This window comes from Aquipuribacter sp. SD81 (assembly GCF_037153975.1).
Classification (GTDB): Bacteria; Actinomycetota; Actinomycetes; order Actinomycetales; family JBBAYJ01; genus Aquipuribacter.
In genome coordinates this window covers 1-90246 of record NZ_JBBAYJ010000018.1, presented here as the reverse complement: position 1 = coordinate 90246, position 90246 = coordinate 1, and the positions used below count along the sequence as shown (strand labels likewise).

Here is a 90246-nt window from a genome sequence, read left to right as displayed (position 1 = left end):
GCCCGCGGGGGCGGGACGCGCGCCCGGCGGGGCGGGACGCCGTCCCGCTGCGGCGCCCGCGGCGACGCCCGGCGCCCGACGTGTGGCGCAGGGGTGACCGCGGTGACCGGCCCGAGAGGCACAGCAGGCACGGGGCGCACGAGAGGTGTGCGGTGGGCGCGGCGGACCGCGGTGGGGACGTCCCGGCGCCACGTGACGACGTCCGGCCGACCGTGGCCGCGCTCCGCCCGGGCGGTCGCCGTCGTCGCCGCGACCGTCGCCGCGCTCGGGCTCGGGGCGTGCGCGGGCCTGCCGACGCCCGCGCCGCTCGACCCGGCCGCCGCCCCGGCGACCGGCGGGGTCGTCACGGCCGTCCAGGCCGACCTCGTCCGCGCCGACGTCGCCGCCCGCCTCGCGGCCGCGACGGCCGGCGCTGGGTCCGTTGACCTCACCGCGGCCCTGACCGGGCCCGCGCTCGCCGCCGCGCGGTTCCGGCAGCCGCCGACCGCGGACGCGCCGGACGGGGGAGGGTCGGACGGGGGAGGGTCGGACGAGCCGTCCGCCGGGGGGCCGTCCGCAGCGTCGTCCCCGGCCGCCTCGGGAGCGGCCGCGGCGCCGTCGCCGACGCCGGCCGCGTCCGGTGCGCCCGTCGGCGAGCCGTCGCCCCCGGCCACGGCGCCGTCCCCGGCGGCGGCCCCGGCAGCGGCCCCGGCGGACCTCGAGCCCGCCGCGGTCGCCGCGTCGGAGCTCGTCGTGTCGCCCCGCCTCGACGGCTGGCCCCGGTGGTTCGCCTCCGTCGTGCCCGGCGAGCAGCCCGCCGCCGCGCCGGTGCTCGAGGTCCTCGTGTCGTACGGACCGCGCGAGCCGTACCTGCTGTGGGGCCGCGCCCACATGCTCCCCGGCGCCCCGGCCGTCGAGGTCGCCCCCGCGGCCGCCTACCCGCCACCCGGGGCCCCCGGTGGCGACGACGCGGCCGGGGACACGGTCGACGCCGGGCCCGCCGACCCGGCCTCGACGCCGGCCCCCGAGGAGCCGGAACCGGGGCTGCGCGCGGCGCTGGAGGGGCTGGTGCCCGGTTACGCCTCGGTCGTGGGCGCCGGTGACGCGAGCCCGGCCGCCGCGGCCTTCGAGCCGGACGTCTTCGTGGCCGGGCTCCGCGAGCGCGCGGCGGCCGAGCGCCGCGCCGTCGCGGGGGTCGCCGGGGTGATCGTCGCCGCGGAGCCCTTCGTCGCCGACGACCCCGCCGCCGCGACGGGGGAGGGGACGGGCCCTGCCGGGGGTGCCGGCACCCTCCTCGCGGTGCGCACCGTCGAGGGCGACGTGCTCGCCGTCACCGCGCTGGAGACCGCGACCACGACGAGCGTGCGGCCGGGGGCGGGTCACGTCCGACCCGGCCCGGAGGTGCGCGCAGCGACGGGAATCGACGCCGTCGACAGCGCGTTGACCGTGCGGTCCGTCGCCGTGCTGGCCTTCGTCGTCCCCGAGGAGCGGGGCGCGATCCGGCTCGTCGCGGTGGGCGAGGAGCTCGTGGGCGCGGACGCGCGCTGACCGGTTCGGCGCCCTCGCGGCACCGTGGCAGGCTGACGGCAGCGTCCGGCCGGGGACCCCGGCAGGAGCGGACCGAACCCGGCGGGGAGCCCGCCGGACCCGTGCACGAGAGGACCGCACCATGACCCAGCCGCCCGGTCTCAACCTCCGGGGCGCCGTGGACCTGACCGCGCTCGCCCGTCCCCAGTCCGTCCCGGCGGCCGCACCCGGGGACGGCGGCGCGGGCCCGGCCGGCGGCCCGCTCGGGTCCGGGGTCGTCGTCGACGTCGACGAGGCCGGCTTCGAGGCCGTCGTCCAGCAGTCCCTCACCGTCCCGGTCGTCATCGACCTGTGGGCGGAGTGGTGCGGGCCGTGCAAGCAGCTGTCGCCGGTGCTGGAGCGGCTGGCCGAGGAGTACGGCGGGCGCTGGCTGCTCGCCAAGGTGGACGTCGACGCCAACCCGCGCATCGCCCAGGCCTTCCAGGCGCAGTCCATCCCGATGGTCGTCGCGCTGCTCAAGGGCCAGCCCGTGCCCCTCTTCACCGGTGCGGTGCCGGAGCAGCAGGCGCGCCAGGTCATCGACGAGCTGCTGAAGGTCGCCGCCCAGAACGGGGTGACCGGCACGGTGGCCGTCGGCGACGCCGACGCCGAGCAGGAGCCCCAGCCGGCCGAGGAGCCGCCGCTGCCGCCGCTGCACGCCGCGGCCGCCGAGGCGTTCGAGCGCGGCGACTACGAGGCGGCCGCCGCGTCGTTCGAGCAGGCGCTCGCCGAGAGCCCGGCCGACGCCGAGGCGAAGGCGGGCCTGGCCCAGGCCCGGCTGTTCGCCCGCGTGGCCTCGGTCCCGCAGGCCGTCGCCGCGGGTCTGGCCGAGACGGCGGCCTCGGACCCGGGCAACGTGGACGCGGGGCTCGCCGTCGCCGACCGGGACCTGTTCGGCGGCCACGTGGAGGACGCCTTCGCCCGGCTCGTCGAGCTCGTGCGCCGCACGGCCGGCGACGAGCGCGCCGCCGTCCGGACCCGGCTGCTGGAGCTCTTCGAGGTCGTCGGCGTCGACGACCCGCGCGTCGCGCGCGCCCGCGCGGCGCTGGCGAGCGCCCTGTTCTGAGCGACGCGCGCCCGCCGTCGTCCGGTGACGACGGCGGGCGACCCGGGGCCGTGCGGCCCCGGCAGGGGCCTCAGTCCTCCGGCGTCAGCCAGACCGTCCCGAGCGGCGGGACCCGCAGGACCGCGGAGGCGGGCCGGCCGTGCGACGGCTCGTCGGTCGCCTCGACGACGCCGAGGTTGCCGACACCGGAGCCGCCGTACTCCGTCGCGTCGGTGTTGAGCACCTCGCGCCAGCGCCCGGCGTGCGGCAGCCCGAGGCGGTAGTCCTCGTGCGGCGAGCCCGCGAAGTTCGTCACCACCGCGACCGGCTTCTCGCCCTCGGTGAGGCGCAGCCAGGCGAACACGTTGCGGCCGTAGTCGTCCGCCTCGAGCCACTGGAAGCCCGCGCCGTCGAAGTCGGTGCCCCACAGCGCCTCGTGGTCGCGGTAGGTGCGGTTGAGCTCCTTGACCATGGAGTGCAGGCCGCGGTGCCACGGCGTGTCGAGCAGCCACCAGTCCAGCGAGCGGGACTCGCTCCACTCCGGCTCCTGTCCGAGCTCGCAGCCCATGAACAGCAGCTGCTTGCCGGGGTGGCCCCACATGAAGGCGAGGTAGGCGCGCACGGTCGCGAGCTGCTGCCAGCGGTCGCCCGGCATCTTGCGCAGCAACGAGCCCTTGCCGTGGACGACCTCGTCGTGGCTGATGGGCAGCACGTAGTTCTCGCTGAACGCGTACACCATCGAGAACGTCATCTGGTGGTGGTGGTACTGCCGGTGCACCGGCTCCTTGCTCACGTACGCGAGCGAGTCGTGCATCCAGCCCATGTTCCACTTCAGGCCGAAGCCGAGGCCGCCCAGGTGGGTCGGCTGGGTGACGCCGGGGTACGCCGTGGACTCCTCGGCGATCGTCACGATGCCCGGCACCCGCTTGTACGCCGTCGCGTTGAACTCCTTGAGGAAGTCGACGGCCTCGAGGTTCTCGCGCCCGCCGTGGACGTTCGGCAGCCACTCGCCGTCCTTGCGCGAGTAGTCGAGGTACAGCATCGACGCGACCGCGTCGACGCGGATGCCGTCGACGTGGAACTCCTCCAGCCAGTACAGGGCGTTGGCTACGAGGAAGTTGCGGACCTCGGTGCGGCCGTAGTCGAAGACGTACGTGCCCCAGTCCGGGTGCTCGCCGCGACGGGGGTCCGGGTGCTCGTACAGCGGCTCGCCGTCGAAGCGGGCGAGCGCCCAGGAGTCCTTGGGGAAGTGCGCGGGCACCCAGTCGACGATGACGCCGACGCCGGCCTGGTGGAGCCGGTCGACCAGGTAGCGGAAGTCGTCGGGGTGGCCGAACCGGCTGGTCGGGGCGTAGTAGCCCGTCACCTGGTAGCCCCACGAGCCGCCGAAGGGGTGCTCGGCGACCGGCAGGAGCTCGACGTGGGTGAAGCCGAGGTCGGCGACGTAGTCGACGAGCTCCTCGGCGAGCTGGCGGTAGCTCAGCCCCTGGCGCCAGCTGCCGAGGTGGACCTCGTAGACGCTCATCGGGCCGTTGTGCACGTCGCGGGCGGCACGGTCGGTGAGCCACTGCTCGTCCTGCCACGTGTAGGCGGACTCCGTCACCACCGAGGCGGTCGACGGGGGCACCTCGGTGTGTCGGGCCATCGGGTCCGCCTTCTGGTGCCAGCGCCCGTCGCGGCCGAGCAGCTCGAACTTGTAGCGCGCGCCGGCGAGCATGCCGGGCACGAACACCTCCCACACCCCGGACGAGCCGAGCGAGCGCATCGCGTGGGTGCGCCCGTTCCAGGAGTTGAAGTCGCTGATGACGCGGACGGCGCGGGCGTTCGGCGCCCACACCGCGAAGCTCGTGCCCTCGCTCGTGCCGAGCGGGCCGTCGAAGCGGCGCACGTGAGCCCCGAGGACGGTCCACAGCTGCTCGTGGCGGCCCTCACCGATGAGGTGGAGGTCGACGTCGCCGAGCGTCGGCAGGAACCGGTAGGGGTCGTCCACGGTGTGGACGGCACGGCCCTCGTTCGTGTCGTACGCCACCTCGAGGCGGTAGTCGGTCGGCCCGCCGGGCAGGACCGCGACCCAGACGCCGTCGTGCTCGTGCACGGCCTCGGTGCGGGTCGGTTCGCCCCCGTCGGTCGGGGTGAGGACCGTGACGCTGCGGGCGAAGGGCTTGAGGGTGCGGATCGAGAGGCCGTCGGGGCCGGGATGGGCGCCGAGGACGCCGTGGGGGTCGTGGTGCGCGCCGGCTGCGACCGCGGCCAGGACGTCGAGCGGGACCTCGGTCGGGCGCAGAGTGCGGTCGGTCGTCATGTCCCCATCCTGCCGAGGCATCCGGTGGGGTCAAACCAGAACGGCGCGGCGGGGGGTCGCGGGGGCGGGTCGCTACGGTCGTGGGGTGGGTGCATCGCGCGTCGTGTCGCTCCTGCCGTCGGCGACGGAGATCGTGTACGCCCTCGGGGCGGAGGACCGCCTCGTCGGGGTGACGTACGAGTGCGACCACCCCGCCGACGCCCGCCGGCGGCACGCGGTGGTCGTCGGCGGTGCCGACACCTCGGGGCTGACCCCGGCCGAGATCGACGCGCGGGTGCGGGCGATGGCGGCGGCCGGGGAGGACCTCTACACGCTGCACGAGGGTGCGCTGCGCGGGCTCGACCCCGACCTCGTCCTCACCCAGGACCTCTGCCGGGTGTGCGCGCTGCCGTCCGGGGTCGTCGACGACGCGCTCGCGCACCTCGGCTGCTCCGCCGACGTCCTCGCCCTCGACCCCGCCTCGCTGGACGACGTGCTGCGCAGCGTCGTCGACGTGGCCGGCGCGCTGGGCGACGTGACGGCGGGGGAGCGGGTCGTCGCGGGGCTACGGGCGCGCCTGGACGACGTCGCCCGCGCCGTGGCCGGGCTGGCCCGGCCGCGGGTCGTCGTCGTGGAGTGGGTCGACCCGCCGTTCGCCGCCGGGCACTGGGTGCCGGACCTCGTGACGGCGGCGGGCGGGCAGGAGGTGCTCGGCTCGCCCGGTGGCCGGTCGGTGACGACGACGTGGGACGACGTCGTCGCCGCGCGCCCGGACGTCGTGCTGGTCGCCCCGTGCGGGTACCACCTGGACGGCGCCGTGCCGCAGGCCGAGGCGGTGGTGCGGGCCCTCGCCGAGCGCGGCTGCGGGGCCGCGGTGTGGGCCGTCGACGCCGACGGGCTCGTCGTGCGGCCGGGCCCACGCCTCGTCGACGGCGTCGAGGCCTTCGCGCGCGTGCTGCACCCCGACGCCCTCGGCGCCCCCGACCCTGCGGCCGCCCGCCGCCTCGCGTAGGTCGACATTCCTGTCGACGGACGGCGCGTATGTCTGCGTTTGTGTCGACGGACGGCGCGTATGTCTGCGTTTGTGTCGACGGACGGCGCGTATGTCTGCGTTTGTGTCGACGGACGGCGCGTATGTCTGCGTTTGTGTCGACGGACGGCGCGTATGTCTGCGTTTGTGTCGACGGACGGCGCGTATGTCTGCGTTTGTGTCGACGGACGGCGCGTAGGTCTGCGTTCCTGTCGAGGGGGTGACGTGGGCCGAGTCAGGTGGCTGGCCCGTCCACCAACCGGCGGAGGGCCTCCAGGAGCACCGTCCGAGGGCCGGCCATCTGGCGGGCATCGACCTGCAGCACCCGCCACCCCAAGGCTCTGAGCATGTTGTGACGTACGCGGTCGCGAGCGCGCTGCTCGGGATCGTCGTGTACGGCGCCGTCGTACTCGACACCCGCTCGCAATGCTGGCCAGCCCAGATCCAGCCGGGCGACCACCCTGCCCTGAGCGTCGCGAACCGTGCACTGCACGAGCGGCTCTGGCAGTCGCGCCTCGAGGACGGCCAGACGGAGATGGGTCTCGGGAGGGGAGTCGACGTCGTCACGTACCAGCTCTGCAACCGAGCGCGCCCGCGCGACGGCGTCCACCGCGGGCATGCCATCGAGCAGCGCGAGCAGCTGGGCGCGCGTGCAGGGCGACCACCGGAGCATCGAGTCGACCTCTGCCACCGACTGCCACTCCGAGACGCCGTCCCGGTTGAGGCCTCGCGCCAGGTCGAAGGCCGTCCACGCCTCAGACGTCACGGCGCCGAAGTCGCCAAGGGTGTCCACCACCGAGCCCGGGTAGAGCCGGTGCGGGACCACTTCGTCCCTCCTGCGGGGTAACCCGCCCGCGAATCCGGCTGACACCCGGTCGGAGGCTCGAGCGAAGCGGGCGCCCCAGACCCACGCGGCGCTGTGCGCTGTGAAGACCGCGCGCGGGGACACCCGCCGGTACGCGAGGCAGAGGTTGCCGTGGGTCCTCGGGAGGTCGGCTGGCAGGCGGACACCTTGCATGGCCCGAGTGAAGTCCGGTCCGTAGACGACTGATGGCGGTACGGCCCGGAGCAGGTCGCCGGTGAGCTGGGGGCCGCGGACGCGAGGGGAAGGCATGCAGTCACGACATCGCGGCTTCGGGCCCTGCCGCCGAGAGCAGGAGCGACCTTGTGGACGATGAGGCACGTCCTCAGGCTGTGGACGCGTCGCGCCCGGACCGAGGGCACCAAGGCGTCATGCAGTGCGGCGCGCGCCGGCGGAGCCGACCCAGAGGCAGAGGCGCGCCGCGCGCGTCGACAGGAACGCAGACGTACGCCGCGTCCGTCGACAGGAACGCAGACGTACGCCGCGTAGGTCGACAGGAATGCGGACGTACGCCGCGCAGGTCGACAGGAACGTCGACGTACGCGGCGTGCGTCGACAGGAACGCAGACGAACGCGGATCAGGGCAGGAGGCGCTCGACCGCCTGCAGCGGGATGCGCAGCCACGACGGCCGGTTGCGCGCCTCGTACACGACCTCGTACAGCGCCTTGTCGAGCTCCAGCGTGCGCAGCAGCGCCGCGTCGTCGCGCGGGTCGCGGCCCGTCACGGAGCCGTAGCCCTCGCAGAAGGCGTCCCTCGCGTCCTGCGCCCAGGCCTCCGGGTCGGTGCCGGGGGTGCCGGCCCCCGTCACGCCGTCGTGACCGGCGGCGTAGTCCAGCGAGCGGAGGACCCCGGCGACGTCGCGGAGCGCGAGGTCGGGCAGGACGCGCTCGGCGAGCGGGCGGAGCGGCTCGCCCTCGAAGTCCAGCAGCGCCCACCCGCGCGCAGGGGAGTGCAGCACCTGGCCGAGGTGCAGGTCGCCGTGGACGCGCTGCAGGTCGGGCAGGTCCGCGAGGGCGGTGTCCAGCGAGGCGGCGTGCGCGTCGAGGCGCTCCCGGAGCGGCGCGAGCTCCTCGACGGCGTCCGCGGCCCAGCGCACGCGGCCCCGCAGCGTCTCGACCGAGCGTGCGCGGGCGGCCGTGTCGACGGGCTCGGTGCCGAAGGCGCGGGCGAGGTCGAGGTGGACGTGCGCGACCGCCGCGCCGAGCCCGCGGGCCTGCTCGTCGAACGGCTGCCCGTCGCGCAGCGCGGCGAGCGCGACGCGCCACGCGTCCTCGGACCCGGCGAGGAACTCGACGGCCACCGCGAGGTGGCCCTCGGCCCGGTCGCCCGACGGCAGCGACCACGAGCCGCTCGACCAGCCGAGCAGCGCCGGGACGGCCTCGCAGCCGACGCGCGTGAGGCCGTCGAGCACCTCGACGTCCGGGTTGGCGCCTGGGTGCAGGGTGCGGAACACCTTGACGATGGCGGGCGGCCCGGCCTCGGCGCGCACGATGATGCTCGTGTTCGACTGCTCGCCGCTCAGCACGCTCGTGGGTCCCGGCGCGACGCCCGGCCCGCCGGGCGGGGTGTCGAGTGACCCGAGCAGCGCGGACACGAAGGCCGGGTCGTGCGGGCCGTCGTAGACCCAGCGCGGGCCGTCCCCGTCGGTCAGCTCGCCGACGAGGGCGTGCTCGGCCCCGTCGCGCGGCGCCTCGCGCCGTACGAGCGGGACCTGCACGACGTCGACGCGGTCACCGGAGTCCAGACCGACGACGAGCACCTCGACGACCGTGCCGTCGCCCGCGGCAGGCAGCTCCCAGCGCGACAGCAGCCGCAGGCCGACGCCGCGTCCCTTGGCGGGGTACCAGCGCTGCGCCGGCATCCACCGGTGCAGCAGCGCCTCGAGCGGCCGGTCGAGGTCGGGTGCGCTCACGCGGGCGCCTCCGTGGAGCGTGCGGGGACCGTGCCGGCCGGTGCCGGGGTGAGCCGGAGCCAGAAGAAGTCGCGGCTGCCGAGGGTGAGGCGGACGTGGCCGTCCGCGTCGACGGGCGCGAAGCCGGTCCCGCCGAAGAGGTCCTCGATGGTCGCGCCGGCCAGGTGCGGCACGGTCAGCGTGACGGCCTGCGGCGTGGAGGCGAGGTTGTGCACGCACAGCACCGTCTCGGGGGTCTCGTGCTCCCCGCCGGGCGTCGTCTCGTCGAGCACCCGGAGGAACGCGAGCACCGCCTCGTTGTCGCAGGCGTTGCCCTCGGCCCCCGTGCCGGGCTCCACCAGCGGCAGCGCGACGAAGGACCCGAGACCGAAGACGGGGTGCCGCTTGCGCAGGCCGAGCATGCCGCGCACCCAGTGCAGCAGCGAGGACCCGGTCGCGAGCTGCGCCTCGACGTTGACCCCGCCGAAGTGGTTGGTGAGGGACTGCACGACCGGCAGGTAGAGCTTGCCGGGGTCCGGGACGGTGGAGAACCCGGCGTTGCGGTCCGGGTTCCACTGCATGGGCGTGCGGACCCCGTCGCGGTCCTCGAGCCAGATGTTGTCGCCCATGCCGATCTCGTCGCCGTAGTACAGGCACGGCGAGCCCGGCATCGACAGCAGGAGGGCGTGGATGAGCTCGATCTCGGCGCGGGAGTTGTCGAGCAGCGTCGCGAGCCGGCGCCGGATGCCGATGTTGGCGCGCATGCGCGGGTCCGGCGCGTACCAGCCGTACATGGCCGCGCGCTCCGACGTCGTCACCATCTCCAGGGTGAGCTCGTCGTGGTTGCGCAGGAACGTGCCCCACTGCCCGGTCGCGGGGATCTCCGGGGTGTCGGCGAGGATGTCGAGCACCGAGCCCGCGCGCTCGTCGCGCAGCGCGTAGTACAGGCGCGGCATGACGGGGAAGTGGAAGCACATGTGGCACTCGGGCGCCGCGTCGTCGCCGTAGTACGGGACGACCTCCTTGGGCCACTGGTTGGCCTCGGCGAGCAGGATGCGCCCGGGGTACTCCTCGTCGACGACCTTCCGGACCTTCGCGAGGAACTCGTGCGTGCGCGGCAGGTTCTCGCAGTTCGTGCCCTCCTCCTCGAAGAGGTAGGGCACGGCGTCGAGGCGGAAGCCGTCGATGCCGAGGTCCATCCAGAAGCGGACGATGTCGAGCATCGCGTCCTGCACGGCCGGGTTCTCGAAGTTGAGGTCCGGCTGGTGGGAGAAGAAGCGGTGCCAGAAGTACTGCCGCCGCACGGGGTCGAACGTCCAGTTCGACGTCTCCGTGTCGACGAAGATGATGCGCGCGTCGGAGTACTTCTCGTCGGTGTCGCTCCAAACGTAGAAGTCGCCGTACGGGCCCTCGGGGTCGCTGCGGGAGGCCTGGAACCACGGGTGGGCGTCCGAGGTGTGGTTCATGACGAGGTCGGTGACGACCCGGATGCCGCGGGCGTGCGCCGCCGAGACCAGCTCGGTGAACTGCGGCAGCGTGCCGAACTCGGGCAGCACCGCGTAGTAGTCGCTGATGTCGTAGCCGCCGTCGCGCAGCGGCGAGGCGTAGAACGGCGGCAGCCACAGGCAGTCGACGCCGAGCCACTGGATGTAGTCCAGCCTGTCCATGAGGCCCTGGAAGTCGCCGGACCCGGAGCCCGTCGAGTCGCTGAACGCGCGGACGAGGACCTCGTAGAAGACGGCCTTCTTGTACCAGTGGGGGTCGTTGTCGAGCCCCGGGCTCGACAGCTGCAGTCCCTGCACGGGGCTCCTCTCAGTGGGTCCGCACGGCGAACACGTGCGCCGTCGCGTGGTAGGGGTCCAGCCGGACGTAGTTGTGCTCGCCCCACGCCCACGAGTGCCCGCTCAGCAGGTCGTGGACGACGTAGCCGCTGCCGGCGTCCAGCCCGAGCGTCGTCGGGTCGACGTGGACCATCGTCTCCCGGGCGGCGTGGGGGTCGAGGTTGACGACGGTGAGCACCGTGTCCGCCGACCCGGTCGGGGAGTGCTCGGCCGGCACGTGCCGGGAGTAGGCGATGACGGCGTCGTCGTCGGTCGGGTGGAAGACGATGCCGCGCAGCCGCTGCAGGGCCGGGTGCTCCTTGCGGACCTCGTTGAGCCGGGTCAGCAGCGGCGCGAGCGAGCGGCCCTCGCGCTCCGCCGCGGCCCAGTCCCGCGGGCGGTACTCGTACTTCTCGTTGTCGATGTACTCCTCCGCGCCGGGGCGCGCCACGTGCTCGCCGAGCTCGTAGGCGGAGTAGACGCCCCAGCTGGGCACGAGCGTCGCGGCGAGCACGGCGCGCAGCCGGTGCGCGGTCGGCCCGCCGTACTGCAGGAACGCGTGGAGGATGTCCGGCGTGCTCGGCCAGAAGCTCGGGCGCATGTAGTGCGCGGACACGGTCGCGAGCTCGGTGACGTAGTCGGTGAGCTCCTGCTTCGACGTCCGCCACGTGAAGTACGTGTACGACTGCTGAAACCCGACCTTGCCGAGCGTCCGCATCATCTGCGGGCGGGTGAACGCCTCCGCGAGGAAGATCACCTCCGGGTGCTCGGCGTTGACGCGGCCGATCAGCCACTCCCAGAACTCGACGGTCTTCGTGTGGGGGTTGTCGACCCGGAACACCGTGACGCCGCGGGAGATCCACAGCTCGAGCAGCCGCAGCGACTCCGCGTAGATGCCCTCGGGGTCGTTGTCGAAGTTGACCGGGTAGATGTCCTGGTACTTCTTCGGCGGGTTCTCCGCGTAGGCGATCGAGCCGTCCACACGCGTGGTGAACCACTCGGGGTGGTCGGTGGCCCACGGGTGGTCCGGCGCGCACTGCAGCGCGAAGTCGAGCGCCACCTCGAGGCCGAGCTCCTTGGCCCGCGCCACGAAGAACGCGAAGTCGTCCTCGTCGCCGAGGTCGGGGTGGATGGCGTCGTGCCCGCCCTCCGCGGCCCCGATCGCCCACGGCGAGCCCGGGTCGCCCGGCTGCGGGTCGAGGGTGTTGTTGCGGCCCTTGCGGTTGATTCGCCCGATGGGGTGGATGGGCGGCATGTAGATGAAGTCGAAGCCCATCGCCGCGACGGCGGGCAGCCGCTCGGCGGCGGTCCGCAGCGTGCCGGAGACCCACTGCCGGGTGTCCTCGTCGAAGTACGCGCCCTCGGAGCGGGGGAAGAACTCGTACCAGGCGCTGAACAGCGCGCGCTCGCGCTCCACGCGCAGCCGCAGCGGGGCCGAGGCCGTGACGAGGTCGAGGACGGGGTAGCGGTCGACGACCGCGTGCACCTCCGGGCCGACGCCGGGGGCGAGCCGGGCCTCGACGGGGCGGACCTCGTCCCGCAGCGCGGCGACGGCGTCGTGGCACACCTCGACGGCGGTGCGGTCGCCCGCGGCCTCGGCGAGCGCCGCGGCGCGCTGCAGCACGGGCACGCCCTCGGCGAGCATCACCTCGACGTCGACACCCGCGGCGACCTTGACCGTCGCGTTGTGCTCCCACGTCGCCCAGACGTCGGAGGCGCCCTCGACGTGGAACGTCCAGTCACCGGTCCCGTCGGGCACCACCCACGCGCCGAAGCGGTCGGAGCCCGGCGACAGCTCGTGCATGCGCACGCGGGCCGCCTCCCGCCCGTCCGGCGCGGTGAGGACCGCGTAGGCGGCGACGGCGTCGTGGCCCTCCCGGAACACCGTCGCCTCGATGGGGACGGCCTCGCCGACCACCGCGCGCGCGGGCCAGCGGCCGTCGTCCACACGCGGCATGACGTCGAGGACGGGGATGCGCCCCACCTGGCGACCGGAGAGGTCGACGGGTGGCGAGGTCGGCTGGGGCGGCTCGGCGGGTCCGGCCGCGGCCGGCTCGGGGGAGCCGGTGACGGGTGTGCGGGCAGGACGTGCGGACGTCGGGTCGGCAGCCACGGCACGACCGTACCGAGAGTCCTCGGCCGGGGGCATGTCAGCGACGGCCCGGCGGCCGCGAAGGGTGTGCGCACCTACCTCCTTTACGCAACACCGGAGCAGCCTAATGTGGCTCTGACCTGCAGGTTCGTGCGCGTGGCGGGGTTTCGTAATCCGTGGGGCGCGGGTACCGTCGTCCTCGACCGCACCCCCGCCGCCGGCTCGTGCCGGCGCTCGAAGAGCAGGAGGCACCATGCCCGTCGGAGCGGCTCTCCCCATCGTCCAGTCTTGCGAGGCGACGGCCTGCGCGTACAACGGCGAGCACCACTGCCACGCCGCCGCCATCACGATCGGCGACTCCGGCACCGCGCCGTGCGAGACCTTCATGTCCGCGGACCTGCGCGGGGGCGTCGACTCCGGCGACGCGCAGGTCGGTGCGTGCAAGCAGGCGGCCTGCGTGCACAACGAGAACCTCGAGTGCACGGCTGAGGAGATCTCGGTCGACACCTCCGGCGCCAGCGCCGTCTGCCTCACCTACGCCCCCCGCTGATCCGGCGCGCCGTCCGGCGGTCGGACGCACCGCGGACAGCGGTTCCGCCGGGCGGCAGCAAGCGCTTACAGTCCCTCCACGTGAGAGCTATCCGGCGGTTCACCGTCCGCACCGTGCTGCCCGCGCCCCTCGCGCCGCTCGGCGACCTCGCGCTGAACCTCCGCTGGTCCTGGCACGCGCCGACCCGGGAGCTGTTCGCCTCGCTCGACCCGCGCAAGTGGGAGGCCGCGCGCCACGAGCCCGCCCGCATGCTCGGGCTGCTGACGCCCGAGGAGCTGCAGGCCCTCGCCGAGGACGAGGCCGTCGTGACCCGCGTGCGCGCCGCCGCCGGGGAGCTCGAGCAGTACCTCACGAGCGACCGCTGGTACCAGCGGCAGCAGGACGTGCCCGCCGCCGTCGCGTACTTCTCGCCCGAGTTCGGCATCGCCGCCGCGCTGCCGCAGTACTCCGGCGGCCTCGGCATCCTCGCCGGCGACCACCTGAAGTCGGCGTCCGACCTCGGCGTGCCGATCGTCGGCGTCGGCCTGTTCTACAAGACGGGCTACTTCAAGCAGTCGCTCAGCCGCGACGGCTGGCAGCAGGAGACCTACCCGGTGCTCGACCCGGACGGGCTGCCGCTGTCGCTGCTGCGCGAGGACGACGGCACCGCCGCGACCGTGACGGTCGGGCTGCCCGGCGGTCGCGAGCTGCACGCCCACGTGTGGCGCGCGCAGGTCGGCCGGGTGCCGCTGCTGCTGCTCGACTCCGACATCCCCGCGAACGACGAGCGGGCGCGCACCGTCACCGACCGCCTGTACGGCGGCAGCAAGGAGCACCGGCTGCAGCAGGAGATGCTGCTCGGCATCGGCGGCGTGCGGGCCATCCGGCTGTTCTCGCGCCTCACCGGCGCCGCGGCGCCGGAGGTCTTCCACTCCAACGAGGGCCACGCGGGCTTCCTCGGCCTGGAGCGCATCCGCGAGCTCGTCGAGCAGGGGCTGTCCTTCGCCGAGGCGCTGGAGTCCGTGCGGGCCGGGACGGTCTTCACGACCCACACGCCCGTGCCCGCCGGCATCGACCGCTTCGGCCGGGACCAGATCGAGGTGTACTTCGGCGGCGACAACGCCGTCGACGGGGTCCCCGTCCAGCAGGTCCTCGCGCTCGGCGCGGAGGACTTCGAGGGCGGCGACCCGAGCGTGTTCAACATGGCCGTCATGGGCCTGCGCCTCGCGCAGCGCGCCAACGGCGTCTCGCGCCTGCACGGCGTCGTGAGCCGCGACATGTTCGACGGGCTGTTCCCCGGTTTCGACAGCACCGAGACGCCCATCACGTCGATCACCAACGGCGTGCACGCCCCCACGTGGGTGGACGACCGGGTCATCGCGCTGCTCGGTGAGCACGGCGGGGTTTCCGGCGACGGCTCCGACGAGGGCGACGTCGACTGGGGCAGCGTCGAGCGCGTGCCCGACGAGGACATCTGGGCGCTGCGCCGCACGCTGCGCGAGCAGCTGGTGGTGGAGGCGCGGCGTCGCATCCGCCGCTCGTGGCTGCGCCGGGGCGCCTCGCCCGCGGAGCTGCGGTGGGTGGACGACGCCCTCGACCCCGACGTGCTCACCATCGGCTTCGCGCGCCGCGTGCCGACGTACAAGCGGCTCACGCTCATGCTGCGCGACCCCGAGCGGCTCAAGGCGCTGCTGCTGCACCCCACGCGCCCGGTCCAGCTGCTCATCGCGGGCAAGTCGCACCCGGCCGACGAGCAGGGCAAGCGGCTCATCCAGCAGGTCATCCGCTTCGCCGACGAGCACGACGTGCGGCACCGCATCGCGTTCCTGCCGAACTACGACATCGCCATGGCGCAGTCGCTGTACCCGGGCTGCGACGTGTGGCTCAACAACCCGCTGCGCCCGCTCGAGGCGTGCGGCACCTCCGGCATGAAGGCCGCGCTCAACGGCGGGCTCAACCTGTCGATCCTCGACGGCTGGTGGGACGAGTGGTTCGACGGCGAGAACGGCTGGGCGATCCCCACCGCCGACGGCGTCGACGACCCCGACCACCGCGACGACCTCGAGGCCGCGGCGCTGTACGACCTTATCGAGACCTCGGTCGCCGCGCGCTTCTACGACCGCGACGAGGCCGGCCTGCCGCGCCGCTGGCTGCAGATGGTCCGGCACACGCTCGCGACCCTCGGTCCGAAGGTGCTCGCCGACCGCATGGTCGCCGACTACGTCGCCGAGCTGTACGCCCCGGCGGCGCAGGCCTCGCGCGCGCTGGACAGCGCACCGGGCCACACGGGCGCCAAGGAGCTGGCCGCGTGGAAGCAGCGCCTGCTCGAGGGCTGGCACGCGGTGCGCGTCGACCACGTCGAGAGCGGGGACGTCGCCGACAGCCCGCAGGTCGGTGACGCGCTGCGCGTCGACGCCTACGTGAGCCTCGGCGGGCTGGACCCCGACGACGTCGACGTGCAGCTCGTGCACGGCCGCGTCAACGACGCCGACGCGCTCACCGACGTGCGGCTGGAGCCGCTCGGTCACGCCGAGGCGTACGAGGGCGGCCGCCACCGGTTCTCCTCCACGCTGGAGCTGCGCCGCACCGGCCCCTTCGGCTACACGGTGCGCGTGCTGCCGAAGCACGACGCACTCGCCTCGGTCGCCGAGCTGGGCCTGGTCGCCAACGCCGGCTCCTGACGCACCGGCCCCAGCCCACCCACACCCCCGTTCCGCGCCGAGAGGGCCGGATCTGCCCGCCACGGCCTCGTGGACGTGCGGATCCGGCCCTCTCGGCGTAACCGGGGGGTGGGGGTCAGGGGCGGACGGCGCGGAGGACCGTGAGGCTCCGGGCGCCGACGGTCGTGCGCTGGCCGCCGCGCAGGTCCGCCGGCCCCGCACCCGCGACGCCGGCCGGGCCGCTCGGCCAGGTCGGGCGCTCGGAGTGCGAGGACCACACCGTGCGGTACGACGTGGCCCACGGCTGCTCGGGCAGCTGCACCTCGCGCGGGTGCGCGCCGCCGTGCACGACGAGCAGGAAGGACGCCGGCACGAGCCGCGCCCCCTCCGGCGCGGGGGCGGGGACCGTCACGGCGGGGTCGGTCTCGCGGTCGCGCTCCGGCACGCCGTCGCCGTTGAGGAACGCGAGCAGCGTGCGCCGCCACGGGTCCGCCCAGCCCGCGTCGGACAGCTCCTCGCCGTCGCCGTCGAACCAGCCGAGGTCGCGGGTGCCGTCGGCGCGGCGCGGGCGCCCGCCGAAGAACCGGTGCTGGCGCAGGACCGGGTTCTCCGCGCGCAGCCGCACGAGGAAGCGGGTGGTCTCCACCAGGTCGCGCTGCCACGGCTCGAGGTCCCAGTCGTGCCACGTCGTCGGGTCGTCGAGGCAGTAGCCGTTGTTGTTGCCGTGCTGCGTGCGGCCGAGCTCGTCCCCCGCGAGCAGCATCGGCACGCCCGCGGACAGCAGCAGCGTCCCCAGCAGCGCCCGCAGCGTCCGCCGCCGCTCCACCAGCACGGCGGGCTCGTCGGTCGTGCCCTCGTGGCCGTGGTTCCACGACAGGTTGTGCCCGTGGCCGTCGCGGTTGTCCTCGCCGTTGGCCTCGTTGTGCTTGCGGTCGTAGGACACGAGGTCGGCCAGGGTGAAGCCGTCGTGCGCGGTGACGAAGTTGACGCCCGCGGTCGCGTCACGGGAGCCGCCGCGCCGCGTGCCTCCGAAGACGTCCTCCGAGCCCGCGAGCCGGGTCGCGAGGTCCCGCACCCCCGGCCCGGGCCGGCCGTCGAGCTCGGCGCGGGAGCCCTCGAGCCAGAACGCCCGCACCCCGTCGCGGAACCGGTCGTTCCAGTCCGAGAACGGCAGCGGGAACTGCCCGGTCCGCCAGCCGTAGGGGCCGATGTCCCACGGCTCGGCGACGAGCCGTACGTCGCGCAGCACCGGGTCGGTGCGGGCGGCGACGAGGAACGGGTGGTCGCGGTCGAAGCCGCCGACGCCGTGCTCGTCGTCGTGACGACGCGCGAGCGCGGGGGCGAGGTCGAAGCGGAAGCCGTCGACACCCATGTCCCGCACCCAGTACCGCAGCGAGTCCAGCGCGAGGCGCGTGACCTCCGGGTGCGACAGGTCGAGGGTCGCGCCCGTGCCCGTCACGTCGGGGAAGCGCGCCCCCGCGGTCCGGTAGTACATGGAGTTGTCGAGGCCGCGCAGGCTGAGCGACGTGCCGCCCTCACCGCCCTCGCACGTGTGGTTGTAGACGACGTCGAGCCACACCTCGAGCCCGGCCGCGTGAAGGGTGCGCACCATGTCGCGGAACTCCGCGAGCGCCGCGGCGGGCGGACCGCCCGCCCGGACGGCCGCGCTGTAGCGCGGCTCCGGCGCGTGGAACGACAGCGTGCTGTAGCCCCAGTAGTTCACCGCGCCGCGCTCGGCGAGCGCCGGCTCGGCGGTGCTCGCGTGGACCGGCAGCAGCTCGACGGCGGTCACGCCGAGCGAGACGAGGTGCTCGACGACCGCGGGGTGGGCGAGCCCGGCGTAGGTGCCCCGCAACGGCCCCGGCACCTGCGGCATGCGCATGGTGAGGCCCCGCACGTGCGTCTCCAGGACGACGGCCCGTGACAGCGGGTGCCGGGGCCGTCCGGCCGCGAGCGCGTCGGCCTCCGCGTCGGGCAGTCGCGGGACGACGACCCCGGTCGCGACCGAGTCGATGCTGTCCAGCGGGCTCGGGGTGTCGGTCGGGCCCCCGCCGCGCACGTGGTCGTACAGCGCCGGACCGTGACGGACCTGACCGTCGAGCGCGAGCGCGTACGGGTCGAGCAGCGCCTTGGCCGGGTTGTAGCGCAGCCCCGCGCCGGGGTCCCACGGTCCGTGGGCGCGCAGCACGTAGCGGTCGCCCTCGAGCAGGCCCTCGACGCGACCGTGGTGCACGGTCCCGGTCCGGGCGGGCAGGCGGACGCGGTGCTCGCGGCGTCCGCCGGGGGCGCGCGGGTCGGCGCGCAGCACGCACACCTCGACCGCCTCGGCGTGGGCGGCGCTCACCGCCACGTCCGAGCCGCGGGCGTCCGGCGCCACCCCGAGCGGGAACGGTCGGCCGGCGCCGGTGGCGCGCGGCCGCGGAGTCGACGCGTCGTGGAGCACGGGGGCAGTCTGCCCACCCCGCGCCCGGCTGGCAGACTCCGTCGCCATGCCGGACAGCGCGACGACGCACGGGCCCGACGAGCAGCGGCCACCAGCGACCGACGCCGAGGGCGTCGCCTGCGGTCCGAGCGTCCGCTGGGAGACGAGCGCCCCGGACGGCGCCGACGGCTGGGTCCTCGGCACCGTGCGCCTCGTGCGCCCGCCGATGAACGCGATCGACGCGACCATCCGCGACGGCCTCGTCGAGGCGTGCCGGCTCGCGCGGGCCGACGAGCGCGTGCGCGGGGTCGTGGTGACCGGCGGCGACGTCTTCGCCGCCGGGGCGGACATCAAGGAGATGGCCGGCATGGGCATGCGCGACGTGCTGCGCCTGGCCGCGGACCTGCAGGGCGCGCTCGACGACGTCGCGGCGCTGCCGGTGCCCGTGGTCGCGGCCGTGGACGGCTACGCCCTCGGCGGCGGCTTCGAGCTCGCGCTCGCGTGCGACCACCGCGTGGTGGCCGAGGGGGCGAAGGTCGGGCTGCCGGAGATCACGCTCGGGCTCGTGCCCGGGGCGGGCGGCACGCAGCGGCTCGCGCGCCTCGTCGGTGCCGGACGCGCGAAGGACCTCGTGTGGACCGGCCGCATGGTGGGCGCGGCGGAGGCCCTCGAGCTCGGCCTCGCCGACGAGGTCGCCCCCGCGGGCGCCGCGGAGGTGGCCGCGCGGGCGCGCCTGGTCCGCTACGCCACCGGCGCGCGGGTCGCGGTCGCCGCGGCGAAGCAGGCGGTCGACGGCGGGCTCGAGGGTTCGCTCGCCGCGGGCCTGCAGCTGGAGCGCGGCCTGTTCGCCGGCCTGTTCGGCACGCGCGACGCCCAGCACGGGCTCGCGTCCTTCGTCGCCGAGGGGCCCGGCCGGGCCCGGTTCGAGGGCCGCTGACGTGGCCGCCGACGGTGCCGACGCGACCCGTGACGGTCGGCTGCCCGAGGAGCCGGCAGGTCAGCCGGGGTCCGTCCCCGGACCCGGTCGGGCGGCCAGCGAGGCCGAGGTCGAGGCCGCGTGGGCGGACACCGACCTCGCCCAGGTGCTCTACCACGACTGGGAGGCGGGCACCTACGACGACAAGTGGTCGATCTCCTTCGACGAGCGCTGCATCTCCTTCGCCGCCGACCGGTTCACCACGGCCCTCGGCCCCGCCGCGGTGGACGCGCCCCGGCCCTTCGGTCGCGCCCTGGAGATCGGGGCGGGCACCGGCTTCTTCTCCCTCAACCTGCGGCAGGCGGGCTGGCTGGAGGAGGTCGTCGTCACCGACGTGTCGGCCGGCATGGTGCAGACCGCGCTCGCCAACGCCGCGCACCTCGGCTACGACACCGGCGAGCACCCGGTGACCGGCCAGGTCGCCGGCATCACCGACCTCCCCTTCGCCGACGACAGCTTCGACCTAGTCCTGGGGCACGCGGTGCTGCACCACGTGCCCGACGTGGAGGCGGGGCTGCGCGAGTGCCTGCGGGTGCTGCGCCCGGGCGGGCGCCTGCTGTTCGCGGGCGAGCCGACCGTGGTCGGCGACCGCTACGCCCGCGCCCTCGGCCGGGCGACCTGGGCGGTCACGACGCGCGTCACCCACCTGCCGTGGTGGCGCGAGCGCTGGGCGCGCTCCAAGGCGGAGCTCGACGAGTCCTCCCGCGCGGCGGCGCTGGAGGCCGTCGTCGACCTCCACACCTTCCACCCGGGCGACCTCGCGCGGACGGCGCTGCGCGCGGGCGCGGTCGACGTCACGACCGCGACGGAGGAGCTGCTCGCGGCGTTCCTCGGCTGGCCGGTGCGGACCTTCGAGGCCGCGGTCAACCCCGAGCGGCTCGGCTGGCGCTGGGCGATGTTCGCCTACCGCGGCTGGCAGCGCCTGGGCGCCGTGGACCGGGTGCTGTCGCGCGTGCTGCCGCAGGGGGTGTTCTACGACGTGAGCGTCACCGGCACCAAGCCGTGACGTGACGGCCGTCTGCTAGGAACGGTGCCCGTGGAGGGTGCGGGAGCGGTCGTCGCCGCCTGGTGGGTGCGGTTGCGCGATGGGCGCCACCCCGAGCAGCACCGGCTGCTGTCGCGGGAGTCCCTGGCCTGGGTGTGGCGGCACCGGGCGCTGACCCCGGGCTACCTCGTGCGCTACCTGCGCCTGGCCCGGCTGCGGCTGCTGCACCCAGACGTGGTCGTGCACGGGCTCGTGCTGCTGGGGCGGGGGGTGCGGGTCCGGACGGTGCCCGGCTACGGCCGCATCCACCTCGGGGCCTTCGTCCACCTCGGGGAGCGGACGGTGCTGCGCGCGCACGAGGGCACGCTGCGGATCGGCGACAAGGTCGTGACGGGCGCCGACGTGCGCGTGACGGCCTGGCTCGACGTGGAGGTGGGCGAGGCGACGCTGCTCGCGGACTGGGTGTACGTCGCCGACTTCGACCACGTGCACAGCGACACGTCCCGGGCGGTCAAGGACCAGGGGATCCGCAAGGGGCCCGTGCGGATCGGGGCCGGGTCCTGGCTCGGCCTGCGCAGCGCCGTGCTGCGCGGCACCGACCTCGGTCGCGGCACCGTCGTCGCGGCGCACGCCGTCGTCCGGGGCACCTTCCCCGACGACGTCGTGCTCGCCGGCGCCCCGGCCCGCGTGGTCGCCGACCGGGCGGACCGCGCCGCGCGGCGCGCCGCGGGTCCCGCGCGCCCCGGCGCCGACCTGCTCGCCGACGACCCTGCCCGCGGCGCGCCGGTCCCCCGCGACGCGGGCGACCAGTCGCTCAGCGCGGACGACGGGCCACGAGGACGAGGTCGAGACAGGCGTCGAGGGGGGCTGCGGGGCCGTCCGGCGCCGCCCGGAAGCCGGCCGGCCCGGCGGGCGCACCGACGACGCTGAGGTCCGGCCCGTGCACGCCCAGCACCTGCGCGGCGGCGAGACCCGTGGACGCGGCGAGGTCGAGCAGCTCCCCGGCGTCGTACTCGCGGGAGTGGTAGAGGTTGCGCGGCGGCTCGCCGCGGTGCAGGCCGGGGGAGAAGGTGAGGCGGTTCGGGGTCGAGCACACGAGCAGCCCGCCGGGGCGCAGCACCCGTCGCGCCTCGCCGAGGTGCTCGTGCGGGGTCCACACGTGCTCGAGCACCTGGCTGCTCACCACGGCGTCGACGGAGCCGGACGCCAGCGGCAGCGCGACGACGTTCGCCCGGACCGCGGCGAGGCGGTAGCGGTCGCGGGCGTGCGCCGTGGCGGCCGGGTCGAGCTCCACGCCGACGAGCCGGGCCCCCGTCACCGCGCGCAGCGACGCGGCCCCGTAGCCCTCCCCGCTCCCCGTGTCGAGGACGAGGGCGTCGGGGCGGTGCCCGAGCAGCCGGGCGGCGAGGGAGTAGCCCGCCACGTGCCGGTCGAACCAGTACCGCTCGTGCTCCCGCCACGCGGCGGTGCCGTCGTCGGGACCCGTGCGCTCCCCGGTCAGGGGCAGTGCGGTCCGCCCCCCGTGCGCGCCGCTCACACGTGGCAGTGTGGCCTCCGGTGCCCGCCCCGGCGGGGGCCGGCGGTGGCGCACCCGATGCTACCGGTGAGTAACATAGCCCCGGCGACGACGCCGCCCCACCCCGGCGGGCCGTCGCGCACCCGACCGCACGACCGCACAGGAGGGCCCGTCGATGAAGATCGTCGTCTGCGTCAAGCACGTGCCGGACGCCCAGGCGGACCGCACGTTCGCCGCCGACACCACCACCGACCGCGAGGCCGTCGACGGGCTGCTGTCCGAGCTCGACGAGTACGCCGTCGAGGAGGCGGTGCGGCTCAAGGAGTCCGGCGACCTCGGCGACGACGTCGAGGTCGTCGCCCTCACCGTCGGGCCCGACGACGCGCGCGACGCGCTCAAGAAGGCGCTGCAGATGGGCGCCGACTCCGCGGTGCACGTGAGCGACGAGGCCGTCCACGGCTCCGACGCCGTCGGCACCTCCCTCGTGCTGGCCAAGGCGCTCGAGCGCCTCGGCGCCGACCTCGTGCTCACGGGCATGGCGAGCACCGACGGCGCGATGGGCGTCGTCCCCGCGATGGTCGCCGAGCGCCTCGGGCTGCCGCAGGTCACGTACGCCGCGGAGGTCACCGTCAGCGGGTCGACCGTGCGCATCCGCCGCGACGGCGACGCGAGCACCGAGACCGTCGAGGCGTCGCTGCCCGCGCTCGTGAGCGTCACCGACCAGATCAACGAGCCCCGCTACCCCTCGTTCAAGGGGATCATGGCCGCCAAGAAGAAGCCGGTCGAGGAGCTGACCCTCGCCGACCTCGGCGTCGACGCGGGCGAGGTCGGTCTCGACGCGGCGTGGACGACGGCGCTCGAGGCCGAGGCCCGCCCGCCGAAGCAGGCCGGCACGGTCGTCACCGACGAGGGCGACGGCGCGACCCGGCTCGTCGAGTTCCTCGCCACCCAGCGGCTCGTCTGACACGTCCCGGACCAGGAGAAGGAGCACACACCCATGGCACAGGTCCTCGTCGTCGTCGACGCCACGCCCACCGCCGAGAGCTCCGGCGGCGCGGTGCGCAAGGCCTACCTCGAGCTGCTCACCCTCGCCCGCCGCCTCGGCGACCCCGTCGCGGTCGTCTTCGGGGCCCCGGAGGGCGCCGACGCGCCGGCCGCGCTCGCCGAGCACGGCGCCACCGAGGTGGTCCTCGTCACCGGTGACGACGTCACCGACCACCTCGTCGCCCCCAAGGCGGAGGTGCTCGCGGGTCTCGTCGCGGAGCGCAGCCCGGCCGCCGTGCTGCTGCCGAGCACGCCGGAGGGCAAGGAGGTCGCCGGGCGGCTCGCGATCCGCAGCTCCTCCGGCCTCGTCACCGACGCCGTGGACGTCCGGCTCGACGGCGAGCAGGTCGTCGCGACGAAGTCCGTCTTCGCCGGCGCGTACACCACGCGCTGCGCGGTCACCCGCGGCACGCCCCTCGTCGCGGTCAAGCCGAACTCGGTCGCGCCGGAGGCGGCGCCGGTCGAGGCGACGGTCACCGCGCTGCCGGCGAGCGTCTCGGAGGCCTCGAAGGCGGCCCGCATCGTGGAGCGGGCCGAGAAGGCCGCGTCCGGGCGGCCCGACCTCGCCGAGGCCTCCGTCGTGGTGTCGGGCGGGCGCGGCACCGACGGCGACTTCACGGCGGTGGAGGCGCTCGCGGACGCCCTCGGCGGCGCGGTAGGGGCGAGCCGGGCCGCGGTCGACGCCGGCTGGTACCCCCACAGCAACCAGGTCGGCCAGACCGGCAAGACGGTCTCGCCACAGCTGTACGTCGCCGCCGGCATCTCCGGGGCGATCCAGCACAAGGCGGGCATGCAGACCTCCAAGGTCGTCGTCGCGGTCAACAAGGACCCGGAGGCCCCCATCTTCGAGATGGCGGACTTCGGCGTCGTCGGCGACCTCGCCGACGTCCTGCCGGCCGTCGCGGCGGAGGTCGCGAAGCGCAAGGGCTGAGCCGAGGCGCCCGCGCACGCGCCTACCCTGGTCGGGTGAGCGTGTACCTCGACCACGCGGCGACCACGCCCGTGCGGGACGTCGCGCTGTCGGCGTTCCACGACGTCGCGCTGCTCGGCGGGAACCCGTCCTCGCTGCACGGCGCAGGCCGGCGCGCCCGTCGCGCGGTGGAGGACGCCCGCGAGCAGGTGGCCGCCGCGCTCGGGGTCGGCGCCGCCGAGGTGGTGCTGACCGCGGGCGGCACCGAGGCGGACAACCTCGGGGTCAAGGGGCTCTTCGGCGCCCGCAGCGCCGAGGACCCGGCCCGCACGCGGGTGCTCGCGAGCCCCGTCGAGCACCACGCGGTCCTCGACTGCGTGACGTGGCTCGCGGAGGCCCGCGGGGCCGAGGTGCGCTGGCTGCCGGTGGACCGGCGGGGCCGGGTCGACGTCGACGGCACCGCCGCGCTGCTCGCCGAGGACCCCGACCGCACCGCGCTCCTCACGTGCATGTGGGCGAACAACGAGGTCGGCACCGTCCAGCCCGTCCACGAGCTCGTCGAGCTCTCCCACGCCCACGGCGTGCCGGTGCACGTGGACGCCGTGCAGGCCGTCGGCTGGCTCGACGGGGAGGTCGGGTCGCTCGGCGCGGACACCGTGGCCGTCAGCGGGCACAAGCTCGGCGCCCCCGTCGGCTCCGGGGTTCTCGTCGTGCGCCGTGGCGTCGAGCTCGAGCCCGTCGTGCACGGGGGCGGGCAGGAGCGGGGGGTGCGTTCGGGCACCGTCGACGCGCCCGCCGCCGCCGCGCTCGCGGCGGCCCTGTCGGCCGCGGCCGCCGAGCGGGACGTCGAGGCGCCGCGGGTGGCCGCACTGCGGGACCGGCTCGCCGCGGGTGTCCTCGCGCTCGACCCGACGGCCGTCGTGCAGGGAGCCGACCTCCACGCGCCTGGCGCCAGGCTGCCGACCAACCTCCACGTCACCTTCCCCGGCTGCGAGGGCGACAGCCTGCTCTACCTCTTCGACGCCCACGACGTCGCGGTCTCCACCGGCTCCGCGTGCCGGGCCGGGGTGCCCGAGCCCTCGCACGTGCTCGACGCGATGGGGGTCGACGCCGGGCTCGCGCGCGGCGCGCTGCGCTTCTCCCTCGGCCGAACCAGCACCGACGCCGACGTCGACACCGCCCTCGCGGTGCTGCTCGGGGTGCTGGACCGCGCCCGGGCGGCGGTCGCCCGCGCGCACGGGCTGGCGGCCTCGTGAGCCGCGTCCTCGCGGCGATGAGCGGCGGGGTGGACTCCGCGGTCGCGGCGGCGCGCGCCGTCGAGGCCGGGCACGAGGTCGTCGGGGTGCACCTCGCCCTGTCCCGGGGCGCCGGCGGCGGGCCGCCGACCGCGCGGGCGCGCGGCTGCTGCACCGTCGAGGACGCCCACGACGCACGCCGCGCGGCCGACGCGCTCGGCATCCCGTTCTACGTGTGGGACTTCTCCGAGCAGTTCGCCGCCGACGTCGTCGACGACTTCGTCGCCTCCTACGCCGCCGGGCGCACCCCCAACCCGTGCGTGCGCTGCAACGAGCGCATCAAGTTCACCGCGCTGCTCGACCGCGCGCTCGCGCTCGGCTTCGACGCGGTCGCCACCGGGCACTGGGCACGCCTGGAGCCCGGCGCCGAGGGGTCCGGTCCGGTGCTGCGCCGGGCCGCGGACCGGGCCAAGGACCAGTCCTACGTGCTCGCCTCCGTGGCGCCGGCCCGGCTGCGCCACGTGCTCCTGCCGGTCGGCGACACCACCGACAAGGCGGCGCTGCGCGAGGAGGCGACGGCACGCGGTCTCGCGGTGGCGGCCAAGCCCGACAGCCACGACATCTGCTTCGTACCGGACGGCGACACCGCCGGGTGGCTGTCGCGCCGACTCGGCGACGCACCGGGCGACGTGGTCGACACCGCCGGCGAGGTGGTCGGCGCGCACACCGGCACCCACCGCTTCACCCTCGGGCAGCGGCGCGGCCTCGACCTGCGCCGCCCCGCCGCCGACGGCAGGCCCCGTTACGTGCTGTCCATCGAGCCGGCGACACGCACCGTCACCGTGGGTCCTGCCGAGGACATGCTCGTGGCGACCCTCACCGCCACGGGTCCCGTCTGGCACGGGGCGCCCCCGGCCCGCGGTCGCGCGGTCAGCGTGCAGGTCCGCGCCCACGGCGCGCCCGTCGCGGCGACGTGCGAGGCCGCGGACGACGACCTCGTCGTGCTGCGCCCGGACGCTCCGGTGCCCGCGGTCGCGCCCGGACAGCTCGTCGTGGCCTACGACGGCGACCGGGTGCTCGGGGCGGCCCGGGCGGCCTGACCGCAGCGCGACGGACCCGCGCGACGGCCGTAGTGTCGCGGCCGTGACCGAGCCTTCCGACACGACCGCCCAGCCCGCCCAGCCGACCCCGCCGCCCCCGTCCGCGGACGGGGCGACCGGCGAGACCGTCGCCCGCCACGTCCCGCGCCTGGGGCGCGACCTCTCGGTCGTCGGTCTCGGCTGCTGGCAGCTCGGTGCGGACTGGGGCGAGGTGAGCGAGGCCGACGCGACCGAGACGGTCGTCGCGGCGCTCGACTCCGGCGTCACGTTCCTCGACACCGCCGACGTGTACGGCGACGGCCGCAGCGAGCGGGTCGTGGGTGCCGTCGCCTCTGCCCGGCCCGACCGGCCCTTCGTCGCGACGAAGGCCGGCCGCCGCGCCGACCCCTTCGAGCCCGCCACCTTCACCGAGGAGAACCTGCGCGCGTGGGTCGAGCGCTCGCGGCAGAACCTCGGCGTCGACACCCTCGACCTCGTCCAGCTGCACTGCCCTCCCACGCCGGTGTACTCCGACGACCGGGTCTTCGACGTGCTCGACGCGCTCGTGTCCGAGGGTGTCCTCGCCGCCTACGGGGTGAGCGTCGAGACGTGCGAGGAGGCGCTCACGGCCATCGCCCGGCCCGGGGTCGCGACGGTCCAGATCATCCTCAACGCCTTCCGGCTCAAGCCGCTCGACGAGGTGCTCCCGGCCGCGCAGGAGGCCGGCGTCGGGATCATCGCGCGCGTGCCGCTGGCCTCGGGCCTGCTGAGCGGGCGCTACGACGCCTCCACGACCTTCGCCGAGGACGACCACCGGAACTACAACCGCGACGGGCAGGCGTTCGACGTCGGCGAGACGTTCTCCGGCGTCCCCTTCGACGTCGGCCTGCGGGCGGTGGAGGAGCTCAAGGACGTCGCGGGCGAGCGTCCCGTCGCCGAGCTCGCGCTGCGCTGGGTCGTCGACACGCCGGGCGTCACGAGCGTCATCCCCGGGGCCCGCAACCCCGACCAGGCGCGGCGCAACGCCGCCGTCATGCGCACGGAGCCGCTCACCGACGACCAGCGCGCCGCGGTCCGCGACGTCTACGACCGCCACGTGCGGGCGCTCGTGCACGACCGCTGGTGAGCCTGCCGGCAGGCCCCTGGGCCACGGGTGTCGGGTCGCTGCCGCACACCCGGCCCGACGAGGCGCTCGACGCGGTGCTCGGCGAGCTCGGTGACGGCCACGTGCCGTTCGTGCCCGAGCTGCCGGCCCGCGGGGTCGGCGCCGACGTCATCGGTCGCGGGGCGTCGTTCCTCGTCGACCTGCCGGTCGACCTCCAGCCGTCGGGCTGGCGCCTCGTGGACCGGCCGGGCGTCGACCTGCAGCGCGCGCGGTCGTGGTGGCGGCAGGACCTCGACGCGCTGGGCGAGCGCGGCCCGGAGCTCGGCGCCGCCCGGGCGCTGAAGGTCGGGGTCACCGGTCCGTGGACGCTCGCGGCCGCGCTGCAGCGCAGCCGGGGCGAGGTCGCCGTGAGCGACCCCGGGGCCCGGCGTGACCTCGTCGACTCCCTCGCCGAGGGGGTCGGGCAGGTGCTCGCGGACGTCCGGCGCGCGGCGCCCGGTGTGCCGCTCGTGCTGCAGGTCGACGAGCCGTCGGTCGTCGCGGTGCTGCTCGGGCGGCTGCCGACGGCGAGCGGCTACGGCACGCTGCGGTCGGTGCCGGGACCCGAGGTGCGCGACGGGCTGCGCCGGGTCGTCGACGCCGGCCACGCGGCAGGTGCCGCGGTCCTCGTCCACTGCTGCGCCGAGGGCGGCCCGGTCCGGCTGCTCGCCGAGACCGGCGCCGACGGGCTGTCGGTGCCGCTTCCGCGCACGACGGCCGGGACGGGCGCTCGTGCCTGGGAGCAGGCAGCCGCTGTGGTCGAGGGCGGGACCGCTCTCGTCGCGGGCGTGCTCGACCCGCTGGCAGCGGCGCCGGAGGCCGACGCGCTCGCCCGCGACGTGCTCGCGGCATGGGGTGACGTCGGCCTGGGGGGCGACGCCCGCACGCGGCTCGCGCTCAGCCCGTCCTGCGGGGCGGCCGGCGCCCGGCCGTCGGACGCCGTCGCCCAGCTCCGGGCGCTGGCGGTCGCGGCCGGGAGGCTCGTGTCCGGCTGATCCCTCTGCCGCGCCGGGCGGCTCAGCCGGCGTAGGACGACAGCTGGACGAGGTTGCCCTGCGTGTCGTCGAGCACGGCCGTCGTGACAGGGCCCATGGCGAGCGGCTCCTGCGTGAAACGCACGCCCGCGGCCTTCAGTCGCTCGGTCTCGGCGTGCACGTCGGTCACGGCGAAGCTCGTGAACGGGATGCCGTCGGCGGCGAGGGCCTGCTTGAACGGCCCGACCGCCGGGTGGGCGCTCGGCTCCAGCAACAGCTCCGGACCGTCCGGGTCCTCGGGCGAGGCGACGGTGAGCCACCGGTGCTCGCCGAGCGGCACGTCGTGCCGGACGACGAAGCCGAGCACGTCGCGGTAGAAGCGGAGCGCCGCCTCCTGGTCGTCGACGAAGACGCTCGTGATGACGATCCTCATGGGAGTCCCTCTCTGTCGGTGAACCCCCACCGGCCGAGCGCCTCACGCAGCGGTCCCCGGTCGAGGTGGTGGAAGACGTAGCGCCCCTCCTTGTGCCGGCGGACCAGGCCCGCCTGCTCGAGCACGTCGAGGTGCTGCGAGACGGCCTGGCGCGAGGAGGTCACGCCGTGGCGCTGCACGAGCCTGGTGAGGAGCTCGAACAGCGTCTGGCCGTCGCGGGAGTGCAGCTCGTCGAGCACCGCGCGCCGGGTCGGGTCCGCGAGCGCCCTGAAGACGTCGCTCATGGTGCCGCCGACCATAGGCAAGCGATTGCTTGCCTGTCAACGGCGGCCTGTCGGTGCGGCGCCCTACCGTCACGGCCGTGGCGCACCCGCAGATGTTCGACGACGACGACCCGTACCTGCAGCGGGTGCGCGTGCTCGCGCTCGACCTGCCCGACGCCGCGGAGCGGGTCTCGCACGGCCGACCGGTCTTCCACACGACCAAGGTGTTCGCCTGGTACGGCGGGAGCACGCGCGAGGCGGGGGAGTGGGTACCGCACCCGCACGCGCTGCTCGTCCTGCCCGACCCGATCGACCGCGAGGCCCTGCTCACCGAGGACCGGTGCTTCTCGCCCGCCTACCTCGGCCCGTCGGGCTGGGTCGGCGTCGAGCTCGACGCCGGCACGGACTGGGAGGAGGTCGCGGAGCTGCTCGAGGACTCCTACCGGCGCACCGCGGGGGTCCGCCGGGTCGCGCGGCTCGACGCGCGGCGCTGACCCGACGTCTGCCTACGGGCGCGGAGCGTGTCGTGGGCGAGGTGGACCGTCGGCGCCCGGTCCGGCTACCCGGCCTCGGCGTCGTACCGCTGCCGCAGCGCGTCGTAGTCGACCCAGAAGTCGTCGAAGGAGCGGGGGCGGCCGCGCAGCAGCTCGGCGAGGTAGTCCAGGTGCACGTGCCACCCGGCGGCGTAGGCGACGGCGTCCTCGAGGCCGGCGTGCTCCAGCGTGACGACCGTCCCGGCGGTGTCACGCCCGATCGAGAGGCGTACGCGGCTCGGGGCCTCGTCCGGGAAGTCCCACGTCATGGCCAGCAGCCGCGAGGGCTCCCACTCCAGGACCGTGTGCGTCGAGCGGACCTGCTGCTCGTGCACGAGGGTGAAGGTCGCGCCCGGCCCGAGCCGTGGCCCCTCGTGACGGCCCAGCCACGCCGACAGCCCGTCGGCCTCGCTGGCGGCCCGCCAGGCCGTCGGGACGCTGCACGCCACCGGCCGGCGGAGGACGACCCTGCCGGACAGCCGGTCCGCGACGCCGATCGGCTCCAGGTCCACGCCCCCGATCCTCCGGGCCGCCGCCGCGCTCGGCAACGACCGCCGGGGTCGGGTCGGCGGACCCGCGTCGACGGGGCTGGTCAGCGGGCGGACCAGCCGCCGTCCATGAGCACCGACGTCCCCGTCATGGACGCCGCCTCCGGGCGGCACAGCCATGCGACGGTCCGTCCGACCTCCTCGGGCTCCAGCAGCCGCTTCACCGCCGACATGTGCAGCAGCACGTCCTCGACGACCCGCTCCTCCGGCACCCCGGTCTCGCGCGCCTGGGCGGCGACCTGCGCCTCGACGAGGGGCGTGCGCACGAAGCCGGGGCAGACGACCACCGACGTGACGCCGCGGTCGCCGCCCTCCAACGCGATCGTCTTGCTCAGCCCCTCCAGCCCGTGCTTGGCCGCGACGTAGGCCGCCTTGAACGGCGACGCGCGGTGCCCGTGCACGGAGCCGACGTGGACGAGCCGACCGTGGCCTCGTGCGTACATGCCCGGGAGGACCGCGCGCGCCAGGAGGAACGGCGCCTCGAGCATGAGCCGCAGCATGAGCGACAGCTGCTCGGGCGGGAACTCCTCCACCCGCGCCACGTGCTGGACGCCGGCGTTGTTGACGAGCACGTCGCAGTCCACGTCGACCTCCGCCAGAACCGCCGGCAGCGCGGCGGTGTCGGACAGGTCGACGACCACCGCGCGCCCGCCCAGCTCGTCGGCGAGGGCACGCACCGCGTCCTCGGCCCGGTCGAGCAGGACCACGGACGCGCCGGCCGCGGCCAGGGACCGCGCGCACGCCGCGCCGATGCCGCTCGCGGCGCCGGTGACGACGGCGCGACGGCCCTCCAGGTGCCGGTCGGCCACGGTCCCGTCGGCCACGTTCCCCTCAGCCACGGCCGGACGGGCCGGCGGCCTCGAGGTGCTCGCGCAGGGCCGCGGCGAACTCCTCGGGGCGCTCCACGTGCGGGCTGTGGCCGGCGTCGAGCACGACCTCGCGGTACGAGCCGCCGCCCGCGGCGTAGGCGTCGAGCACCGCCCGGGTCTGGGCGACCATCGGCTGCACGGGGTACTCCTGCTCCCCCGGCCACCCGGGGACCACCCCGGCGCCCCCGAGCACGGCGAGGTCGAGGGCGGCGGCGTCGCTGACGATCGCGTCGTGCTCCCCCCGGACCCACAGCACGGGCGGACGGCGGCCGTCGTCGCTGAGCGACGTCAGCGCCGAGGTGTCGAAGTGCTTCGGGGCGAGGGTGTTGAGCACGCCGCGGGTGCCCGGGCCGGTGCTCGGCCAGCCCGCTGCGGGGGCGGCGTCCCCGGGGTAGTGGTCGTCGCCGGTGCGCGTGGACAGCACCGCAGTGAGCAGCTCCTCCTCGTCGGGGCTGCGGAAGCCGTGGGCGAAGTACAGGCCGTTCATGACGTTGCGCGGGGAGCTGGGGTCCTCCTCGCCGCGCTCGCCGGCGGCCAGGAGCTCGACCAGGCGCGGGTTGGCCAGGCCGGCGCCGGCGCCCGGGTCGTCGTCGGCGAGGCGGGAGCCGTCCGCGCGGGTGGCGCCGTAGCCGTACGGGGAGACCGGGTCGACGAGCACGAGCGAGGCCACCGCGGACGGCCGGTCGAGCGCCGCCTGCGTCACCACGCCGCCGCCGAGGCTCCAGCCCAGCAGGTGCGCACGGGCGACGCCCAGGGCGTCGAGCAGGGAGAGCACGTCGTCGCTGTAGTCGCGCACACCGCGCGTGGCGTCGACCGGCGCGGGGTCGGTGCCGCCGAAGCCGCGGAGGTCGGGGGCGATGCCGCGCCAGCCGTCGGGCAGGGCCTCGAGCTGGCGCCGGAAGAACTCCGAGCTCGAGAGGTTGCCGTGGACCAGCACGACCACGTTCTCGACCTGGTCGGCGGGCCCGGTGTCGAGGCCGCGCACCCGCAGGCGGTCCGTCGTGGTGTCGAGAGCGGTGACGGCGCGGGTCCCGTCGGTGGTCGGTCCGGTCATCGGTCCTCCTGGTCGGGTGGGGCGAGGGCGGTGGGAGTGGCGAGGGCGGAGAGCACCGCGGCGGCGACGGCGTCGGCGCCGCGGTCGGCGAACAGCACCGAGTAGTGGTTGGTGCCGGGCACCTCGACGAGGTCCAGGCCGGGCAGCCGGTGGCGCCAGCGGGCGAGGAGCTCCGGGGCGTACAGCGGCGCGCCGTCGTCGAGGCCCCGGGGGCACGTGAGCAGCCGCGCGCCCCGGGCGGCGAGGCGCTCGAGGCCGGTGGTGAGCAGCGCGGGGTCGTGGAGGTCGCCCATGTCCTGCGTCACCGCGTCCGGGGCGACCGGCACGCGCCAGGCGGTGGCGCGGCCGTCGCCCTCGTCGGTGGCGGGCACGAGGTCCCGGGCGGCGTAGGCGTCGACCACCTCGACGGGCAGCCCCTGCAGCGCCGGGTGTGCCGCCCACAGCGCCCGGTGCTCGGCGCGTGACGTGAACGTCCGACGCAGCCGTGCCAGCGCCGGGCCGAGGGCCGCGGCCGCCGCCTCCCCCGGAGCGGTGCCCGGCGGTGCCTCCAGCGGCAGGGCCCCGTCGACGAGGACGACGCCGGCCAGCCGGTCCAGCAGGCCGGGGTGACGGGTCGCCAGCGCTGCCAGCGCGAAGGCGCCCATGGAGTGCCCGACGAGCGCGACGGCCCGGTGCGGGACGGCGTCGAGCAGGACCGTGACCTCGGCGGCGACGTCGTCCGCGTGGCGCGCCAGCCCCCACGGCCCCGGCAGGCCCAGGCTCGACCCCCGGCCGCGCAGCTCGGGCGCGACCACGGCGGCGACCCCCGCGGGGGCCGGGTCGGCGAGCAGCCGCGGCGCCACGGCCGTCCACGCCGCGGCGTTGGCCGTGATGCCGTGGACGGCGACGACCAGCGTGCCGCCGTCGGCATCGCCCCAGGCCAGGCCCCCGAGGGCACGGCCCTGCCACTCGCAGGGCGTGCGCGCGCCGGTGAGCACGGCCGTAGTGTGGCGCGTCGCGCGCTCCGGCGGCAGCCCGTTCCCGTCAGCGGTCGGACGCGGTGGCAGGTCCGGGCCGCGGGGCGCCCGCCGCCGCCTGCCGCGCGGCGGCCCACTGCAGCAGGATGACGGTCTTGCCGTCGCGGATGCGCCCGTCCCGGCACATCGCCGTCGCGTCGGCCAGCGCGAGCTCGAGGACCTCGATGTCCTCGCCCTCATCGACGACACCCCCACCGCCCGAGGTGCGGTCCGCCGGCGTGTAGGGCGCGGCGTAGAAGTGGACCCGCTCGGTGACCGAGCCCGGGCTCATGAAGAGGTCGAAGAGGTGCTCCACCTCCCCGAGGACGACGCCCAGCTCCTCGGCGGCCTCCCGGCGGATGGCGCTGAGCGGGTCGTCGGCGTCCAGCAGCCCCGCGGCGGCCTCGACGAGCATCCCGTCGGGGTGGCCGTTGACGTAGGCGGGGTAGCGGAACTGGCGGGTGAGCAGCACCGTGCCGCGCTCGTCGTCGTAGGGCAGGAGGGTCGCGCCGTCACCGCGGTCGTAGGTCTCGCGCTGCTGGGTGGTCCAGGTGCCGTCGCGGCGGCGCACGTCGAGGGTGGTGCGCCGCAGCACGTGCCACCCGTCGGAGGTGACCTCCACCTCGCGCACGACGACGTCGGGGTTGCCGTGCAGGCCGCGCCCGGCCCGGTCCAGGCCGGTGCGCCCTCGCCCGTCGGGGACGTCGACCCCGCGCCGACCGCCCGGCGGGGCGTTCACCGGGCCACCCCGCGCCGGGGGGTGGCGATGTCGAGGGTCGTCCGCATGCGGTCACCGTAGGCCGACGTGCGGGCGGGCTGGTGGTCCCGCGGCTCAGAGCCGACCGACGTCGCTCACCCGCACCACCGCCTCGCCCGCGGCGTCGCTCGCCGCGAGGTCGACGACGGCACCGATGCCCCAGTCGAGGTCGCCCGCCGGGTCGTCGAACGTCTGCCGGACCACCCACCGCTCGCGCTCGACCGTCACCATGAACCGGTCCGGGCCGCGGGCGTCCGGGCCGGTGCCGATCTCGTCGTGCTCGGCGAAGTACGCCTCGAGCGCCTCCCGCCAGCGCTCGGCGTCCCAGCCGGCCTCGGCGTCGAGCTCGCCGAGCGGGTTCCAGTGCCGCAGCGCCGCGAGGCGCACCCGGCGGAACATCTCGTTGCGGACGAGCACGCGGAACGCGCGGACGTTGCGGGTGACGGGTGGCGGGCCGTCGTCGAGCGAGCCCGGCCGGACCTCCGCGACGGCTTCCGCGCCCGCCGCGAGCAGCGCCCACTCGTCGAGCAGGGAGGAGTCGACCTGCCGCACGAGCTCGCCGAGCCACTCCACGAGGTCGTGCAGCTCCTCGGTGCGCGCGGCCTCGGGCACGGTCTGGCGCAGCGCCCGGTAGGCGTCGGCGAGGTAGCGCAGCAGGACGCCCTCCGACCGCACGAGGTCGTAGGCGCGCACGTACTCGCTGAAGGTCGCCGCGCGCTCGTACATGTCGCGCACGACCGACTTCGGGCTCAGCTCGTGCTCACGCACCCACGGGTGCCCGCCGACGTAGGTCTCGTAGGCGTGCTCGAGCAGCTCCGCGAGCGGGCGCGGGTGCGTGACCTCCTCGAGCAGCTCCATGCGCTCCTCGTACTCGATGCCGTCGGCCTTCATCTCGCCGATCGCCTCGCCGCGCGCCTGCCACGCCTGCGCGGCGAGGACCTGGCGCGGGTCGTCGAGGGTCGACTCGATGACGCTGACGACGTCGAGGGCGTAGTCGGGCGCCTCGCGGTCGAGGAGCTCGAACGCGGCGAGGGCGAACGGCGACAGCGGCTGGTTGAGGGCGAAGTCGCGCTGCAGGTCGACCGTCAGCCGGACGGTCCGCCCGTCGGGGTCCGGCGGGTCGACCTTCTCCACGACCCCGGCCGCGAGCAGCGAGCGGTAGGCGGCGATGGCGCGGCGCATGTGGTGCAGCTGTCGCGGTCGCGGCTCGTCGGAGTGCTCGATGAGCCGGCGCATGGCGGTGAAGGGGTCGCCGGGGCGGGCGATGACGTTGAGGAGCATCGCCGTCGTCACCCGGAAGCGGGGGACGAGCGCCTCCGGCTCGGCGCCCACGAGCCGGTCGAAGGTCTGCTCGTTCCACGTGACGGTGCCGACCGGCGGCTTCTTCTTGACGAGCTTCCTCCGCTTGGCGGGGTCGTTGCTCGCCTTGGCCGCGGCTCGCTCGTTCTCGATGACGTGCTCGGGCGCCTGCACGACGACCCGCCCGGCGGTGTCGTAGCCCGCGCGGCCGGCGCGTCCGGCGACCTGGTGGAACTCGCGCGCGCTCAGCAGCCGCACCTTCTGCCCGTCGAACTTGGTGAGCGACACGATGAGCACGGTGCGGATCGGCACGTTGATGCCGACCCCGAGGGTGTCGGTGCCGCACACCACCGCGAGCAGGCCGCGCTGCGCGAGGCGCTCCACGAGCCGGCGGTAGCGCGGCAGCATGCCCGCGTGGTGCACGCCGACCCCGGCCGTCACCAGGCGCTTGAGCTGGGTGCCGAAGCCGGGGCCGAAGCGGAACTGCCCGATCTCGTCGGCGATCGCCTGCTTCTGCTCCTTGCCGCGGAGCGGGGTGCTCAGCAGGCTCGCCGCGTGCTCCAGCGCGGCGGCCTGCGTCGGGTGCACGACGTAGACCGGTGCCTGGTCGTCGCGCACCAGCAGCTCGACGGCCTCGTGCAGCGGGTCCAGCGACCAGTGGAATGACAGCGGCACCGGCCGCTCGGCCGACGTCACGTGCGAGACGGGCGTGCCGGTGCGCTCCTCGAGCCGCCGCGCGAGCGCGGTCACGTCGCCGAGCGTCGCCGACATGAGGAGGAACTGGGCGCCGGTCAGCTCGATGAGCGGGACCTGCCACGCCCAGCCGCGGTCGCGGTCGCCGTAGTAGTGGAACTCGTCCATGACGACCTGGCCGACGCGGGCCTCGCGGCCCTGGCGCAGCGCGAGGTTCGCGAGCACCTCCGCGGTCGCGCACACGATCGGCGCGTCGGTGTTGATGCCGGCGTCGCCGGTCATCATGCCGACGTGCTCGGCGCCGAAGGCGTCGCACAGCGCGAAGAACTTCTCGCTCACGAGCGCCTTGATCGGCGCGGTGTAGAAGGTGCGCCGACCGTCGCCGAGGGCGAGCGCGTGCGCGCCGGCCGCGACGAGGCTCTTGCCGGAGCCCGTCGGCGTCGCGAGGACGACGTGCGAGCCGCTCGCGAGCTCCAGCAGGGCCTCCTCCTGGTGCGGGTAGAGCGCGAGGCCCGCCTCGCCCGCCCACGCCGTCACCCGCTCCAGGACGGTGTCGGCGTCAGAGCCCGCGAGGTCGCCGAGCGGCGCCCGGTCCGGGGACACCGGAAGGGGGTGGACGGTCGGCTCGGCGGCGGGGTCGGCAGTCATGGCCCGGCCAGTCTCCCAGGCCCCGGGTTGCCGCACGGGCGGCGCGGGGGCTGGATGGGCGCATGAGCCTGCCCACCCGCACCCTCGGCACCGCCGGTCCGCACGGGCCGCTCCGCGTCAGCCCGCTCGGCCTCGGCTGCATGGGGATGAGCGAGTTCTACGGCGCCCACGACGACGAGGAGTCGACCGCGACGATCCGGCGCGCCCTCGACCTCGGGGTCACGCTCGTCGACACCGCCGACATGTACGGGCCGTTCACCAACGAGGAGCTCGTCGGGCGGGCGATCGCGGGCCGCCGGGACGAGGTGGTGCTCGCGACGAAGTTCGGCAACGAGCGGCTGCCCGACGGCACCCGCCTCGGGATCAACGGCTCACCGGACTACGTGCGCCGCGCGTGCGACGACTCGCTGCGCCGGCTCGGGGTCGACCACATCGACCTCTACTACCAGCACCGCGTCGACCCCGACGTGCCCATCGAGGACACCGTCGGGGCGATGGCCGGGCTCGTGCAGGCCGGCAAGGTGCGCCACCTCGGTCTGTCGGAGGCCTCGCCCGCGACCATCCGCCGCGCCCACGCCGTGCACCCGGTCACCGCGCTGCAGACGGAGTACTCGCTGTTCACCCGCGACGTCGAGGACGAGATCCTCCCGCTGCTGCGCGAGCTCGGCATCGGCCTGGTCCCGTACTCGCCGCTCGGGCGCGGCCTCCTCACCGGCGCCATCACGAGCGCGGCGGACCTCGACGCCGACGACCGGCGCCGCAGCGACTACTTCCCCCGCTTCGGGGGCGACGCGCTCGAGGCGAACCTCCGCCTCGTCGCCGAGGTCCGGCGGCTCGCCGAGGACAAGGGCTGCACGCCGGCGCAGCTCGCACTCGCCTGGGTGCTCGCGCAGGGCGAGGACGTCGTGCCGATCCCCGGCACGCGCCGGGCGCAGCGGCTGGAGGAGAACGTCGGGGCGGTGGAGGTGACGCTGTCCACCGACGACCTGGCTGCGCTGGAGGCCGCGGTGCCGCGGGGGGCCGTCGTCGGAGACCGCTACGGCGACATGAGCAGCATCGACAGGTGACGACCGGCGCGACCGGCCGCTGTCCGGGGCCGGTGGCAGGATCCCGACCGTGAGCGAGCCCGTCACCGCCGAGGTCCCCGCCGAGGTCCCCGCCGAGGTCCCCGCCGGCGCCCCTGCCGAGCGCCTGGCCGACGTCCCGGAGAGCGCCCGCGAGCGGGCCGCCGAGCTCGCCGAGCAGCTGCGCGCGCACCAGTTCGCGTACTACGTCCGCGACTCGCCGACCGTCGACGACGCCGAGTACGACGCCCTCCTGCGCGAGCTGGAGGCGCTCGAGGCCGAGCACCCGGCCCTCGTCACGCCCGACAGCCCCACCCAGCAGGTCGGGGGCACGTTCTCCACCGACTTCGCCGCCGTCGACCACCTGCAGCGCATGCTCAGCCTCGACAACGTGCTGAGCCCCGAGGAGCTCGCCGAGTGGGACCGGCGCGTGCGCGCCGACGCCGGCGACGACATCCGCTACCTGTGCGAGCTCAAGATCGACGGCCTCGCCGTCAACCTGCTGTACGTCGACGGCCGGCTCGAGCGGGCCGCGACGCGCGGCGACGGCCGCACGGGGGAGGACATCACCCTCAACGTGCGGACCGTCGACGGCGTCCCCACCACGCTGCGGGCCGACGGCGGCACCCCGGTCCCGCACCGCGTCGAGGTTCGCGGCGAGGTGTTCTTCCCGGTCGAGGCCTTCGAGCGCCTGAACGCCGAGCTCACCGAGGCGGGCAGGAGCCCGTTCGCGAACCCGCGCAACGCGGCCGCCGGGTCGCTGCGGCAGAAGGACCCGCGCGTCACCGCGCGCCGCCCGCTCGACATGCGCGTGCACGGCCTGGGCCTGCTCGACGGCTGGCAGGTGTCCTCGCAGTCGGAGGCCTACGACGTGCTGCGGGACTGGGGCCTGCCCGTGCCGGACACCTACCGCGTCGTCGACTCCCTCGCCGACGTGCAGGCCTACGTCGAGCACTACGCGGAGCACCGCCACGACGTCGCCCACGAGATCGACGGCGTCGTCGTCAAGGTCGACCAGACCGCGCTGCAGCGACGGCTCGGGGCGACCAGCCGCGCTCCCCGCTGGGCGACGGCGTACAAGTACCCGCCCGAGGAGGTCCGCACCCGCCTGCTCGACGTGCAGGTCAACGTCGGCCGGACCGGGCGGGTGACGCCGTTCGCCGTCATGGAGCCGGTCCTCGTCGCCGGGTCGACGGTCGGCATGGCCACGCTGCACAACGCCGACGAGGTCCGCCGCAAGGGCGTCCTCATCGGCGACACCGTGTGGCTGCGCAAGGCCGGCGACGTCATCCCCGAGGTGCTCGGCCCGGTCGTGGAGCTGCGCGACGGCAGCGAGCGCGCCTTCGTCATGCCGACGCACTGCCCGGCGTGCGGGACGGAGCTGCGACGGGAGACCGAGAGCGCGGTCGACATCCGTTGCCCCAACCGCCGCACCTGCCCCGCACAGCTGCGGGAGCGGCTGTTCCACCTCGCGAGCCGCAACGCCTTCGACATCGAGGCGCTCGGCTACGAGGGCTCCCAGGCGCTGCTCGAGGCGGGCGTCGTCACCGACGAGGGCGACGTGTTCGACCTCGACGCCGACGCGCTGGCCCGGGTCCCGCTGTACACGACCAAGGCGGGCGCCGTGTCCGCCAACGGCCGTCGGCTGCTGGAGCACCTCGACGAGGCGAAGGCACGGCCGCTGTGGCGGGTGCTCGTCGCCCTGTCCATCCGGCACGTCGGTCCGACCGCCGCGCGCGCCCTCGCGACCCGCTACGGCTCCATGACGGCGCTGCGCGAGGTCGTCGAGCAGCCCGACCGGGACGCGGCCGTCGAGGAGCTGGCCGCCACCGACGGCGTCGGCACGACCATCGCCGAGGCGATCGTCGACTGGTTCGCCGTCGACTGGCAGGCCTCGGTCCTCGACCGCTGGCAGGCGGCCGGGGTGCGGATGGCCGACGAGCGCGACGAGTCGACCCCGCGCGTGCTCGAGGGGATGACGCTCGTGGTGACCGGGTCGCTCGAGCGGTTCAGCCGCGACGAGGCGAAGGAGGCGATCCTCGCCCGCGGCGGCAAGGCCGCGGGGTCGGTGTCGAAGAAGACGACGGCGGTCGTCGTGGGCGACAGCCCGGGCTCCAAGGCCGCGAAGGCGGAGGAGCTCGGCGTGCCCGTGCTCGACGAGGCCGGTTTCGAGCGGCTGCTCGCCGAGGGCGCCGCGGCGCTGCCGGGGCGCGACGGCGAGGAGGAGCCGACCTCCTAGACTCCCTGCCCATGCCCGACACCCCTGCCCGCGCGCCCGAGCAGCTCGACGCCGACCGCGTCGCGCACCTCGCCGGGCTCGCCCGGATCGCCCTCACCGACGCCGAGCGGGAGCGCCTCGCCGGGCAGCTGTCGGTGGTGCTCGAGGCCGTCGCGCAGGTGCAGGAGGTCGCCACCCCGGACGTGCCCGCGACCAGCCACCCGATGCCGCTCAGCAACGTCACCCGCGAGGACGTGCCCGTGCCCGGCCTCGGGGCCGAGGCGGCCCTCGCGGGCGCCCCGGCCGTCGAGGACGACCGGTTCCGCGTCCCCCGCATCCTCGAGGAGGACTGATGAGCGACGACCTCACGCGCCTGAGCGCCGCGGGCATGGCCGCGGCCATGGCCGCCGGCGAGACCACGAGCAGCGAGCTCACCCGGGCGGCGCTGGACCGGATCGACGCCGTCGACGGCTCGGCCGAGGCGGGCGTCCACGCGTTCCTCCACGTCGCCGCCGAGGAGGCGCTCGCGGTCGCCGCCGAGGTCGACGCCGCGCGTGCCGCCGGGGAGGACCTGCCCGCACTGGCGGGCGTGCCCGTGGCCGTCAAGGACGTCGTCGCCACCCGCGGCATGCCGACGACCGTCGGCTCGCGCATCCTGTCCGGCTGGGTGCCGCCGTACGACGCGACGCTCGTCGAGCGGCTGCGCGCCGCTCGCACCCCGCTGCTCGGCAAGACGAACATGGACGAGTTCGCCATGGGCTCCTCCACCGAGCACTCCGCGTACGGGCCGACCCGCAACCCGTGGGACCTCGAGCGCATCCCCGGCGGGTCCGGTGGCGGGTCCGCCGCGGCCGTCGCGTCGTTCGAGGCGCCGCTGGCCGTCGGCACCGACACCGGCGGCTCGATCCGCCAGCCCGCGGCCGTCACCGGCACCGTCGGCGTCAAGCCGACGTACGGCGGGGTGTCCCGCTACGGCCTCGTCGCGCTCGCCTCCAGCCTCGACCAGGCCGGACCGTGCGCGCGGACCGTGCTCGACGCGGCTCTGCTGCACGAGGTGATGGGCGGGCACGACCCGCGCGACTCCACGTCCCTGCCCGGGGCGGCTCCCGACGTCGTCGCGGCCGCCCGGGCCGGCGCGACCGGCGACCTCACCGGGGTGCGGGTCGGGCTCGTGCGCGAGCTCGGCGGCGAGGGGTACCAGGCCGGGGTGCAGGCGCGCTTCGCCGAGGCGGTCGAGGAGCTGCGCGCGGCGGGTGCGGAGGTCGTCGAGGTGTCGGCGCCGCACTTCCGCTACGCCCTCGCGGCGTACTACCTCATCCTGCCGAGCGAGGCCTCGAGCAACCTCGCGAAGTTCGACGCCATGCGCTACGGCCTCCGCGTCGGCGACGGCGACCCCGCCTCCACCGCCGAGCAGGTGATGGCCGCCACCCGCGAGGCGGGCTTCGGCGACGAGGTGAAGCGGCGCATCGTCCTCGGCACGTACGCGCTGAGCGCCGGCTACTACGACGCGTACTACGGCAGCGCGCAGAAGGTCCGCACCCTCGTGCAGCGCGACTTCGCGGCCGCCTTCGAGGCCGCCGACGTGCTCGTGTCGCCGACGGCGCCGACCACGGCCTTCCGCTTCGGCGACAAGCTCGACGACCCCATGGCCATGTACCTCAACGACGTCGCCACCATCCCCGCGAACCTCGCGGGGGTGCCGGGCATGTCCCTGCCGAGCGGGCTCGCCGACGAGGACGGGCTGCCGGCCGGCATCCAGCTGCTGGCGCCCGCCCGGGCCGACGACCGGCTGTACCGGGTCGGCGCCGCGCTCGAGGCCCGCCTGCTGGACCGCTGGGGCGGACCCCTGCTCGACCGGGCGCCCGCGCTCGGCTCCTTCCCCCGCACCGCCGTCACGACGGGAGCCCCCGCATGACCGTCAGCACCGAGCTCGTGCCCTTCGACGACGCGGTCGCCCGCTTCGACCCGGTCGTCGGGCTCGAGGTGCACGTCGAGCTGTCGACCCGCACGAAGATGTTCTGCGGCTGCGAGCACTCCTTCGCCGCGCCCGCGAACAGCCAGGTGTGCCCGGTGTGCCTCGGGCTGCCCGGCGCGCTGCCCGTGCTCAACGCGAAGGCGGTCGAGTCGGCGATCCGCATCGGGCTCGCGCTCAACTGCACCATCGCGCCGTACGGCCGGTTCGCGCGGAAGAACTACTTCTACCCGGACATGCCGAAGAACTTCCAGACCTCGCAGTACGACGAGCCGATCGCCTCCGACGGCTGGCTCGACGTCACCCTCGACGACGGCGAGGTCGTGCGGGTGGGCATCGAGCGCGCCCACATGGAGGAGGACACGGGCAAGTCGACGCACGTCGGCGGGTCGACCGGCCGCATCCACGGCGCCGAGTACTCCCTCGTCGACTACAACCGCGCGGGCATCCCCCTCATCGAGATCGTGACGAGGCCGGTCACCGGCACCGGTGCGCGCGTGGCCGAGGTCGCGCGCGCCTACGTCTCGACGCTGCGCGACCTGCTGCGCGGGCTCGACGTGTCCGAGGTCCGCATGGAGCGCGGCAACCTGCGCTGCGACGCGAACGTGTCGCTGCGGGCCTCCGCCGACGCGCCGCTCGGGACGCGCACCGAGACGAAGAACGTCAACTCGCTGCGCTCGGTGGAGCGCGCGGTCCGCCACGAGGTGCAGCGGCAGGCCGCGCTCCTGGACGCCGGCGGGACCGTCACGCAGGAGACGCGCCACTGGCACGAGGACACCGGCGTCACCACGGCCGGGCGTCCCAAGTCCGACGCCGACGACTACCGCTACTTCCCCGAGCCCGACCTCGTGCCCGTCGAGCCGGACGCCGCGTGGGTCGAGCAGCTGCGCGCGGCCCTGCCCGAGCCGCCCGCGGCCCGCCGCAGGAGGCTGCAGTCCGACTGGGGCCTCACCGACGCCGAGCTGCGCGACGTCGTCAACGCGGGCGCCCTCGACCTCGTCGAGGCGACCGTCGCCGCCGGGGCCTCGCCCGCCGCCGCCCGCAAGTGGTGGATGGGCGAGCTGTCGCGCCGGGCGAAGGCCGACGGCGCCGAGCTCGCCGACCTGCCCGTCACGCCCGAGCAGGTCGCCGAGCTGCAGGGGCTCGTCGACTCCGGCCGGCTCACCGACTCCATGGCGCGACAGGTGCTCGACGGCGTGCTCGCGGGCGAGGGCTCGCCGGAGCACGTCGCCACGGCCCGCGGGCTGGAGGTCGTCTCCGACGACGGCGCGCTCGCCGAGGCCGTCGACCGGGCGCTCGCGGCGCAGCCCGACGTGGTGGAGAAGATCCGCTCCGGCAAGGTCCAGGCCGCCGGCGCGATCATCGGGGCGGTCATGAAGGAGATGCGCGGTCAGGCCGACGCCGCCCGCGTGCGCGAGCTCGTCCTGGAGCGCGCCGCGGGCTGAGGCGGGCTACATCTCCTCGTGCGTCCGGGGGTCGCCGCCGAACAGGCGGCCGTCCGGCTGCGCGAGGACCGTCAGGGCGGCCATCTCGTCGGTGTCGAGCGCGAAGCCGAACACGTCGAGGTTGCTCCGCTGCCGCTCCGGCGTGGCCGACTTGGGCAGCGGCACGCTGCCCAGCTGCACGTGCCAGCGCAGGACGACCTGCGCGGCCGTGACGCCGTGGCGCTCGGCGAGGCGGCTCACCGTGTCGCTGCCGAGCAGCGCGTCGCGCCCGCCGAGCGGGCTCCACGACTCCGTCTGCACACCCATGCGGGCGTGGACGGCCCGCATGTCGACCTGCGGGAACGTCGGGTGCAGCTCCACCTGGTTCACCACCGGCGTCACGCCGGTGTCGGCGACGACCTCCTCCAGGTGCTGCTCGGTGAAGTTCGAGACGCCGGGGGAGCGGACGAGGCCCTCGTCGCGCGCGGTGACCAGCGCCCGCCACGCCTCGCGGTAGCGGCCGACGGACGGGTTGGGCCAGTGGATGAGGTGCAGATCGAGGCGTTCCAGCCCGAGCCGCTCCAGCGAGCCGCGGATGCTCGCGAGCGCCTCGTCGTAGCCGTGGTGCCGGCCGGGCAGCTTGCTCGTGACGACGAGCTCGTCGCGGTCGACCCCGCTGCGCCGGATCGCCTCGCCGACCTCGGCCTCGTTCTCGTAGTTCACGGCCGTGTCGATGAGGCGGTACCCGGCCCGGATGGCCGACTCGACGGCGTCGACGCCCTCGGCGCCGCGCAGGGGGTACGTGCCGAAGCCGATGGCCGGCAGCTCGGTGCCGTCGTTCAGGGTGTGGGTCGGGACGGTCGTCTCAGGCATCCGGCGACGCTAGCCAGCACGCCGCCGGCCCGCGCGGTCACGCGAGGCGTCGCAGGTCACGACAGCGGGACGCGCACGATCCGGTCGTCGCCGTCCCGCGGGTCGCCGCGGAAGGTGTTGCTCGTGAGCAGCCACAGCGCGCCGTCGGGGCCGACCTCCACGTGCCGGACGCGGCCGTAGCCGTCGAGGACGGTCTCGGGCTCCCCGCTCACCGCCCCGTCCTCGACCGGTACGCGCCAGACCCGCTCGCCCTGCAGCGCGGCGAGGTAGACGGCGTCGGCGGTCACGGCGATCCCGCTCGGGCTCGCCTCGTCGGTGTCCCACGTCGCGACGGGGTCGGTGAGGCCGTCGACGTCCCCGACGCCCTCGACCTCGGGCCAGCCGTAGTCGGCGCCCGCCCGCAGCACGTTGAGCTCGTCGGTGGTGTTCTGCCCGAACTCGCTCGCCCACATCGTGCCGTCGGGCGACCAGCCGAGGCCCTGGACGTTGCGGTGCCCGCTCGTCCACACCGGGCTGCCCGCGACCGGGTTGCCCGGGGCCGGCTCGCCGTCGGTCGTCACCCGCAGCACCTTGCCCGCGAGCGAGCCGGTGTCCGGCGACGCGGAGGTGTCCCGGGCGTCCCCCGTGGCCACGTAGAGGAAGCCGTCGGGGCCGAGGTCGATGCGGCCGCCGTTGTGCACCTCGGCCTTCGGGATGCCGGTGACGACGGGCTCCGGCTCGGTGAGCGCGAGCCGCTCCCGGTCGAAGGCGTAGCGCACGACCCGGTTGTCGTCGGGGCCGGTGAGGTAGACGAACACGTGCTCGGCCGTGGCGTCGGTCGTGACGCCGAGCAGGCCGCCCTCGCCGTCCGGGGCGACGCCCGCGACCGTGCCGTCGTCGCCGTCGGCGGTGACCTCGCTCAGCGTCCCGTCCGGGTCGACGTGGACGACCCTCGCCTCGTCGCGCAGCGTCACCAGCGCCGAGCCGTCCGGCAGGAACGCGAGGTCCCACGGCACGTCGAGGCCCGTGACGACGTCCTCGGCCGCGGCGGGGTCGGGCGTGCCCGCCGCCGCGACGTCGGAGAACGTGCTCGACGGCTCGGGTGCCGCCTCGGGGGACGCGGTCGCCGTGGCCGACGGCTCCGGGGAAGCCGGCGCCACGTCGGTGGCCGGGCCGGACGGCACGACGGACGACGGTGCGGGGGAGGCCGACGCCGGCGGTCCGGCGGTCCCCGGTGCCGCCACCTCGCCCTCGGCGCAGCCCGTGAGCGCGAGGGCCAGCCCGGCGGCGAGCGCCCCGCCGACCGTCCGCCCGCTCGTTCCTGCCCGGTTCCGTCCCACCCGCCCATGGTGCGCAGCAGGGTCGGGCGGACGCACGACGGGCCCCGACCGCAGCGGTCGGGGCCCGTCGTGGTGGGGCAGGGGGGAAGGGGAGGTCAGTCCCGCGGCAGGAACGTCCGCTCGGGGATGTCCTCGTAGCGCTCGGGGTCGATGTCGTCGAGCGTGCCGTCGGTGATCGCGTCGAGGATGCCGGTCAGGCCGACCTCGACCTGCTTGACGAGCATGCCGAGCTCCTTCTGGCCCGTCGACTGGGTCTGGCCCGTGGTCTCGAACAGGACCGTCGCGCTGCCGCGGAGGGCGAACGAGCCGAGCGCGGTGCCGGGCAGGTTCGTGTCCTGCGGGTAGAGCGTCACCGGGGCGAAGCCGGACTGCCCGCGCTCCTGCAGGGCGTCGTAGACCGCGACGTTGACCTGGCGGCTCGCGTCGTAGTCGAACTCGGGCCAGTCGCCGAACTCGGTCGGGTCGGCGATGAAGCGGCCGGAGATCGACAGCGTCGACTGCACGTCCATGTCCTCGCCGGAGTAGCACGGGCCCTGGTTGTGGAGGTCGACGAAGACGTCGACGGTCCCGAACTCGTCCTCGAGGCCCGCGTACACGTCGCGGACCGTGCGCGCCTCCGGCGTGAGGTACCAGCCGGTGCCGGCGCTCGTGCCGGGCAGGTCGGCCGGCGACGGCACGTAGTCGAGGTCGGGGTTGAAGTCCCGGTTGAGGTCGAAGCCGCCGGCCCGGTTGCTGTAGTTCCACGCGACCGGTGCGCCCGCGAGCTGCGGGTAGGTCTCGACGACCTCGTCCCACGTGATGTCGCTCTGGCGCTGGTCGAGGGCGGCGCCGTCGCCGTTGAGCTGCGGGATCGCGACGACCGTCACGGCCTCCCGGATCTCGGCCGAGCGCTGCGAGCCGTTGCCGAGCGTGGCGAGGAGGTTGAGCAGCGCGACGGTGCCGTGCGGCTCGTTGCCGTGGATCTGGCTCTCGACGAGCACGACGGTGTCGCCGGTGCCGACGCGGGCGGTCCAGATCTCCCGGCCCTGGTTGGTGTAGCCGGCGACGTCGACGTCGACCACGCCCTTGCTCGTCCGCTCGATCCGGTCGAGGCGGTCGCCGACCTCCTCGTGGCTGAGGAAGCCCGCGACGGAGGTGTCGCCGGTCTGGGTGCCGCACGCCGCGTTGTTCGGTGGTGCCGCCGCGCTCGTCGTCGCGGTCACGGCGAGCGTCGCCAGCGTGAGGGCGGCCACGGCCGGGACGGCCACCGCGGCCTTCGCGGCGCGGGCCGCGCGTGGGGTCGGTGCGGACATGCGTTCTCCTCCTGTCGGCTTCCGCCCACCGTCGGACGAAAGGGGGTGGACACACCGAAGCACGCGGGTCGGAACAGGATCAACGCCTAGAAACCGGACGGTCAGTTGTGATACGGCAGGACTGTGCCGCGGGCCCGGGACGGTCCGTACGTCCGGATTCCGGGCGTCGGCGTCGCGTCCGGCGGCGCCCGGTGGTCGTACCGTCCGGATTCCGGGCGTCCTGTCGCCTACGGCGGCGTCGGGTGGTCGTACGGTCCGGATTCCGGGCGTCGCGTCGACTCCGTCAGGCGCCCGGTGGTCGTACGGTCCGGATTCCGGGCGTCGCGTCGCGTCCGGCGGCGCCTGGTGGTCGTACCGTCCGGATTCCGGGCGTCGCGTCGCGTCCGGCGGCGCTCGGCGGTCGTCCCGTCCGGATTCCGGGCGTCGCGTCGCGTCCGGCGGCGTCGGGTGGTCGTGGCGTCCGGATTCCGGGGCCAGGCGTCGGTGCCCGCCGCGCTGCCTGCCTGACACCGGGCGCCGGCGACCGGTCGGCGGGGGCGAGGTGCGCCTCACCGAGACGCGCACGACGGCCTCGACGCGCCCGACCTACGCTGGGCGGCATGTCGGAGCAGCCGGTCGACCGCCGTCCCCGTTCCCGCGACGTCACCGACGGGCTGGAGCGCACCGCCGCGCGCGGCATGCTCCGCGCGGTCGGCATGACCGACGACGACTTCGACAAGCCGCAGATCGGCGTCGCGAGCAGCTGGAACGAGATCACGCCGTGCAACCTCAGCCTGCAGCGGCTCGCGCGCAGCGCCAAGGACGGCGTGCACGCGGCCGGCGGCTTCCCGATGGAGTTCGGCACCATCAGCGTCTCCGACGGCATCTCGATGGGCCACGAGGGCATGCACTACAGCCTCGTGAGCCGCGAGGTGATCGCCGACAGCGTCGAGGTCGTCATGCAGGCCGAGCGGCTCGACGGTGCCGTGCTGCTCGCCGGCTGCGACAAGTCGCTGCCCGGCATGATGATGGCGGCCGCCCGGCTCGACCTGGCGGCAGCGTTCGTCTACGCCGGCAGCATCCTGCCCGGCACGGCGAAGCTGTCCGACGGCACCGAGCGCGAGGTCACCATCATCGACGCCTTCGAGGCCGTCGGTGCGTGCGCCCGCGGGCTCATGAGCCGCGAGGACGTCGACGCGATCGAGCGGGCGATCTGCCCCGGCGAGGGCGCGTGCGGCGGCATGTACACCGCCAACACCATGGCCAGCGTCGGTGAGGCGCTGGGCCTCAGCCTGCTCGGCAGCGCCGCGCCGCCCGCGGTCGACCGCCGCCGCGACGGCTTCGCCCGCCGCTCCGGCGAGGCGGTCGTCGGCATGCTCGAGCGCGGCCACACCGCCCGCGACATCCTCACGCGCGAGGCGTTCGAGAACGCCATCGCCGTCGTCATGGCCTTCGGCGGCAGCACGAACGCCGTCCTGCACCTGCTCGCCATCGCCAACGAGGCCCACGTCGAGCTGAGCCTCGACGACTTCAGCCGGATCGGGGCCAAGGTGCCGCACATCGGCGACCTCAAGCCCTTCGGCGCGCACGTCATGACCGACGTCGACCGCATCGGCGGCGTCCCCGTCGTGCTGCAGGCGCTGCTGGACGCGGGCCTGCTCAACGGCGACTGCCTGACCGTCAGCGGGCGGACCATGCGCGAGGACCTGCTCGCGCTCAAGGCGCCGAGCCCGGACGGGCGGGTCATCCGGGCGCTCACCGAGCCGATCCACGCGACCGGCGGCATCACGATCCTCCACGGCAGCCTCGCCCCCGAGGGCGCCGTGGTGAAGAGCGCCGGCTTCGACTCCGACGTCTTCGAGGGCACCGCCCGCGTCTTCGACGGCGAGCGTGCCGCGATGGACGCGCTGGAGGACGGCACCATCACCGCCGGCGACGTCGTCGTCATCCGCTACGAGGGTCCCAAGGGCGGCCCCGGCATGCGGGAGATGCTCGCGATCACCGGCGCCATCAAGGGCGCCGGGCTCGGCAAGGACGTGCTGCTCCTCACCGACGGCCGGTTCTCGGGCGGCACGACGGGGCTCTGCGTTGGGCACGTGGCCCCCGAGGCGGTCGACGGCGGCCCGGTCGCGTTCGTCGAGGACGGCGACCGGATCCGCCTCGACGTCGCCGGCGCGACGCTCGACCTGCTGGTCGACGACGCGACGATGCAGCAGCGGCGGGCCACGACCACCCCGCGCGAGCCCGCCCCGCCCCGCGGCGTCCTGTCCAAGTACGTCCGGACGGTCCGGTCGGCGAGCCTGGGCGCCGTCACGACCTGAGGGCCGACCGGGCGGACCCGCCCGGGTCGGGCGCGGGGACCGCGCGCGAGCCGCGGCCCATCCGTCATCATCGACCCGACACCCACATCGGACGGACGGGGTCGACGGTGCGAGGACCGGACGGCACGCCACGCGCGCTGGCGCTCGGGCGCGCCCTCGTGTGGGCCGTGCTCGCCCCGCTGACCGGCGTCGCCGTCGCCGGGATCGGGCTCGTCTCGGGCGCACCCGCCTTCGTCGCGCCGCGGCACGTCCCGCTCCTCGCCGGTCTCGTCGCGCTCGCCGCGGGCATGTCGTGGCGCGCCGCCGGGTCCCGCGGTCGCGAGCGGCTCGCCTTCGCCGCCGCCGCGCTCGTCGCGCCGCTCGGGGCGGTCGTCACCCTGTCGGGCAACCACGGCACCGAGGGCGTCGCCCTCGCGGCCCGGGCGGGGGTGGGCGCGGTCCTGCTGCTCGCGGTCGTGCTGTCGCCGGGCGTGCGCCGCAGCGTCGACCGCGCGCTCATGCTCGTCCTCGAGGGATGGGTCATCTCCGTGGCGCCGCTGCTGGCGGTGCTGCTGCTGATCGCCGCGAGCCGGCCCGGCGACCGGCTCGAGCCGGTCCCGCAGCCGGTCGTCGGGCTGTGGGTCGTCGTCGACGTCGTCGTGCTGTCGCTGCTCGTGGGGCTGCTGCGCCGTCAGCCGCCGGGGGAGCGCTCGGCCGTCGCGCCGCTCGTCGCCTCCATCGCGGCCGCCACCGCCGCGGACACGGTCACGTGGCGCTTCGGCTCCGGCGGGCCCGCCGACGTCTGGGCGGACGCGCTGTGGACCACCGCCGTCGTCGCGGCGGCGGGGGCCGCGCTCGGGCGCGGACCGCTGTTCTGGCACCCCGGTCCGCTGCGACGGCGCGCGAGCGACGTGCAGCCGAGCGAGGAACCGCCGCTGGCCCGGCACGAGGCCCGCACGTGGCTGCCCGTCGTCGTGACGGGCTCCGTCGTGTGCGTCGTCGGGACGCGGGCCGTGACGGGTCCTCCGACCGAGCCCGCCGTCATCGGCTTCACCGCGTCGCTCATCGCCGCGGTCCTCATCCAGACCGCGCTGCTGCTGCGCGAGCAGTCCCGCCTCGCGCGGCGGCTGCACGAGACGTCCGTCCGGTTCCGCACCATCGTCGACGGCTCCAGCGACGTCGTGGCGGTGTGCGACGCCCGGGGGGTCGTCGTGTTCTCCAGCCCCGCCGCCCGGGCCGTGCTCGCGCTGGAGCCCGGGGAGCTGGAGGGACGCGAGCTCACCGGGCTCGTCCACCCCGCCGAGCGCCACGACCTCACCGAGGCGCTGTCGCTGGGCCGGCAGGAGTCCGTCGTCGTCGACCGGGTCCGGCTCACGCGCGCCGGCGGCGGGTGGCGGCACGTCGAGGTGCGCGTGCACCCGCACGACACCCCGGCGGTGCCCGGCGGTCTCACCGTCGTCATGCGCGACGTGTCGGAGCGGGTGCGCCTGCAGCGCGAGCTCGAGCGGCGCGCCCGCTACGACGCCCTCACCGGCCTGCCCAACCGGTGGTGGTTCGGTCGTGCTCTCGCCCACCGGGTCGCCGAGGGCCTGCCGACGTCGGTCGTGTTCATCGACCTCGACGAGTTCAAGGCGGTCAACGACACCGAGGGCCACGCGGTCGGCGACCGCCTGCTCGTGGCCGCGGCCCGCCGGCTGCGCTTCGCCGTCGCCGAGGACGACGTGGTCGGGCGGCTGTCCGGTGACGAGTTCGCGGTGATGGTGTGCGACGACGACGTCGAGCGCGTCCGGGCGGTGGCCGAGAAGGTGCTGGAGGAGATGGTGACGCCGTACGCCGTCGGCACGCGGCGGCTGCGCGTCACCGCGAGCCTCGGCCTCGCGGTCGCGAACGGCGCCGCCGGTGCGGACGAGGTGCTGCGCGACGCCGACCTCGCCATGTACGAGGCCAAGCGCGACGGCGGGCGCAAGGTCGTGGTGTCCCACCCGCGGATGCTCGCCAGCGCCGTCGAGCGCTCCGAGCTCGAGCGACGCGTCCGGGAGGCCGCGGAGGGACAGGACTTCGAGCTGCTCCACCAGCCCGTCGTCGACCTCGTCGACGGTCGGGTCGTCGGTACCGAGGCGCTGCTGCGCTGGCCCGGTTCCGGGGTCGGTCCCGCCGTCTTCGTGCCGTCGCTGGAGCGCAGCGGCCTCATCGTCGAGGTCGGCGCCCACGCGCTCGACCTCGCCCTCCGTCAGGCGGCGCGGTGGGCCGCAGCCGGCCGCCGGCTCACGGTGGCCGTCAACCTGTCACCGCTGCAGCTCGCCGACCCCCTGCTCACCGACCGGGTGCGCGGGGCGCTCGCGGCGCACGGCGTCCCGCCGGACCGGCTCACGCTGGAGGTCACCGAGACGACGCTGCTGCGCGACCTCGACGCGGCCGCGGAGGTGCTCGAGGCGCTGCGGGCGACCGGCGTGCGCGTCGCGCTCGACGACTTCGGCACCGGCTACTCCTCGCTCGCGCACCTGCACCGGCTGCCGCTGGACGTGCTCAAGGTCGACCGGGCCTTCGTGCGGGCGGCGGCGGTCTCGGACCGCGACCAGGCCGTCCTCCGTTCGATCGTCCAGCTCGGCCAGGAGCTCGGCCTCACCGTCGTGGCCGAGGGCGTGCAGGACGTCGAGCAGGTGCACCTGCTGCGGGCGCTGCGCTGCCCGCTGGGCCAGGGGTTCCTGCTCGCCCAGCCGACCCGGCCGGAGGACGTCCCCGAGCGGGTCGTCGTGCCGCCCCGGGAGCCCGAGCGCGAGCAGGCCCACCGGGCGCGCCTGGCCGACGACGACGGCTCCGCCGGCCCGGCGCGTCTCCGACCGGCCGACATCCGGGACGCCGTCCCGCATCCTGAGACGCAGGGGGTCGGCACCTGACACCTCCCCGAGGGGGGCGTACCGTCACGTGCGTGGCACAGGGCACCACCTCCCGCGTGGAGGTACTCGTACTCGGCAGGCGCGTCGCCTGACCGAGCCCCGAGCCACGGTCCCAGCGACGCGCGACCCCTCACCCCGGCCCGGGGCGGAGGGGTCGTCCCGTGTCCGGGACCGGCCGGCGCGGGGATGCCCGACCACGGGGGCCGACGACGCCCCCGACCGCACGAGGAGGAGCAGCATGACGGAGACGCGCACCGACGGCGCCAGCCCCGTCGCGCCGGCGCAGGCGCGGGCCGAGCAGGCCCGGGCGGCCCAGCAGCGCCGGCACGACGGGCGGACCATGACGGGGGCCGAGTCCCTCGTCCGCTCCCTGGAGGCCGCGGGCGTCGACGTCGTCTTCGGCATCCCCGGCGGCGCGATCCTGCCCGCCTACGACCCGCTCATGGACTCCGCGGAGGTCCGGCACGTCCTCGTGCGGCACGAGCAGGGCGCGGGGCACGCGGCCGAGGGCTACGCCGCGGCGACCGGCCGGGTCGGCGTCTGCATGGCGACGTCCGGCCCGGGCGCGACGAACCTCGTGACGGCGATCGCCGACGCCCACATGGACTCCGTGCCCATGGTCGCGATCACGGGCCAGGTGTCGTCCTCGGCCATCGGCACCGACGCCTTCCAGGAGGCGGACATCACGGGCATGACGATGCCCGTCACGAAGCACAACTACCTCGTGACCGACCCGGCCGAGATCCCGCGCGCGGTCGCCGAGGCCTTCCACATCGCCTCGACCGGCCGCCCCGGCCCGGTCCTCGTCGACGTGTCGAAGGACGCCCTGCAGGCCACGACGACGTTCCACTGGCCCGAGCGCATCGAGCTGCCCGGCTACCGGCCGGTCACCCGCCCGCACAGCAAGCGGGTCCGCGAGGCGGCGCAGCTGCTCGCCTCGGCCCGCCGGCCCGTGCTCTACGTCGGCGGCGGCGTCGTGCGCGCCGGCGCCGCCGCACCGCTGCGCGAGCTCGCCGACCTCACCGGCGCCCCGGCCGTCACGACGCTCATGGCCCGCGGCGCGCTGCCGGACTCCCACCCGGCGAACCTCGGCATGCCCGGCATGCACGGCACGGTCGCCGCGGTGGCCGCGCTGCAGAAGGCCGACCTCGTCGTCGCCCTCGGCGCGCGCTTCGACGACCGCGTGACGGGTCGCCTCGACTCCTTCGCGCCCGGCGCGACGGTCGTCCACGCCGACATCGACCCGGCGGAGATCGGCAAGAACCGGCACGCGGACGTGCCGATCGTCGGTGACGTCAAGGAGGTCCTCACCGACCTGGTGACGGCGGTCCGCGCCGAGCACGACGCCGGTCACCGCGCCGACCTCGGCGGCTGGTGGCAGCAGCTGGACTCCCTGCGCGAGCGCTACCCGCTCGGCTACGCCGAGCCCGACGACGGCTCCCTGTCGCCGCAGTACGTCATCGAGCGCCTCGGCGCGCTGTCCGGACCGGACGCCGTCTACGCCTCCGGCGTCGGACAGCACCAGATGTGGGCGGCGCAGTTCGTGCGCTACGAGAAGCCCGGCACGTGGCTGAACTCCGGCGGGCTCGGCACCATGGGCTACTCGGTCCCGGCGGCGATGGGGGCGAAGGCCGGCCTGCCCGACACCACCGTGTGGGCGATCGACGGCGACGGCTGCTTCCAGATGACGAACCAGGAGCTCGCCACCTGCGCCATCAACGACATCCCCATCAAGGTGGCCGTCATCAACAACTCCAGCCTCGGCATGGTCCGGCAGTGGCAGACGCTGTTCTACGAGTCGCGGTACTCCAACACCGACCTGGGCAGCGGTCGGGCGGGCCTGGGCGCCGAGCCGGTCCGCATCCCCGACTTCGTCCGGCTCGCCGAGGCCTACGGCTGCGTCGGCCTGCGGTGCGAGACCGCGGCCGACGTCGACGCGACGATCGAGAAGGCGCTCGCGGTCGACGACCGGCCCGTCGTCGTCGACTTCGTCGTGCACCGCGACGCCATGGTGTGGCCGATGGTGCCCGCCGGCGTGAGCAACGACGCCATCCAGGTCGCCCGGGGCATCGCCCCCGAGTGGGACCGCGAGGACTGAGGAGCCCGACCGTGCCCACCCCCTCGCCCCGCGCGTCCCGCCACACCCTGTCGGTGCTCGTGGAGAACAAGCCGGGTGTCCTCGCCCGCGTCTCCGCGCTGTTCGCCCGCCGGGCCTTCAACATCACGAGCCTCGCGGTCGGCCCGACCGAGAACCCCGCCGTCTCGCGCATCACGGTCGTCGTCGACGTCGAGAGCCAGCCGCTGGAGCAGGTGACGAAGCAGCTGAACAAGCTCGTCAACGTGCTCAAGATCGTCGAGCTCGAGCCCGACGCGTCGGTGCAGCGCGAGCTGCTGCTCGTCAAGGTCCGGGCCGACGCCTCGACCCGCGGCGACGTGGCCCAGGTCGCCGCGCTGTTCCGTGCCGCGGTCGTCGACGTCTCGACCGACGCCGTCACGATCGAGGCGACAGGTCGCCCCGAGAAGATCGCCGCGCTGCTGGAGGTGCTCGCCCCCTTCGGCATCCGCGAGCTCGTGCAGTCCGGCGCCGTCGCGCTCGGCCGCGGCGGCCGCGCGATCGGTGACCGGGCGCTGCGGCCCGCCTGAGCGGCCGACCCCGCCCACCCGACCGGAACCACCCCGACAGGCCCGACCAGCAGAGGAGACCCACCCCCCATGGCCCACATCTACACCGACGCGGACGCCGACCTCGCCGTCATCCAGGACCGCGTCGTCGCCGTCATCGGCTACGGCTCGCAGGGCCACGCCCACGCGCTGAGCCTGCGGGACTCCGGCGTCGACGTCCGCGTCGGGCTGGCGGAGGGCTCGCGCAGCCGCGAGCGCGCCGAGGCGGAGGGGCTGCGCGTCGTGACGCCGGCCGAGGCCGCCGCCGAGGCCGACGTCATCATGGTGCTCGTGCCGGACCAGGTGGCCCGGAAGGTCTACGCCGAGGCGATCGAGCCCAACCTCGCGCCCGGCAAGGCGCTGTTCTTCGCGCACGGGCTCAACGTGCGCTTCGGCTACATCACCCCGCCCGAGGGCGTCGACGTCTGCATGGTCGCCCCCAAGGGCCCCGGCCACCTCGTGCGCCGCGAGTACACGCAGGGCCGCGGTGTCCCCGTCCTCGTCGCGGTCGAGACCGACGCGAGCGGCGAGGCGTGGGACCTCGCGCTGTCGTACGCGCGCGCCATCGGCGGCCTGCGCGCGGGCGGCATCCGCACGACGTTCGCCGAGGAGACCGAGACCGACCTGTTCGGCGAGCAGGCCGTGCTGTGCGGCGGCGCGAGCCGGCTCATCCAGGCGGGCTTCGAGACCCTCGTCGAGGCCGGCTACCAGCCGGAGGTCGCGTACTTCGAGTGCCTCCACGAGCTCAAGCTCATCGTCGACCTCATGTACGAGGGCGGGATCGCCAAGCAGCGCTGGAGCGTCTCCGACACCGCCGAGTACGGCGACTACGTGTCGGGGCCGCGGGTCATCGACGACTCCGTCAAGGCGCGCATGAAGGACGTCCTCGGCGACATCACCGACGGCTCGTTCGCGAAGCGGTTCTTCGAGGACCAGGACGCGGGCGCGCCGGAGTTCCGCCGCTTCCGCGAGGAGCAGGAGAAGCACCCGATCGAGGCCACCGGCCGCGAGCTCCGCAAGATGATGGCGTGGGTCTCGGACTCCGACGACGACTACACCGAGGGCACCGCCGCCCGCTGAGCGCGGGCCCCCGCACCGCCCCGCACCGCGCGGACGCACGGGCGGACCGGGTCGGCCGCTACCCCTCCTGCTGCGGCAGGTCGGCGTAGAGGTCGACCCGGTTGCCGTCCGGGTCCAGCACTGTCGCGTAGCGCATGCCCCACGACGCGTCGAAGGGCGCGACGTGCGAGCCGCGCCCCAGCGGCACGAGCGCCTCGTGCAGGGCGTCGACGTCCGCGGGCGAGGCGCACCGTGCGGCCAGCGTGAGCCGGCCCGCGCCCGGTCCGCTCCACGTGTCGGTCGAGAACGAGCGCATGACGGCCTCGGTGTCGGCCATGAGCGTCGTCCCGCCGGCGTCCCACGCGAGGTGCCCCGACTCGTCGGGGTCCGGGACGTCGCCGCCGAGCGCGCGGTAGAAGGCCGCGGTCGCCGCGAGGTCGCCGCTCACGATGCCGACGGAGTCGACGCGGGCGCGCGGTGGGGCGGCGCCGGTCGTGCCGGGGCTGCTGGTGTCCATGGGGGCAGGCTGCCGCCGGGCACCGACGTCCCGGTGGGCGCCGGTTCCTCCTACGCCGCACCATGGCGGCGTGAGCAGCCGCGACGCCCCCCAGCCGCCCGAGAAGGTGTGCCGGGTCTGCGGGCGGCGCTTCGCCTGGCGGGCGAAGTGGGCCGAGGACTGGGACCAGGTGCGCCACTGCTCCTCGGGCTGCCGGCGCCGCGGACTGCGGCCGGTCGACGAGCGGCTCGAGGACGCGCTGCTCGACCTGCTGGCCCGCCGGGCCCGGGATGCCACCGTGTGCCCGAGCGAGGCCGCGCGGCTCGTGGCCGGACCGCGCGGGGAGGTCGACGAGGCGGCGTGGCGGGCCCTCATGGAGCCCGCCCGGATGGCCGCCCGGCGGCTCGTGGCGCGCGGCGAGGTCGAGGTCACCCAGCGCGGCCGGGTCGTCGACCCGAGCACGGCGAAGGGCCCGGTGCGCGTCCGCCGTCCCCGCTGAGACGGCGCGCACCGGGCCCGGGCCGTCCGCGCCGGGGGGTCCCGTCACACGGCCGGGGCGAGGGCCGCGGCGGGCGCCACCGCCGAGGCCCGGTGCGCGGGCCACAGCGAGGCGAGCACCGCGACGGCCCCCACCCCGGCCGGCACCGCGACGAGCCACAACCACGGCACGGCCACGACGACCTCCTCCGCGCCCGCCACGAGGGCGTACGTGCCGGCCACGCCGTAGCCGACCCCGAGCACCGTCCCCACCACCGCGCCGACCGCGCCGAGGACGAGGGCCTCGAGCGCGACCACGCGCCGCAGCCGCGCCCGGCTCAGCCCCAGCGCGCGGAGCAGGGCGTGCTCCTGCCGCCGCTCCACCAGCGACAGCGAGACGGTGTTCGACACCCCGACGAGCGCGATGAGCACCGTGACGGCGAGCAGCCCGACGACGACCGCGAGCAGGGTGTCGAACGTCCGCTGCACCGAGCCGACGAGGAGGACGGGCGCGTCGACGCCGGCCGCCGGGTCCGCGGCGAGCGCCGCCGCCGTCACCGCGTCGGTCGCGGCCACGACCTGCCCGCGGGACAGCCCCTCCTCCAGCGCGAGCGCGAGGGTCGGCACCGGGCCACCGGCCCCGAGGGCGTCCGTGGGCAGCAGCACCGGCAGCGGCGTGTCGGTGTCGACCACGACGACCGCGGTCGCGGTGGCGCCGCCGCCGGCCGCGCCCTCGACGCCGGTCACCTCGCCCGTGCCCACCCGCACCGTGTCGCCCGTCGCGACGCCGAGCTCTTCGGCGACGGGCGCGGACAGCACGACCGCCCCCGGGCCGGGGGCGGTGTCCGACGCGGGCACGACGGCCTCGAGCGCCCCCGCCCACGCGGTCGTGCCGTAGCTCGTGACGGCGTCGTCCGCGGCGGCGCCGGTCCGCTCGACGACGACCTCCACCTGCGCCGCGGCCACGGCGCCGGACACCCCGGCCACCTCCCGCACGTCCCGGACGAGAGCGTCGCGCGCCGCCGGCGACAGGTCCGCGACCGTCACGGTGACGTCGACCGGCACGTACCCGCCGACCACGGCCGTCGACGTGGCCCGCAGCGAGGCGGCGCCGACCGCGGCCGTCACCGCCAGGGTCACGCCGATGAGGACGGCCGAGCCGGTCGCCGCGGTGCGGCGCGGGTTCCGCCCGGCCGAGGCCGCCGCGAGGTCACCGGCCGGTCCCAGCGCGCGCAGGGCCGAGGCGAGCACGGCGGCGACCCGGGGCAGCACGGCGGTGGCGAGCACGAGCACGCCGACGAAGGACACGAAGGCCGACGGCATGGCGACGAGCACGCGCTCCGAACCCGTCCCCGTCCCCGCCCCCACGACGACACCGACCGCGCCCGCGAGCACGAGCAGCACGCCGACCGCGCGACGCACGCGCGAGACCCGCAGCGTGTCCGGCACCGCCTCCACCGGCCGGAGGGCGACGAGCGGCGACACGTCCCGCGCGCGCAGCAGCGGGGCCGCCGCCGCCACGAGGGAGGCGACGACGCCCAGCCCGAGGGCGAGGGCGACCGTCAGGGCGTCCGGCACGGGCACCGGGACGCCCGCAGGCAGGTACGGCGTCGCGACGGCGCGCGCCGCGACGGCGCCCGCCCAGCCGACAACGAGCCCCGCGGTGCCGCCGACCACCCCGGTGAGCGCGGCCTCGAGGAGCCCGGAGCGCCACAGGTCGCGCCGGGTCGCCCCGACGCAGCGCAGCAGCGCCTGCTCCCGCACCCGCTGCGCGAGCAGCACCGACCACGTGTTGGCGACGACGACGACCGCGACGAGGACCGCGAGCGCCGCGAACGCGCCGACGCCGGTCTGCAGCACGAGGACGAGGGTCGCGCTGGAGCGCATCCGCTCCGCGCGGACCTCGTCCGCGTCGACGGCCTCGCCGCCGGCCTCCGCCGCCAGCGGTGCGACGGCCTCGAGCAGGGCGGGGGCGGCCGTGTCGGCCGTCCCGGCCACGAGCAGCTCGCCGGTGCCCGCCCCGAGGTCGAGCGCCTGCTCGGGGGACAGGAACAGGCCGGTGACGGGCACGTCGGAGGCGAGGCCGGGGTCGACGACGCCGACGACGTCCAGGGTGACCTCCCCGCCGGCGGTGCCGGGCCCCTCGACGTCCCACCTGGTCAGCCCGACCCGCTGCCCGGGGGTCGCGGTGTCGGTGACCGCGACCTCGCCGGGCGCGGACGGCCAGCGCCCCGCCGTCAGGGTGCCCCAGCGCAGGTCGCCGGCCGGCGGCGTGGCGAGGACGAGCACAGGGCGCGTGCCGGGGACGCCGGGCAGCGCCGCCTCGTGCATCGCGGTGCCCGTGCGGGTGACCGACCCGACCCCCGGCACGGCCGCGACGCGTCCGGGCAGGGCGGCCGCGCCCGGGCGGGTCCAGTCGACCCGGACGGCGACGTCCGCGCCGGCGACCGACGCCGTGTCGGCCTCGCGGACCACCCGCTCCACCTCCGTCCCGACGAGCTGCACGAGCACGGCGAAGCCGACGGCCAGGGTGAGGGCGAGGACGCACGCGACCGCACGTCCCGGCGCCCGCAGCAGCCGGGCCACGGCGACGCCCCTCACGCGGCGCTCCCGCGCGAGAGCCGGGCGAGGGCGTCGAGGACGACGGCGGGCTCGGGGTGCCCGTCCAGCCGGCCCACGAGGCGGCCGTCGGCCATGAGCAGGACCCGGTCCGCCCACGACGCCGCCACCGGGTCGTGCGTCACCATGACGACGGTCTGCCCGTGCTCGCGCACCGCCGCGCGCAGGACGTCGAGCACCTCGTGCCCGGTCGTCGTGTCGAGGTTGCCGGTCGGCTCGTCGGCGAACAGGACGGCGGGACGGGACACGAGGGCGCGCGCGACGGCCACCCGCTGCTGCTGCCCCCCGGACAGCTCGTGCGGGCGGTGGCCGAGGCGGTCGGTGAGGCCGAGCCGCTCGGTGACGGTCCGGTACCACCCGGCGTCGACCGTCCCCCCGGCCAGGCGCAGCGGCAGGCGGATGTTCTCCGCGGCCGTGAGGACCGGCACGAGGTTGAAGCCCTGGAAGACGAACCCGACCCGCGCGCCGCGCAGGCGGCTCAGCCGCTCGTCGTCCAGGCCGGACAGGTCGACGCCGTCGAGCACGACCTCGCCCGCGCTCGGCCGGTCGAGGGCGGCGAGGCAGTGCACGAGGGTGGACTTGCCGGACCCGGACGGGCCCATGACGGCGGTGAAGGTGCCGCGCGGCACGTCGACGTCGACGCCGTCGAGGGCCACGACGGCCGCGTCGCCGGCGCCGTAGGTGCGCCGCAGGCCGCGGGCGCTGACGGCGAGGGCCGCGTCCGGTGCCGCGCGGCCCGCGGCGGAGGGGACGGGGAGGGTCGGTGTCTGCATGCCCGCGACGCTAGGAACAGGCCGCCGGCGGAGTCGTCGGCCCGCGGGACGATCCTGCGGGCCACCGGGGCCCGCCCGGCCCGGCGGCGTCCACCCGTGGGCGGACCCGGCCCCCGCCGGCGGGGCTCAGGACGCGTCGGGGTCGTCCTGGGGGTGGACGAGGCCCGCGCGGTAGGCGAGGACGACCGCCTGCACCCGGTCGCGGCTGCCGGTCTTGTCCAGCACGCGCCCGACGTGCGTCTTCACCGTGGAGTGCCCGACGACGAGCCGCTCGGCGATCTCGGTGTTCGACAGCCCGTGCGCCATGAGCACGAGCACCTCGCGCTCGCGCGCCGTCAGGGCGTCGAGCTCCGGCGCCGACCCGCGGGTCCCGCCGGTGCCCCCCGCCGCGGCCGGGGCGGGACCCTCGCCCGCGCGCAGCAGCGGGGCGACGTGGTCGAGCAGGCGCCGGGTCGCGCTCGCGGCGACCACGGACTCCCCGGAGCGCACGGTGCGCACCGCCGCGAGCAGCTCCTCCGGCTCGGCGTCCTTCAGCAGGAAACCGCTCGCGCCGGCCGCGACGGCCGACAGCACGTAGTCGTCGAGGTCGAACGTCGTGAGGACGAGCACCTTGGTGGCGGGACGGACGGCGAGCAGCTCCCGCGTCGCGGCCACACCGTCGAGGACGGGCATCCGCACGTCCATGAGCACGACGTCGACGGGGGTGCGGGCGAGCGCCGCCACGGCCGCGCGGCCGTCACCCGCCTCCACGAGGACCCGCAGGTCCGGCTGGGAGTCCACGAGCATCCGGAAGCCGGCGCGCACGAGCGGCTGGTCGTCGACGATCGCGACGGTCGTCACGTCGCTCACCGGCGCACCCCCGGTCGGTCCGGGTCCGCCGTGCCGCTCGTCCCGCTCGTGACGTCCGTGCCGCTCGTGCCGCCCGTGCCGCCCGTGCCGGGCGGGAGCGGGAGGCTCGCCCGCACGACCCAGCCGCCGCCCGCGCGCGGCCCCGCGACGAGCTCCCCGCCGAGCGCCCGCACCCGCTCCCGCATGCCGACGACGCCGAGGCCGGTGCCGTCGGCGACGGGCGCCGCGGAGCCGAGGCCGTCGTCGACGACGTGCACCTCGACACCCTCGCCCACCTCGACCCGCACCTCCACGCCCGTGCCGGGTCCGGCGTGCTTGAGGGCGTTCGTCAGCGACTCCTGCACCACCCGGTACACCGTGAGACCGGTCGCGGCGGGCACCGCGGCGGTGTCCCCGAGCAGCGTGAGGCGCACGTCGGCCCCGGAGGCGCGCACCCGGTCGACGAGGACCGGCACGTCGCCCGCGCCGGGCAGCGGGTCGGTCCGGGCGCCGTCGGTGTCGCGGAGCGCCCCGAGCGCCGCGCGCAGGTCCGCCAGCGCCGCCCGACCGGTGACCGACACGGTGCGCAGCGCCTCCACCGCCGCGGTGGGGTCGGTGCGGGCGGCGTAGCGGCCCCCGTCGGCCTGGGCGACGACGACGGTGAGCGAGTGCGCGATGACGTCGTGCAGGTCGCGCGCGATGCGCCGGCGCTCGTCGGCCGCGGCGACGGCGGCCGCGGAGTCCCGCTCCACCTCCAGCCGGCGCGCCCGCTCCACGGCGGCCTCGTCGCGGACCCGGACGATGCGGCGCAGGTAGCCCGCGAGCGCGGCCCCCAGCACGGCCGTGGCGGCCGTGAGGCCGAGCCCGCTCTGCACGAGCACCCCGAGGAGGGCGCAGCCGAGCAGGGCCACGGCGAGGTACACCTGCCACGTGCGGTCGCGGCGGGCGTGGGCGGTGACGGTGAAGACCGCCGACAGGGTCGCGAAGACGTTCGCCGGCAGGACGCCCGTCTCGTCGACGAGACCGCTCAGCAGCTGCCCGACCTGCAGCACGGCGAGCCCGCCCGCGACGACGCCGGGCGCGACGCGCCGCCACGCCAGCGGCACGAGCAGGACGACGCTCAGCACCGTCTGCGCGAGGAGCGCGGGGCCGTAGCCGCCGCTGACCCCGAGCGCGACCAGCCACAACAGCGACGGCACGAGCAGCACGACGACCCACAGCGAGTCGACGAGCACCACGTGCTCGCGCCACCAGCGACCGAGCCGGCCCGGCCGGCCCACCGGCGTCCCGCCGGGGTCCTCGGGCACGGGCACGGGCCACAGCGTAGGCCGAGGGACCGCTGCCTCCGCGCGGCCGCTCCTCGCGCGCGGTCGGCGCGGGCGCCGCATGATGACCCCGTGGTGGGCACGGTCGGGCGCGACGCACGTGGGACGAGGCTCCCGACCCCGCCGCGGGCCGCGGCCGAGGACCCCGGCGCCGCCGCGGCGTGGGTGGCGGCCCACCTCGGCGACCTCACCCTGGAGGGTCCCGACGGCGTCCGCGCGAGCACCGCGTTCCGGGGTGGCCAGCCCGCGGCCGACGCCGCCCTCGCCGGTCTGGACGTCACCGGTTATGCGGCGCGGCGCAACGAGGTGTGGCCGCCCGAGCGGCGCGGCGCGAGCCGGATGAGCCCGTACGTCCGCCACGGCCTGCTCGACCTCCGCTCGTTGTGGGACCGGGTCGCCGACGCCCCGGCCCGGGACCGGCAGAGGTACCGCGACGAGCTGCTGTGGCAGGAGTACGCCCGCCACCTGCACGCGCGCACGGGCCGCGCGCTCGCCCGCCCGCTGCGTCACGAGCCGGCCACGGGCACCGGCTGGTCCGGCGAGGCGTGGCCGGAGCGCATGGCGTGCATGGCCACGACGACCGGCGAGCTGCACCGCGACGGCTGGCTGGTGAACCAGACGCGGATGTGGCTGGCCTCGCAGTGGACCGTGCGCGCCGGTCGCGACTGGCGCGACGGCGAGGACGAGTTCTTCCGGCACCTGCTCGACGGCTCCCGCGCCGCGAACCGGCTCGGCTGGCAGTGGACGGTCGGGACGGGCACGGGACGGCCGTACGGCTTCAGCCGCTGGCAGGTGGAGAAGCGCGCGCCGCAGCTCTGCGCGTCGTGCCCGCTGCGCCGGGCGTGCCCCGTCGAGCAGTGGCCGGACGCGCCGACCCCGCCGCGGACCGTCGAGCCGCCGGGCCTCGCGCGCGGCGACGAGGGGGCCGCCCTGCACGGGCCGGCCGCCGTCGAGCACCGCGGCCCGCCCCGCGCGGTGTGGCTGACGTTCGAGTCGCTCGGTGAGAGCGACCCCGCCCTCGACGCGCACCCCGACCTGCCCGTCGTCGTCGTGTTCGACGCCCCGCTCCTCGCGCGGCTGCGGCTGTCCGGCAAGCGGCTGGTCTTCCTCACCGAGACCGTCGCGCACCTCGCCACGGGGCACGACGTCACCGTGCACCGGGGCCGCCCGGGCGAGGTGCTGCGGGGGGCCGCGGTCGCCGTCACGCACGCACCCGTGCCCGGCTTCGCCCGCCGCGCGGCGGCCGTCGAGCCCGCGGAGACCCACCCGTGGCCGTGGCTCGTGCGCCCCGGCAGCGGGACGGTCCGCTCGTTCACGTCCTGGCGGAAGCGGGCGCGCGTCTAGGTCGGCGTCCCAGGTCCCGGTCGCGCCGCGGTCCGTGCGGGGCCGCTGTCTACCCTCGCCCCATGTCCAGCGCGAGCCAGCCGCAGCCGACCCGGACGCTCGACCTCGCCGTGATCGCCGGCGACGGCATCGGCCCCGAGGTCGTCGGCGCGGGGCTGGACGTGCTGCGCGCCGCGGTCGCGGCCGACGGCGTCGACGTCCGCACGACCGACTACGACCTCGGCGCCGCCCGCTGGCACCGCACGGGCGAGACCCTCACCGACGCCGACCTCGAGGCCGTCCGGCAGCACGAGGCGATCCTCCTCGGCGCGGTCGGGGACCCCGGCGTGCCCAGCGGGGTGCTGGAGCGCGGCCTGCTGCTGCGGCTGCGCTTCGCGCTCGACCACTACGTCAACCTGCGCCCGTCGGTGCTGCTGCCGGGCGCGACGAGCCCGCTGTCGGCCGCTGTGCTCGACCGCGGCCCCGTCGACTTCGTCGTCGTGCGCGAGGGTACCGAGGGGCCCTACGTCGGCAACGGCGGCGCGCTGCGCGTCGGGACCCCCGCGGAGATCGCGACCGAGGTCAGCGTCAACACGGCGTTCGGTGTCGAGCGTGTCGTGCGCGACGCGTTCGCGCGGGCGGCCGCCCGGCCGCGGAAGAAGCTCACGCTCGTGCACAAGCACAACGTGCTCGTCCACGCCGGGCACCTGTGGCGCCGGACCGTCGAGGCCCTCAACGCCGAGCACCCCGACGTCACGGTCGACTACCTCCACGTCGACGCCGCGACGATCTTCCTCACGACCGACCCGCAGCGCTTCGACGTCGTCGTCACCGACAACCTCTTCGGCGACATCCTCACCGACCTCGCCGCCGCCGTCACCGGCGGCATCGGCCTGGCGGCGAGCGGCAACGTCAACCCCGACCGCACGGCCCCGAGCATGTTCGAGCCGGTCCACGGCTCGGCCCCCGACATCGCCGGGCAGGGGGTCGCCGACCCCACCGCGACGTTCCTGTCGGTCGCGCTGCTGCTGGAGCACGTCGGGCTCGCCGCGGCGGCCGGGCGCGTGCACACCGCGGTCGTCGAGGCCCTCGGCGCCCGGGAGCCGTCCGCCGCGCGGCCGGGCACCGCGCAGGTGACCGCCGACGTCCTCGCCCGCCTCGGCGCGTGAGGGGCTGCCCTAGGCTGGCCGGACGCCGGCGAGGGCGCCGGGCGGACAGGCTGGGAGGCGCACGATGACGCAGACGGACACGCAGACGGGCACCCCGCAGGCGATGGAGCGGGCGCTCGACGAGGCCCCCGCGCTGGAGTTCGTCGTGGACCCGGACGTCGTCCGCCGCAGCGACGACGAGCGCACCCAGATCCTCGGGGCGCCGGGGTTCGGCAAGCACTTCACCGACCACATGGTCACCGCGACGTGGACCCCCGACGGCGGCTGGCACGACGCGCGCGTCCGGGCCTTCGGCCCCATCACGCTGTCCCCGGCCGCGGCGGTCCTGCACTACGCGCAGGAGGTGTTCGAGGGCCTCAAGGCGTACCGGCACGAGGACGGGTCGGTGTGGTCGTTCCGCCCCGAGGCGAATGCGGCCCGCTTCGCCCGCTCGGCGCGGCGGCTCGCGCTGCCGGAGCTGCCCGAGGCCGCGTTCCTCGCGAGCCTCGAGGCGCTCGTCGGCGCCGACGCCGACTGGGTGCCGACCGGCGGCGAGGCGAGCCTGTACCTGCGGCCCTTCATGTTCGCCAGCGAGTCGTTCCTCGGGGTGCGCCCGGCCCACGAGGTGACGTACTGCCTCATCGCCTCGCCCGCCGGGTCGTACTTCGCGGGCGGCGTGACCCCGGTCAGCATCTGGCTCACCACCGACTACACGCGCGCCGCCCCGGGCGGGACCGGCGAGGCCAAGTGCGGCGGCAACTACGCCGCGAGCCTCGCCGCGCAGCAGGAGGCCATCGGCCACGGCTGCGACCAGGTGTGCTTCCTCGACGCGACCGAGCACCGCTGGGTCGAGGAGCTGGGCGGCATGAACCTGTACTTCGTGCACGCGGACGGCACGCTCGTCACGCCGTCCCTGACCGGCACCATCCTCGAGGGCGTCACCCGCTCGTCCATCCTCACCCTGGCCGGGGAGCTCGGGCACCGGGTCGAGGAGCGGCGCGTGTCGGTCGACGAGTGGCGCGACGGCGTCGCGGGCGGCGAGATCACCGAGGTGTTCGCGTGCGGCACGGCCGCGGTCGTCACGCCGCTCGGGCGCCTCGCGTGGGACGGCGGCGAGGTCGTCATGGGCACCGAGCCGGGCCCGGTCACCACGCAGGTCCGCGAGCGGCTGCTCGGCATCCAGTACGGCCGCGAGGCGGACACCCACGGCTGGCTGCGCCGGCTGGCATGACGTGGTGACGGTGGTGGCGTGAGCGGGGTGCAGGTCTACGACACGACGCTGCGCGACGGGGCCCAGCAGGAGGGGCTGTCGCTGTCGGTCGCGGACAAGCTCGCGATCGCCGTGCACCTCGACGACCTCGGCGTCGGCGTCATCGAGGGCGGCTGGCCCGGCGCGATCCCCAAGGACACGGAGTTCTTCGCCCGCGCCGCGGACGAGCTGACGCTGCGGCACGCGCGCCTGGCCGCCTTCGGCGCGACCCGCCGGGCCGGCGGGCGGGCGGCGAGCGACGCGCAGGTGCGGGCGCTGCTGGACTCCCGGGCGCCCGTCGTCACCCTCGTCGCCAAGAGCCACACCGGCCACGTCGAGCGCGCCCTGCGCACGACCCTCGCGGAGAACCTCGAGATGGTGCGCGACAGCGTCGCGTTCCTCGTGGGCGAGGGCCGCGAGGTCGTGCTCGACGCCGAGCACTTCTTCGACGGCTTCCTGCTCGACCGCGACTACGCCCTGGCGGTGCTGCGGACCGCGGTGGAGGCGGGCGCCTCGACCGTCGCGCTGTGCGACACCAACGGCGGCCACCTGCCCGGCGTCGTCGCCGACGTCGTCGCCGACGTGGCCGTCGCGGTCGGCGCGCCGATGGGCATCCACTGCCACAACGACACCGGCTGCGCGGTCGCCAACACCCTCGCGGCGGTCGACGCGGGCGCCGTGCAGGTGCAGGGCACGCTCAACGGCTACGGCGAGCGGACCGGCAACGCGGACCTCGTGACGGTCGTGGCGAACCTCGAGCTCAAGCGGGGCACGCCCGTGCTGCGCGAGGGCGGCCTCGCCGAGGCGAGCCGGATCGCGCACGCCGTCAGCGAGATCACCAACGTGCCGCCGTACTCGCGGCAGCCGTACGTCGGTGCCAGCGCCTTCACGCACAAGGCCGGGCTGCACGCGAGCGCGATCCGCGTCGACCCCGACCTGTACCAGCACATCGACCCGCGGACCGTCGGCAACGACATGCGGATGCTCGTCTCGGAGATGGCGGGGCGCTCGAGCATCGAGCTCAAGGGCCGCGAGCTGGGCCTCGACCTCTCGGAGCCGGCGCTGCTGACGGCCGTCGCCGACGCCGTCAAGGCGCGCGAGGCCGAGGGGTACACCTTCGAGGCGGCCGACGCCTCCTTCGAGCTCCTCGTGCGACGCACCGCGTGCGAGCAGGGCCGCGGCGAGGGCGTGCCCGACTACTTCCACGTCGACTCCTGGCGCGTCACCACCGAGATGCGCCCCGGCGGCACGCACGGGGGCGCGCTGTCGGAGGCGACGGTCCGGCTGGTGCTCAAGGGCGAGCGCTGCATCGCGGTCGGGGAGGGCAACGGCCCCGTCAACGCGCTCGACGCCGCGCTGCGCAGCGCACTCACCCCCACCTACCCCGAGCTCGAGCACCTCGACCTCGTCGACTTCCGCGTCCGCATCCTCGACGCGTCCCACGGCACGGACGCCGTGACCCGGGTGCTGCTGGAGACCGCCGACGACGCCTCGACGTGGACGACGGTCGGCGTCGGGCCGAACGTCGTCGAGGCCTCGTGGGAGGCGCTCGTCGACGGGCTCGCGCACGGCCTGCTGCGCCGCGGCGTGCCGTCGCGGGCGTGAGCGGGCGCGCGTGAGCGGGCGCGCGTGAGTTCGCGAGCCTTCCTCGCCGGTTCCCGGGCGGCGCTGCGCCTGGTCGCGAGCGAGCGGGTCGCCGCGCGCTGGGACGAGGCGTCGGTGCTCGCGGGCATGAGCGTCGGGGAGCTCGCCGCGCACCTCGCCCGCGCCGTCCTGCAGGTGCAGGCGTACCGCGGCGCGCCGGTGCCGGCCGGGGTGGCCCCCCTCGACGCCGCCGGGTACTACGCCGGGCTCGAGGGCGCGGCCGAGCCCTCGTCGGCGCTCAACACGGGCGTGCGGGAGCGGGCCGCGGCCACCGCCGCCGACGGCCACGACGCGCTCGTCGCGTCGCTGCGCGCCGCGGTCGACGACCTCGCCGCCGCACTGCCGGACGCCGCCGCGGACGAGGTGCTCGCGGTCGGCCACCGCCGCGACCAGGTGCTGGGCGTCGGGGAGTACCTGCGCACCCGCTGCGTCGAGCTCGCGGTGCACCTGGAGGACCTCGCCCTGTCGCTCGGCTGCGAGCCCGGCGCCCCGCCGTCGACCGTGGCCGTGGCGGTCGAGGTGCTGCAGGAGGCCGCCCGGCGCCGCCACGGCGACGCGGCCGTGCTGCGGGCCCTCGCCCGGCGCGAGCGGGACGCGCTCGACGCCGCCCGGGTGCTGTAGGCGCTCCGTGACGACGCCGGTCCACCGCCGGCGCTCGGCGGGCCTGTCGCGGGCCTCCGGTGGGACTCTCGCGCGACCGCCGCAAGCCCTGCAGTCAGGATCCCGGACGGCAGGGCCGGTATGGGGCGGAGCGGACGGTTCCCGGGTCCGGATGACGGTCGCTAGGGCGGTGAGGGTCCGGTCGGGCGATCCTCCGGTCCGGATTCCGGACGTCAAGGCCGTGGCGGGGTCGGTCAGGACGGTCCTCGGTCCGGTTTCCGGACGGTACGAACGCTCAGGGCCGGAACGGGTGTCCTCGGGTCCGGATTCCGGACGACGGGGTCTGGAGCCGTCAGGGGCGACCCATTCCGTCGACGCGGGCGCGAGGCTGCAACCTAGGCGCCCGCGGCGCCCGCCTGCGCCGCCCACGCCCGCACCCGCTCGACGCTCTCGGCCTCCGACAGGTCCTCCACCCGGGTCATCACCGACCAGCGGACGCCGAACGGGTCGCGCAGGCTCGCGAAGTGGTCGCCCGACACGAACGTCGACGGCGGCTCCCGGACCACGGCGCCCGCGGCCTCGGCCCGGGCCACGACGGCGTCGACGTCCTCGCAGTACAGCCCGAGGGAGTAGCAGTCGTCGTCCCCGGCGGGGGCGGGCACGAGGTGATAGTCGGGGTTCGGCTCGCCGAGCTGCAGGCGGCCGTGGCCGAGGTCGAGCTCGGCGTGGACGACGACCCCGCCCATCTCGGTGACGTCGACGACGCGCGCGCCGAAGACGTCGACGTAGAAGTCGACGGCCTCCCGGGCGGGCGCGACGACGAGGAACGGGGTGAGGCTCGTGCTGCCGTGCGGGACACCACGGGTGGTGTGCGCCCCGTCGGCCGCTCGGACGGGGGACCCGGTCTGCTCGCTCATGACGCCGACGCTAGGCAGCCGGCGCCGGGCACGGCTTGGACCTGCGCGACACGGTCGGCCTCCGGTCCTAGCGTGCGTCCCGTGGTCGCTCCCCGCGGCATCCTGTACCCGGCCCGTCTGCCCGAGCTGCACCGGCTCGCGCCCGAGGGCGCCGACGCCGCGCTCGTCCGCTGGTACTGGGTGCCCGAGTGGCGCCTCGCGCCGGGCCGCACCTCCCGGCAGCACGTCCTGTCGCACCCGTCGTGCAACCTCGTCGTCGAGCCGGGCGGCGTCGGTCTCGCCGGCCCGACGACCCGGGCCTCCCACCGCGACCTCACGGGGACCGGGTGGGCGGTCGGGGCCCTGCTCCGGCCCGCGGCGGTGCCGGCGCTGTCTCCCGACCCGTCGGCGGACCGGGACGCCTACCGGCCGGTGGCCGCACCCGACCTGCACGCGGGCGTGGTCGCCTGCATGACGGGCGACCGGCCGCCCGAGCGGCGCCGGGAGGCGGCGTGCGCGCTGCTGGCGGCGTGGCTGCGGGAGCGGGTGGGCCCGGTCGACGAGGACGGCCGGCGCGCCAACGCGATGCTCGACCTCGCGGAGGGCGACGGCACCGTCGTCACGCCCGAGGACCTCGCCCGCCGCCTCGCCGTCTCCACGCGCACGCTGGAGCGGCTCGCCCGCACGCACGTCGGGCTCCCACCGGCCGCGCTGCTGCGGCGCCGGCGGCTGCAGGAGGCGGCCGAGCGCGTCCGCCTCGACCCGCACGTGCCGCTCGCCGACCTCGCGGCCGAGCTCGGCTACGCCGACCACGCCCACCTCACGCGCGACTTCACGCGCGTGCTCGGCCTCACCCCGAGCGGCTACCGCCGCGAGGCGCAGGCCCCGTAGCCGGGGACGTCGCTAGCCTCCCGGGATGCAGCACGAGGAGCACCTCGTCCACCTGCGCCGCGAGCTCGAGGCGCTGCTGGCGGCAGCGGCGACCGCGGGCCCGTCGGCGGCGGTGCCGACCTGCGCGGACTGGACGGTCGCGGACCTGCTCGACCACCTCGGGGAGGGCTACCGGCGCGCCGCGGCGAGCGTCGGCGCCGCCTCCGAGCCCGACGTCCCGCCCCCCGCCGACGGACCGCGCGAGGCGCACGAGCACCTGCAGGCCGTCCTGGGCGCCGCCGGTGCGACGGCGCCCGCGTGGACGTGGGACGGGACGGACGCGACCGCCGGCTTCTGGTCCCGGCGCATGGCGCACGAGACGGCCGTGCACCGCGTCGACGTCGAGCTCGCCGCCGGGCTCGAGCCGGAGCCCGACGACGCGCTCGCCGCCGACGGCGTCGACGAGCTGCTCCGCGTCTTCGCGGCCGGTGACTGGTCGGACCTGCCGCAGCCGGGTCCGCCCGCCACCGTGGTGCTGCGCGTGCCGGGCGGGCGCGCGTGGACCGTCCGCGCCGAGCCCACCTCGCTCGCGGTCGTCGACGGTGCCGCGGGACCCCACGACGAGCACGGCCCGGCCGACGCGACGGTGCGCGCACGGGCGGGCGCGCTCCTGCTGTGGCTGTGGGGGCGCCCCCACGGCGACCTCGACGTCTCCGGCGACGCCGCGGCGGCGCACGCGCTCGCCGAGCGGCTCCGGGCCGTCACGACCTGAGGCCGGCCTCCCGCCCGAGCAGGGTGCCGCACACCCCCACGAGCCGGTCGCGCAGGACCGCCGCCCGGGCCGTCAGCTCCCGCTGCCGCGCGACGTACTCCGCCTTGCCCTCGGCGGTCTCCACGCGCACCGGGGCGTGGCCGTAGGAGGTGAGGTCGTACGGCGAGGCCTGCATGTCGAGCAGCCGGATCTCCCCGGCCAGCGCGAAGCAGTCCAGCGCGAGCCCACCCGGGACCGCCGGACCGAGCTTGGCCGCCCACTTGTGGCAGTCCATCGCCGCGTGCAGGCAGCCGGGCTGGTCGAGCTCCACCTGCCGCTCCCGCGTCGGCTGCAGCCGGTTGAGGCCGCGGGCGGGCGCGGTGAAGAAGCGGAACGCGTCGAAGTGGCTGCACCGCACCGGGTGGGACTCCACGACCGCGTCGGTGCCGGCCTGGCCCAGGCGCAGCGGCAGCGGGTGCCGCAGTGCCTCGCCGGCGTCCTGCCGGTACACCATCGCCCACTCGTGCAGGCCGAGGCAGCCGGTGAAGGCCGGCCGCGAGGCGGTCGCCCGCAGCAGCCGGTGCACGAAGCGGACGGTGTCCCCGCGTGCGGAGAGGAACCCGTCGGCGTCGAGCCGCACGACGCCGTCGCCGTCGGTCGTGTACCAGCGCCACGCCGCGTGCGGGGCGGGGCCGTCGTCGCCGGGGGCCAGGGCCGTGCCGGCACCCGGGTGCCAGCGGCGCAGCTGCGCCGGCCGGGTCGGGTAGTACGTCCACAGGAAGTCCTCGACGGCGTGGGCCTCGCCGCGGGCCCGGCGCGCCCGGTGCCCGGCGCTCAGCGCGTCGGCGCGCGCGGCGTGCGCGTCGGCGAGCGCCGTCCACGTCGCCGGGTCGAGCACCGTCCCCTCCCGCACGGGCACCAGGGTAGGCAGGGCCGCGCGGGCCGCCGGTAGCCTCGGCGACCGTGCGCATCGCGAGGTACACGGCAGGCGAGGACCCGGTCTACGGCGTCGTCGAGGGCGAGGTCGGCGAGGAGGTCGTCCACCAGGTCGTCGGCGACCCGCTGTACGTCGAGCCGACCCGGACCGGGCAGTCCCACGCGCTCGCCGACGTCCGCCTGCTCGCGCCGGTCATCCCGCGCAGCAAGGTGGTCGGCATCGGCAAGAACTACGCCGACCACGTCGAGGAGATGGGCGGCGGCACGCCCCCCGGCGAGCCCGCGGTGTTCCTCAAGCCCAACACGTCGGTCGTGGGGCCGATGGACCCGATCGTGCTGCCGTGGCAGTCGGAGGAGGTCCACTACGAGGGCGAGCTCGCCGTCGTCATCGGCCGGCTGTGCAAGGACGTGCCGCCGGACCGTGTGCCGGAGGTGGTCCTCGGCTACACGTGCGCGAACGACGTGACCGCCCGCGACCTGCAGAGGAGCGACCTGCAGTGGGCGCGCGCCAAGGGCTTCGACACGTTCTGCCCGCTCGGGCCGTGGCTCGTCACCGCCGACGAGCTCGCCGTCGAGGACCTGCGTCTCACCACGCGCGTGGACGGCGAGGTCGTGCAGGACAGCCGCACGAGCCTGCTGCTGCACGACGTCGTGCGGCTCGTGAGCCACGTGAGCGAGGCGTTCACGCTGCTGCCGGGCGACGTCATCCTCACCGGCACGCCCGCCGGGGTGGGTCCGCTGCGCGACGGGCAGGTCGTCGAGGTGGAGGTCGAGGGCATCGGGGTGCTCCGCAACCCCGTCCGCGACTCCGGTGACGGGGGTGCCGCGTGAGCCCGCAGCTGCACGAGGTCGCCCGCCACGGCGAGCACGCCGCCGACGTGCCCGTCCGCGTCCGCTTCTGCCCGTCGCCCACCGGCAGCCCCCACGTCGGCCTGGTCCGCACGGCGCTGTTCAACTGGGCGTACGCCCGCCACACGGGCGGCACGTTCGTGTTCCGCATCGAGGACACCGACGCCGCGCGGGACTCCCGGGAGTCCTACGACGCGCTGCTGGACTCCCTTCGCTGGCTCGGCCTGGACTGGGACGAGGGCCCGGAGGTCGGCGGCCCCCACGCGCCGTACCGGCAGTCGGAGCGGCGCGCGCTGTACGACGACGCGATCGCCCGGCTCGTGGAGGCCGGGCACCTGTACGAGTCGTTCTCCACCCCCGCCGAGGTCGAGCAGCGGCACCGCGACGCCGGCCGCGACCCCAAGCTCGGCTACGACAACCACGACCGCTACCTCACCGACGGCGCGCGGGAGGCGTTCCTCGCCGAGGGCCGGGTGCCCGTCCTGCGCTTCCGCATGCCGGACGCCGACGTCGTCGTCGACGACCTCGTGCGCGGCGAGATCCGGTTCGCGCAGGGCTCGGTGCCGGACTTCGCGGTCGTCCGCGCCAACGGCGACCCGCTCTACACCCTCGTCAACCCCGTCGACGACGCCCTCATGGGCATCACGCACGTGCTGCGCGGGGAGGACCTGCTGAGCTCGACGCCCCGCCAGGTCGCGCTGTACGACGCACTGGCCGCGGTCGGCATCGGTCACGGTGCGCCGCGCTTCGGCCACCTGCCGTACGTCATGGGCGAGGGCAACAAGAAGCTGAGCAAGCGCGACCCGGAGTCGAACCTGCTGCTGCACCGCGAGCGCGGGTTCCTGCCCGAGGGGCTGCTCAACTACCTCGCGCTGCTCGGCTGGGGCCTCGCGGAGGACCGGGACGTCTTCACGCTGGAGGAGATGGTCGAGGCCTTCGACGTCGTCGACGTCAACGCCAACCCCGCCCGCTTCGACGTCGCGAAGGCCGAGGCCATCAACGGCCAGCACCTGCGGGCGCTGCCGCCCGGCGAGCTCGCGCGCCGGGTCGTGCCCTACCTCGGTGGCCTCGTCGACGACCCGCCGACCCCCCGGCAGGCCGAGCTGCTGCAGGCCGCGGCCCCGCTCGTGCAGGAGCGCATGACCCTGCTCGGGCAGGCCCGGGACATGCTCGGCTTCCTCTTCGTGCCGGACGTCGCGCTGCTGCTGGACCGCGACAGCGTCGACGCGCTGCGGCCCGAGGCGCCGCAGGTGCTGCACGCCGCGCTCACGGCGCTGGAGGAGGTCCCCGTGTGGGACACCGCCTCGATCGAGGCGGCGCTGCGGGCGGCGCTCGTGGACGGCCTGGGCGTCAAGCCGAAGTTCGCCTTCGCGCCGGTCCGGGTCGCCGTCACCGGCCGGCGGGTGTCGCCGCCCCTGTTCGAGTCGATGGAGCTGCTGGGCCGGGACGGCTCGCTCGCCCGGCTGCGGCGCCTGGCCGGCGAGCTCGACGCCGCGCCGCCGGAGGCCTAGCCGAGCGGCACGAGCCACGCCTGCACGAGCAGCTCCCGGCTGCTCGTCGGCGGCTCCTCCAGCAGCCGGTCGGGCTCGCTCGTCGTGAGGTCGACGACGGGCTCGGCGGTGCGCCCGGTCGCGTCGGCGACCAGCTGCCCGCTCGCCCGGTCGCCGACGAGCACGACGGGCGTCGCGCCGTTCGCGCGCGCCCCCGCCGCGGCGGTGCGGAGCACCACCCCCAGCTCGGCCTCGGCCGCGGGGGTGCCGGCGACGTCGGCGGGCGGCTCGACGCCGACGAACGGCACCCCGCACAGCGCCCGCACGACGGGCGCCCACTCGACGCGGGCCCGGAACCCCACCGCCAGGACGGCCGGGTCCGGCCCCGCCGCCTCCAGCGCGCCGCACACGTCCTCCGCGGCCTGCGCCTGCCCGACCTCCGTCGCCTCGACGGCGACGGGTGCGGTGGCGGCCGCCGTCGGCACGAGCAGCAGCAGCGACAGCGCGGCGCCGACGAGGGGCCGAGCGGCCCGCCGCGCCCGGTCGGGTCCGCGTAGCCGGGCGACGACCCACGCGACGGCGGCCGTCGCGCACAGCACGACGAACGGGTACGTCACCGTCACGTAGCGCCGGTCCGCCCACGGGTGGTCGGGCGTGATGGCGGGGCGGTACAGGGACACGACGCTCACCGCGAGCGCGAGCCCGAACGGCAGGACCCACCCCGGCAGCGGCCCGCGGGCGAGCAGCGCGCGGACCCCGAGCACCGTCAGGACCACCGACGCGACCGCGGCGAGGGCCACGGTCGGCGGGCCGAGCCACCACACGAGCCACGTGACGGTGTCCTCGGCGTAGGTCCGCCAGCCGTCGGGGGCCAGGCCCTGCTGGGCCTGCAGCGCCTCGACGAAGTCGTCCTGGCCCGGCAGGTACGGCGCGCGGCGGTCCACGAGCCACAGCGGGCGGCTCGCCAGGACGAGCCACGCGAGCGCGACGACACCGCCGGCCAGCCACGGCAGCGCCCGGCCGAGCGCCGTCACGGCCGCGGGAGCACCGCCCGCCCAGCGCTCGGCGAGGGGCAGCCCGACGGCGAGCGCCGCGCAGCACACGACGAGCAGCACGAGACCGCCGAGCAGCAGCGGGCCGAGCGAGCTCATGACGGAGGCGATGTACGCCGAGTCCCAGAACGCCGTCGCCCAGGCGGCGGGCACGGCGGTGCCGAGCGAGCCGAGCGCGAGCGGGAGAGCGGCCGGGTGGCGCCGGCCCGCGAGCACGGCGACGACCGGGACGAGCAGGAGCAGCTCGCGGGCGGCGTCGATGCGCACGAGCAGGTTGGCCCCGAGCAGCAGCCCCGCGACCAGCCCGAGCGCGCGCGCCCGGCGGCGGGCGGCGAGGTCGGCGACCGCCCCGCCGCCGGCGTCGACGGCGGCGACGAGCAGCGCGACGCCCGCCGCGAGGTACAGCAGGGAGAACGGTTCCGAGAACGTCTGGCGCGCGACCAGCGCGAAGGGCTGCGCGCACGCGAGCAGCGTGACGGCGAGCAGCGACCAGCGGCCGACGAGCCGGGCCGCGAGCGCCCCGACGGCGAGCACCGCGAGGCCCGCGGCGAGCGCGGGGAGGACCGCGAGACCCGTCCAGCCCGCGACCCACCAGGCGACGCTCAGCAGGGCCGGGACCCCGACGAGGAACTGCGGCTGCACCCTCAGGGTGGGGGCCCCGTCCAGCACCGGTCCCGGGACGGAGTAGTTGGCGGCCGCGCCGACCCGCACCCAGGGGTCGGCCGCCGACAGGCCGAACGTCTCCACGCCGGGGTCGAGGGGCACACCGCCGTAGCGGGCGAGGGCGAGCGCGTACGTGGCGTAGGCGCCCGGGTCGCGCCGGACGACGACGTGCTCGCCGGCGGCGACGACGCCCCACCCGACGACGAGGACCGCGACGACCGCGAGCGCGACGGCGGTCGCGGGCTCCGTGCGCGGCAGGCGGAGCCGCGGCAGCACGGTGACGACGAGGGCGACGCCGACGAGGCCGGCGACGGCGGCCGAGAACGGGGACCACGCGCCGACCTGCTGCGCGAGCCCCGCCCACAGCACGACGGGGAGCGCGAGGAGCGCCGCGGCGACGGGCACCTGCAGCGGCAGCGCCGTGCCGGCGGTGGCGGCCGGTCGGGGGACCGGGGCCGTGCGACCCGTCGTGCGACCCGTCGTGCGGCCCGTCGCGAGCGCGTCCACCGAGCGGCCTCCCGCCTCGCGCGTGGTCCGGTCCCCGCGGGTGCGAGGCGGCGCGGGCCCCGCCCGCAGGCGCCCACGGTACGCACCCGCCGGGCCGCACGACGCCGGGCGCACGGCCGGCACGCGCCGGGGCGCGGGCGTTTTGGACCGCCCCCCGACCTCGGCTACCCTGGCTCCCGGCACGTCCGCCCGCGGACGGACCACCCATGGGGTATGGGGTAATTGGCAGCCCGGCTGATTCTGGTTCAGCTAGTCTAGGTTCGAGTCCTGGTACCCCAGCTCAGGGGACTGAGCGGCACACGGAGCACCACCTCGTGTGCGGTAGTCTTCACCGGCCCGGTCAGGGCACCTAGGGCCCCGTCGTCTAGCGGCCTAGGACGCCGCCCTCTCAAGGCGGTAGCGCCGGTTCGAATCCGGTCGGGGCTACACCACAGCGAAGGCCCGCTCCCTGCTGGGAGCGGGCCTTCGTCGTCGTCGGACGCCCCGGAGCCGGCCTCAGCGGGCGACGGGCCGGGGCGAGGCGGCCGGGACGCGCAGGCCGTTGCGGGCCGCGCCGTCCGCGCGGTGCTCGGGGCGCACGGTGCGTGCCGTCCGGTACGCCGGGGGCGCAGGCGGCAGCGGGCCTGCGGCCGCGGGGGCCGTCATGACGGCGACGCCCTCCCCGCCGGCCCGGCGCAGCGCCTCGGTGAGCCGGTTGGCGGCGGCCATGACGGCGGCGGCGTGCATGCGGCCCGGCTGCCGGGACAGCCGCTCGATGGGCCCGGACACGGAGATGGCGGCGATGACGCGGCCCTGCGAGCCGCGCACGGGCGCCGACACCGACGCGACACCCGGCTCGCGCTCGCCGATCGACTGCGCCCAGCCGCGGCGGCGCACCTGCGACAGCGTCGTGGCCGAGAAGCGCGCGCCGATGAGGCCCTTGTGGAGGCGGTCGGGCTCCTCCCACGCCAGCAGCACCTGCGCGGCGGAGCCCGCGAGCATGGTGAGGGTCGCGCCGACCGGGACGCTGTCGCGCAGGCCGCTCGGGCGCTCCGCCGCGGCGACGCACACCCGGTGCTCGCCCTGCCGGCGGTAGACCTGCGCGCTCTCGCCCGTGTGGTCGCGCAACGCCGCGAGGACGGGCTGCGCGGCGGCGAAGAGACGGTCCTCGCCCGCGGCGGCCGCGAGCTCCGCGACCCGGGGGCCGAGGACGAAGCGGCCGTTGCCGTCGCGGGCGACGAGGCGGTGGTGCTCGAGCGCGACCGCGAGGCGGTGCGCCGTGGGACGGGCGAGGCCCGTGCTCTCCACGAGCTGCGCGAGCGTGACGGGGCCGCCCTCGAGGGCTCCCAGCACGACCGCGGCCTTGTCCAGGACGCCGACTCCGCTACCCTTGTCCACGAGTCGATACTGCCGTCTCGGTCAGTGGGATGGCAAGTGCGTCGCCGAAGTCGCCGGCGCGACCATCGGCTCACTCGGCAGCGGCCCGCACCGGCCGCAGGAGGGCAGGCACACCGATGGGCAGGACGCTCGCGGAGAAGCTGTGGGACGCGCACGTCGTGCGCAAGGGCGAGGGGCAGGAACCGGACCTGCTCTACATCGACCTGCACCTCGTGCACGAGGTGACGAGCCCGCAGGCGTTCGAGGGCCTGCGGCTGGCCGGCCGCCCCGTCCGCCGCCCGGACCTCACCATCGCCACCGAGGACCACAACGTCCCCACCGACCCGGGCGTCGGGCGCACCACGCTCATCGCCGACCCGGTGAGCCGCACGCAGGTCGACACCCTGCGCAGCAACTGCGAGGAGTTCGGGGTCCGGCTGCACCCGCTCGGCGACGTCGAGCAGGGCATCGTCCACGTCGTCGGCCCCCAGCTCGGCCTCACGATGCCGGGCCTGACGGTCGTGTGCGGCGACAGCCACACCTCGACCCACGGCGCCTTCGGCGCCCTCGCCTTCGGGATCGGCACGAGCGAGGTCGAGCACGTCCTCGCGACGCAGACGCTGCCGCTGCGCCCGTTCCGCACCATGGCGATCACGGTCGACGGCGCGCTGCCGGAGGGCTCGACCGCGAAGGACATCATCCTCGCCGTCATCGCCCGCATCGGCACCGGCGGCGGCCAGGGCTTCGTGCTGGAGTACCGGGGCGAGGCCATCCGCAGCCTGTCCATGGAGGCGCGGATGACCATCTGCAACATGTCGATCGAGGCCGGTGCGCGGGCCGGCATGATCGCGCCGGACGAGACGACGTTCGACTACCTCCGGGGCCGCCCGCACGCCCCGCAGGGCGCGGACTGGGACGCCGCGGTCGAGTACTGGCGGACGCTGCGCAGCGACGACGACGCCGTCTTCGACGAGGAGGTCGTCCTCGACGCCGCCGACATCGAGCCGTTCGTCACGTGGGGCACCAACCCCGGTCAGGGCGTGCCGCTGTCGGCCAGCGTGCCGGACCCCGCCGCGATGCCGGACCCGTCGGCCCGCGCCGCGGCGGAGCGGGCGCTGGAGTACATGGCGCTGCAGGCCGGCACGCCCATGCGCGAAGTCAAGGTCGACACCGTCTTCATCGGCTCGTGCACGAACGGTCGCATCGAGGACCTGCGCGCCGCGGCCGAGGTCGTCCAGGGCCGCCACAAGCACCCCGACCTGCGCGTCATGGTCGTGCCCGGCTCGGCCCGCGTGCGGCTGCAGGCGGAGGAGGAGGGCCTCGACGTCGTCTTCAAGGAGTTCGGTGCGGAGTGGCGCGGCGCCGGCTGCTCGATGTGCCTCGGCATGAACCCCGACCAGCTGTCGCCGGGGGAGCGCAGCGCCTCGACGTCGAACCGCAACTTCGAGGGCCGGCAGGGCCGCGGCGGGCGCACGCACCTCGTGAGCCCGCTCGTCGCCGCGGCGACCGCCGTCCGCGGCACGCTGTCGAGCCCCGCCGACCTGGTCTGAGGAGGAACCGTCATGGAGCCGTTCACCACGCACACCGGCACGGGCGTCCCGCTGCGCGCGAGCAACGTCGACACCGACCAGATCATCCCCGCCGTCTACCTCAAGCGGGTCTCGCGCACCGGGTTCGAGGACGGCCTGTTCTCGGCGTGGCGGCAGGACCCGGGCTTCGTGCTCAACCGCGAGCCGTACGCCACAGGCAGCGTGCTCGTCGCCGGGCCGGACTTCGGCACGGGGTCCTCGCGCGAGCACGCGGTCTGGGCGCTCAAGGACTACGGCTTCCGGGCCGTGCTGTCCTCGCGCTTCGCCGACATCTTCCGCGGCAACGCCGGCAAGCAGGGTCTGGTCGCCGGCCGCCTCTCGCAGGAGGACGTCGAGCTGCTGTGGAAGCTGCTCGAGGAGCAGCCGGGGCTGGAGGTGACCGTCGACCTCGAGCAGCGGCAGGTCCGCTGCGCCGACGTCGTGTGCCCCATGGAGGTGGACGACTACACGCGCTGGCGGCTCATGGAGGGCCTCGACGACATCGGGCTCACGCTGCGCCACGAGGCCGAGGTCGCCGACTTCGAGGCGCGGCGGGAGGCGTGGCGACCGACCACGCTGCCCGCCCTGCCGACGCCCTCGTGACCGCGCGGCCGTGACCCGCAGGCCGTGACCGCCCGGCCGTCCCGCCCCGCCGACCCGGCGTTCGACGGGACCTCCTACGCCGCGGCCACCGCCCACCACCGGGCGCACGACGACGAGGTCCTCGCGCCGGTGCGGTGGCGGGCGGGGCTGCGGGTGCTCGACGTCGGCTGCGGGGTCGGCGACCTCACCCGGTCGTTGGCGGACCTCGTGGCGCCGGGCGGGGAGGTGCTCGGCGTCGACGCCTCGGCCTCGCAGGTCGACGTCGCCCGCGCCGGGGGCGCGCGGCCGGACGTCCGCTTCGCGGTCGCCCGCGTGCAGGACCTCGACGCCGTCGTGCCGGACGGCTGGGCCGATGTCGTCGTGTCCGTCGCCACCCTGCACTGGGTGCCGGAGGCCGACCAGCCCCGCGCCCACGACCGGCTCGCGCGGGTGCTCGCGCCCGGCGGCACGCTGCGGCTCGACCAGGGCGGCGCCGGGCAGATCGGGTCGGCGAGGCCCGTGCTCGACGACGTCGCCGCCGCGCACGGCCTCGGCCCGTCGCCGTGGTTCTTCCCCGACGCCCGCACGCTCGGCGACCTGCTCGCGGGGGCGGGCCTGGTCGTCGACGACGTGCGGCTCGTGCGCCAGCGCCGCGCGCTGCCGGACCGGGACGCGATGGCGGCGTGGCTCGTGAGCCAGGTCCTGCCCGGGTACCTGCGCGGGCCCGACGCCCCGCGCGGCGAGGACCGGCGGGCGCTGGAGCGGGCGGCCGTGGCCGCGTGCGCGACGGCGCTGCGGCGGGCGGACGGGTCCTACGACCAGGACTACGTGCGGGCGCAGGCGCTCGCACGCGCACCGCTCGGCGGCTCACGCGTGGACCGGGCGACGGCCTACCCGTAGCGTGACCGGCGCCAGGACCGCCCGAGGCCAGGAGGCAGCCGTGAACAGGAGCGACCTCGTCGCCGCCATCGCCGAGCGCATCGGCGACAAGAAGAAGGCCAAGCAGGCCGTCGACGCCCTCGTCGAGGCGATCACGGACGCCGTGGCCCGCGGGGAGAAGGTCGCCGTCAGCGGCCTCGGCACCTTCGAGCGCGCCTACCGGGCCGCCAGCGAGGAGCACGTCGACGTCGCGGGCGTCACGGTGCCGAAGTTCGAGCCGGCCAAGGGCTTCGCCGTCCTCGTCGATGAGGCGAAGGGCCTCGGGGTGCAGGCGATCGCCGTCGCGGCCGCCGCCGTCGCCGAGGGCAAGAAGGGGTCGCAGGTCGCCAAGGTCGCCAAGAAGGCGCAGGTCAAGGCCGAGAAGAAGTTCGGCAAGAAGGCGCGTCCCGTCACGCCCCCCGCCGAGGCGGTCCCGGCCGAGCCCCGCAGCACGACGCCGACCACCTCCGGTCGCGCGAGCGTGCCCGAGGCGGCGACGCAGGCCGCCACCCCGACCGCGAAGAAGACGGCGGCGAAGCAGGCGCCGGCGAAGAAGACGACCGCGAAGAAGACGACCGCGAAGAAGACGACGGCGAAGCAGGCGCCGGCGAAGAAGGCGACGCCGGCGACGACGACCGGCACGGCGACCGCGACCGACGCGGACAGCCGCAGCACCGACTCGACCGCCACGCTGCCGCCCACGCGCGCCAGCAGGACGACCGCGAAGAAGACGGCCGCGAAGAGGACGACGGCGCAGAAGACGACGGCGCAGAAGACGACCGCGCAGAAGACGACCGCGAAGAAGACGACCGCGCAGAAGACGACCGCGAGGACGACCCCGGCGACGAAGGCGACGGCGGCGGGTACCTCGGCGAGCACGACCGCGGGCACGACGACCGCGGGCACGACGGCCGCGAGGAAGACGACCGCGAGGAAGGCGACCGCGAGGAAGGCGACGGCGAGCGGCGCGACGCCGCCGGCCGCGTCGACGTCGAGCACGCCGGACGAGTCGGGCACGACGACGCCGACCGTCACGAAGGCCACCGCGCCCGGCGCGGCGACGCGCACCCCCGCGAAGCGGACGACGGCCCGGAAGTCCGCTCCGGCGAGCCGCTCGGCGGGCACGCGCTCGACCGGCGCGACGCCCACGCGCCGCCCGGCGGTGCGGTCGACGCCGACGCCGTCGAGCAGCGCCGCGGCCGGCACCGGTCAGGAGGGCGCCGGCGGCACGGCCTCGACGACGTCGGGGGACGACACCTGAGCCGCCCTGACCTGCCGGATGCCGGATCGGCGGCACCGATGCGCCACCATGGGGCCGTGACCGACACGCTCATCGTCCACGGCGGCTCGCCGCTGCACGGGCGCATCCGGCTGCGGGGCGCCAAGAACTTCGTGTCCAAGGCGATGGTGGCCTCGCTGCTCGGCGAGACCCCGAGCCGGCTGCGGAACGTGCCCGACATCCGCGACGTCGGCGTCGTCACGGGCCTGCTCGAGCTGCACGGCGTCTCCGTCAGCAACCAGGGCGAGGAGGGGCTGCTCCTCGACCCGAGCGAGGTCGAGAGCGCCCACAGCGCCGACATCGACGCCCACGCCGGCACGAGCCGCATCCCGATCCTGCTGTGCGGACCGCTGCTGCACCGCCTCGGCGAGGCGTTCATCCCGGACCTCGGCGGCTGCCGGATCGGCGACCGGCCGATCAACTACCACCTGGAGTCGCTGCGGCGCTTCGGCGCGACGGTCGACAAGCTCGCCTCCGGCATCCGGATCACGGCCCCGCACGGCCTCACGGGCACCCGCATCGAGCTGGAGTACCCCTCGGTCGGCGCCACCGAGCAGGTGCTGCTCACCGCCGTCCGGGCCGAGGGCGTCACCGAGCTGAAGAACGCCGCGACCGAGCCGGAGATCCTCGACCTCATCGCGGTGCTGCAGAAGATGGGCGCCATCATCAGCGTCGACACCGAGCGGGTCATCCGCATCGAGGGCGTCGACCGGCTCGAGGGCTACGACCACTACGCCCTCACCGACCGCATCGAGGCCGCCTCGTGGGCGTGCGCCGCGCTCGCCACGAAGGGCGACGTGTTCCTCGAGGGCGCCACGCAGCCGGAGATGATGACGTTCCTCAACACCTTCCGGAAGGTGGGCGGCCGCTTCGACGTGCAGCAGGACGGCATCCGCTTCTGGCACCCCGGCGGCGACCTGTCCTCGATCGTGCTGGAGACCGACGTCCACCCCGGCTTCATGACGGACTGGCAGCAGCCGCTCGTCGTCGCCCTCACCCAGGCGAGCGGGCTCAGCATCGTCCACGAGACGGTGTACGAGAACCGCTTCGGCTTCACCGAGGCGCTGCGCGAGATGGGCGCGACGATCCAGGTGTACCGGGAGTGCCTCGGCGGGGCGCGGTGCCGGTTCGGCCAGCGCAACTTCCAGCACAGCGCGGTCATCTCCGGCCCCGCGAAGCTGCACTCCGCCGACATCACCGTGCCGGACCTGCGGGGCGGCTTCAGCCACCTCATCGCCGCGCTCGCCGCCGAGGGTACCTCGCGGGTGCACGGCATCGGCCTCATCGACCGCGGCTACGAGCACTTCGGCGACAAGCTCGCCGCGCTGGGGGCGATGGTCGAGCGCGGCTGAGCCGCCCCTCGGAGGGCGCCCGCGGCCTCGGTGGTCCTGGCGCCCGTCCCGTGCTCGAGCAGCTCCGTCAGCTGCGCGAGCGTGTCGACGTCGTGGCGCACGCCCCACGGGGCCTCCCGCAGCCGGCGCGCCCCGAGCGCCTCGTGGCGGGCCGCCGAGCCCGCCCCGAAGGACGGCCGCAGCGACTGCGGCCGGGAGGCCGCGAGCAGCGACGTGCCCGTGCCGTCGGCGTCGGGCACCACGACCTGGCCCGCGCCGCCGGCCAGGAGCCGGGCGCAGCCGGCGAGGGTCTCGACGAGCTCGTCGGGCCGCAGCGACGGCAGGTCCGCGAGCAGCACCGCGCACGGCCGGTCGGGCCGGGCGGTGGCCGCCCCGGCGAGCACCGCGGCGTCGAGCCCCGACCCCGGGTCGCGGACCACGCGGGCGCCGAGCGCGGCGTGCTCCCGTGCGGTCGGCTCGTCGGCGGTGACGACGACGACGTCCGCGACGGGTCCGTCCGGCGCCCGGCACGCGAGCACGGCGGCCACCGTGTCGAGGGCGACGGCGCGGGCGAGGTCGGCCCGTCGGGCCGGCCCGGGCGGCACGAGCCGCGACTTGGCGCCGGGCCCGCCCTTGACGGGCAGCACGACCGTCCAGCCGGGGTGGGCCGTGGCGGCGGGGGCGCTCATCGTCCCGATCGTCCCACCGGGCGCGACGCTAGGGTGACCGCGTGAGCGCCGGCCCCGAGACCTCGTCACGGCAGGGGTGGGGGTACCGCCTCACGGTCGCGGTCGTCGTCCCCGTGCTCCGGCTGCTGGCGCGGCGGGACTGGCGCGGTGGCGAGCACCTGCCCGACGCGGGTGGTGTGGTGGCCGTGTCGACGCACGCGAGCGAGCTCGACCCCCTCACCTTCGCCCACTTCGTCCACGGGCACGGGCGCATCATGCGCTTCCTCGCGAAGGCGAGCCTGTTCCGCGTGCCCGGCCTCGGGGCGCTGCTGCGCAGCGCCGAGCAGATCCCCGTGCACCGCGGTGGCGACGCGAGCGCGACGTACCGCTCCGCCGTCGAGGCGGTCGAGGCGGGGCTGCTCGTCGCGGTGTTCCCCGAGGGCACCCTCACGCGCGACCCCGACCTGTGGCCGATGCGCGGCAAGACCGGTGCGGCCCGGATCGCGCTCAGCACGGGTGCGCCCGTCGTGCCGATCGGGCAGTGGGGCCCGCACCGTGTCCTGCCGCGCTACGGGCGCGTGCTCCGGCCGTTCCCCCGGAAGACGGTCCACGTGTGGGCGGGCCCGCCCGTCGACCTCGACGACCTCCGCGGCCGGCCGCTCGACCAGGCCGTCCTCGTCGAGGCGACCGACCGCATCATGCGCGCCCTCACCGCCATCGTCGCCGAGCAGCGCGGTGGGACGCCGCCCGCGACGCCCTTCGACCCGCGCGCCGCGGGCGTGCCGGAGACCGGCCGGTGGACCGGCGAGGAGGGCCGGCGCCCGTGAGCGGTGCGACGGTGTGCGTGCTGGGCAGCGGGTCGTGGGGCACGACGTTCGCAACCGTCACCGTCGACGCGGGCTGCCGCACCACGCTGTGGGGCCGGGACGCGGAGACCGTCCGGGCTGTCACCGAGGACCACGAGAACCCGCGCTACCTGCCGGGGGTCGCGCTGCCGCCGGGCCTGGCCGCGACCACCGACGCCGCCGCCGCGGTCGCGGCCGCCGAGGTCGTCGTCGTCGCGCTGCCGTCGAAGGTGCTGCGGGCGACGGTGGCGCCGCTCGCGGAGCACGTGCGCCCCGACGCGGTCCTCGTCAGCCTGTCCAAGGGCGTCGAGCACGGCACGGACCGGCGCATGAGCCAGGTCGTCGCCGACGCCGGCGGCGTGCCGGACACCCGGGTGGCGGTGGTGAGCGGGCCGAACCTCGCCCGGGAGATCGCCGCGCGGCAGCCCACCGCGACGGTCGTCGCCGCGAGCGAGGAGGCCGTGGCCGAGCGGGTCGCCGCCGCGTGCTCGACCGACTACTTCCGCCCGTACACCAACACCGACGTGGTGGGCGTCGAGATCGCGGGGGCGATGAAGAACGTCATCGCGCTCGCGGTCGGCATGGCCGTCGGCCTCGGCATGGGCGACAACTCCCGGGCGTCGCTCATCACGCGCGGGCTCGCGGAGACCGCGCGGCTCGGCGCGGCGCTCGGCGCGGACGCGCAGACCTTCGCCGGGCTCGCCGGGATGGGCGACCTCGTCGCGACGTGCACGTCGCCGCTCAGCCGCAACCGCACGTTCGGGGAGGAGCTCGGCCGCGGCGGCACGGTCGCCGACGTCGTCGCCCGCACCCGGCAGACCGCGGAGGGGGTCGTGTCGTGCGGCTCCCTGCTGCACCTCGCCCGCTCGCTCGGCGTCGACGTGCCCATCACCGAGGCCGTCACCGAGGTCGTGGAGGACCGGCTCCGCCCGCCGGACCTCGCCCGGCTTCTGCTGTCGCGCGCCCGCAAGCCCGAGGGGGCCTGAGCGCTACCGCGCGGTCCGGGTCGCGCCGTCGAGGGCCTGGGCGAGGTCCGCCCACAGGTCCTCGGCGTCCTCGATGCCGACCGACAGCCGCAGCAGGCCCTCCGGGACGGCCTCGGGCTCCGCGGCGTGCCGGCGGCGTCGCTCGAGGAGGGACTCGACCCCGCCGAGGCTCGTCGCGTGCACCCACAGCCGGGTCGACGCCGCGACGCGCTCGGCGCTCGCCGCGTCGGGCAGGTCGAGGGCGAGCAGCGTGCCGGGCCCGCGCATCTGCGCCTGCGCGACGGCGTGCCACGGGTCCTCGGGCAGCCCGGGGTAGCGGACGCGGAGCACGGCGGGGTGCTCCTGCGCGCGCCGGGCCACGAGCCCCGCCGTCGCCTGCGCGCGCTGCAGGCGCACGTCGAGGGTCCGCAGACCGCGCAGCGCGAGCCACGCCTCGAACGGCCCCGGCACGGCGCCGGTGCGGGTGCGGTGCTCCCGCAGCGCCGTCGCGAGGGCCGGGTCGGCGGCGACGGCCGCGCCGAGCAGCACGTCGGAGTGCCCGGCGACGGCCTTGGTGAGCGAGTGCACGACGACGTGCGCGCCGAGCGCGAGCGGGTTCTGCAGCAGCGGCGTCGCGAAGGTCCCGTCGACCGCGACGAGCGCGCCCGGCGCCGCGGCCGCGACGACCTCACGGACGTCGGTGAGCTCCATCGTCGGGTTGACGGGGGTCTCCAGCCACACCAGCCCCGTGCCCGGGACGGCCGCGGCCCGCGCGAGCGCGCCCGGCTCCGCCGGGTCGACGGCCACGACGTCGACCCCTCGGGTGTCGCGCAGGTGCCGGAGCAGCGCGACGGTGCCGGAGTACGCCCGCGCCGGCACGACCACCCGCGTCGAGCCGCCCGCGTGGGCCAGGGCCACCTCGACCGCGGCCGTCACCGCGGCGATGCCGGACCCGAGCAGGACCGCCTCGCCGCCCTCGAGCTCCCCGACGGCGGCCTCCAGCGCCTCCCACGTGCTCGTGCCGACCCTGGCGTAGTTGCGCACGGCCGGGTCGGCGAGGCCGTCGGGCCCGGTGCCGGCGTGGAAGGTGCTGCTCAGCTCGACGGAGGGGTTGAGCGGGCCGCCCGGCACCGCGGGCGGTCGCCCGGCGTGCACGAGGCGGGTGGCGGGGGAGTCGGGCACGCGCGCCAGCGTAGGCGTGCGCCCGCACCGGCACGGTGGCCGCTAGCCTCGCGGGCCATGAGCAGTCCCGCGGGCGGCGCCCGACGACCCCGCGTGGCGGTCCTCTTCGGCGGCCGCTCGGGCGAGCACGGCATCTCCTGCGTCACGGCCTCCGGGGTCCTCGCGGCGCTGGACCGCGAGCGCTACGACGTCGTCGCCGTCGGCATCACGCGCTCGGGGGCCTGGCTGCTCGTCGACGACGACCCCGCCGTGTGGCGGCTGCGGGGCCGGGACCTGCCGGAGGTCACCGACGCGTCCGCCGTGCAGCCGGGCCACGTGCTGCCGGCGACCGACTCCGCCGCGCCCGGCCTCGTGCGCGTGCCCGCCGACGGTGCGCCCGTGCCCGTCGGCGACGTCGACGTCGTGCTGCCGCTCCTGCACGGGCCCTACGGCGAGGACGGCACCGTGCAGGGCCTGCTCGAGCTCGCCGGGACGCGCTACGTCGGCTCGGGGGTGCTCGCCTCCGCGGCGTGCATGGACAAGCACACGATGAAGGTCCTCCTCGCCCACGCCGGCTTCGCCGTCGCCGACTGGGTCCTGCTGCAGCCGTCGGACTGGCGCGGCGAGGACGGCCCGGCCGCCACCGCGCGCCGGGTGAAGGAGCTCGGGTCGGCGCCCGTCTTCGTCAAGCCGTCCCGGGCCGGCAGCAGCCTCGGCATCACCCGGGTCGACGACCCCGCCGACACCGAGGCGCTGCTCGCCGCCCTCGACACCGCGGCCGAGCACGACCCGCGGGTCCTCGTCGAGGTCGGGGTGAGCGGCCGCGAGGTCGAGTGCGGCGTCCTGGGCGGCGCGGACGGGGCTACGCCGACCGCGAGCGTCTGCGGCGAGATCGTCGTGCACGGCGACGGCTTCTACGACTTCGAGGCGAAGTACCTCGACGGCTCCGCGGTCGACCTCGTCGCGCCCGCGGACCTGCCCGACGACGTCGCCGCGCACGTGCGCGAGCGCTCGGTGGCGGCCTTCGCCGCGCTCGGCTGCGAGGGCCTCGCGCGGGTGGACTGGTTCGTCGAGCCGGGCGGCGACCCGGACGCGCCGGGCGGGGCGCGGCTCGTGCTCAACGAGCTCAACACCATGCCGGGCTTCACGGCGACGTCGATGTACCCGGTGCTGTGGGACAGCACCGGCGTCGACTACCCCGAGCTCGTCGACCGGCTGCTCCGGCTCGCCCTCTCGCGCCCCACCGGCCTGCGCTGAGGCCGCCGGGCGGGTCGCCCGCTCAGCCGAGGCAGACGGCCTCGGACGGCAGGCCCGCCACGGCCGGTCCGACCTCGGGCAGCACCGACAGCGTCGCCGGACCGTACGTCGCCGGCACCTCGACCTCGACCGCCGGTCGGCGGCCGTACGTGGTGAGGATGGCGCCCGCGTCGGAGGAGGCGAGGAGGACCCAGTCCACCTGCTCGCCCTGCGGCCCCGTCACCGTCACGCACTCGGCGGCCGTCGGCCCCGTGGGCTCCACCCCGCACCGCAGCAGGACGGCGGGGTCGCCCCACGCGGCCGTGCCGGCGCCGGTCGTCTGCCGGGCCGGCTCCCCGGCGACGGTGCGTGGCAGGGCCGCGAGCAGGTCGTCGCAGGCCGGCGCGGCGGCGTCCGGGCCCGCCTCCACGGCGAGGGGCCCGGAGCAGGCACCCAGCAGCAGCGCCGCGGCCGGCGCGAGGGCGGCGGGGCCCGGCCTCAGACGTTGACGACCGGGCACGTGAGCGTCCGGGTGATGCCCGGCAGCTCCTGCACGCGCGCGACCACGAGACGGCCGAGCTCGTCGAGCGTCTCGGCCTGCACCTTGGCCACGACGTCGTAGGGACCCGTGACGTTCTCCACCCCGACCGTCTCCGCCATGCTGCGGATGGCCTCGGTCACGGTGCCGGCCTTGCCGACCTCTGTCTGCACGAGGATGTACGCCTGGACCACGGCCCGACCGTAGTGCCCCTGGAGGACGACCGCATGGACAGCCGCACCGTCGCCGACGCCGGCGAGGACGCCCTCGTCGCGCACGTGCTGGCGGCGCTCGGCGCGCCGCGCTCGCCCGACGTCCTCGTGCCGGCGGGCGACGACGCCGCCGTGCTCGCGACCGGCGGGGCCGTCGTGGTGAGCACCGACACCCTCGTGGCCGGCGTCGACTTCCGCGAGGACTGGTCGAGCGGGCGGGAGGTGGGGCGCAAGACCGTCGTGCAGGTCCTCGCCGACGTCGCGGCGATGGGCGCGCGACCGACCGGGCTCGTCGTGTCCCTCGCCGCGCCCGGCCACCTGCCGCTGGCGTGGGCGGAGGAGCTGGCTGCCGGCCTGCGCGAGGAGGTCGCCGCCGCCGGCGCCGACGTGCTCGGCGGCGACGTCGCGGAGTCACCGGTCGCGGTCGTCACCGGGACCGGGCTGGGTGTCCTCGACGGGCCCGCGCCCGCGGTCACGCGGGCCGGGGCGCGACCGGGCGACCTCGTCGTGCTCGGCCCGATGCCGGGGCGTCCGCTCGGGGCCTCCGCCGCCGGGCTCGCGGTGCTCGGCGCCGGGCCCGGGGTGCTCGAGGGGCTGCTGCGCGACCCCGACGCCGAGGTCGTCGAGGCGGTGCGGCTGTGCCTGGCGGCGCACCGGGCCCCGGCCGTCGACCACGCGGCCGGCGCGCGGGCGCGTGCCGCGGGCGCCACGGCGATGATCGACGTGAGCGACGGCCTGGTGCGCGACGCCACCCGTCTCGCCCGCGCCTCGGGGGTCGTCCTCGACCTGTCAGCCGCGGCGCTGGCGGCGCCGGCCGTCCTCGAGCGGGTCGCGACCGCGCTGGGGGAGCCGGCGGGGACCGCGGGCCGGTGGGTGCTGACGAGCGGGGAGGAGCACGCGATGCTCGCCACCGTCGGAGCGGACGCGACCGGGCTCGACGGCTGGCGGGTCGTCGGTACGTGCCGCGCCGCCCCGGACGGGGCGGCGCCGGTCCTGCTCGACGGCGAGGACGTGCGCCGCCGGGTCGGTGGTGCGGGCGGCTGGACGCACTACGGCCGCCGTCCCGGGCGGGACGACGGCCGCGAGGTGCCGTAGGGACGGCAGGTCGGCGCCGGGGTCAGCGCGTGACCTTGCCCGCCTTCAGGCAGGAGGTGCAGACGTTCATGCGCTTCGGCGTCGCGCCCACGAACGCACGGACCCGCTGGATGTTCGGGTTCCAACGACGCTTGGTGCGCCGGTGCGAGTGGGAGATGCTGTGACCGAAGCCGGGGCCCTTGCCGCAGACGTCACAGGTGGCAGCCACGGGTGTCTCCTCGGAAGCAGTTGGATCAGGGGCCGCCCGTGCCGGGCGCCCTCGGGGACGTGAGCCCCCCGGGTACCGGCAGGCAACCACGACAGACTACCGGACGACCCGGGTGCTCCCTGACGGCGTGCGTCCGGGGTCCTCCGTATCGTGCGCGGCATGACGGGCGAGGACGGGCACGCCGCGGCGGGCGGGCCGCTGTCGCGCGCCCGGCTCGTGCGGTGGGCGCACCTCGTCGCCGAGCGGCTCGAGCGCGCGCGGGCGCAGCTCGACGCCCTCAACGTCTTCCCGGTCGCCGACGGGGACACCGGCACCAACCTCGCCCTCACCGTCTCGCGCGCCCTCGGCGCCGCCGACGACGCCGACGGGGTGGCGCGGGCGCTGCTCGTGCAGGCGCGCGGGAGCTCGGGGGTCATCGCCAGCCAGCTCGTCCGCGGCTGGACCGAGGTGCTGCTGGCCGCCGACGCCGCCGGCCGGCGCCCGCTGGACGCGCCCGGCGGGGTGCCCGCCGGTGCCGTCGCCGAGGCGCTCGCCCGCGGCGACGCGCTCGCCTGGCAGGCCGTCGCCGAGCCGGTGGAGGGCACGGTGCTGTCGGTG

General features: G+C 76.1%; 75 protein-coding genes, 2 tRNA genes and 2 pseudogenes. 47 read left to right on the top strand and 32 right to left on the bottom strand.

Annotation, left to right across the window (positions count from 1 at the left end; genetic code table 11):
• Positions 1-192 precede the first annotated feature (192 nt).
• Together WAA21_RS12160 and WAA21_RS12155 are read left to right on the top strand one after the other, a co-directional pair.
• Positions 193-1527, top strand: a complete 1335-nt coding sequence (locus WAA21_RS12160; RefSeq protein ID WP_336923074.1) for a hypothetical protein — start codon at positions 193-195, stop codon at positions 1525-1527.
• Positions 1528-1648: 121 nt separating this feature from the next.
• Positions 1649-2611, top strand: coding sequence for a tetratricopeptide repeat protein (locus WAA21_RS12155; protein WP_336923073.1), 963 nt, complete (start codon positions 1649-1651; stop codon positions 2609-2611).
• Positions 2612-2681: 70 nt separating this feature from the next.
• Here the strand turns inward: WAA21_RS12155 and glgB are convergent.
• Positions 2682-4868: pseudogene (glgB, locus tag WAA21_RS12150) on the bottom strand (1,4-alpha-glucan branching protein GlgB); the annotation flags it as partial.
• A 109-nt stretch (positions 4869-4977) separates the two neighbouring features.
• On the opposite strand from glgB, the gene WAA21_RS12145 reads away from it, so the two are divergent.
• Entirely contained in the window at positions 4978-5883 is a 906-nt protein-coding gene (locus tag WAA21_RS12145) for an ABC transporter substrate-binding protein (protein ID WP_336923072.1), read from the top strand.
• A 253-nt stretch (positions 5884-6136) separates the two neighbouring features.
• On the opposite strand, the gene WAA21_RS12140 is transcribed toward WAA21_RS12145, so the two are convergent.
• The 4 genes from WAA21_RS12140 to WAA21_RS12125 form a co-directional block, all read right to left on the bottom strand.
• Entirely contained in the window at positions 6137-6697 is a 561-nt protein-coding gene (locus WAA21_RS12140) for an endonuclease domain-containing protein (RefSeq protein WP_336923071.1), read from the bottom strand.
• A gap of 644 nt (positions 6698-7341) precedes the next feature.
• Complete coding sequence (locus WAA21_RS12135) at positions 7342-8676, bottom strand: maltokinase N-terminal cap-like domain-containing protein (RefSeq protein WP_336923070.1); 1335 nt, start codon at positions 8674-8676, stop codon at positions 7342-7344.
• A complete protein-coding gene (gene treS / locus WAA21_RS12130) occupies positions 8673-10457 on the bottom strand; it encodes a maltose alpha-D-glucosyltransferase (RefSeq protein ID WP_336923069.1) in 1785 nt (594 codons plus the stop codon). The genes WAA21_RS12135 and treS overlap by 4 nt, the downstream gene beginning before the upstream one ends.
• Positions 10458-10467: 10 nt before the next feature.
• Entirely contained in the window at positions 10468-12624 is a 2157-nt protein-coding gene (locus tag WAA21_RS12125) for an alpha-1,4-glucan--maltose-1-phosphate maltosyltransferase (RefSeq protein WP_442893276.1), read from the bottom strand.
• Positions 12625-12820: 196 nt separating this feature from the next.
• On the opposite strand from WAA21_RS12125, the gene WAA21_RS12120 reads away from it, so the two are divergent.
• Both WAA21_RS12120 and glgP read left to right on the top strand, forming a co-directional pair.
• Entirely contained in the window at positions 12821-13117 is a 297-nt protein-coding gene (locus tag WAA21_RS12120; protein WP_336923067.1) for a DUF1540 domain-containing protein, read from the top strand.
• Between the two features lie 80 nt (positions 13118-13197).
• Positions 13198-15777, top strand: coding sequence for an alpha-glucan family phosphorylase (glgP, locus tag WAA21_RS12115; RefSeq protein ID WP_336923066.1), 2580 nt, complete (start codon positions 13198-13200; stop codon positions 15775-15777).
• Positions 15778-15892: 115 nt separating this feature from the next.
• On the opposite strand, the gene glgX is transcribed toward glgP, so the two are convergent.
• Positions 15893-18199: a glycogen debranching protein GlgX gene (gene glgX, locus WAA21_RS12110; protein ID WP_336923065.1), complete on the bottom strand. Its 2307-nt coding sequence runs from the start codon at positions 18197-18199 to the stop codon at positions 15893-15895.
• 46 nt (positions 18200-18245) lie between these two features.
• On the opposite strand from glgX, the gene WAA21_RS12105 reads away from it, so the two are divergent.
• The 3 genes from WAA21_RS12105 to WAA21_RS12095 are packed head-to-tail and all read left to right on the top strand — an operon-like array spanning position 18246 to position 21069.
• On the top strand, positions 18246-19115 hold the full coding sequence (locus WAA21_RS12105) for an enoyl-CoA hydratase/isomerase family protein (RefSeq protein ID WP_336923064.1): 870 nt from the start codon (positions 18246-18248) through the stop codon (positions 19113-19115).
• Position 19116: 1 nt separating this feature from the next.
• Entirely contained in the window at positions 19117-20160 is a 1044-nt protein-coding gene (locus WAA21_RS12100; protein WP_336923063.1) for a class I SAM-dependent methyltransferase, read from the top strand.
• 30 nt (positions 20161-20190) lie between these two features.
• On the top strand, positions 20191-21069 hold the full coding sequence (locus tag WAA21_RS12095; RefSeq protein WP_336923062.1) for an acyltransferase: 879 nt from the start codon (positions 20191-20193) through the stop codon (positions 21067-21069).
• Here the strand turns inward: WAA21_RS12095 and WAA21_RS12090 are convergent.
• Positions 20954-21676, bottom strand: coding sequence for a class I SAM-dependent methyltransferase (locus WAA21_RS12090; protein ID WP_336923061.1), 723 nt, complete (start codon positions 21674-21676; stop codon positions 20954-20956). The genes WAA21_RS12095 and WAA21_RS12090 overlap by 116 nt on opposite strands.
• Before the next feature lie 154 nt (positions 21677-21830).
• Between WAA21_RS12090 and WAA21_RS12085 the strand changes: the two genes are divergently transcribed.
• From WAA21_RS12085 to WAA21_RS12060, 6 genes are all read left to right on the top strand, one after another.
• Positions 21831-22619: an electron transfer flavoprotein subunit beta/FixA family protein gene (locus tag WAA21_RS12085; RefSeq protein ID WP_336923060.1), complete on the top strand. Its 789-nt coding sequence runs from the start codon at positions 21831-21833 to the stop codon at positions 22617-22619.
• Positions 22620-22652: 33 nt separating this feature from the next.
• Complete coding sequence (locus WAA21_RS12080) at positions 22653-23630, top strand: electron transfer flavoprotein subunit alpha/FixB family protein (protein ID WP_336923059.1); 978 nt, start codon at positions 22653-22655, stop codon at positions 23628-23630.
• 35 nt (positions 23631-23665) lie between these two features.
• A complete protein-coding gene (locus WAA21_RS12075) occupies positions 23666-24865 on the top strand; it encodes a cysteine desulfurase family protein (protein ID WP_336923058.1) in 1200 nt (399 codons plus the stop codon).
• Between the two features lie 17 nt (positions 24866-24882).
• Positions 24883-25944, top strand: a complete 1062-nt coding sequence (mnmA, locus tag WAA21_RS12070; protein ID WP_442893279.1) for a tRNA 2-thiouridine(34) synthase MnmA — start codon at positions 24883-24885, stop codon at positions 25942-25944.
• Positions 25945-26092: 148 nt separating this feature from the next.
• Positions 26093-27049, top strand: coding sequence for an aldo/keto reductase (locus WAA21_RS12065; protein WP_336923077.1), 957 nt, complete (start codon positions 26093-26095; stop codon positions 27047-27049).
• On the top strand, positions 27046-28062 hold the full coding sequence (locus WAA21_RS12060; protein ID WP_336923056.1) for a methionine synthase: 1017 nt from the start codon (positions 27046-27048) through the stop codon (positions 28060-28062). Before WAA21_RS12065 ends, WAA21_RS12060 begins: the two co-directional genes overlap by 4 nt.
• A gap of 22 nt (positions 28063-28084) precedes the next feature.
• Here the strand turns inward: WAA21_RS12060 and WAA21_RS12055 are convergent, their stop codons facing one another.
• Entirely contained in the window at positions 28085-28474 is a 390-nt protein-coding gene (locus WAA21_RS12055) for a VOC family protein (RefSeq protein WP_336923055.1), read from the bottom strand.
• Positions 28471-28758, bottom strand: coding sequence for an ArsR/SmtB family transcription factor (locus WAA21_RS12050; protein ID WP_336923054.1), 288 nt, complete (start codon positions 28756-28758; stop codon positions 28471-28473). The genes WAA21_RS12055 and WAA21_RS12050 overlap by 4 nt, the downstream gene beginning before the upstream one ends.
• 77 nt (positions 28759-28835) lie before the next feature.
• Between WAA21_RS12050 and WAA21_RS12045 the strand changes: the two genes are divergently transcribed.
• The gene (locus WAA21_RS12045; protein WP_336923053.1) at positions 28836-29231 is read left to right on the top strand and encodes an MmcQ/YjbR family DNA-binding protein; all 396 of its coding nucleotides are present in this window, start codon (positions 28836-28838) and stop codon (positions 29229-29231) included.
• 65 nt (positions 29232-29296) lie between these two features.
• Here WAA21_RS12045 and WAA21_RS12040 read toward each other — a convergent pair whose 3' ends face one another.
• The 6 genes from WAA21_RS12040 to WAA21_RS12015 all read right to left on the bottom strand — a co-directional run bounded on the left by WAA21_RS12040 (position 29297) and on the right by WAA21_RS12015 (position 36133).
• The gene (locus tag WAA21_RS12040; RefSeq protein ID WP_336923052.1) at positions 29297-29782 is read right to left on the bottom strand and encodes an SRPBCC domain-containing protein; all 486 of its coding nucleotides are present in this window, start codon (positions 29780-29782) and stop codon (positions 29297-29299) included.
• A gap of 80 nt (positions 29783-29862) precedes the next feature.
• Positions 29863-30657 carry a 3-hydroxybutyrate dehydrogenase gene (locus WAA21_RS12035; RefSeq protein ID WP_336923051.1) on the bottom strand — a complete coding sequence of 265 codons (795 nt, stop codon included), beginning with the start codon at positions 30655-30657 and terminating at the stop codon, positions 29863-29865.
• On the bottom strand, positions 30650-31741 hold the full coding sequence (locus WAA21_RS12030; RefSeq protein WP_336923050.1) for an alpha/beta fold hydrolase: 1092 nt from the start codon (positions 31739-31741) through the stop codon (positions 30650-30652). The genes WAA21_RS12035 and WAA21_RS12030 overlap by 8 nt, the downstream gene beginning before the upstream one ends.
• Positions 31738-32718: an alpha/beta hydrolase gene (locus WAA21_RS12025; protein ID WP_336923049.1), complete on the bottom strand. Its 981-nt coding sequence runs from the start codon at positions 32716-32718 to the stop codon at positions 31738-31740. The genes WAA21_RS12030 and WAA21_RS12025 overlap by 4 nt, the downstream gene beginning before the upstream one ends.
• A 46-nt stretch (positions 32719-32764) precedes the next feature.
• Positions 32765-33475: an NUDIX domain-containing protein gene (locus tag WAA21_RS12020; protein WP_336923048.1), complete on the bottom strand. Its 711-nt coding sequence runs from the start codon at positions 33473-33475 to the stop codon at positions 32765-32767.
• Positions 33476-33568: 93 nt separating this feature from the next.
• A complete protein-coding gene (locus WAA21_RS12015; protein WP_336923047.1) occupies positions 33569-36133 on the bottom strand; it encodes a DEAD/DEAH box helicase in 2565 nt (854 codons plus the stop codon).
• 68 nt (positions 36134-36201) lie between these two features.
• Between WAA21_RS12015 and WAA21_RS12010 the strand changes: the two genes are divergently transcribed.
• The 5 genes from WAA21_RS12010 to gatB are packed head-to-tail and all read left to right on the top strand — an operon-like array spanning position 36202 to position 42832.
• Positions 36202-37200 (top strand): aldo/keto reductase, encoded by a 999-nt coding sequence (locus tag WAA21_RS12010; protein WP_442893278.1) that lies wholly within the window; start codon positions 36202-36204, stop codon positions 37198-37200.
• Positions 37201-37249: 49 nt separating this feature from the next.
• Positions 37250-39436 (top strand): NAD-dependent DNA ligase LigA, encoded by a 2187-nt coding sequence (ligA, locus tag WAA21_RS12005; RefSeq protein WP_442893275.1) that lies wholly within the window; start codon positions 37250-37252, stop codon positions 39434-39436.
• Between the two features lie 11 nt (positions 39437-39447).
• Positions 39448-39768: an Asp-tRNA(Asn)/Glu-tRNA(Gln) amidotransferase subunit GatC gene (gene gatC / locus WAA21_RS12000; RefSeq protein ID WP_336923045.1), complete on the top strand. Its 321-nt coding sequence runs from the start codon at positions 39448-39450 to the stop codon at positions 39766-39768.
• Positions 39768-41330 carry an Asp-tRNA(Asn)/Glu-tRNA(Gln) amidotransferase subunit GatA gene (gatA, locus tag WAA21_RS11995; protein ID WP_336923044.1) on the top strand — a complete coding sequence of 521 codons (1563 nt, stop codon included), beginning with the start codon at positions 39768-39770 and terminating at the stop codon, positions 41328-41330. Before gatC ends, gatA begins: the two co-directional genes overlap by 1 nt.
• Complete coding sequence (gene gatB, locus WAA21_RS11990) at positions 41327-42832, top strand: Asp-tRNA(Asn)/Glu-tRNA(Gln) amidotransferase subunit GatB (RefSeq protein ID WP_336923043.1); 1506 nt, start codon at positions 41327-41329, stop codon at positions 42830-42832. The genes gatA and gatB overlap by 4 nt, the downstream gene beginning before the upstream one ends.
• 6 nt (positions 42833-42838) lie before the next feature.
• Here the strand turns inward: gatB and WAA21_RS11985 are convergent, their stop codons facing one another.
• From WAA21_RS11985 to WAA21_RS11975, 3 genes are all read right to left on the bottom strand, one after another.
• On the bottom strand, positions 42839-43684 hold the full coding sequence (locus WAA21_RS11985; RefSeq protein ID WP_336923042.1) for an aldo/keto reductase: 846 nt from the start codon (positions 43682-43684) through the stop codon (positions 42839-42841).
• Positions 43685-43740: 56 nt separating this feature from the next.
• Entirely contained in the window at positions 43741-45003 is a 1263-nt protein-coding gene (locus tag WAA21_RS11980; RefSeq protein ID WP_336923041.1) for a PQQ-dependent sugar dehydrogenase, read from the bottom strand.
• A 95-nt stretch (positions 45004-45098) separates the two neighbouring features.
• Positions 45099-46295, bottom strand: a complete 1197-nt coding sequence (locus tag WAA21_RS11975) for a M14 family zinc carboxypeptidase (RefSeq protein ID WP_336923040.1) — start codon at positions 46293-46295, stop codon at positions 45099-45101.
• Between the two features lie 599 nt (positions 46296-46894).
• Here WAA21_RS11975 and ilvD point away from each other — a divergent pair.
• The 5 genes from ilvD (at position 46895) to ilvC (ending at position 55212) form a co-directional block, all read left to right on the top strand.
• Entirely contained in the window at positions 46895-48595 is a 1701-nt protein-coding gene (gene ilvD, locus WAA21_RS11970; RefSeq protein ID WP_336923039.1) for a dihydroxy-acid dehydratase, read from the top strand.
• 107 nt (positions 48596-48702) lie between these two features.
• The gene (locus WAA21_RS11965; RefSeq protein ID WP_336923038.1) at positions 48703-51471 is read left to right on the top strand and encodes a putative bifunctional diguanylate cyclase/phosphodiesterase; all 2769 of its coding nucleotides are present in this window, start codon (positions 48703-48705) and stop codon (positions 51469-51471) included.
• Between the two features lie 238 nt (positions 51472-51709).
• Entirely contained in the window at positions 51710-53569 is a 1860-nt protein-coding gene (locus WAA21_RS11960) for an acetolactate synthase large subunit (protein ID WP_336923037.1), read from the top strand.
• Between the two features lie 11 nt (positions 53570-53580).
• Positions 53581-54114, top strand: coding sequence for an acetolactate synthase small subunit (gene ilvN / locus WAA21_RS11955; RefSeq protein WP_336923036.1), 534 nt, complete (start codon positions 53581-53583; stop codon positions 54112-54114).
• 69 nt (positions 54115-54183) lie between these two features.
• On the top strand, positions 54184-55212 hold the full coding sequence (gene ilvC / locus WAA21_RS11950; protein ID WP_336923035.1) for a ketol-acid reductoisomerase: 1029 nt from the start codon (positions 54184-54186) through the stop codon (positions 55210-55212).
• Between the two features lie 58 nt (positions 55213-55270).
• Here ilvC and WAA21_RS11945 read toward each other — a convergent pair whose 3' ends face one another.
• Complete coding sequence (locus tag WAA21_RS11945; protein WP_336923034.1) at positions 55271-55708, bottom strand: VOC family protein; 438 nt, start codon at positions 55706-55708, stop codon at positions 55271-55273.
• A 70-nt stretch (positions 55709-55778) separates the two neighbouring features.
• Between WAA21_RS11945 and WAA21_RS11940 the strand changes: the two genes are divergently transcribed.
• Positions 55779-56186, top strand: a complete 408-nt coding sequence (locus tag WAA21_RS11940; RefSeq protein WP_336923033.1) for a DUF3253 domain-containing protein — start codon at positions 55779-55781, stop codon at positions 56184-56186.
• A 44-nt stretch (positions 56187-56230) separates the two neighbouring features.
• Here WAA21_RS11940 and WAA21_RS11935 read toward each other — a convergent pair whose 3' ends face one another.
• The 4 genes from WAA21_RS11935 to WAA21_RS11920 all read right to left on the bottom strand — a co-directional run bounded on the left by WAA21_RS11935 (position 56231) and on the right by WAA21_RS11920 (position 61697).
• Positions 56231-58765: an ABC transporter permease gene (locus WAA21_RS11935; protein ID WP_336923032.1), complete on the bottom strand. Its 2535-nt coding sequence runs from the start codon at positions 58763-58765 to the stop codon at positions 56231-56233.
• Positions 58762-59556, bottom strand: coding sequence for an ABC transporter ATP-binding protein (locus WAA21_RS11930; protein ID WP_336923031.1), 795 nt, complete (start codon positions 59554-59556; stop codon positions 58762-58764). The genes WAA21_RS11935 and WAA21_RS11930 overlap by 4 nt, the downstream gene beginning before the upstream one ends.
• Before the next feature lie 126 nt (positions 59557-59682).
• Positions 59683-60342: a response regulator gene (locus WAA21_RS11925; RefSeq protein WP_442893277.1), complete on the bottom strand. Its 660-nt coding sequence runs from the start codon at positions 60340-60342 to the stop codon at positions 59683-59685.
• Between the two features lie 59 nt (positions 60343-60401).
• Positions 60402-61697: a sensor histidine kinase gene (locus WAA21_RS11920; RefSeq protein ID WP_336923029.1), complete on the bottom strand. Its 1296-nt coding sequence runs from the start codon at positions 61695-61697 to the stop codon at positions 60402-60404.
• Positions 61698-61781: 84 nt separating this feature from the next.
• On the opposite strand from WAA21_RS11920, the gene WAA21_RS11915 reads away from it, so the two are divergent.
• From WAA21_RS11915 to WAA21_RS11895, 5 genes are all read left to right on the top strand, one after another.
• Positions 61782-63053 carry an FAD-binding domain-containing protein gene (locus WAA21_RS11915; protein ID WP_336923028.1) on the top strand — a complete coding sequence of 424 codons (1272 nt, stop codon included), beginning with the start codon at positions 61782-61784 and terminating at the stop codon, positions 63051-63053.
• A gap of 62 nt (positions 63054-63115) precedes the next feature.
• On the top strand, positions 63116-64201 hold the full coding sequence (locus WAA21_RS11910; protein ID WP_336923027.1) for a 3-isopropylmalate dehydrogenase: 1086 nt from the start codon (positions 63116-63118) through the stop codon (positions 64199-64201).
• Between the two features lie 103 nt (positions 64202-64304).
• Positions 64305-65411: a branched-chain amino acid aminotransferase gene (locus WAA21_RS11905; RefSeq protein WP_336923075.1), complete on the top strand. Its 1107-nt coding sequence runs from the start codon at positions 64305-64307 to the stop codon at positions 65409-65411.
• 18 nt (positions 65412-65429) lie between these two features.
• Complete coding sequence (cimA, locus tag WAA21_RS11900; RefSeq protein WP_336923026.1) at positions 65430-67034, top strand: citramalate synthase; 1605 nt, start codon at positions 65430-65432, stop codon at positions 67032-67034.
• Positions 67035-67058: 24 nt separating this feature from the next.
• Positions 67059-67694, top strand: a complete 636-nt coding sequence (locus WAA21_RS11895) for a maleylpyruvate isomerase N-terminal domain-containing protein (RefSeq protein WP_336923025.1) — start codon at positions 67059-67061, stop codon at positions 67692-67694.
• A gap of 374 nt (positions 67695-68068) precedes the next feature.
• Here the strand turns inward: WAA21_RS11895 and WAA21_RS11890 are convergent, their stop codons facing one another.
• Positions 68069-68590: a VOC family protein gene (locus tag WAA21_RS11890; RefSeq protein ID WP_336923024.1), complete on the bottom strand. Its 522-nt coding sequence runs from the start codon at positions 68588-68590 to the stop codon at positions 68069-68071.
• An 81-nt stretch (positions 68591-68671) separates the two neighbouring features.
• On the opposite strand from WAA21_RS11890, the gene WAA21_RS11885 reads away from it, so the two are divergent.
• Together WAA21_RS11885 and WAA21_RS11880 are read left to right on the top strand one after the other, a co-directional pair.
• Complete coding sequence (locus WAA21_RS11885; RefSeq protein ID WP_336923023.1) at positions 68672-69460, top strand: AraC family transcriptional regulator; 789 nt, start codon at positions 68672-68674, stop codon at positions 69458-69460.
• Positions 69461-69485: 25 nt separating this feature from the next.
• Entirely contained in the window at positions 69486-70211 is a 726-nt protein-coding gene (locus WAA21_RS11880) for a maleylpyruvate isomerase family mycothiol-dependent enzyme (RefSeq protein WP_336923022.1), read from the top strand.
• On the opposite strand, the gene WAA21_RS11875 is transcribed toward WAA21_RS11880, so the two are convergent.
• Positions 70201-71109 carry a 3-methyladenine DNA glycosylase gene (locus WAA21_RS11875; RefSeq protein WP_442893274.1) on the bottom strand — a complete coding sequence of 303 codons (909 nt, stop codon included), beginning with the start codon at positions 71107-71109 and terminating at the stop codon, positions 70201-70203. The two genes, WAA21_RS11880 and WAA21_RS11875, sit on opposite strands and share 11 nt — an antisense overlap.
• Positions 71110-71153: 44 nt before the next feature.
• Here WAA21_RS11875 and WAA21_RS11870 point away from each other — a divergent pair, with 44 nt between their 5' ends.
• Together WAA21_RS11870 and gltX are read left to right on the top strand one after the other, a co-directional pair.
• The gene (locus WAA21_RS11870; RefSeq protein ID WP_336923020.1) at positions 71154-71957 is read left to right on the top strand and encodes a fumarylacetoacetate hydrolase family protein; all 804 of its coding nucleotides are present in this window, start codon (positions 71154-71156) and stop codon (positions 71955-71957) included.
• On the top strand, positions 71954-73486 hold the full coding sequence (gene gltX / locus WAA21_RS11865; protein ID WP_336923019.1) for a glutamate--tRNA ligase: 1533 nt from the start codon (positions 71954-71956) through the stop codon (positions 73484-73486). The genes WAA21_RS11870 and gltX overlap by 4 nt, the downstream gene beginning before the upstream one ends.
• Here the strand turns inward: gltX and WAA21_RS11860 are convergent.
• Positions 73483-75687, bottom strand: a complete 2205-nt coding sequence (locus tag WAA21_RS11860) for a hypothetical protein (protein ID WP_336923018.1) — start codon at positions 75685-75687, stop codon at positions 73483-73485. The two genes, gltX and WAA21_RS11860, sit on opposite strands and share 4 nt — an antisense overlap.
• A 207-nt stretch (positions 75688-75894) precedes the next feature.
• On the opposite strand from WAA21_RS11860, the gene WAA21_RS11855 reads away from it, so the two are divergent.
• Positions 75895-75966 (top strand) — tRNA-Gln (locus WAA21_RS11855).
• 74 nt (positions 75967-76040) lie between these two features.
• Positions 76041-76113: transfer RNA gene (locus WAA21_RS11850), tRNA-Glu, on the top strand.
• A gap of 237 nt (positions 76114-76350) precedes the next feature.
• Here the strand turns inward: WAA21_RS11850 and WAA21_RS11845 are convergent.
• Positions 76351-77064, bottom strand: a pseudogene (locus tag WAA21_RS11845) (IclR family transcriptional regulator); the annotation flags it as partial.
• Positions 77065-77180: 116 nt separating this feature from the next.
• Here WAA21_RS11845 and leuC point away from each other — a divergent pair.
• From leuC to murA, 5 genes are read left to right on the top strand one after another with little or no spacing between them, the layout of a single operon-like run.
• Complete coding sequence (gene leuC / locus WAA21_RS11840; protein WP_336923017.1) at positions 77181-78593, top strand: 3-isopropylmalate dehydratase large subunit; 1413 nt, start codon at positions 77181-77183, stop codon at positions 78591-78593.
• A gap of 12 nt (positions 78594-78605) precedes the next feature.
• Positions 78606-79214, top strand: coding sequence for a 3-isopropylmalate dehydratase small subunit (gene leuD / locus WAA21_RS11835; RefSeq protein WP_336923016.1), 609 nt, complete (start codon positions 78606-78608; stop codon positions 79212-79214).
• Positions 79215-79238: 24 nt separating this feature from the next.
• Positions 79239-80093 carry a class I SAM-dependent methyltransferase gene (locus tag WAA21_RS11830; protein ID WP_336923015.1) on the top strand — a complete coding sequence of 285 codons (855 nt, stop codon included), beginning with the start codon at positions 79239-79241 and terminating at the stop codon, positions 80091-80093.
• A gap of 40 nt (positions 80094-80133) precedes the next feature.
• On the top strand, positions 80134-81372 hold the full coding sequence (locus WAA21_RS11825) for an HU family DNA-binding protein (protein WP_336923014.1): 1239 nt from the start codon (positions 80134-80136) through the stop codon (positions 81370-81372).
• A 56-nt stretch (positions 81373-81428) separates the two neighbouring features.
• Complete coding sequence (murA, locus tag WAA21_RS11820) at positions 81429-82742, top strand: UDP-N-acetylglucosamine 1-carboxyvinyltransferase (RefSeq protein ID WP_336923013.1); 1314 nt, start codon at positions 81429-81431, stop codon at positions 82740-82742.
• Here murA and cofC read toward each other — a convergent pair.
• Positions 82685-83410 carry a 2-phospho-L-lactate guanylyltransferase gene (gene cofC, locus WAA21_RS11815; RefSeq protein ID WP_336923012.1) on the bottom strand — a complete coding sequence of 242 codons (726 nt, stop codon included), beginning with the start codon at positions 83408-83410 and terminating at the stop codon, positions 82685-82687. The genes murA and cofC overlap by 58 nt on opposite strands.
• 41 nt (positions 83411-83451) lie before the next feature.
• On the opposite strand from cofC, the gene WAA21_RS11810 reads away from it, so the two are divergent.
• Together WAA21_RS11810 and WAA21_RS11805 are read left to right on the top strand one after the other, a co-directional pair.
• Positions 83452-84216 (top strand): lysophospholipid acyltransferase family protein, encoded by a 765-nt coding sequence (locus tag WAA21_RS11810; RefSeq protein ID WP_336923011.1) that lies wholly within the window; start codon positions 83452-83454, stop codon positions 84214-84216.
• Positions 84213-85220 carry an NAD(P)H-dependent glycerol-3-phosphate dehydrogenase gene (locus tag WAA21_RS11805; protein WP_336923010.1) on the top strand — a complete coding sequence of 336 codons (1008 nt, stop codon included), beginning with the start codon at positions 84213-84215 and terminating at the stop codon, positions 85218-85220. Before WAA21_RS11810 ends, WAA21_RS11805 begins: the two co-directional genes overlap by 4 nt.
• A 3-nt stretch (positions 85221-85223) precedes the next feature.
• Here the strand turns inward: WAA21_RS11805 and WAA21_RS11800 are convergent, their stop codons facing one another.
• Complete coding sequence (locus WAA21_RS11800; protein ID WP_336923009.1) at positions 85224-86381, bottom strand: trans-sulfuration enzyme family protein; 1158 nt, start codon at positions 86379-86381, stop codon at positions 85224-85226.
• A 57-nt stretch (positions 86382-86438) separates the two neighbouring features.
• Between WAA21_RS11800 and WAA21_RS11795 the strand changes: the two genes are divergently transcribed.
• Positions 86439-87617, top strand: a complete 1179-nt coding sequence (locus WAA21_RS11795; protein ID WP_336923008.1) for a D-alanine--D-alanine ligase family protein — start codon at positions 86439-86441, stop codon at positions 87615-87617.
• A 22-nt stretch (positions 87618-87639) separates the two neighbouring features.
• On the opposite strand, the gene WAA21_RS11790 is transcribed toward WAA21_RS11795, so the two are convergent.
• Together WAA21_RS11790 and WAA21_RS11785 are read right to left on the bottom strand one after the other, a co-directional pair.
• The gene (locus tag WAA21_RS11790) at positions 87640-88116 is read right to left on the bottom strand and encodes a DUF3515 family protein (protein WP_336923007.1); all 477 of its coding nucleotides are present in this window, start codon (positions 88114-88116) and stop codon (positions 87640-87642) included.
• A complete protein-coding gene (locus tag WAA21_RS11785; RefSeq protein ID WP_336923006.1) occupies positions 88095-88328 on the bottom strand; it encodes an Lrp/AsnC family transcriptional regulator in 234 nt (77 codons plus the stop codon). Before WAA21_RS11785 ends, WAA21_RS11790 begins: the two co-directional genes overlap by 22 nt.
• A gap of 33 nt (positions 88329-88361) precedes the next feature.
• On the opposite strand from WAA21_RS11785, the gene thiL reads away from it, so the two are divergent.
• Entirely contained in the window at positions 88362-89441 is a 1080-nt protein-coding gene (gene thiL / locus WAA21_RS11780; RefSeq protein ID WP_336923005.1) for a thiamine-phosphate kinase, read from the top strand.
• Positions 89442-89463: 22 nt separating this feature from the next.
• On the opposite strand, the gene rpmB is transcribed toward thiL, so the two are convergent.
• The gene (rpmB, locus tag WAA21_RS11775; RefSeq protein ID WP_336923004.1) at positions 89464-89649 is read right to left on the bottom strand and encodes a 50S ribosomal protein L28; all 186 of its coding nucleotides are present in this window, start codon (positions 89647-89649) and stop codon (positions 89464-89466) included.
• A 159-nt stretch (positions 89650-89808) separates the two neighbouring features.
• On the opposite strand from rpmB, the gene WAA21_RS11770 reads away from it, so the two are divergent.
• Positions 89809-90246, top strand: a 438-nt coding sequence (locus tag WAA21_RS11770) for a DAK2 domain-containing protein (RefSeq protein WP_336923003.1), incomplete at its 3' end; no start/stop codon positions are given.

Bases quoted from the DNA above. Each gene is read 5' to 3' on its own strand.
- WAA21_RS11960 (WP_336923037.1), top strand. From the start codon at position 51,710: ATGACGGAGACGCGCACCGACGGCGCCAGCCCCGTCGCGCCGGCGCAG.
- cofC (WP_336923012.1), bottom strand. From the start codon at position 83,410: ATGAGCGCCCCCGCCGCCACGGCCCACCCCGGCTGGACGGTCGTGCTG.
- WAA21_RS12120 (WP_336923067.1), top strand. From the start codon at position 12,821: ATGCCCGTCGGAGCGGCTCTCCCCATCGTCCAGTCTTGCGAGGCGACG.
- WAA21_RS11890 (WP_336923024.1), bottom strand. From the start codon at position 68,590: ATGAGCGAGCAGACCGGGTCCCCCGTCCGAGCGGCCGACGGGGCGCAC.
- WAA21_RS12030 (WP_336923050.1), bottom strand. From the start codon at position 31,741: ATGACCGGACCGACCACCGACGGGACCCGCGCCGTCACCGCTCTCGAC.
- thiL (WP_336923005.1), top strand. From the start codon at position 88,362: ATGGACAGCCGCACCGTCGCCGACGCCGGCGAGGACGCCCTCGTCGCG.
- WAA21_RS11905 (WP_336923075.1), top strand. From the start codon at position 64,305: ATGGAGCGGGCGCTCGACGAGGCCCCCGCGCTGGAGTTCGTCGTGGAC.
- WAA21_RS11975 (WP_336923040.1), bottom strand. From the start codon at position 46,295: ATGTCCGCACCGACCCCACGCGCGGCCCGCGCCGCGAAGGCCGCGGTG.
- leuC (WP_336923017.1), top strand. From the start codon at position 77,181: ATGGGCAGGACGCTCGCGGAGAAGCTGTGGGACGCGCACGTCGTGCGC.
- WAA21_RS12125 (WP_442893276.1), bottom strand. From the start codon at position 12,624: ATGCCCCCGGCCGAGGACTCTCGGTACGGTCGTGCCGTGGCTGCCGAC.
- WAA21_RS11795 (WP_336923008.1), top strand. From the start codon at position 86,439: ATGAGCAGTCCCGCGGGCGGCGCCCGACGACCCCGCGTGGCGGTCCTC.
- WAA21_RS11945 (WP_336923034.1), bottom strand. From the start codon at position 55,708: ATGGACACCAGCAGCCCCGGCACGACCGGCGCCGCCCCACCGCGCGCC.
- ilvD (WP_336923039.1), top strand. From the start codon at position 46,895: ATGTCGGAGCAGCCGGTCGACCGCCGTCCCCGTTCCCGCGACGTCACC.
- WAA21_RS11880 (WP_336923022.1), top strand. From the start codon at position 69,486: ATGCAGCACGAGGAGCACCTCGTCCACCTGCGCCGCGAGCTCGAGGCG.
- WAA21_RS12105 (WP_336923064.1), top strand. From the start codon at position 18,246: ATGCCGGACAGCGCGACGACGCACGGGCCCGACGAGCAGCGGCCACCA.
- WAA21_RS11925 (WP_442893277.1), bottom strand. From the start codon at position 60,342: ATGCTCGTGGACTCCCAGCCGGACCTGCGGGTCCTCGTGGAGGCGGGT.
- WAA21_RS12155 (WP_336923073.1), top strand. From the start codon at position 1,649: ATGACCCAGCCGCCCGGTCTCAACCTCCGGGGCGCCGTGGACCTGACC.
- WAA21_RS12055 (WP_336923055.1), bottom strand. From the start codon at position 28,474: ATGAGGATCGTCATCACGAGCGTCTTCGTCGACGACCAGGAGGCGGCG.
- ilvC (WP_336923035.1), top strand. From the start codon at position 54,184: ATGGCCCACATCTACACCGACGCGGACGCCGACCTCGCCGTCATCCAG.
- gatB (WP_336923043.1), top strand. From the start codon at position 41,327: ATGACCGTCAGCACCGAGCTCGTGCCCTTCGACGACGCGGTCGCCCGC.
- mnmA (WP_442893279.1), top strand. From the start codon at position 24,883: ATGAGCGGCGGGGTGGACTCCGCGGTCGCGGCGGCGCGCGCCGTCGAG.
- WAA21_RS12050 (WP_336923054.1), bottom strand. From the start codon at position 28,758: ATGAGCGACGTCTTCAGGGCGCTCGCGGACCCGACCCGGCGCGCGGTG.
- WAA21_RS11985 (WP_336923042.1), bottom strand. From the start codon at position 43,684: ATGCCTGAGACGACCGTCCCGACCCACACCCTGAACGACGGCACCGAG.
- WAA21_RS12015 (WP_336923047.1), bottom strand. From the start codon at position 36,133: ATGACTGCCGACCCCGCCGCCGAGCCGACCGTCCACCCCCTTCCGGTG.
- WAA21_RS12080 (WP_336923059.1), top strand. From the start codon at position 22,653: ATGGCACAGGTCCTCGTCGTCGTCGACGCCACGCCCACCGCCGAGAGC.
- leuD (WP_336923016.1), top strand. From the start codon at position 78,606: ATGGAGCCGTTCACCACGCACACCGGCACGGGCGTCCCGCTGCGCGCG.
- WAA21_RS12085 (WP_336923060.1), top strand. From the start codon at position 21,831: ATGAAGATCGTCGTCTGCGTCAAGCACGTGCCGGACGCCCAGGCGGAC.
- WAA21_RS11930 (WP_336923031.1), bottom strand. From the start codon at position 59,556: ATGCAGACACCGACCCTCCCCGTCCCCTCCGCCGCGGGCCGCGCGGCA.
- gatC (WP_336923045.1), top strand. From the start codon at position 39,448: ATGCCCGACACCCCTGCCCGCGCGCCCGAGCAGCTCGACGCCGACCGC.
- gatA (WP_336923044.1), top strand. From the start codon at position 39,768: ATGAGCGACGACCTCACGCGCCTGAGCGCCGCGGGCATGGCCGCGGCC.
- WAA21_RS11910 (WP_336923027.1), top strand. From the start codon at position 63,116: ATGTCCAGCGCGAGCCAGCCGCAGCCGACCCGGACGCTCGACCTCGCC.